Raw genomic sequence first — 115,343 nt, 5'->3', positions numbered from 1 at the left:
ACATGATAACCCTGTTACAAACGAGGTTGCGGGATATGTGCGTGGAAAATACAAAATCACTTCCAAACTGGAAGTAGAAGGGGGCTTTAGATACTCCTTTGTAAGTAAATCAGGCGGATATTCATCTCGCATTGTTAATTCTGCCATTCCGGCTATGGCGGCTGATGTGTTTGGTGCGCCTGTGTCTTATCATGCTACGCATCGTGAACATGAGCCGAGTGGGAGCTTGAGTGTCGTTTATCGTTTAAATGAAAACCACATGCTTTATGCCACGTATAGTCGTGGTGTACGTAATGGCGGCATTAATCTGGTAAACTTGGATATTACAGAAGGCGCAAACCCAGACGTTAAACCAGAAATAAATGATATGTTTGAGTTTGGGCTAAAAAACACATTTTTGCACAAGCGCCTTTTTGTAAATGCAACAGCATTTTGGAATAATGTGCATAATTATATTACAAGTGCATCTTACTATACATCTGGTGGCACAACTATTTCTTATCTAACAAATGCCAAGCACGTTATATCTCGTGGTTTTGAGTTGGATGCACGCGGTGTGATTATTCCTGGCTTGGAAGGAAGAATTTCAGCTTCCTATACAGATGCCTTCTATGCTTCTTTTAATAATGCAACACATCCCTTGGAATCATCCAACATTGGTGGATTGTACAGCCTGACAGGCAACCAAGTTCCGTTAAATTCCAAATGGAATCTGTCAACAGGTTTGGAATATACTGTACCAATCAAGAATATTGGTGGTACAAAGAACCCATTCTGGAGCAAGTTACTGTTTTATGTTGGGGCAGATTATAGATATCGGTCACAATATTATGCAGAACCTTCTGAATCTCGATACACACGTATCAAGCCATACGGCATATTGGATGCTCATGTTGGCATTCGTCCAGAATCCGGCAAATGGGATTTGAGTTTCTGGGGGCATAATATGCTGGATAAGCGGTATTTTGTAACCATGACCTCTCTATCCGCCGGAGCTGTTTTTTATGGTCAGCTCGGTGATCCAGCCATGTTTGGCGGGGAATTCACTTACAGGATGTAATATTTAAAGATACGGGTTTGCGGCATGTAAGCCCGTATTTTCCTTATGTTTTAGAACTGATGTGCCGATGCACGACCAAATATCACTAATTAAAATAGTTTAATATCATAAAAAGTGTAAAAAATAATCGTGATTCAACAATAATACAGTTTGACTAAGTTTATTATGACGCATAACCTCGAAAATAACAACGCGTGAAAATGGTGGAATTTACGTCATGCAGGAGGCTCCCGTGTCACTTTCTTCTCATCATCTGGATATCAGCCGTATTTCTTCTCCTATTCTTCATGGAACAAAGCCGGGTATCGACGTTGGGCAGATGAGCGTAACGCCGCTTTCGCCAGCCATTGGTGCCATTGTATCTGGTGTAAACCTTGCTCAGCCGCTTACGTCTGAAGTGGAAAACAGATTGCGGGAACTGCTGCTAAGGCATCAGGTTCTGTTCTTCAGAAACCAGAGCATAACACCGCGTGAGCAACGTGATTTTGCCCAACATTTTGGCCCGCTACATCTCCATCCTATTTATCCGACCGTTGCGGAAGCGCCTGAGATTATTGTTTTGGACACAGAGCAAAATGATCTTAAGGATAATGCGCTGTGGCATACGGATGTAACATTTAGCCAGACACCACCTCTGGGTGCTGTATTGGCAGCACGTCATCTTCCACCTTCTGGGGGAGACACATTGTGGGCGAGTGCAACTGCTGCGTATGATGCTCTTTCAGACGGAATGAAGCAGCGGCTGGAACATCTGACAGCCTTGCATGACTTTACACATTCCTTTCCACTTTCTCGTTTTGGACGGACAGAAGCGGAGAAAGAAAAATGGTTGCGCACGCGTGAGAAGCTGCCCCCGGTAGAACACCCTGTTATCCGTATTCATCCGGAAACCAATAAGCGGGCCATTTTTGTAAATGAAGGTTTCACTACGGAAGTGTGCGGTCTGGAAATAGAAGAAAGCGCCGCTTTACTGCGTTTTCTATTCCAGCACCTCAGTAAGCCGGAGTTTAGCGTGCGTTGGACATGGCAGGAAGGGGATGTTGCTTTTTGGGATAATCGCGCCACACAGCATTATGCTGTGGATGATTATCGTCCGCATCGCCGTATCATGCATCGCGCGACAATTTTGGGTGATCGTCCATTTGGCCCTGACATTACGCAACAGCAAAAACACTAATAAAAAAGGTTAGAGCGCTGTGGCTTGGTATATGAAGAAATCTACACACAAGCAGAAATATTTAGCACTGCATGTTGCGGGCATAATGGTGTTTTGCGCAAATGTTGTAACAGCACCATATGCACTTTCTGCAGAACCTTTGTTGCCACAGCGGGGTGTGAGTGTGGGTGATGGAGGTGTTTCCAGTTTTTATGTATGGCAAGGCCCACTAAATGCCGCGCCAGGTACCATCCTACGCACAGAGCCAATGGAAGAAGATAATCGTTTCCCTGATGCAAAAAACCACTACCGTATTCTGTATATTTCAACGGATAGCATAACGCATCATAAAGTTGCTGTTTCTGGCCAAGTTTGGCTGCCAAAAGGAAAACCACCCCAGCAGGGTTGGCCACTTTTGCTTTGGGCCCATGGTACTGTTGGTTTGGCGGACCACTGCGCAACATCATGGGGCACAACGGGCAAGAATTTTCCGGGTTATATTGCCACGTGGTTGCAGAATGGTTTTGCTGTGGCATCCAGTGATTATGCAGGTTTGGGCACTCCGGGGTTCCATTACTATCTTGTCCATACAACGGAAGCCTACAATACGTTAGATATAGCGCGTGCTGTTGTTGGAAAAAACTATCAGATCGACAACAAGATTATTATAGATGGTCAATCTCAAGGAGGAGGGGCTGCATTTTCTGCCGGGGCAGAAGCCGTAATATATGCGCCCGAGTTGCAAGTAAAAGGTACTATTGCAACAGGGCTTCCATATTTTTCGCCCCATGTGCCTTTGGGTAACTCCACGTCTCAGCCTAATACCGTAGATCCTAATATTGCATATATCTTCTATGTGGCGCGTACAGCGCAACAATTGGACCCTAGCCTGAAGGCGGAAAGTCTTTTTACGCCGCATGCACTCTCAATTTATGCACAAGCAACCAATAGTTGCGTGGATGACCTGATAGCCAAGGTTTCTGCGGCAAGCTTAACAGATGCCAATACTCTGCTTCCCGGTGCAACCCAGCGTGTTCTTGGGGTTATGATGCCGTATTATATTTACTCACATCTTAAATTATCAGCTCCACTATTTGTAGGCACTGGCTTGAAGGATCAAGATGTTAATCCGGTGGCACAGCAAGCTTTAGTACATGATAGCTGTGCGGCTGGTACTGTGGTGGAAAACCACATTTACCCAAATAAAGCACATATTGAAGCGTGGTTAGCCTCTAGCTCAGATGCCATGCACTTTGCCAATCACCTTCTGAAAGGTGAAAAAATTACATCCTCATGTTCCTCACATTCTACTCAAATAAAAATAAACCCTTCGTAAAAGACAAGAAATAAGATCAGGATACGTAAAATGCTACGCAAAGGTCTAGGGTATTTTTCACGCTACTTTTCTCTCATACTCTTGGTGGCCATATGGCAAGGTGTCTGTTCGGCAGGGCTTATTTCTTCTCATGTTCTGGCTTCGCCCCTTGCTGTCGTGCGTACAGCGGAAACGCTTGTAAGGGATGGAACTTTACCTAAAAACCTCGTGGTTTCTTTAGTGCGAGCAGCCAGTGGTCTTTCCTTGGCTGTTATCATAGGTGTTGTTCTTGCTCTGGTTTCTGGCCTGTCCCGTATGGGGGAAGAGGTTGTTGATGGGCCTATGCAGATTTTTCGCACTTTGCCAGCCCTAGCACTTGTACCTTTGTTTATCCTCTGGTTTGGTATTGGAGAAACTCCCAAGATTCTTCTCGTGGCGTTTGGGGCTGCTTTTCCAATTTATCTTAATTTGCATAAAGGCATTCGCGGTGTGGATGTACGCCTACTGGAAATGGGTAAAACGCTTGGTCTTTCCCATTCAAAAGTGGTGCGTGACATTATTCTGCCAAGTGCGCTGCCAGATTTTATAGTGGGATTGCGGTTTGCTGTTGGCATTTCATGGTTGATGTTGGTGGTGGCAGAGCAAGTCAATGCTGAAAGCGGGATTGGCCATATGATGATGGACGCAGAGGATTTTTTAAGAACAGACGTTATTCTTGTCGGGCTGGCAGTATATGGTTTTCTGGGGCTGATGTCTGATCAGATTGTTCGTTATATAGAAAGATTTTTTCTGATCTGGTCTCTAGATAAGAATAGAGAAGTATCATGAACATTATGGCACCGGCGCAAACGCTTTCTACAAAAAATATGGCACCTGTGGTGCAGGTACGTGGTTTAAGCCGAAGATACGGGAAAGGTCCGGTTATTCTAGATCATCTTGATTTGGAAATAAGGGCAGGAGAGTTTATCGCACTTCTTGGCCGCAGTGGATCGGGTAAATCTACTTTATTGCGCACATTGGCTGGGTTGGACGCGGTAACAGAAGGTACAGTCACGCGTCCAAAAGAAGTTGCTGTTGTTTTTCAGGAAAGTCGTTTGCTGCCCTGGAAACGTGTTTGGCAAAATGTTTTGTTGGGTGTGGGCAAAAATGCTGTTTGTGAGGAAGATGCCCATCAAGTGCTGCAAGAAGTAGGGCTTTCTCATCGTGCAGCGGCATGGCCACTTACTCTTTCCGGGGGCGAGGCGCAGCGAGCTGCTCTTGCGCGGGCATTGGTCCGTAATCCAAGTTTTCTTATGCTGGATGAGCCTTTTGCCGCATTGGATGCTTTAACGCGCATACGTATGCAGCAACTGGTGGCCCGCTTGTGGGCAAAGCATAAAAGTGCGGTGTTATTAGTAACGCATGATGTGGATGAAGCCTTAATGTTGGCAGATCGCGTTGTGGTGTTGGAATCTGGTCGTATCCACACGGAAATATCCGTTCCACTGGAACGCCCCAGGCGGCATGCAAACCCTGTATTTGAAGATCTTAGGCGCATTTTATTATCCGCTTTGGGCGTAACACCAGACTGATCAAGGTAAAACAAGTAGTCATTTACAAAAATATTACAAAAGGAACAAACAATGCTTTCACGACGTAAGTTTGGAAAAAACGCTTTATTTCAGTTGGCAGCAATATCGCTTGCTTCCACACTTGGCAGCAGAGCTTTTGCGCAGCAGCAAACTGTGCGTATTGGTTATCAGAAATACGGCACTCTTGCCTTACTCAAAGATCAAAAATTTTTAGAAAAAGCACTAGAACCAAAAGGTATTTCTGTGCAGTGGGCCTTATTTCCTGCCGGGCCTCCTCTTTTACAGGCTCTTATTGCAGGTGCCTTGGATTTTGGGAGCGCGGGCGATCTCCCACCTATTTTTGCTCAGGCCAGTTCTCCGGGGTCTATGGTATATGTCGGGCATGAAACACCCGCAGGAGCAAGTGAAGCAATTATTGTGCCTCAGGATAGCTCAATCACCACTATAAAGGATCTAAAAGGTAAAAGCATTGCGGTTACGCGTGGTTCAGATGCCCATTGGCTTTTATTGGCTGCACTTAAAAACAATGGTTTGAGCTTAAATGATGTGAAAGTTTCGTACTTATTGCCTGCTGCTGCACGCCCTGCGTTTGAAGGTGGTAAAGTGGATGCATGGGCAATATGGGATCCATATCTCTCTGGCATCAGCAGTCCGGTACGCGTGTTGGCGACAGGGGATGATGTTCAGGGCGGAACGGAATTCTATCTTGCAGGAAAGGAATTTTATCAAAAAAATCCAGAGCTTTTGCATACCATTACAGATGCCATAGCGCAATGTGACATATGGATGGAATCTCATAAAGCAGAAGTTGCCGCTATTCTGGCACGTAGCACGGGGCTGGAATTGGATGTGGTAACGCGTTCCATTTCCAAAATACATTATGGATATCACCCAATGACACGCCCAGTGATAGCAAGCCAGCAGCATATTGCTGATACCTTTGCAGCAGCAGGTCTGTTACCATCTGTTCCGAATGTGCAGGATGCTGCTCCTGAAATCTGATGGGCAAAATAAGAGCTACTTGCGTTTTCTGTTGTGTTTTTAACAGCGGGCCAGCGGTGAGCATTATAGGGAAGGGGGCACATATTGCCCCCCAAAACACTTTGCGCTATAGTTGAGAAATGTTCTTAACTCGTGATGGGCGAGGCAAGGTAGGACGAGCCGAAGGAAACGACGTTGGAGTCCGACCCTCTATCGCACAGGCTGTATGCGACACACAGAAATACGCTGGTATCATATGCGCGCCGCTTGTGTGGCGATAAAGGGATAGCCGAAGATCTGGTGCATGATGCATGGCTTCTGTTCCACCGGCAGAATAATGCAGAAATATTGGCGCCCCTAAGCTACCTTAAAACAATTATCCGTAATTTGCTGTTTGATCGGCGGAGGCGGAGCACGTTTGAAAGCACGACAGATGCGCCGTTTGAACAGGCGATAGGCAATGTCGAGGTCACTTCAGCGTCTCCCGAACGGGATGTTGCTGCGCGTCAGATCATGAGCCGCGTAATGGATGCCATTGACGCCATGCCGGAAAGGCAACGTAAAGCAATCAGGATGTATCATTTTGACGGCATGAAACTTAGGGAAATAGCCCAAGAACTCGATATTTCTGTTGCTCTTGTGCATAAACTCATTGCCGATGGCGTAAAAATCTGCATGCAAATACGTAAGGAAGAACTGTAGAGTTGTGTTCTTCATGTTTTTTATGAAAAAGCCCCGCTTTCACACATCTATTCAGTATAACGCATACGTCTCACAAATGTTTGACTGGTTGCTGTATGGATACCGCCTAAGTGTGAAAGGACGCCTGTTAAGTCATGGATGAAAATCAGGAGGCTGAGGCACAAGCTATCGACTGGTCTCTCCTTTTGAACGAGGAGCCAGACGATCAGGCATTGCGGCACGAATTTGAAAAGTGGCTGAGTGAGAAGCCTGCGCATGCAATGGCATGGAAGCAGGTATCTGCCATTTCGGATATTATCCGTTCCGCCCCGCCTGATCGGCAGATTGATCCGGTCAGGCCTATGGCGTTTCAGGCACGTATTCAGGCTTTAGTGTTTTTTCTGCAAAAACGGTGGAGGCTACTGTCTGGCGGTGGGGTGGCTGCGGCTGCATGCTGCACAGCCTTGTTGCTGATGGTTCCTGATTTGATAACACGGTTACTGGCAGATCAGTATGCGCCAACCGGCACAACCCGAACACTTCATCTTGCAGATGGAAGTGATGTTGTGCTTGCGCCGCGTTCGGCAATTTCGATCCGGATTTCTGCACAGGAACGTCATATAAACCTCATGCAAGGCGAGGCATTTTTTACTGTTCACCATGACAATAGCCGTCCTTTCGTCGTGCAAGCCGGAAAGGTGAGGGCGCAAGACATCGGCACCGCCTTTGATATCCAGATTGCGCATCACGAAACAACAGTGCAGGTGCGTGATGGTGTGGTGCATGTTTCAGCTCCCACCACACCACGGACATACGAGCACGATCTTCACGGTGGAGAATGGGTAAGGGTTTCAAACACCGGTATTGGAAGCGGAACACTCTCCCCTGAAGCTGTGGGAGCATGGCAAGAAGGAGTGCTGATCGCACGTAACGATAGAGTAGGTGATATGATCACAGCACTTCGGCCGTGGAGCGGGAAGCGGATTGTGGTTATGAACCATGCGTTGCTTAGTAAGCGGGTAACCGGAGTTTACGATCTGCACAAGCCGGATGCTGCCTTGCGCCTGCTTGTTAGCCCTATCCAAGGGAAAATTGTGCCTGTTACACCGTGGGCCAATCTTGTTGTTTCTCCATGAAAACCGTTTCAGGAAAATTTTCTGACATAAATTTTTGAAAAAACAACGCCGCCATTTCTCTCTCTTTACAGGATGATATGCGAATGATTTTCATTTGCTAGGTATGTAGGAGAGTGCTTTAACAATGGCACGGAATGGAAATCTGTGTGGGCGAGGCGTGGCGGCGCTCCTTTTAGTCGTCACAACCACGGCACTGACACCGTTGGCGTGCAAACCGGCAGAAGCTCAGGCTGAGCCGTCTCAACAAAAAATTCTGTTTCATATTTCTGCGGGTTCTCTGTCTGATGCACTTGTTACCTTCAGCAGGCAATCTCATGTTCAGGTCACATCTCAGGCGTCATCTCTGGCTGGCCATACAACGCGCGGTCTGTCTGGTTCGTTTACGCCATCCGAGGGGCTGGGGCAGCTTTTACAAGGGAGCGGCCTGTCATACATGCAGGCAGGAGAGCATGCGTATCAAATTGCTCCGGCTACAAAGGCTTCCAGCATTGTGCTGGGCCCGGTGCGTGTTGGCGGCACAGCATCTCAGGATACGCAATCCGCCTATGGGCCAGGCGTCGGATTTGTTGCCACACGTAGTGCATCCGCCACCCGTACTGATACGCCACTGATTCAGGTGCCAAAATCGGTGTATGTTGTAACCCGCAAACAGATGGACGATCTCCAACCCCTCACAATCGGTGCAGCTTTACGCTATACGCCCGGCGTTGTGAGCGCGAGCGCAAATGATAGCACACCTTCGGCAAGCTTATTTCAGCCCGTCCGGCAACGAGGTTTTGAGTCTTATACATTTGTTGATGGGTTGCTTAATGGTACCTCGGTAAGTGATCCTTTTTTTCTGGACCGTATTGAAGCACTGAGCGGACCATCTTCGGTTATGTATGGGCAATCCAACCCGGGCGGCCTGATTAACATGACACTGAAGCGGCCAACGGAAACGGCCCAGCGACAAGTTAATGTGGGCTTTGGCAATTACGGACGTTATGAAGGCCAGATTGATTTAAGCGGGCCTTTGAACAAAAGCCATACCTTGTTGTACCGGCTTATCGGGCTTGGCATTACGCAAGGTTCACAAACAGATTTCAATCACTATAAGCGTGTGGCTGCGCAAGGTGATATTGAATGGAAAATAGATGATCGCACCAATATCACCATTATCGGGCAATTTGCGTATGATCCAGAAACATGGGATCCTTGGATTGGGGTTCCGGCATATGGCAGTTTGATTAAAACAGGATCAGGGCGTATCCCGGTTTCCAGATATTATGGTGATCCAGCATTCAATAATAACTGGGACCGCCAATATATGGTGGAAGCCATTTTCCACCATGAATTCACAAAAGATTTTCAGTTTAACGCAACCGCGCGTTTTGATGAACAGAGCAACAGTAGTTGCAGCCTCTCACTGGATGGCGTGGATACCGTAAATAAAACAATCAGCAGGTCTGCATTTTGCAGTGGCCAATATAAAGGCCGTTCATCGCAAATGACCGCCAACTTCAGCTACAAACTGCGTACAGGCCCGATTTCGCATTCTTTCCTTGTGGGTGTTGATTATAGAGGGCAGTGGGCTGATGGATATTGGGGGTTTGATTTTGCCACTGTGCCAGATGCAAGTATGCTGCACCCCATGTATAATCAGTACACATCCACTGATTATGCACGTGCGACCAACGGCCAGTTAACATGGACGAAATATCCATATTGGCAGGATGGTATTTATTTTCAGGATCAAATCAACTGGCGCCGTGTGTATGTTACACTCGCCGGACGCCAAGACTGGAACGGATATGGAGGTAATGATCTTTTCAACCGTCCATTTACATGGAATGCGGGCATAAATTATGTTTCCAGTATCGGATTGGCGCCTTACTTTAGTTATGCAAAATCTTTCATGCCCCAGACTGGGCAGGTTTATAATGCAGGAACTCTCTCGCAGCCTGATCCCTTAAATGGTCATCAGTGGGAAGTAGGGGTGAAATACCAGATCCCGCATGTTCAGTCATTTTTCTCCGCTGCTTATTATGACCTCGCGGAAAATAATGTTCTTGTTAACAATCCTGAGCTTCCGCAATATCGTAGTGAAATCGGGCAGGTAAAATCCCGCGGTGTCGAGCTCTCGGCACACGCCAATCTGGCGCCGGGGCTTGATCTTATTCTGAACTATACCTGGAATAAGGTGTACAATTCACGCACAAACCTGACAGGCAAAACGCTTACTGGTGAAACGGTATCACTTGTTGGCAAGCAACTTACACAGCAGCCTGTTAACGCAGCATCTGGTTTTGTTGATTATCGTTTTCCTTCGGAAATTGCTCCCGGTTTGTCCATAAATTTTGGTGTGCGCTATCAGGGTAAAAGCTGGGCAGACCAAGCAAACTCCTTCCGCAATCCAGCTTATGTTCTTTTTGACAGCGGACTGAGTTGGGATGCAGGGCAAATGTTCCCTTCAGTTAAAGGTTTAAATATCCGGCTAAGCATGACCAATTCTGGCAACAAAACGTATGTTCAATGTGGTTCCGCTACTTTCTGCCATTACGGTGACCAGCGCATTACTTACGGAACAATTGGCTACCATTGGTAAAGAAACCCAAAGCAAGATACACAGGGCATAGCAAATATTTGTATGGCGTGAGGGCATTTGCGACATCTCTCCCTGATAACTAAGACGATGGCACATTCTAAATTTCTAATGGACTGACAGACTTGCCTGCAAGATTGCTTGCAGCTTGCCTCAAAATCAGCAATGAGAGATTAAGAATGAGTTGCATATAAGTGCGCCCTATCAAGTAAGGGCGGCTTATGCGTGCTGGGGCGTGGGAGGGGTATGGAAACTTGGAGCAGAAGGGCTCATTACTGGTTCTGTATTCAGCCCATCGACGTGATCTGCTGAAATACGCCAACGGGCTGGTAGCCGATCACTCGGTGGCCGAGGATATAGTGCAGGAGGCATGGCTCCGGTTGGACCGGGGGACTGAAGCAGCAACAGTCAGTGAGCCCTTGCGTTATCTTTATCGGATTGTCCGAAATTTGGCGCTAGATCTACGCCGCAAAGGCACGCGTGAACGGGCTGTTTTTACACTCTCTGGCGTTGATAGTGTGATAGAGCAGCAGGCAGACGCACAACCTGGGCCAGAGCAGATCGCGCAGGACAAGGCGCAACTAGAGGCTATTCAAGCTGTATTGGCGGCTTTGCCCGAACGGACGCGTATTGCTTTTGAAATGCACCGTTTTGGCGGATGCAAGTTGCGTGAAATTGCGGCACATCTGAATATTTCCACCCCTATGGCGCATGTGCTGGTTTCCGAAGCTGTGGACGCCTGCAAACAGCAGGTAGACTGGCCCTGATACACAGCAGATCAAAGAAAATTTAAAAAGGCGCGGCGTGTGGCGTCTGGTAATAGTAAGGGTGCCAAATGTCTCCCTCGCCAGACGCGGGGCCCAACAGCTTTGCGTCGGAAGGCTTTTATGACGGTAACAGACGATCTAGTTAGGCAACAGGCTTCCAAAAAGGCTACGCAGTGGTTGATTCTTCTGCAAGAAGAACCTGATGATCCTAAAGTGCGTGCTGAGTTTAATGCGTGGCTGGCCGCTACGCCTGCGAACCGTGAAGCTTGGGCCCATACAGAAACAACTATGGGTCTTGTTAGGCATCTATCTCCGAGCAATGCGGGAAACTGGCAGCACAAAAAGAGCAATGTAGTGCCGATGCGATTGCGCCAACGGCTTTCCTCGCGGGCGACATGGGCAGGATCTGCGCTGGCTTTGGTGGCATGTCTTGTGCTGTTTTTCGTGGGGCCTGATCTTATGCTGCATATGCGCGCGGATGCTATGACCGGAACAGCGGAAACGCGTGTTATATATCTTTCTGACGGCAGTTCGATGACACTTGCCCCCGGAAGCGCCATAAGCATGAATACTCAAGGTAAACACCGTAGCGTAACCCTTCTGGCAGGAGAGGCGCTATTTTCCATTGTTCATGATTCTGCACGTCCGTTCGTTGTGAAAGCGGGGGGCTTTACCACAACAGATATCGGCACTGTGTTTGATGTGCGTTGGGCACAAGGTAAGGTAGATGTGGGAGTGCGTGCAGGCCGGGTGCGGGTAAATGGTGGTGCTATTCCGGCACAGGGTAGGGAACTCGGAATAGGGCAGGCGCTGAGCGCATCCGCAACGGAGGTTTATAATGACAATCTGCCAGCCGAGCAGGTAGGCGCATGGGCCGATGGCTTGCTGGTTGCTAATGACGAACCACTTGGAAAGGTTGTTGCCAAGCTCAAGCCTTATCTTCATGGCGTGGTCATTGTGCCGCCTCGTCTGGCATCGCAACGTGTCTCGGGGGTTTATAGCTTGTCCAATCCTGCGCAAGCCTTGGAGGCAATAGCACAGGCACGGCAACGTACTGTACACCGCTATAGCCCGTGGGTAACAGTTTTGCGCTGAGGCAAAGCTAAACCACAACTTTTTCGGACACCTTCCACAAAAAAACGCTGAATTACGATTTTTATTAGAAAATGCATTCCTGTCATCGTTGTGTGATTAGAGGGATGGTAATGCAATTCATTCTCAACTTTAAGGGAGGATGAAGCGCATGCCCCGCAATAGACATGATGGAGCACAACAGGGTGACGTCAGGGACAGGCGCCCGGCCAATAATGGGCCGGAAAGACAATAACAAAATTACCACTCATACGTGCCTGCTTTTGGCAACAACGGCGGTTTCTTTTTTTATCTTCACCGGCTTGGCGCGGGCGCAATCCGATACAGCCAGGGTTGTAAGGAATGGAACTGCGCAGAGCATGCGGGGGTACAATATTCAAGCACAACCTTTGGCATCTGCATTGATAAGTTTTGGAAAGCAATCTGGTCTTCAGGTTACAACGGGGGGTGAGCTTCTTCGCGGTGTCAAAACAGCAGGGGTGCATGGGCAACTTACATCCCGGCAAGCTCTTGCCCAGCTTCTTGCTGGTACTGGCCTGAGTTATGTGCAGTCAGCAAACGGGACAGTGATTTTAACAAAATCTGCGGCTAATATTACCCTTGGGCCCGTACGCGTTGGGGGCTCTGTTGTGCATCAAAATCCAACAGGCCCAGGCGTGGGTTATGTGGCGATAAATACGATGGCTGGCACAAAAACAGATACCCCACTTACCGAAATTCCTAACTCGATTTATGTCATTACAAAACAGCAAATGGTTGATCTACAGCCGCAGAATGTTCAGGAGGCTTTGCGTTACACCGCAGGTATTTATACGGAACAGCGCGGTAACTACAGTAATGGGTGCGCCAGTAGCGGAAGTTGTGGTGGAATTGTACAACGAGGCTTCAGTACATCACAGTTTATCGATGGATTGATGTCGGAATCCTACAGCGCGGGTGAGACCGCGTTTTTGGAGCGAATTGAAGCTGTGAATGGTCCTGCTTCGGTAATGTACGGGCAAACTACACCGGGCGGTATGATCAACATGTCTTTAAAAAAACCAACGGATACACCCTTGCATCAGGTAAGTGTCGGCTTTGGGAACTGGAACCGTTATGAGGCGACATTTGATTATAGTGACAAAATTACAAAATCTGGAAACCTGCGTTATCGCGTTGCCGCTATGGGAACCACGCAGGGTACTCAGGTCAATAATATCGACTATAAAAGAATTGGCATTCTGCCTTCCATCACGTGGGATATAGATAAAAAAACCTCTCTTACACTGCTTGGAAGCTATCTTTACACGCCTGGCATGGGCACGAATTACATGCAGTTTCCGGTAGAAGGCACGCTGTATCGTAGCCCTTATGGGCAAATTCCAAGAAGTCGTTTTGTTGGAAACAAAAATTTCAATACACAGGAAACCCGTGATGAAATGTTTGAATACCAATTCCAGCATCGCTTTAACCGTTTTCTGAACTTCAGCCAGGTTTTCCGCTGGGAGCAATCTACCAGAGACAATCAGACGATGATTCTTGATGGTATGTACACAGATAGAATTGCAGCACTTGATCCATGGGAGATGCGCAATAAAAATACCGTGGCAGGGTTGGATTCACGTTTTTATGGAAAGTTCAATATAGGCAAGGTTGAAAACACATGGGTTGTTGGCTCTGATTTTAGGCAGTACGATTACAAATGGAACGTTATTGCAGACAAAACGCCCGGCTATAACGGATATCCGGGAGAAGATGGATATTATCTAGTAGATATTTTCAATCCTCATAATGATTATTCACGATGTGTCGATCTTCATTCATCAAAATGCGAAACGTGGAATGGCACCTATAATTACAGCTATTTTCAGGAAGGTGTTTATTTTCAAGACCAGCTCAAATGGAAAGGGCTATCTGTTCTACTTGGTGGACGGCAAGATTGGGTGAACACACATTACCATGGCACTGTTTACTCTAACCAAAATGACGACCACAGCATTACAGTAACAAGATTAAGCCAAGAACCACGCCCACAAACAGCGTTCACATGGCGCGCTGGGCTTATTTATAATTTCGCGTTCGGTTTATCTCCCTATTTCAGTTACTCCACCTCCTTTATCCCACAAGGTGGGAGTGACTGGCAGGGCCGGCCACAGCCACCACTCAAAGGGCAACAAAAAGAAGTGGGAATTAAATACAAGGTTCCGGGCCGAGATATACTGATTACAGGTGCGGCTTATGACATTGATGAAACCAATTATCTGGTGACAGACTATTTGCATCCTGGTTATTCAGCCAATGCGGGCCGGGTAAACGCCAAGGGGTTCGAGGTTTCGGCCAATGCCAATATTACGCATGATCTTCGGCTGATTGCGTCTTATTCCTATAATTCCATAACTTACGCCAGCACGAACCTTACAGCCGCAGCACAGCTTCCAGACGGAGGGTATGGTCCTGCAGCATCGGAAAAAGGAAAATACGTTCAGGGTGTGCCCCGTAACATGTTCTCATTTTTTCTAAATTACAGCCTGCCCCAAAATATTGCTCCGGGTTTGGCTGTAAATGGTGGCATGCGCTATGTGGGGTTCACTTATGATGATGCGGTAAATACCTTTAAGGTTCCTGCGTATTATTTGTTCGATATTGGCATGCATTACGATTTTGGACAAAAAATTCCGATGCTTAAGGGGTTACAGGCACAGCTTGCTGTTTCTAACCTGACAAACAAATATTATGTCACTTCCTGCGGTGGCAATTATGCCTGTTACATTGGCCAAGGCCGCCGAGTATATGGCAACCTGTCATATAGTTGGTGATTGTTGAACAAGCCCACTGACTGTATCTGTTTGGGGGCGTGATCTTGCTGAAGCGAACATATAACAAGGTGGTTGCGAGCATAAAAGCAGCCCTAACGGCAAAAATTTTAACGCCTGATATAAAAAATTTTCAGCAATGCCCGAAAAAAACGGGCTTCCGATCGTCTTTGTAGATGAGGGGATTGTTCTGTGCCGCTGATTATCAGGCAGCAAAAGGCAGTTTCCTCTTTTTTCCGACGCATCTGAGGGCGCGTAACACGATGGACACGGTAGAATTTTACGTAGAATGCAGTTGCGAATCACTCTTACACGCATTTGTGAGTGCACTGTTTTCATGACCAACCGTGCCCTTCGCCGCTGGTTTGTGGTCCATAAATGGACCAGTCTGGTCTGTACGCTGTTTCTGCTTATTATCTGCGTAACGGGCCTGCCGCTGCTGTTTTCCGAACAAATCTGGGATACGTTCGTAGGGGACGATGATCCACCTTACGAGGTGCTGCCGCCAAATACGCCAAACGCCAGTCTGGATGTTATTGTAGAAAAGGCGAGGGCGCTTTACCCAGAACAAATCATTACGAATGTTAATCCGGATGATGATGAGCCAGCCGTTCTGGTTTCCATGGCCCCAAGCTGGCAAGCGTTGGAAGAAGATAAAAACTACCCAGATCGGAATTCCAGCCACTGGATCAAGTTTGATGCGCGCACAGCAAAAGTGCTGAAGCAATCACGCCCTGCTGATGCGCCCCAAAAGCCACGCACCTGGACCGGCATTATTATGGGTATTTGCAACCAGCTCCATACCAGCCTGTTTGCCGGGTTGACTGGCCGCCTGTTTCTCGGGGCAATGGGGGGTATCTTTGTTGCCTCTTTAGTTTCCGGCACAGTGCTGTATGGGCGTTTTATGAAGCGCCTGCCATTCGGTTCTGTGCGGAAGGATCGTGCCGCGCGTCTAACATGGCTAGACCTGCATAACCTGTTGGGCGTGGCTACGCTGATGTGGGCAATGGTGGTTGGTTTTACAGGCTTGGTCAACGAGCTCCAAACCCCGTTATTTAGCCTATGGCGCGTAACAGATGTAAGGCAGACTCTCAAACCCTATGCCAATCTACCAGTGCCCTCGCAGGATCATCTATCCTCTGTGCAAGCTGCGTTTGATACGGCTGCCAAAGCGGCGCCCGGCAATGAGGTTACGGGCCTGTCCTATCCCGGATCTTCCTTCGGCAGCCCAGTGCATTACGTGCTGTGGACGCGCGGGAGCACACCACTACGTGCACGTTTGTTTACGCCGGTTTTGGTAGATGCGCGCACGGGTGCATTAACCGGGGCGTATCCAATGCCGTGGTATCTCCGCTTTCTGGAAATCTCTCGTCCTCTGCATTTTGGTGATTACGGTGGCATGCCGTTGCGTATCCTATGGGCGCTGCTGGATGTGGTGGTGATTGGCGTGTTGGTCAGCGGTCTGGTGCTGTGGGCCAATAAGCGGAAGATAGCTACCGATGCCCGCCTGCGTAAGCTTGGTTACGAACTGGACGAAACCGACGGAATGCCCGCCTTTGTGGGGGACGTGTGATGAACGTCTTTTCTCATCAGGCACCCATCATTTCTTCTCATGGCATTGCGCCACGCCCACCTGTGTTTGTTTGGCCGTGGCCCATCGCGCTGGGGCTGCTTACCACATTTGGGTTGCTGTCAGCGCTTTTGGGCCAGCACGGTATCTGGCTCGGCCTGTCTTGGGCAGCTCTTTCCATTCCCCTTATTGTTACGGTCGTTTGCCTTATCCGGGCGTGGAATAGACCGTCTTCCAAAGGAGGTCTTTCATGACCGATCTTGCACCAATTTCCTTCTCTCCGTGGGAGATGTTCCTTAATGCTGGCCCCGTAGTGCGCTGCGTGATGGTTTTGCTGGCTGTAGCAGCGCTGCTGACATGGACCATCTTTATTGCCAAGTCAGTTGAACTGCTGCGTGTGCGGGTCAAACTGGCCAAAGCCGAACGCACCTTGGAACAGGCAGGCACGCTGGATCTGGGCGAGGAAGGCACGCGCAAAAACGGTATTGCCCATACGCTTGTCATGGCAGCGGAGACGGAACGCACACGTTCGCAGGATATTCCCGATGATAGCGAGGGCCTGAAAGAACGAATTGTATTGCACCTTGAGCGGTTGGAAGCCGCCGAGGGGCGTAGGCTCATGCGCGGTACCGGCGTACTGGCCACCATTGGTGCAACATCTCCCTTTATTGGCCTGTTTGGTACGGTATGGGGGATCATGACCTCGTTCACCGGCATTGCCGCCAGCAAGGCTACCAGCCTCGCTGTTGTAGCTCCCGGCATTGCAGAGGCGCTACTGGCAACAGCCCTTGGTCTGGTAGCGGCTATTCCTGCAGTGGTGATTTACAACCACCTTGCCCGCCAGACAGCATCCTGCCGCGCACAGGTGGCTGACCTGACATCTCTTGTTATGCGTCTGGTCTCGCGTGATCTGGGGCGCAGCCAGATGCAGATGGAACGAGGCAATATCGTTCGTTTAGGGCAACAAAACCGCGATGCCCGCACGGTGGCCGGGGAGTAAGCGGCATGATCCGTATCCGCCACACCGATGAAAGCCCGCATGAGGCCAGCGAGATCAATGTTACACCCTTTATTGACGTGATGCTGGTACTGCTGGTGATTTTTATGGTTACAGCACCGCTTACCACAGTGAACGTGCCAGTAGATCTACCATCCTCAACAGAAAAACCAACGCCACGCCCAGATGATCCGGTGTTTCTAACCGTAAAGGCCGATCATGGTCTGGCATTGGGTGAAGATGACATTGCTGCCGATGCCTTGCCCGGAGCGCTGGAAACAGCAACCAAGGGGAATAAAGACCAGCGCATTTTTTTGCGTGCAGATAAAACTGTTGATTACGGTACGCTCATGGGCGTGATGGATAAGCTGCGTTCGGCTGGTTATCTTAAGGTGGCGCTCGTCAACCTTCAGGGGCAGGAAGAAGGGAGCGAAGCAGGAAGTGCGGCAGTTCCTGCTAGCAGTGTAAAAGCAGCGGGGGCCGCGCCATGAGTGGAGCTGCGGATATAACGCAGGCACCAGAAGAGGCCATTTCCTTTGCTGACTGGCAGCGCAGCCAGTTGCGCCGGACACAGCGAGATGATGCGCTGCGTTGGGGTTTTTCGTTGCTTGCCGTGCTTGCCGTAAGTGGCGGTGCTGTCTGGTGGATTATGCGCCTGCCACCACCGGCTGTAGCGGTGCCTGAGCCACCTCCTGCGGCCATTGCTATAGATATGGCGCCTGAACCGGTTTCAACACCCACACCGCCAACAGATGCCCCCATCGGCCCACAGCAGACCCAGTCCATTCCTGATCCGGCTCCGGTAGAGCCACCAAAGGTTACCGCTCCGCCATCGCCCGCGCCTAATCCGCCGGTGCCAGTGCCCAAACCGGAAAAGCCGCGTAAAATCGTTAAAAAACACAAGCCGGTGCCGCATCTCAAAAAGCCGATCCCGGATAAAACGCCACCAGCAGAGACAACAACGGCACCTCCATCATCAGAAGCGCCTCCAGCGCCGGCACAGGCAGCGCCAGCACCCGGTGCATCTTCTTCCAAGGCATCGCATGATCCGGTGACATGGCAGGGCGCATTATTGGCGCAATTGGAGAAGTTTAAGCGCTATCCGTCAGATGCCATGGCCGATCATCAGGAGGGCGTGCCTACCGTAACGTTCTCCATGGATCGTAAGGGGCATGTACTTTCAGTTACGCTGGCCAGTAGTTCTGGCCATGCGCTGCTTGATCAGGAGGCCGTGGCGTTGCCTAAGCGGGCTCAGCCATTGCCTATCCCACCAGATAGCGTGGCGGGAGACCCCATTACACTTACCGTACCCGTCGAATTTTATATCCATGGTGGCGAAAACTAAGGTTTTCCACCATTCCTTTTTCAGATCGTGACAGGATCAAAACCATGCTTGCATTTTCCGCATATCGCCGTTCTCCGCCCGCCTTGAAGCAGATCCGCCCCGGTATGGGGGCCAGCCGCAGCGCGGTGCGGCGTTTGGAAGAACGTTGCGAAGATGTTGGCATTAGGATGACTGATCTGCGCCGAGTGCTTCTACATGGTGTGCTAGAGGTGGAGCCACATGCTACGGTGGTGGAAATATGGAAAGCGCTTAGCGTAATGACAAATGGTCACGCGCCTTCTCAGGGTTCTATCCAGCGTAATCTGAATTTGTTGGTAGCGCGTGATATCCTGCGTCGGGATGTTACGCCCGATCGACTATGGCGCTACAGCGTGGCCCCGGAACCGAAGGTTCTACCATCTGTTCTTTTTATTGAAGTCGGAACAGGGCGGAAAATTCCGTGTAATGCGCCAGAAGTTGTTATTTTACTGCGTCGGGTAGCGGCTGAACACGGGTTGGCAGTGCAGGGGGCTTCTATTACCGTAACACCTTCTGTCGGGCATGATATGGAAGCCCGATAATAATTTATTTAAGAGATTTTATCATATCTACAATAGTAAATACTGGCCGCGCGAGGTGAAGGCGTTGGCCAGTTTTTTCATTGGCTGATTCCACTTGCAAGTGAACAGCAAAAATTTGCGGGCTATAGTATATCTTCAGCGTTTTCCTATTAAAGAATTGCTGATCGCACAGGCAGATTATATCGTTATTCTATGCAAATAATAAGCAAGATGATGGTGGCACCAATTATTCTTGTAAATTCATATGAAAAGATAAACCGATCATGGGAAAAACAGCTAACGACCAACCCATTGTAAAACAAGAAAAAACCGCTTCTGCTGGTGCAATCAGTTTTGGCATGATGCTTATCATGGCTGCAGCTTGTGGGATTGCTGTGGCAAACATCTACTACAATCAGCCGATGCTTGGAATTATGGAGGCATCCTTTCCGGGAAGAGCATCTGTTATAGGGTTGATCCCTACGGCAACTCAACTGGGGTATGCTGCGGGCCTTCTGTTTCTTGTGCCGCTGGGTGACCGCATTGAACGCCGACGCCTCATCCTGTTTCAGATATCAGCACTGGTACTATCCCTAGCTGGTACCGCAGTGGCTCCCGATCCCTGGTCTGTGGTGATTATGGCTGTTGCCGTAGGCGTGACATCAACTGTTGCACAGCAAATTGTGCCATTTGCGGCAGAACTGGCTTCACCAGACCGACGTGGCGCAACAATCGGAATAGTTATGAGCGGTTTACTCTGTGGCATTTTGTTTGGCCGTACGCTTGCCGGTAGTATTGGTGATCATTACGGATGGCGGATCATGTTCTGGCTTGGCCTGTTACTTGCCGTGGCGATTGGTATATTATTGGCCATCGTCTTGCCACGCAGCCACCCCAAGACAAAAAATAGCTACGGGTTTCTCCTGCGCTCGCTGGTTAGCCTGTGGCAGCAGGAGCCTCGTCTTAGACGAGCAACAATAACCCAAGCTTGTCTTTTCGGATCATTCAGCGCGCTTTGGACAATTTTGGCACTGCAACTCGATACACGGTATCATCTCAATGCCGAGATCGCTGGCATGTTCGGTATTATCGGTGCAGTTGGTATTCTGTTTGCTCCGATCGCAGGGAAGATTGCCGACCGGACAGGCCCGAAAGCCGTTATCGGGCTTGGAATTGCAATTATGCTGATTTCCTGGATGGTTTTTGGAATCTGGGACAGGGTTGCAGGCTTGATTGCGGGCGTCGTGTTACTGGATTTTGGGGAGCAGGGCGTACTTATATCTAATCAGTCCATCATCTACGCATTACGTCCGGAAGCACGTAACCGTCTTAACACAATATTCATGGGCGGAATGTTTCTTGGTGGAGCTGTCGGTTCGGCTGGTGCAAGCCTCGCTTGGGAGTTTTACGGCTGGAAGGCAGTTTGTGTGTTCGGTTTTATCTTGGTCGCTATTGGGTTAGGTCAACATATCTATAAAGGCATCGTGGGAAATTATTCCCGTTGAAACGCATCAAGTCTCTGAACAAGCATGCGGCATACTAAAATATTTTACAAATATTATAAGAAATACGGCCTTATGCTGAGTAATATTTAAAGTCTGTAGTGTTATTATAAAACAGTATCATACAAAAGTTTAAAGTTGAGAACCAGAATAATAGCAGCCACAACCCAAGCTAAGATGGTTGTTTTGCGAGAGATGACAAGCTCCCCCATTTTCTGGCGGTCAGATACGAATAGAATTAAAGGAATAACGGCAAAAGGAAGCTGCATGGACAGGATAACCTGGCTTAGCATCAGCAGTTCTCCCACACCCTTATTCCCGTAAAGGGCTGTCACTACTATGACAGGCATAATGGCAAGGCCGCGTGTCAGCAGCCGTTGCATCCAATGCGGTATTTTTAACCGTAAAAAGCCTTCCATAATAATTTGCCCAGCCAATGTGCCGGTTACAGTTGAATTGGTGCCGGCAGCTAGAAGGGCAACCGCAAACAGGGTTGATGCAATACCCAAGCCAAGAACGGGAGAAAGCAGGCGGTAGGCATCCTCTATTTCCGCAACATTCTGGTGCCCAGTTGTATGGAAGGCCGCTGCGGCAACAATTAGAATGGCAGCATTAATAAACAGGGCCAACACAAGGGCAATTGTGCTATCCCACGTGGCCCACCGAATGGCTTCCCTGCGGCCAGATAATGTGTGCTCGAATGCGCGTGTCTGCACGATAGATGAATGCAGATACAGGTTATGCGGCATAACCGTAGCGCCAATAATGCCAATTGCAATGTAAAGCATCTGGCTATTGGTTATGATTTGGGGAGAGGGAATAAAGCCTTTAAGCACTTCAGCAACAGGCGGAGCTGCGGCCACAATCTGCACACCAAAACAGATGGCAATAATGCTGAGCAATGCAATAACAAACGCTTCCAGATACCGGAAGCCTCGGTTCATTAAAAAAAGCACGAGAAAGGCATCAAGAACCGAAATAATAGCCCCGCCTAAAAGCGGAATACCAAATAAAAGCTGAAGTGCTACGGCTGTACCAATTACCTCAGCCAGATCACATGCAATAATGGCAAGTTCGCAAGCCAGCCAAAGAGCAATATTGATGGCAGGCGGAAAATGATCTCGACACGCCTGAGCCAGATCGCGGCCCGTTGCTATACCCAGTCTGGCAGACAGAGCTTGAAGCAGAATAGCCATCAGGTTTGAAAGCATGATGACGGCCAGCAGCCTATAACCAAACTGGGCGCCACCTTGTAAATCAGTCGCCCAGTTTCCGGGGTCCATATACCCTACGGAAACCATGTAACCCGGCCCCACAAAAGCCAGAAAGCGCTTGAACCACGATGTGCCAGCCGCAGGCAATTTAATGCTGGCAAAAGATTCCGGCAAACTTTGGCTGCCTGCATCTGTCGTTTTAGCAAAACGCCATGCAGATTTTTGGGCAGACAACGGCGGGGCAGGGGCTTGCGAGTCTTGGGACATAAATCAAGACTAAACTGTACCTGATTAAATATGCAATATGCTATATTACAAAGCACAAGGAAACTTTTGGTTGCTGTGCATTGGCATGATATCCAATGCAAGATATTCCTTTTGGAATACTTTATACTTAATGGAATAATCTTAGCGGTATGGAGCCAACACAGCCCTACGGATTGGTTGGAAAGCGGGAATGCAGCAAACTTTTGAGACAGCAGATACTCTACCCGATGCACAAACGCATTCAGAAGGCTTCCGTATCAGCCGTGTAGCGCGGCAGCATGCGCTTATTGAAGATTATGTAGAACTTATTGCAGATCTTCTGGATGAAGGGCAGGAAGCCCGGCAGGTTGATCTGGCAACTCGGCTGGGAGTTTCTCAGCCAACAGTAGCCAAAATGTTGATACGCCTTGGTGATGAAGGGCTGGTTGCTCGCAAACCTTATCGCGGTATTTTTCTAACCCCCGAGGGGCGCGAAATGGCAGAAAAAGTGCGCGCACGGCATCGTATTGTTGAAGCGTTTCTTCTGGCTCTTGGTGTAAGCCCGTGCAATGCGCGCATTGATGCAGAAGGGTTGGAACATTATGTGGGAGCTGAAACACTAAAAGCGTTTCAGCTCGCTATGGATGCTGGTTTGGGTGATTTTATGCAAAATGCCAGAAAAGAATAAGACAATAAAAATCAGGTGAAATGTTTTTCCTGTATAAGTTCCGAAAAGTAGATATCATACCGGAGCCCGATCAATTATTGCAGCACATGCCATCTAGGAGCACGTCGAGCGCAGCCTGAACGGGATCTGCCCCAACCTTTTCTTCAAGAAGTTGGCCACTCATCGCCAGCATGGCGAGACCATGCACCAGCGCCCAACTGGCGGCCGCCTGTGCACTCATGGCAATTGGGCGAAAACTGCCATTATGCTGCCCTTCTTTCAAAACACCTAAAAGTATCCCGAATGTGGCCATGGCCGCATCATGCAACTCCGGGTCTATTGTCTTATCCGCATCGGAACTGAACATCAGACGGTAAAGAGCGGGGTTGCAGAGCGCAAACTCTATACAAGCCTGCGCTCCGGCCACGAATTGCTTGCGTGAAGAAGATTGGTTTGAGGATATGGCCCCCACCATGGTTTCTCCCAGCCGGATGAAACCGATCCGGGCCAATTCCCGTAGGAGCATTTCCCTATCGCGAAAATGTTTGTAAGGCGCTGCATGGCTAACCCCAGTGCGGCGAGCGACTTCCCGCAAGGTAAAGGTCCAGTTCTGGTCTGCTGCCAGCATGGCAAGAGCCGTGTCGATAAGGGCACGGCGCAGATCACCATGATGATAAGGGCGGTCCTTTATTTCACTCATTCGTGATGCCTATGTTTACGCAAGAAACTTTGTTGACACCAATGCGTCATGCTCCATATCCTGCCTTCATAAGTTTCTCCTGTAAACATGGAGGACGCAATGTCCGATACTGTTTCTGCCTCTGCAACCGCAATTAATCTCGCACAGCTTCTAGACCGTCAGCGTGCTGCGTTCCTGCGCGATGGCCCCCCAAGCTTACAGCAGAGACGGACTGATCTGCGTTGTCTTAAAGCTGAAATTCTGAAGCGGCGAACCGATATTGTTCAGGCCCTGAAGGCAGATTTCGGGCAGCGGTCAGAGCGCGAAAGCGCCATTGTGGAACTGATCCCGCTGGTGCAATCCATTAATTACATGATCCGACACGTGGGACACTGGATGAGGCCGGAACGTCGCCACGTTTCTGCGTATTTCCAGTTTGGCCGGGCTTGGGTTGTCCGGCAGCCTGTGGGCGTGGTGGGGATTATTGCACCGTGGAATTATCCTGTTTCTCTTGCCCTCGTGCCATTGGCTACGGCCATTGCGGCAGGTAACCGTGCCATGCTCAAACCGTCAGAATTTACACCAGCCACCTCGGCCGTAATCGAGAAGATTGTTCAGGCTGTTTTTTCGCCGGAACAGGTTGCAGTTGTTACTGGAGATGCCGAACTGGGCGCAGCATTTTCGGCTTTGCCGTTCAATCATATTCTATTCACCGGCAGCACGGTAGTCGGAAAGAAAGTGGCTGCCGCCGCTGCGCGTAATCTCACCCCGGTCACGCTGGAACTGGGCGGCAAGTCTCCTGTGGTGATCGAACCTGAGTTTTCCATGGCGCGGGTTGTAAACCGGGTTGCCTACGGCAAACTGACCAACGCAGGACAAACCTGCATCGCCCCAGATTACCTGCTGCTTCACGAAGACGATCAGGATGCTTTCGCTACAGCCTATCAGGAGGTTGTAAAAAAGTTGTATCCTGAGGGCTATGCAGGATCACCAGATTATACGGCCATCCTTAACCAGCATCACTACAAACGGCTGACTGGCCTGATCAACAATGCCGAGGCAGAGGGCGCACGGGTTATCCGTATGGGAACCGATTCAAGCGAGAACCATGTTCTGGCCCCCGTAATGCTGCTGAATGTCACCCCCCAGATGGCGGTTATGCAGGAGGAAATCTTTGGGCCTATCCTGCCAGTGCTGACCTATCGAACACTCGATGAAGCGATTGCCTTTATCAACGCCCGGCCAAGACCACTCGCACTGTATTATTTTGGTGATAACTGTACCGCGCGCAACAAAGTGCTAAAACGCACTATTTCTGGCAACGTCACTATTAATGGCACCCTGTTGCATATTGCGCAGGACGATTTGCCTTTTGGCGGCGTAGGGGATAGCGGCATTGGAGCATATCACGGGAAGGAGGGCTTTATCACTCTTACCCATGCGCGTGGTGTGTACAAACAGGGCCGCTTTAATGCAGCAACACTGCTTCAGCCGCCCTTCGGAAAGCTTACCGATGCTATCACAAATCTGATTTTGCGATAACGCTATGCGTTCTGCTTTTTGATACTTCCAGCACGCTTTGTGGCAGGTGTGCATTGCCATGCTGCTGGAAAGATCAAACCTCCACAGAAACTTGGGGGTTATTACCTTTGTTGCGGGTAATAACCTGATTTTATTCAAACAAAGTTCCGAAGCTTGATACGCATTATGCAGCCTCATGGTTTTGTCTAGAAAATGATATTGATTCTCATTCTCTATTATGAAAGGGTGGGTACGATTTGATGCGCACGGCCGCGCTGCGTTTGTGAAAAATGTTGGATTTGAAAGCATTTTGTAGTGTGGAGGGGCAATGTTTATCACCATGAACCGTTTTAAAGCCCGCAGGCTTGGGCGGAAGGCTGTGTTGGGCGCCGTGCATCAAAATATGGAGCCGGCAACCTGATGAAAAACCAATGGATAACAAATAAGCATCGTAATCAGATTGTAGCCACATTCTTGCTGTCTCGCCGTTCTTTGGGCGCTATGCTGGGTTTTGGAATGGCCTCAGCCTGCATGTCGCGGGCTGGGTTGGCGCAAGATGTAACGCATGAGGTTACACCTCGTATTGTCACAGATTGCCGAGGCCGACGCATTACCCTCCACGGTGCAACAAGAATAGCCAGCATTGGCGGCACTATAACCGAAACACTGTACGCATTAGGGCGCTCAAGTGCGATTTTGGCGGTGGATCAAACTTCCACATGGCCAGAGGTGGCGCGAAAAGAGAAAAAAGATCTGGGTTACATGCGTGCCATTTCGTCTGAAGGGGTTTTGTCCCTGCGGCCGGACCTTGTGCTGACCATGAACGATGCAGGGCCGCCCGCAGCTATGGATCAGCTTGTGGCATCAGGTGTTCCTGTCGTGTTTGTGGATGCCACCCCATCTTCTGAAGCTATTGAACAGCGCACCCGTTTTTTAGCTGATATTGTTGGGGCTCAGCCAGCAGGTGAGCAGTTGTGCAGCGCCATTGCCGAGCAGTTCCGGCAGTTGAATGCATGGCGCACCGCGCATACAGAAAAGCCACGTGTATTATTTGTCATGCGCATGACAAATAACCGCCCTATGGCAGCAGGCAAAGGAACGGCAGCAGATGCCATGATCCGCCTTGCCGGGGGTGTTAACGCCGGTGCTGATATGCAGGGTTACAAGATTGTGGATCAGGAAAATCTGGTAGCTCTTCGGCCCGACATTATTCTGCTCATGGATCAAACAGCAGCCACTCTTCGTGCAGCTTTGCAGGCAGATCCCGGCTTCAAGCTTACTCCAGCGGGGCGTAGCAATGCTTTTGTGAGCATGGAAGGGGAGCGCCTGCTAGGCTTTGGCCCCCGTACGCCTCAGGCTGCTTTAGACCTTGCCAGAATGATGGCGGCGGTGAGTCACCCTGCATGATGATGCGGCGGCGGCATGTCTTTCTGTTACTGTGTGCCTTGTTGCCATTATTAATGCTGGTTATGGCAGTTTCCCTCAACGTTGGGGCAACAGGCGTGCACCTTACGGCTTTGTGGCAGGGCGGTACACAGGCAGATAGCTTTGCAGACCGGGTTGTTCTGACCCAGATCCGCGGTCCTCGTGTTGTTATGGCCGGGCTTACGGGGGCGGCTTTGGCCGTGGCCGGAGCTGTTATGCAAGGGCTTTTTCGAAATCCATTGGCGGACCCCGGGTTGATTGGCGTGTCCTCAGGGGCGGCTTTGGCTACGGCCTGCATGATTGTATTGGGCGGAGCATGGCTGGATTTAGGGGCTGGGGGCGTGCATGCGGTAATCATGAGCACGGCATGGGCTGTTCCCGCAGCAGGTATGCTGGGCAGTTTTGTTGCCGCATGTTTGCTTTATATGTTTGCAACACGTGGGGGCGCTACATCTGTGAGCATGATCCTGCTGGCAGGGGTGGCATTCAGCGCGTTTTCTGGCGCGTTAACAGGTATCCTTATCTTCCGCGCAAATGATACCGCATTACGTGATCTAACTTTTTGGACGATGGGCAGTTTTGCGGGGGCAACATGGCCACGCATAGGCTTGTTATGTCCTTTCCTGTTGGTGGCTGCGTGGGTAACAGCGCGTCTGGCTATGCCTCTGAACGCCCTGTTGCTGGGAGAAAGTGATGCAAGGCTGATGGGGTACCCCGTGGAGCGTATCAAGCGGTGCGCTATGTTCTCGGTTGCCTGCGCTGTTGGTCCTACGGTTTCTTTTGTTGGGGCCATTGGGTTTGTAGGCGTTGTGGTTCCCCATTTGGTGCGTTTGATGACAGGGCCAGATCATCGGCTGGTACTGCCGGGGAGTGCCTTGTTAGGGGCAATTCTGTTAATAGCGGCAGATACGTTGGCGCGCGTTATTGCCATGCCCGCAGATGTGCCTGTGGGGATTGTAACAGCGGTTTTAGGTACACCAGTTTTTGTCTGGCTGCTAACACGCACTCATGACAGGGAAAAACTGGCATGAAGCTTTCCTTGCGTAATGCGGGCTGGCGTGTTCGGGGCAAAGATATTGTGCATGGAGCCTCTCTGGACTTCGCGCCTGGTCAGCTAACGGCCATTATCGGGCCAAATGGCGCTGGTAAAAGCACATTGCTGCAGCTTGTTAGCGGTTTATTGCCCGCAACCAGTGGTGATGTGCAGCTTGATGATGTTCCTATAACCACATTTTCATCTGCTCGGCTGGCGGCCAGTCGGGCCATGTTAATGCAGGACTCTCCGTTGCGGGCTCAGTTCACGCTGCGTGAGTTGGTGGCAATGGGCGGGCAAATTTCTGCTCCATTCATGAGCGCTCCAGTCCGTTTTGAGCTTGCCGGAAAGTTGCTTGAACGGGTTGGATTGGCTGCTTTTGCTGAGCGCGATGTTATGGATCTGTCCGGAGGGGAGCGGCAGCGTGTTCATCTGGCGCGGGTTCTGATGCAACTGGAGGCTGCTGTGCATGGCACGGATCGCCCCCCAGGTTTTTTGCTGCTGGATGAGCCGATCTCGGCTCAGGATTTGTCCCGGCAGCATCTGGTTCTTAATCTTGCACGCGCCCATGCTACACGTGGCGGTGGTGTGGTGCTGGTTATTCATGATCTGAATTGGGCATCTGCCTGCGCAGACCGCATTGTGGTGATGCACGAGGGAAGCATTTATGCGCAGGGGGCACCGGAGCAGGTTTTAACCAATGCGTTGGCCAGCCATGTGTTTGGGTTGGAAGAAGGGCGGGTACGCATGCACGTAGGTAGCGGCAAGCCCTACGTTTTGCCACATGATATGATTTACCAATAATAGTTACAGGAAAGGATCAGGATATGTCTCAATATATCGCCATGAACCGTTTTTTGGTGACACCGGAAAATGAAGATGCCTTCCAGAAGCGTTGGCTGGAACGTGAGGTTTTATTAAAAACTGTTCCAGGGTTTGTTAGTTTCCAGTTTTTAAAAGGTCCAGAAAAGGATGGAGGTAGGCTTTACGCCTCTCACACAGTATGGGATTCATACGATGCATTTGTGGACTGGACGCAGTCTGAACAGTTTCGGCAGGCGCATGCAGGTGCGGGGCAGGGGCGTGCGCTAACTGCCGGACCTCCAGTGTTTGAAGGATTCACCGTATTGCAGGATGTGACAGTCTGATATCCTGTATCTGACATCCAATCGTAACTTTATGACCTGAAATTCCTTTGGATTTCAGGTCATTTTTATTTCTTCAGAAAATCAGTTTAGTGTGCCGATAAGCGCGTTAGACGTCATCATATAGTTTTTCACGCGCATAAAACCAGACTTAGCCCCGGCCGTAGCCAGAACTGGGTCAAACCCTGCAAGGTCAATAGCGCTTTTAAATGCATTCCAAGATGGGCCTCGGCCGCCAGGGTCTGCGGCAAGGTGGCGCCCACCAAAGTTTTCGGTAAAGCCCAGTTTTTCAACCAGCTTTGTTAAAAAATTTGCACCAAGTTTGGAACCTTCTGCCACGTATAGCCAGCCTATGGCGGTTGAAGCATCTTGGATACATATGGAAGAGCCTGCTTCAGGAAAAGGTAGGTTAAGATCCTGCATATCCTGACAGACTTGTGCAAAGCGGTTTCTGGTAGCCAGATCGGGAATGATCTCTAGCAGTTGATCATGGTTGTACAGGTCATTGATATCCCGATGGAATAGATACTGAAGTTGCACAAAACTTTTGTATTTGTCAGCGCTGGAGAACAGACCATGCGCCATGATGTTTTTGTCCAGATCTGCATGGAGTGTGTGGGTCGCGTCTTTAAGGCGGAGAGAAAGTGAAAGGGGATCGGACATTTTGGTCATGTTATTGGCCTTTACGACATAAACGCATGCAGAGAGATGCGCATGTGTGACTTATTTAACGCAAATGATAATCATGCGCAATAATGGCTTGCTGGGAGGGCGCTCCCTATGCATCATAAAATAATAATGATTCTCATTATTAACAATGTGGATGTACAATGATAACGCAGCCTTTTTTCTACCGGGTTATGCGTTACCGGATGCTGGCAACAACAGCTCTGGCATATGCTTGTGTAACACCGGTTTTTGCCGCCACAACAGAATCTGCTTCTCCCAAGGCAGAAACTGCCGCGCAGGCGCATGCTGGTAAAAATACCAATAAACCGGGCGCAGTTTCTCCCCAGACAGTTATTTTGGGTCCGGTAAAGGTAAGTGGAACAACAGACATTCTGGATTCCATGAAGTTTAATCCAGATAAGGATCACAGCGCGGTAGGTAAAGCCGGTGTGCTAACAACCACAACAACCCTCAAAACATTGCGTGACCGTCAGATAGATAGTTTGGAAGACTATGCACGCCGAATAGATGCCTCGGTTAACTATAGTAATGGTAATTCCAGTATCAACATACGTGGCCTGGACCAAAACCGAATTCTCACCACCATAGATGGCGTGCGTATGCCATGGGCAAACGATGGGGCCTATGCTGGTTCTTTCAATTCTGCGCAAGGGGGTGTTAACAATTTCGATTTCAATTCCCTTGGTGCAATAGACGTTGTTAAAAGCGCAGATTCCAGCTTTTTTGGCACGGGCGCGCTGGGTGGTGTTATTGCATTGCGCACGCTGGACCCGGAGGACTTGCTTAAACCCGGCAAAACCTTTGGGGGGCTCACCAAACTTACCTATAATGGGGCAAGTGAAGCCGCACTGCTTAATCAGGCGTTTGCCGCACGCTATAAAAACACAGTATTTTTGCTTCAGGGAGGCTATCAGGACGGAAGCGAAACTGGAAACCGAGGCGATACTTACGGATATGGGCGGACACGTACCGCAAAAGACCCAGCATCGTATGAGCAAGGTAGTTTTCTTGGTAAGGTCCGGCACTATTTTGCTGGTGGCCATAGAATAGGCCTAACGGGCGAATGGTTTGACAGAAATTACAATGAACGCACCAGAACATCAGAAACAACGGCAACAAATGTCTATCGCACACGGAGCGAGAACCAACGCTCGCGCGTATCTGCTAATTATGATTATCAGGCGAGCAGCCCAACAGACCTGTTTAGCGAAGCGCATTTTCTGGCGTATTGGCAAAGTATTCAGACTGATACGGATATTACAAACAATGATCCAACCCGACCGACAGCCTATGTGCACCAGCATCTCACATTGCCTGTGGAATCCTACGGTGTAACGGGTTCAGCCACAAACAACATCTTCACCGGTCCGTTGCATCATGCTCTCACTTACGGAGGAGAGGTCTTTCTAACAGATACCTACCAGACCCAAACTGGCCAGCGTGCTCTGTCAAATGCTTATACTCATGATAATTTTTCGGATATGCCTAAAGTGCATGGTACGGATATGGGGGCGATTGTACAAGACCGCATTGGCATTGGCCGGGGTGAGTGGCTGCATATTACGCCGGGTTTCCGGTTTGATTATTTCCAGAGAGACACACACAATACGGCTTCCTATATGGCCAATGCTGGTTATGCAGGGCTACCGCACGGCGCGCATGGGTCTCATTTTTCGCCAAAAATTCTAGTAGAAGCGCGCATTGCCAAAGATGTGATTCTATATGGGCAGTATGCCGAAGCATATCGCGCACCCTCTGCAACCGAGGAATATTTAAACTACAGCACTCCACCAGTGTATCAGGTTGTTGGCAACCCAGATCTTAAGCCTGAAAGTAGCCGAGGGTGGGAAGTTGGCATGAAATATGGAAATTCAGAACGAGGTGCCAAGCTTTCTTTCTACGATAACCACTACCATAACTTTATAGATATGATGGGTATAAGCGGCTGTACTGGCTATATGCTTTGCTATGGCTATACCAATTTGGCACATGTACGTATTTATGGGGTGGAAGCCAGCGGAAACTGGGCATTTGATGATCACTGGCACGTATGGGGGTCACTGGCTTATGCAGATGGCCGTGACCAGAATATGAACTTCCATCTAAGCTCGGTCTCACCTTTCCGTGGAATTATCGGGTTTGGATATAAAACACAACGCTGGGGCGCAGATCTGTCGGGTACGTTTGCTTCGGGGCGTGACAATGCCAAGTATCTGACGTCAACCGGCACATTAACCAACCAGTGGAAAACACCCGGATATGTTATTTTTGATCTGAATGGTTGGTATAGCCCATCATTTTACAAACCTTTGCGTATTCAGGCTGGAATGTACAATATTTTTGATAAAGCATATTATAATGCGGCGTCACTTCCTTATGGTCAGTCATCCAGCTCTCTTTCCGAGCGCTACTACACTCAGCCTGGGCGTTCTTTTAAGGTGACGGCGCGAATTGAATTCTAAAATTTTGTTATTATAAAAATAAAAACCATTCTGCTTATGAGGATGAAGTTAAAAATTGGCGGGCATGCTTCATCCATAACATGGAAGGTTCTTAAAACCTCTTGGTTTTTCTAACCTTCCAGCTCATGGCATTTACTCATCCATATTGGTTTCTTTTGCAGGGTTCCATCTTCCTTCAAAAGAAACCGTGCTGAGAGAATTCCGGCCAGAGGGAACCTCACGTTTTTGCAGATCTTGCGGTAGAGTTTCTACTTTCCCCTGTCGACCAAGAATAATGGCTGCATGCAGTTCGTATTCTTCTGGTAATTCCAAACCAGCGTGGGCCAAAGCATGATCAAAGCCACTTATGGGGTGCGTTGCCCAACCGTTATGTGCTGCTTGAATTTGTATCAAAACAGCTGCGGCACCAGTATCAAATGCATGGGTTGGCAGGGGAGAGGGCTCTCCTGTGCGGCTTGAGAGTGTTATGGTTTGAGATGCCACATAAATGATGGCCGATGCATTTTCTGCCCATGACTGATTAAATGGTATGAGCCATGATAAAAAGCGCTCCCATTCTGCCGTGCCGCGTCGTGCGTAAATAAAGCGCCAAGGCTGCATGTTATAGGCAGAAGGGGCCCATCGTCCGGCATCTATAAGCGAAAGCAACTCTTCTTGACTAATAGCTTCTGGCTGGAATGCTCGTGGAGACCAACGGTTAAGAATGTCGGGCAGCACAGAAGAATTAGGGGCACGGTCGGGCGCTGTTGTCATGGTTTTTCCAGTAGCAAGAAATGTTTCTGAATTTATGAAAGAGCCTTTTGGCCTGCAATTCGCCGGAGTAATTCTGCATGTGGTGCATGAATACGCCCACATAGCGCATCGCGATGAGCACGCTCTAATGGGTTATGGGCAGATAACCCGGCATTACCTGCCAAACCAAGTAAAGCGGATGTAAAATCAGCCGCGGCATCAACAACACGCGTCTTTATAACCGCTGCATGGGCCTTCAGTTCGTGAGGTGGGCGCACAGCTTCTACATCTGTAGCGTAAAGCCGTAACAGCATGGCATTCATGTGCAATGTAATGGTAAATCCACCTACTGCATCGCGCATTGAAGGTAATGTTGCCAGCGGCGCTCCTAGATTGGATGGAACACGGTTTTTCAGGAACTCACAAAACCATGCCAGAGCAGATGTTGCGATGCCATTATACAAAGCACCCAAGAGGCCAGTATTCCATATAACGAGGGTATTACGCCCTGTGGGGGGTGTATCTGGCGCATAAAGTTCCAGAGCGGCATCAGGGGGCAGGGTAACATCAGTAAACGTGACTTCATGGCTATTGCTGGCACGCATACCGATGTGATCCCAGTTTTCAAGAACATGGATACCGTCTGCCTTGGCAGGCACAATAAATGTGCCAACCTGCGCAGGATCATCACCCGTGCGGGCGCGTACCAAAAGCCAAGATAAACCGGGAATGCCTGTTACATATGCTTTGCGCCCGGTTAAAACCCATCCAGTTGCTGTACGGGTGGCAACTGTGCTGGGCAGTCCACCCTGAGATGTGGACCCAAGATCTGGTTCCGCTAACAGGATGTTCAGTAATTGATCGTGTTGTTCATTTTCTATCCAGCAGGCCGTGTTGCCAGATCCAAATTCATGATGAGCAATGGCGGCACGCACCATGTAATGATTGACCATAACCAGCGCTGTAGAGGCATCACCCTGAGCAATCTGCCCAACAATATCCTGCACAACGCCTAAAGTGAACGGGGTAGGGCGCTGTGGTGTAGATATACGTAAAGACAGCAGCCCTGCCTGACGTAGATCATCAATATTTTCCTGAGCAAAAACTCCAGTGCGATCATGATGAGCTGCCCGTGTGGCAAACTGCTGTTTGAGATGCGTGGCTGCATCAATGGCATCGTGCTCGGTCTGTAGATCAATCGGCATGGAATATATATTTCACCATTTTCATAAGGTGGTAATGAAATACAACATTTATGACGTGAATATATATGTCAATGAGAGAATTTTGTCTCGGAAACGCTATAAACTGATCAGATCAACTTCGATTCACTGCAAGAGGGCATTTTAAAACCTATATAGGCGCTTACTCGCGTATGTTACTAAAAAGATTTTCTTCCATAATATACTATAAAAATTTGTTGTTTACATGGGAATATATTTTTTAAAAACAGTATAATACCAAAAATTAGAAAGCAATTTCTGGCAGGAAATTCATTGTTTCAAGCCCAAAAACACACATAAACTATATATTATAGTGATAATTTTATTGACTCATTTTTTGTAGTTGTTAGCGTATTGATATGCGAAATACGCACTGAAAATAGTTTTTATATAAAAGCAACGAGGTCGTAATGACATATCAAGTACGTTCCTCTCAGGGTTTTTCTCCACGGATTGATGGCATCAACCTGCGCCGCTATCACACGTTTGGAACAGCGCGTGACTTTATTGGCCTGATAGCGATAACCGTGCAGCAGTGTGATTGTTATCGCGCACCTTACGCACTCAAGGCTCCGGCTGAACCGCTTTTCCTCCAAGACACATTTTTCAAGGCATCCTAATCATGTCCTACGCAATTCCTGATAAGATCAATGTGCTATGGTTCCTGCCTACGCATGGGGATAGCCGCTACCTGGGTACACAAAAAGGCGGCAGACCGGTTGATTTGCCCTACTTACAGCAAGTTGCAAAAGCGGCTGATACACTAGGGTATTATGGTGTTTTAATCCCAACCGGGCGGAGTTGCGAAGATAGTTGGGTTGTGGCCTCAGCTTTGGCCCCCATTACAGAACAACTGCGTTACCTAATAGCCGTAAGACCGGGCTTGTTATCTCCCACCTTGGCTGCACGCATGACTGCAACGCTGGACCGTTTTTCTAACGGGCGGTTGCTGATCAATATTGTAACAGGTGGTGACCCGGCTGAAAATGCGGGGGATGGGCTATTTGCCGATCATGCCACACGATATGAAATTACAGATGAATTTCTTGATATCTACCGTGCTCTGTTACGTGGTGAGAATGTTAATTTTGGAGGAAAACACTTTACAATAAAAGATGGTCGTCTGTTGTTTCCTGCTTATCAGCATAATGGTCCACCTTTGTATTTTGGAGGATCATCAGAAGCCGCCACGCATGTTGCCGCCAAATCAATCGACAAATATCTGACATGGGGTGAGCCTCCAGCACAGGTGGCCGAAAAAATCAGCCATGTGCGTAAATTAGCGCATGCGCAAGGGCGAGAGGTCTCCTTTGGTATTCGCTTGCATGTTATCGTGCGCGAAACGGCAGAAGAAGCATGGCACGAGGCTGACCGCCTGATCAGCCATTTGGATGATGCGACAATTGCAAAAGCTCAGAAAGTTTTTGCCCGGATGGATTCCGTAGGTCAGGCGCGTATGAGCGCACTGCACGGGGGCCGTCGCGACAAACTGGAAATTAGCCCCAACTTATGGGCGGGTGTGGGGCTGGTGCGTGGCGGGGCAGGAACTGCCCTAGTAGGAGACCCGGATACTGTAGCCGAGCGTATTGATGAATACCGTAGGCTCGGTATCGATACATTCATTTTCTCTGGCTACCCGCATCTGGAGGAAGTTTATCGGTTTGGTGAACTCGTGTTGCCCAATCTGCCAACTGCACACCCTGTGCATGGCAAGGCGAACCTGAACAACATGGGGCCTTTTGGTGAAACCGTTGCGGGTGATCACCGCCCAACCCGCGCAGCCTGATTGCCGGGCGGCTATCATGAGTAATTCCCCAAGCATCCCCCATATTGCCATGCGTAGCTATATATAGTGCTGCTGTTTCAGAATGATGGCTCGTCTTGATTGGTATTTATCAGGCGTGCTGCTTGCAAAGCTTCAGCAAAGCGTGTGCGTGTTGCTTGCCCCATTCGGCTCATGCCGCAGGCATCGCGCATACGCGTAATGGCTTCATCATCCGGGCAGTCAATCGCAATGGCGCGACAGGCAAGGTCCACAAGAGCGGGCAGGGGGACCTTGGCAGGGTCTACATTTTTTTCTGAAGCGCATGAAGCCAGAGGCAGGCGTGCAGAAACAGGAAGGCGCTCTGACCACAGGAATACGCCAACATTTTCTTCCGTGCGGCCAAGTGATGAGGGAACAGCGCGCTGAATACGCTCTCGGATGTCTCTGTTCACCCGTGTAAAGTCATGATCGCGCGAGAGTGTCTGGATCAGCACATCTTCACGTATCACGCCTGCTTCATCCACAATCTGATGAATCAGTTGTGTTAAAGTTGGAAGATAATCTTCCTGATTAAAGCGTGAGGGATCAATAACTGGTTTCTCAACCGTGGGTACAACACTCTCAGCGGGAGCCTTGGCGTAAAGGGGTTCCGCTGGTGGTGCAGGTATTGCCAACACTTCGGGGGCTGAGGTTTTTGGGGGTGGCTCTGCCTGTTGTGTAACCAAAGGAGGAGCTGAAGTTTCCTCTATTTCGGGGGCAATTTCATTCAGGCTTGCAGCAGCCATTGCAGCATCGTGTTCTGCCTGTTCAGCTCGTTTTTTGCGGGTTTCTTCCAAAAAGCCGTTCAAGGCACGGTCAATCCGTTCTACTTCACGCGGCGCATTGGTCCACCAGTCTGTAGACCAGATGCGCAGAATGTTCCAGCCAAGATTTTCCAGCACGACCTGCCGCAATCTATCCCGATCACGCGCAGTGGCGCTTCGGTGGTAAGTGGCTCCATCACATTCAATACCAGCCAGAAATGCGGTGGGAAGATCAGGATCAATCACGCCCAGATCAATACGGAAGCCGGATACACCCACTTGCGTTGTAACATTCCAGCCTTTGGTGCGCAGCATGGTTGCAACTTCAACTTCAAATACGCTGTCATAACCGCCTACGGAACCTTCATGTGCACCTGCCAGTGCTGCTGCACCGCGTTCAGCAAATAGCAGAAAACGGCGCAGATCACGCACACCTGCGGCACGTGTCCGCTCAATTGCAATCTGATCGCCACGGAGAGACCCGAACACAATCAACTGCTCTCTGGCGCGGGTGATGGCAACATTCAGGCGCCGTTCACCACCTTCTCGGTTGAGCGGCCCAAAATTCATGGAGATCTTGCCCGTAACATCCGGCCCATACGTCAGAGAGAACAGCATGACATCGCGCTCTTCACCCTGAATATTTTCCAGATTTTTTACAAGCAGAGGCTCTGGTGCCGCATCACCTGTAAATCTTTCAAGGCTGGGATCTTTGCGAACTTCTGCTTCCAGCAGATCCACAATAAGTTTTTGCTGTTCACCATTAAAGGTTACAATACCAACCGAACGTTCACGCCCATCACGCATGATCTTTACTGCTTCTGCAACGACCATACGTGCTTCTACGGGGTTGGTGTGGGACCCATTGCGCCCGGGTTCGTAAACACCTTTGGGCACAAAACGGAACGACACAGCCTGATCGGACGTAACAGGTGAGGGAAAGGTAACAAGGTTGCCGCTATAATATGTCTGGTTGGAAAAGGCGATCAGGCTTTCATGGCGGCTCCGATAATGCCATTCCAGACTAATGGCAGGAATACCTGCACCAAGACATTCGTCCAGAATGGAATCAAGGTCAGTCATTTCATCGGATGTTGCAACATCGTCAGCAGCTCTGCCTGCCACAAAAAAGTCTGTTGGCGGAAGCTGCTTGGGGTCTCCCACAACAATAACCTGTTTCCCCCGGCCAATAGCGCCAATGGCATCCCATGTTGCAATCTGGGAGGCTTCATCAAAAATCACCAGATCGAAAGGCTCTGCATCTGCTGGCAGATATTGGGCAACTGAAAGCGGGCTCATCATCAGGCATGGGGTTAATGTCCGCAGGGCGCTGGGCATTTTCTCTGCCAATTGGCGCACCGGAAGATGACGTGTCTTTTTTGCAATTTCGCGGGTTAATACTTTGTATTCGGGATCATGCTGCCGCGCAGCTTCCCCTGGAATTTTTCCTGCCAAGCGTGCGCGTATCAACCGTATGGCAAGGTTTTTGAGTTTTTCATCAAGTTCACGAAAACGCAGGATACGGCCTTCATGAGTTGCCGCCACAAAACCGCTTAACAATGCGGAATCACTTACGGCATGCATGGTCCACCAACGGGCGTAATTGGCTTCAAAAACAGAAAGAACATCTTCTGGCGTAACCAGACCGTGCTCAATTGCGGTCACCAGCGGTGTTAAGCCCAGTTGTGCCGCATGGTGGCAGGCACGTTGCCATGCACACCAGTCTCGCAATTCACGCGCAGAGTTTTTCCAGTTTTGTAGTTTTTCTTGGATTTCGCTGAGCCAGTCAGCAGCTTTAGGGCTTACCAAGGTGCTGATATCACTGGCACTGCACTCGGCAAGTGTTTTTAGAGTTGCTTCTAGTGATGAAAAGGCAGCCCGATACTGCGTTATTACAGTATGAACACTGCCGCCCGGTGCCAACAGATCTTGCCCTTCTGTCAGTAAGGTTTTGAGATGAGCACGAGCTGAGAGAAGGGCGGCAGTATCTGTCATACACCCGCCAAGCTGGCTTCTGGCGCGTTGGCCCCATTCAAAAACAAGATTTATCTGATCGAAATCTGTATCAAGCCCGCGCCATAGGGCACCAATATGTGCTTTGTGCGGTGCTTCCTCCAACTTGCTGGCTATAGTCTTGCGTTCCACCAGCTTTTCCAGATCGCTTTCGCAATCTTCTGGCATCGCTATGGCATGATCATTCAACCGCTTGCGGATGGCTTTTTGCCCCATGGAACGGGCTAATAGCCATTTATCTTTAGCTGTCTGCCATTCAGCAAGAATGTCAGACACAGGCAGTGTGCTAACGCTTTCTTTCCAACGTGTATTCAGGTCTTCAGTCAAGGCGCGGTGTTGGGCAACATGTTCTTTTTCAGCAAGCACCTGATTGCAAATGTCCTGGGCGGTATCTCCAAACGCCCAACCTGCTGCATGTGGCTGTAATAAATGTGCGCATAGCGCATCAATCTGGCCAAGGCGCACAAACGATAAATTATCTGCCCCCAACGCAAGCGCCTTGACCACATCATGTGCCGCGTTGCGGAGTTCTCCCAAGGCTGCCAGTGTTCCATTGACTGCATCCAGCAACCGAGCCTCCCATAGTGGAGACCATTCTGTTTGCTCAAGCCCGGCTAACTGGGGCGATACAACAATATCGCCAATACGGGCGTACAGTGTGGCTAGGTCTTCAGCGGCCTGCACGAGGTTGTCGTAATCTGTTTTTGAATGCGTATCAGCATTAAGCCACTCAAGAGGAACGCGTACGATCTTTTCTTCCTGCGCACGCAATGTCATGCCAATACCGCGGTAAGGCGTCCAGCCATTTCGGTATGGGGTGTGGAGCGCATGAACATAAGCATTCAGCTCAAGGCGCAATGCATCAAGTGCTTGTTTGGTGTGTGCGTATTCTTCTTGCTGAAAATCCTCCAACGCGGCTTGAGCAGATTGAAATTGCTGGAGCACACCCATTTTATTGGCTTTGGGCGAAAACAGATCCAGACAGAATTCAGCAATGCCCAGCTTTTCCAGCCGATTACGCACAACTTCCAGTGCAGTGCGTTTTTCGGCCACAAACAGCACGGTGCGGCCTTGCGCAAGGGTATTGGCAATAATGTTGCCAATGGTCTGGCTTTTACCTGTTCCGGGAGGGCCAATCAGCACAAAGTTTTCGCCCGCAGCCGCCCGCGCAACGGCTTTGAGTTGTGATGAATCCGCTTCCATCGGGCAAACCAGATCGGCTTCAGCCAATGCTGTATCAAGATCCTGAGAGGCATCAAACCCGACTGGGGGTGTTGCACCATCTTGTTCGGTTTCCTTGACACCATTTAACAGGCGGCTTGCAACATCATTGGTAGCGAGTTTGTCGCGCCGTTCAAGAAGGTCTTTCCACATTAAGAACTTTGAAAAACTTAATGTTGTCAGGCTAACGTGTTCACGAATTTCCCAGCCCGGAATATGGCGTAGATGAAGCCGGAACGCTTCGATAATTTTTGGCACATCCAGCCCCGAAGCATCTTCGGGAAGATTTTCATGCTCCAGTAGGGGGATGCGGATATCATAATCCGCTCGCAGCATTTCCAGCAGGGTTGTGTTTATGCGGGTTTCATCGCTATGCGCGCGCAGCGTAAAGGGAGATTTGATGCTGGCCCGTTCCAGAATAACCGGAACAAGAATGAGCGGCGCCAGATAAGGTTTGCTCTTGTCCTGCGGTGTCCAAGCCAAGGCTCCTATGGTCAGAAAGAGCACGTTTGTGCCACCTTCCTGTTCGGCGGCTCTGGCTTGACGATAAATCTCGATAAGGGCGTTCTGGAGGTTCTCTTTCTTGCACGGAACAACAATCTCACGCCGCGTAAGAGCCTCTATAGCATAGGCGCGTGCGGTATCCTCATGATGGCGTCCTTGATGCAGCGCCTTGTTGCGGGGGTCTGCTTCATCCATCAGGTCTGGTGCGGAAATAAAGCGCAAAGGTTTGGCGTTACCGCCAGCGCGCATGTCTGCCAGCATATCTTCCAGCGCTGCTGGCTCTGGGCAATCAATTTCAATCTGCTGACGGTCAGACTTTGGTAGATTAAGCAGGCGGTTGCGTGCCGACATATCAAGAAGGCGATTGCACCAGCGCTGAACACGATCGGCCGGGCGATCTGGTAGCTGTTCTTCCTCCCGTTCTTCCCGCAGGGTAGGAGCAGCTTCAAAAAGCGGCTGTTCGGAAGCATCTTCCGAGGTTTCATCAAGATTGGTATCTGTATGAGAACCCGGCGTGGAAAGTGGGCGAATGCGGCGAAGACGTGCGCGGTGCACATCAATAATTTCGCGGAATGCGTCCTCATCATCATCGCCGATATCACGCAGGTTGGCTTCTCCGCGCTCACAAGCCGTTGCAAAGCTGGGTTTGCGGGCAGCCGTTACCAGAGTTGTTTCGAAAACGCGCAGGTCATCAAGTTTCAGGCGGTTACGTATGCCCGGCAGGTCTTGAACAATAGATGCCCCCGCATCCTGCTGAGAAAGCCAGAACCCCGCAAAGGCATGCCCTTTGGTAAGCACAATCAAGGGGCGCAGGCCTATGGCCTCAAGACAGGCGGCAAATAAAACAGTGGTATCCAGACAGGTGGCAAGCCGTTCTTCATACACCTGAGAGGGGAGGCGAATGCGTTGCCCATGTTCCACAAACGATGCAGGAGGGTTGATATAGGTGATGTTTAACCCACAAATAGCACACCAAAGCGCCTGTGCCTGCGCCCATACTCTGGCTTTATCGCCCTGATACCCTTCCAGAGAAGGGGATTGCCCTGCCTGCCGTAAAATATCGGAAGCAGTGCGCAAAATACGGGCTATCGCAGGGTCATTCGGTAAAACAAATGCGGCAAGAATATCGGGAATACCACATAGGCCGCCCCACTCATTCCGTGCCAATACACGAACATCACGTGTGGTTCTGGTTAATTCCTGCTCTCCGGCACATGCGGTAACAGTTACTACGGCTTTGGATGCTTCAGTTTGGGCAGAGAGCAATGCCCCATCAAGCGTGATGTCACGGTCATTCAGCACACGCAGTTCTTGGGGCCGAACCTGCTGCAACATCCACGAACGCGGCGTAAGAAACGGGGGTTCGCTGCTGATGCTCACTTCAACAGTAGGATATTCGATATCGGTTTTGTTGTCGAAGGCAAGCTCTTCAAGAATGGGAACACTGTTTTCCCAAAGGCTTGCATTTACGGCTTCTTGCAGTGCGATTTGCAGTACAGGTGTTTCGGTAGGCTGGGGTTGATCGGTGTCTTCAGAAATCTGTTTATGCTCTGTATCCACCGAAAATTCCCCTTTATCTGCCATGTTCATGCGCTCAATAACACAACACTCTATCGTATTATGACAAAGTTATGCGTGTTTCATGAGAAAGAGGAGTGTCCGTAATTGGTAACAGATTTGCAAGTGATGGAAGAATGTTCCTTTACAAATTATCCCTAATCCTAAAACCAAAATAGCAGATATGTGCGTGTTAGAGCAGGCGACGCACAGCTTCTAACACATCATGACGCACACGTTCGCCAAGGGCAGAAGGCAGCAGATCAAAGGCATGCACTGCGTTTGCATAGACGATAAGTTCTGTTGGCACGGCCGCTTTCCATAGGCGATGCGCAAAAGTTATATCTTCATCACGAAACAGATCCAGTGCACCCGTAATAATGAATGTTGCTGGCAACCCAGAGAGATCGTGCATGAAGGCGGGTGATAAATAGCCAAACCGCGGATCATCAGCCGCCAAATTTCCACGCACGGCAGACCATGCGTGTTGGTTTTGGGCGCGTGTCCACACAAATTCTCCAGTTGTAGGATCATCAGAAGGTGCATCTGCGCCACCTGTGCGCAAATCAAGCATTGGGTAAATTAAAACTTGAGCATGTAATTTCACCTTGCCACGATCACGCGCCAGAAAGGCTGTGGCGGCAGCTAGGCAACCTCCACCACTATCGCCCATAACCATGATACGATCGGGATCAATCCCCATTTCTCCCGCACTGTTATGCAGCCATATAAGGGCAGCATAAACGTCTTCCAGGCCACCGGGGAAAGGCGCTTCCGGCGCAAGCCGATAATCAACCGAGACAATCATGGTGCCGGTTTCAGATGCCAGTCGGCCAAGCGTGCCGGCCTGCATGTCGGGCGTGCCCGCAATCATCCCGCCACCATGAACATAGAGAATAGCAGACGTTGTTCTTTTGGCTTTAGGTGGATGAAACAAGATGATACGAACATCAGGAGCGTCATCAGGGCCGGGAACCAACCGCTCCTCATATTGAACCGATCTGGAATTTAAAAGAGCTGTTGTTCCTTCCACCAGGTCGCGGCGGAATGCCATCAAATCATCCTGTTCAGGATCGAAGGCCGGAAATGAAGCCACCATGTTGCGCTGTTCGGCATCGACCAAACCGAGGGTAGTCATTGGGAGAACTCTCCATTTCTCTTAAGAACAACAGTCATCATAAAGGGCAGTTACTCAAGATCACAATGGCCCTACAATAATGTGAATTATCGAGATTTTTGGATAACGAAGGCCCCTCCAATAAAGCAGGCAGCACTCATGATGTGTTTGCCTTGAAGATGAGGCTTTAAGTGTCGTTTACCGCGTCTGCATGTAATACCGCCAGCCACCTGTTTCCGTAATATCGACACCACTACGGGCCACAGCTTCGCTACAGAGAAAGCCGCAAACCTCTTTCCCATTCTCTAACGTAATCCGACCGATGGACATGGGTTGTGGAACAGAAGCTACAAAGCGCCCAAAGCCTGCGGCATCAAGCTCGTAAACCTCCACTTCCAGTCCGTTACCCTTAAAGCCCCGTTCGCGCACAAGGCCCGGCTTGGGGGGCGTGGCATCGGGCAGGGCAAACAGGCGATAATCTGGGGCCGTGCGTGTGGTACTCCGTAAAACAGCATGTTCCTGCTCAAGCTGCCAGTGCAGGGGAAAGCCTTTGAGATGCGCTCCAACCACAGCCAGAAGCACACGATCATGGGCCGCAGTATCATCGGCTTTTTTTGATACGGGTTTATCCGTGCGTGTTGCTCCAATAGCTTCATTTAAAGCATCATGAAAACGCCCAGCCAATTTGGCCAAATCCTGATCGGTGAAGGCCGGGGCAATGAATGTTACCCCAAAAGGAAGGCCATCTGGCGCAAAACCGGCAGGCACAGCACAAGCTGCCATATCAAGCAGATTTACAAAATTGGTATAAGCTCCTAGCAAACTATTGGCTGCAATGGGTTGTTCAATAACCTCTTGCTTTGTGACAATACGTGGCGCCGTTGGCAGCAGCATGATGTCAAAGTCAGCCCACATGCGTTGTGCTATTTGCTGGAGGCTGTGTTGGCGATAAATGCCCTCAAACACATCTGTGGCTGTATATTTTTGGGCACCATAAATAATGGCGCCAACTGTTGAGTCCATATCCTGACGATGCGTGCTGTAAAAATCCTTTATCGCGGCTAATCTTTCCACCACAAAGGGGCCGTTATAGAGCAGGGCTGCGGTTTCCTTTAGGGGCGCAAAATCCAATTCAACGGGCGTACCGCCCATCTGTTCGAGCAGATGAATGGCATGGGCGTAGAGCGCAGCATTTGCAGCGTTACCATCAAAAAACCGATCTTCTTGTTTCAGCACCCCGAACCGAAAGGTAGTAAGGGGCAATGGCCGGGTATCTCGTGCACGCGAGTAGGGTGCGCGTGCATCTGGTGCAGCGGCAATCTGCTCAACATCCCACGCATCAGCCGTTGAACCTGCAAAAACTGAGATACAATCTAGAGATTCACAGGCATAAACAAGGCCATATGTGCTGAGCACACCTCGTGATGGTTTAAGCCCAACAATATTGTTAAATGCAGCCGGCACGCGGCCCGAACCCGCCGTATCTGTGCCAAGTGCGAACGATACCAACCCAGCGGAAACAGCAACAGCAGACCCAGAACTTGAACCGCCAGAAACATAGTCAGGGTTAAACACACAATGTGGTTGGCCATAAGGTGAGCGCATTCCAACAAGACCAGTTGCAAACTGGTCAAGGTTGGTTTTGCCAATAACAAGAGCGCCCGCAGCTTCCAAACGCTGTACAACCTCAGCGCTTTCTTGGGGCGTGTAGGCAAAGGCTGGGCATGCAGCGGTTGTAGGCAAACCTGCAACGTCAATATTATCTTTTACAGCAAACGGAATACCGTAAAGCGGAAGATCAGCGGCAGTTTGTTTTTCTAATTCAGCAGCGCGGGCCAAGAGCTTTTCTGTTGGAACCCGGCTGATCCATACAGCCGGATCTTGGGTGGTATAGGCATCAATACGTGCAATAACTTCATGCACCATGTTGGTAGGCGTAAGCGTTCCGGCGCGATAGGCGGAAAGCAGCGGGGTGATCTGCAACATATTGGGCAGGGTCATGTTTTTTTCCTGTTCTATCAGCGTTGGATGAGCATAAAAATCAGCTTGTGCGGATAACCATAATGCGTTCACCGCCCCGCACTTCACGCCCTTTGCGACAGAGAATTTCAGTCACAACACCGGTGGCTGGGGAGGAAATCTTCATTTCCGTTTTCATGGATTCAATAATGGCGACTGTATCGCCTACCTTAACGTGGTCTCCCACGTTTACAGGCAGTTGCCATACGTTGCCGGGTACGGGGCTATCCACCCCCATATGGCCTTCTGGTAGGATAGATTCATCCGCCTGATTATCATTCGTTTCTTCCTCGAATGTATCAAGGCCCTTCGCAATCCAGTCTTGCCGTTCAGCTTCAAAGGCGGCTTGTTGCCGGGCTTGGGCGGCGGCAATTTCTTCCTTATTGCTTTCAAGAAAAGCGCGATATTCCTTCAGGCTGAACTGTGTTTCCTCAATCTTGACGGAAAAACGGCCATACGGAAAAGCGGCACGAGCTTCCATCAGCTCATCATGTGAGACCGGATAGAAACGGATCTGGTCAAAAAATCTTAAAAGCCACGGCGTGCCTTCATGAAACACATCTGTTGTGCGCCATGTATTCCAAACCTGCGTGGTGCGGCCAAATAGCTGATAACCACCAGGGCCTTCCATGCCATAGATGCACATATAGCTTCCGCCAATGCCCACCACGTTATCTGGTGTCCATGTCCGGGCTGGGTTGTATTTGGTGGTCACAAGCCGATGGCGCGGATCAATAGGAGTGGCGACAGGAGCACCCAGATAAACATCGCCTAACCCCATAACAAGGTAAGAGGCGTTGAAGATGATGTTCTTTACAGACTCAATGGAAGGAAGGCCGTTAATACGCCGAATAAACTCAATGTTAGAAGGGCACCATGGCGCATTAGGCCGCACAAGCTCCTGATAACGCTGCATGGCCAAGCGTGCCTGCTCATCATCCCATGATACGGGCAGATGCACGATACGGCTTGGCACAACAATGTCATCATCGCCTGAAGGCAGAGCTTGCTCAATGCCATGCAGGGTTTCCAGCAAAGTGGAAAGAGAGATGACATCAGGGTTGTAATGCACCTGCAGGGAGCGAATACCGGGCGTAAGGTCTATAATACCTTTTATGGCTTCGGCTTTCAGACGTTCCAGCACGAGTTGCGCACGCAGCCGCAATGTAACGTCCAGTTCTGGCGGGCCGAATTCGAGCAGTAGATAGTTTTCACCCGCACGGCGGTACACAACTGGGATTTCGCCTTCCGAACGAAAGAGAATAGGGCTGTCACCCATAATGGGGGCTGGCAGAAAATCCACGTTCAACAGTTGGGGCTGCACGCGGCGGAAACGCACTTTGTCTCCGGGATGCAACTGCCCCATTTTCCACAATTCATCACGCACAAGCACGGCAGGGCACACAAAGCCGCCCAAACTAGGGCCGTCCGGCCCCAGCAGGATGGGCATATCCCCTGTAAAATCGATTGCGCCAATGGCATAGGCATTGTCATGAATGTTGGAAGGGTGCAGCCCAGCTTCACCGCCATCTGTGCGTGCCCAGCGTGGTTTAGGCCCAATTAGCCGAACACCAGTGCGTGCGCTATTGAAGTGCACCTCATATTCGCTGGAAAATAGCTCTGCAATATCTTCATCTCGGAAGAAATCTGGCGCGCCATGTGGGCCGTATAGCACGCCCAGTTCCCACGTGTGCGTTAGCTCGGGGCGATCTGCCTGTGCAATGGTGGTTGTGGGTTGCGCATCTGCCTGTGGGGCCGCAAGGCGTAAAACATCACCCGTACGCAATTGGCCTGTAGCATGGCCACCAAACTGCCCAAGCATGAATGTGGCGCAAGACCCCAGATAAAGCGGTGCATCAATACCACCCCGAATGGCAAGGTAAGTGCGATGGCCAGCCCCCTTAATTTGCCCCAAAGCTAAAACCTGACCGGCCTTGACTTCAACAGCTTCCCAGTAAGGGACCTCTTTGCCATCCAGTGTGGCAGGCATAAATGCCCCAGAAAGACCAATGGTGGCAGGAGCGTTAAAGCGAAGAACCGGGCCAGAAACGGTGAACTCCAAAGCCGCTACACCATCCGCATTGCCAACAATGCGATTAGCCAGCCGAAAGTTGCGATCATCCATAGGGCCGCTGGGGGGAACACCTACATCCCAGTATCCAATGCGTCCGGGCCAGTCCTGCACGGTAGATTGCAAACCCGGAGAGATGACTTCAATAGTCGTTGGCATATAGGCAAAGTTATTGAGAAGACCTGTAAATACACGCCCCTCAAGCACAGCAGGGGCAGATGTAATGGCACGTAGGTAATCCAGATTGCTTTCCAGCCCCCCTATGCGGGAGCGAGAAAGGGCCTCATGAAGTTTATGGAATGCATCCTCTCGCGTAGCCCCGTGCGCAATAACTTTTGCCAGCATTGGATCGTAGTAAGGGGTTACTTCGGTGCCGGTTTCTATCCATCCATCTACCCGCACGTTTGGTGCAAAACTTACCTCAGTAAGGCGGCCAGTTGAGGGACGGAAATTTTCGGCAGGATTTTCAGCATAAACACGCGCTTCCACTGCCACGCCTTGCGGAATAAGGCTGTCCTGCGGTGGTAAGATCAGACTGCCATCTGCTTGGCGTACCATCCATTCCACAAGGTCTATGCCAAATACCTCTTCGGTAACGCAGTGCTCAACCTGCAGCCGGGTATTTACTTCAAGAAAATAGAACTCGCCACTTTCGGTGTCGTAGATAAATTCCACCGTGCCAGCGGATTCATATGCAACGGCAGAACCTAATGCACGGGCTGCCTCACGCAGGCCTTGGCGGGTTGTATCTGACAGGCCGGGGGCCGGGGTTTCTTCAATAACCTTCTGGTTACGGCGCTGCAGGGAACAATCGCGCTCACCTAGCGTGAGAATATTGCCTTTTCCATCCCCAAAAATTTGCACTTCAACATGCCGGGCGCAGGCAATAAATTTTTCAAGAAAAACGCGTGCATCGCCAAAATTATTACCACCCATACGAGAGACCGCAGCAAAGCAATCTCGCAATTCTGTCTCGTTATGGCACACTTGCATGCCAATGCCGCCGCCACCGGCCGTACTTTTAAGCATGACGGGGTAACCAATACGCGCGGCTTCAATTGCGGCTTCATCGGCTGAGTTCAGGATATCAGAACCGGGCAGGAGGGGCACGTTGTTCTGTTTGGCCAGTTCACGCGCTGTGTGCTTAAGGCCGAACATACGCATATGTTCAGGGCGTGGCCCCATGAAGCGAATACCGCGTTCGGCCAGTTTTTCAGCAAATTCCGCACGTTCGCTAAGGAACCCATAGCCGGGATGAACAGCCTGTGCACCCGTGTTGGAACAGGCATCCAGAATAGCATCCATGTTCAGATAACTATCTGTTACTGCAGCCGGGCCAATCAGCACGGCTTCATCTGCTTCCAGAACAGGGGGCGTAAAGCGATCTGCTTCTGAGCACACCGCTACAGAAGCGATGTTCATGCGCTGGAGTGTGCGACTGACACGCCGGACAATTTCTCCACGATTGGCAATGAGAACCTTAGTGAACATAGCTAATCTTTCGGTGTGTCAAATAGAAGCGGGGTCACCAATAACCACGCGGATAGGCGTGGGTGTGAAACCGTTGCAGGGATTGTTGACCTGAGGGCAGTTTGACAGCACAACAAGCGTATCCATTTCGGCCCGCAAATCAACAAAACCACCGGGGACGGAAAGACCATCGTCAATAACCAGTTCACCATTTTGCATAATGGGAACATTCATGAAGAAATTGACATTGTTGACGATATCACGCTTGCCCATGCCGTATTTTTCTACTTCCAGAAGAAAGTTTTCACGGCATGCATGCATGTATTTTGTTTCGTGCCCAAAGCGTACAGTATTGGATTCACAGCTACAGGCACCGGCCAGCGTATCGTGGCGCCCGCAAGTATCTTCCACAACTGTCATGAGCACATTGCCTTCGTTAGAAAACAGGCGTCCACCTTTGCCAATATAGGCAGATCCCTGATTCAGAAGAGTGTCTTGCGCACTGTAACGTTCGTAATAAGCGTGTGCATTATAGAACAGGGCATCCACCGCCTGCTGGCTTTCAAGGTCAATAATGCGCAAAACCTGCCCCTTGCGCACAACGCCAGACCACGGCACGCGGGCGGGCACAACCTGATCTAGAGTGATGGCAGAGAAAACTTTGCTGATATCATATTCTGGCATGGATCTGGTTCCTGGATCAGGCAAAGAGGGGATCTGTGTTTTCGAAGCCACGGCGGGCTTCTTCGCAAAATGTCCGGCAAAGATCATCTGGCTTAAAAGCAGGGGCTTGCCAGCGCACGGCATCAATTGGGGCAGGGGCAAAGGTTTTATCCGGTGCCAACGGGTGCGGACAGTTGGAGACAGCAACAAGCAGATTCATTTCTGCACGCAGGTCTACATAGTCCCCCGGCTGCACATCGCCTTCAATCCAGCGGAAGCTGCCATCTGCTTGCGTGCTGATGTGAGAGAAAAAACTGATGCAGGATGTAACATCATGCTGGGCCATATCATGCTTGCCAGCAATCAGGCGCAGATTGTTGCGGGTATTACGCAGGCCCGCATTCCCAAAATTGCGCGCATTGCTTTGCGGCGTGCTGCCACCCATGAGGGTATCACTAAAGCCGCAGGAATCATTGATAATGGAAGCAAGTACACGCCCCATATCAGAGAACAGTACACGCCCTGTTGTCAGGCATGTGGTCCACTGCAGTTTGATGGTGTCACCCGCGTTGTAACGTTCACTATGATCATCTGCGTTCCAAATACCTACGGAAACACCATTATTGCCAGAGGTATTGATCAGCCGCAGAGCCTGCCCACGCGGTAAAAGTGTGCTCCAGTACCAACCTCCCGGTATGGTTTCACGGTGCAAAACGCTGCCTTCTGCCATTTCAATAGGCGCAGCAGCCGGGCGTGCACTGTTTTCCTTGAGCAATGCTTGATCGCGAAGCTGGTTGTAGCGGGCGCGATACCATTCGGGGGTCTGTTGATCGATCTGCATGGAACGCTCCTGTATTGTGGAGTGAATTGAAAAAATGGTGCTCAGCACGGCACAGTGTCGAGCTGTGGGGGACGGCCTTTTTCATGAACAGGCGGAATAAGAGACGCAATAAGATGGAGTTTTCCTGAAATAACCCCAGATTGCGTCATGAACTGATCTGCAATTTCCTGAAGCTTTTTGACCTGCCCCTGCACCAGAAGCACTTCAAGTGTCTGACGGCGCACGAGGTTGACATGCAGGGAGCTGATAACTTCAGCCAGATTTTCGTATTGCAGTTCAGCCAGTTTTTGGGAAAGGCCCGTTGCGGCATTGTTGTAAAAGAGAATGATGACACCAGCCATCAACTCCTCAGCGCAGTCTTTCCGTGATGCCATAAGTTCCTGATGCAGGATGTTCTGTATGGCTTGTGAACGGCTGGCATAGCCTTTTTCGGCCACCATGGCATCCAGTTCGTGCAAGATCCCCGGTGGCAGAGAAACGCTGATACGGCTGACCTGTTCTTTTGTTTCCCGGCTGCTCATGAGTGTTCTTCCTATTCCGCCTTGTCTGTTACGAGGGTAAGGAGGGGGATGTTGAAATCTTCCGCTCCTTCATCCGTTTCCTCGGTGTTATCACCAAAGGAGCGAATGAGTGCCTCCAGATGGGCTTTTGTCGCGAGGAATTCGTCTGAGGTCATCTGTGTAGCCCTGCGGGGGCGGGAAAGCGGTACTTCGATAACTTCCTCTACCCGGCCCGGACGTGGCTTAAGCACAAGTATCCGGTCTGCCAGATAAATGGCTTCATCCAGATCATGCGTGATAAAAACAATGGTAATGTCTATTTTGCGCCAGATCTCCATCAGGTAATTCTGCATTTTCAGGCGTGTCTGGGCATCCAGCGCACTAAAGGATTCATCCATCAGCAGCACGCGTGGGCGTGCAGCTAATGCGCGCACAATGGCAACACGTTGTTGCATGCCGCCTGAAAGCTGATGCGGGAAAGATGAGGCAAATTGTTCCAGCCCCACAATCTGGAGCCATTGCATGGCTTCTCGGCGCGCTTCCACCTTGGAAGTTCCGCCCATTTCAATGCCAAACATCACATTGCGGCACACATCCATCCATGGAAAGAGCGTGTATTTCTGAAACACCATGCCGCGATCAGGGCCGGGGCCATTCACTGGTTTTCCATCCACAAGAATACGCCCTGTGGTCGTGCCTTCCAGCCCGGCAAGAATGCGGATAAGTGTAGATTTACCGCAACCGGATGGGCCAACAACACAGACAAATTCACGCCGATGGATGTCGAAATTGATGTCTTCCAGCGCTATGGTCTGGTTACGCTTTTGGGCGAAGACTTTTCCAACATGGTCAATTTTCAATACACATTCACGCTGTTTGATGTGCGCCATGCGCTCGGCCACATCTGGCGGTAAGATGCGATAGTCAGGGAGAGAATTTTGGGTCATCAGGCGTTCTCCCTTTTCCATGTAAAGAACTTACGTGCCAGCAGGCCCAGAACCATATCCGTACCCAGCCCGACAATTCCGATAAGAGCCATAGCCGCGTACACATTATCAAAATGCTGGTAGCGGGCTTGTTGTGTAATAAACCACGTAATGCCAGATGATGTGCCAATCAGCTCCGCTACGATCAAATATGTCCAAGCCCAACCCAGCAGAATGCGCTGATCACGGTACAGATCAGGCAGAATCCCCGGTATCACCACACGAAAAAGCAGTCTTAATCCGCGTGCACCAAGTGTGCGTGCCGCCTCAATAAGGGCAAAATCCAGTTTGCGGGTTGTGTTGGCAATAACAAGTATTTGCTGGAACAGCGTGCCAATAACAATAATAGCAATCTTGGGCGCATCATAAATACCAAGAATAGCAACAGCGAGTGCGCCAAAGGCAGGGGCGGGCAGATAGCGAAAAAAATCTACCGATGGCTCAATAAGGCGCGCCATGGCTGGCAAAGCGCCACACAACACACCCAGCGGCACGCCGATGAGTGACGAGATAACAAAACCCCAGAAAATAATCCGAATACTGTGCCCGAAAGCCTGCGTGATGGAATGCTCTGCACCAGTTGGAGCCGCAGAGGTAAACGCATGCACGAAGGCTGACAGCACCTCTCCAGGGGATGGGAAATAAACAGGGTTTGTTGCAACTCCTTGTGGAGCAGGCAGTTGTTTTGCTCGCATCTCATCCACGGCGCGGTTGAAGTCTGCGCGCTTCATTCTCATGCCGGATTCAAGGTAATCTTCTCCACCGGGATCAGTAATGAGCACCTGCGGATGCCATACAAAAGGCAGGTAGCTTACAGCACTCCATGTTAGCAAAGGCAGGAGAACCGCCAGAATACCGAACACTCCACGTGCCGTTCGGTCTGTCCGGCCATACAATCTCCATGAGGCGGCAAGGCCTTGCATCGCGGTCTCCTACCTCAGTCTTATTTCACGGCGTTTACGAAGGATGGATCAATGTAGCTGTCTACATTTTGCGGCGTTTTATACACGCCGTAACGTACATTGAAGGCATCAGAGATGGCAGAAGAACCGTAGAGAGAGTCCAAACCATCCTTTTTTGTAAAGACAGTTTTATCATCTGAAAGTGTCAGAAGATGCGTGCCTTTTAGGAAGCGTTTGTAAGTGTCTGGAGAAACCCCAGTGCGGGTTGCCATAATGCGCAGGGCATCAGGCTGCGTTTTGGGATCCTGAATATAAGTCACAACACGATCCCACACACCAACCAACCGCTGCCATTGATCGCGGTTATCATGCAAGGACTGTGGATCAACAACGATAGTATCATAAATCAGTCCGGGCACTTCATGCGATGTAAATACCGGGCGCGCTCCGGGCACCATATGTAAGGCTTGCCCAGCATTAGGCTGCCAAGCAGCCACGGCTGCAACTTCGCCAGAAGCCAGAACCTGAGGGGTTTCATTGGTTTTGGTATTAACGAGCTTGATATCTTTCTCGCTCATACCGGCTTTTTCCAAACCTTTGAGCAAAAGGAGATGATCGACCAATCCTTCTTCAACCGCAACAGATTTGCCCTTAAGGCCCTGCATATCGGTAATTCCTGGCTGGGCCACCACCATATCATTGCCATCGGAATAGTCTGTCACAAGGATCATCTCGCCCTTGTGGCCATTTGCGCCTGTTACCAGTGCATCACCATTTGTTGCCATAACAGCATCAAGCTTGTGTGCAGAAAAGGCATCCAGAGAGGCACTGTAATCAAACCACTGGAAATCGGCATCCACGCCAGCTTCCTTCAGCCAGCCTTTATCAATGGCAACTTGCCATGCAACCCAACCGGGCCAGTCGCTATAACCAACTTTTAGTGTTGCAGCTGATGCGGAGGCCGAGACAAAAGTTGCCGCAGCACAAACACCAGCCAAGAGAACTTTCCGGAGAGGCGAGAGCAGACGCATGTGAGAACTCCAGTAATACGAATATGTAAAATCGTATTACTCATTCTCTAGCGGATCCGATTTGGTTGCAACATAAAAATGTTCCTAATCCGGAACTAATTTTTTATGCATTCTAACTTATTGATTTTATTTTATTTATTTTTTCCCAGCCACACGCTCAGAACTGGTGTCAGTATCAGCTCTAAAAAGAAGATTTTTAAATAAATCCTACATAATCAAATAGTTATCTAACGCTTCCTTCCTCTGCATGGTCTTTTGCCCTGATTACCCGTCCGTATGCAGTTTTCCCGAATTCTTCTGAATACGTGCCGTTATCCCATGCCATTTTCCCGCCGATAATAACGCTCCGTACAACGGCATCTGGACGATTAACAATCTGCCTGCATCCGAATTCAGGACGGTGCATAAAGTGGTAGGTTTTTTCCGGGTTCCATTGTGCAAGAGCGACAGGGTCAATAATACAGAGATCGGCTTGCGCACCGAGGTACACCAATCCTGCATTGATTCCGAAGAATTTTGCAGGAAGTTCTGTCAGACGATGAACCATGCGAGAAACCTGCTGTAATCCTTCTTGCTGTGCAATTTTTAATGCACGCAGGTTTCCATCATAAAAACCAATATTGGCAAGGTGTGCGCCACTATCATTAAAACCCGGCAGGGTTTGATTGTGGAACAGGAGCTTCCTGAGTGTTTTGGCATTACGGTTTGCAAAAGTTGTTTCCCAACGCAAATCTGTATCCCATGCCCGCAGCAAATGGAGGAAAAACGCTGCATCATCTTTGATAGGGTTTGGAAAGCTTGAGAAAAATTTCGTTTCTTCATCATGAAGAGAAACATTATGACCATTTGAAGCTTGATATTTGAGAAGCCTGCGGTAAGGAGCTTCCAGCGTTTCTCCAACCCAACCGGTCAGCGGGCATTCTGCTACAATCATGTCATTGAGTTGCCGGGTTAGCACAACATCCTCCAAACGGAGCCTCCGCAACATTCTGGCAAGAGACCAACCGTTTTTCCCCTTAAGCCACATTTTTCGGAATGCTTTGACCCATGCGGGGGTATTGAGAATGCGAGCACGACCCTGACGGTCATCAAGTTCCAGTTCGTTGAGAACCCGAAACTCCGGCACTTCATCCGCTATCGGATTGATGGCACCATCACTCCAGATACGAAATGATGATGATAAAGCCTGAAAACGTAAATTTCCTTTCAGCACTTGAGAATTCAGAATGGAAGATAGCAGCAGGCAAAGGTACATGGCGGAACGATTGGTTTGTAGGTCAATCGCTGCCAACACCGTTGTTTTAAGCGGCTGTTTGTAAAGGCGTCCGCTGGTCAGCATAAAACTGCGTACTGCGGCAAAAATATCGTCTTTGGGGGGAGTGGCCTGCCAAACGCGATTATAACGTCGTACAATATTTGTAAGCCGGGATAATTCTGGAAAGCGCGCATACTGGGTCGGGATTTTTTTCTTTTTGTTCGGTGTGTTGGCAAGAAAATGAAAAGGCAGCGCATCGGTTGAGAAACCAGCATAACCTTGAGACATACCGGCTTCCAGAAGTTGCGCCATTTGGGCAAGCTCCTGCTTTGTTGGCTCTCTGCTGATAGATGCGGTTAACCCCATAACTTCAATCCTGAGCATGGAATGAGGTATAAGCGGCACCACATTAGGCCCCAGTGGCAGGCTTTCCAGATGGTGAAGATAACCTTGTGAATCTGACCACGTGCAGGCATCCGCAACCCGGCTTAGAACAGACTTGGGCATGTTCTCAACCCTTGCGAAGCAATCCACAATAGGGTCTTCACCATTGCGGCGCTGATGACCATACGTCACGCCAATGGAGCAATTGCTTATCACAACAGTTGTGGTTCCGTGGCGTACCACTTCTGGCAATTCAGGGGCAAGTTCGATTTCCAGATCAAGATGTGTGTGAATATCCAGCAATCCTGGCATTAGCCACAACCCCTGACATTCTATCTCGAAAGCACCGTGTGTAGATTCAAGATGAGTGCCGATTGCAGTAATTTTGCCATCGGTCATGGCAACGTCTGCAATAACGGGGGACTTTCCACTGCCATCGAACAAAGTGCTGTTTCGGCAAATAATATCAACCATATATATCTCCGAAAGCGGCGCAGGGAGACATGAAGAACAGATCACTGCGTATAATGGTCGTTCTGCCAGCTGCCACTTATCCAATAACAACAGACTTGAAGAAAATTAGTTTCTGAATAAATAAATTTATATATGAGAAGCGATTATTTATAATATATATGAGTAAATAATCGTGAATTGTACATATTGATCAATTAACCATTTCTCGCCATGCTGCGCGTGCGAGTGCAGCACTGGCAAGGGCAACCATGCAAATAAGGGCTGCGCAACCAAGCCATCCATAACGCGCGTAAAAGGGGGCGGGAGCAACAGCCCCAATACTGCCGCCTAGATAATAGCAGGTAAGATAGAGGCCAGTTGCCGCAGACCGGCCCGTTTTGGCATGACGCGCCGTGTAGCCAGTAGCGCAGGATTGCCCGGCAAAAACGGCCATGCAGGAAAGAGCCAGCCCAACCACGATAGAAGGGAGATAGAGGGAAAGTGTGAGAACAATTCCTACAATTCCGGCTATTTGTGAGAGCAGAAAAGCCTGTGTGCGTCCAATCCTACCAATAAGACGCCCAAAGAAAGGCGTAACCAAGACTGGCAATAGAAAGACCACAAATAGGGTACCAACCTCTAGAGAGGTCAGGCGGAACGGTGGCGCCCCCAAACGTAGGCTCAGATAGGTGAAGGAGGTGACCTGCTGAAACAGCAAGCTGGCACCGATAAAACAGGTGGCTAGGAGCCGCCAGTCCTGCGCTCCTTTTAGGACACTTTTTAAACTTTCAGAAAGGGAAGGGCTGGGTTTGAAATGGCGCTCCGTAGGTAAACAAAACACAGCAAGAGCAAGCACGAAAGACAGCAAAACCGCAAAGACAAGAAATGTGGAGAGCCATCCCGTTAATGCAGCAGCTGCACCTGCAAGAAATCGGCCACAGAACCCACCGAATGCCGTACCCGCAACATACACACCGTTTATGGTAGTTGCGGCACGCCCCGACCATTCCTCGGCAATATAAGCAAGGGCGGCGGTAAAGATAAACGGAACCAGTAACCCTTGCGCAAACCGTAGGGAAAAAAGAGCTGCAAAATTCCATGCCAAAGCGCAGCTAGCGGTTGTGACAATCAGACCGATAAGCGCCATTACCATAATGCGTTTGCGCCCGAAGCGATCCGAGACCGCACCCGCCAGCGGGGCAGCAACTGCCACGCCTAGCGTGGAGGCACTGATTGTCCAGGTGCTGGCCCCCAGGCTAACGCCAAATTGCCGTGCAATATCGGGCAGAATAGGCTGAGTGGCATAAATATTCAGAAGCGCACAACCACCTAAGGCAAAAAGGGCTATTATTTTACGAAGAGGAATCTGTGTGGTTGCGCCTGTTTCATTCCTCATTGCACGACCCTGGAACAGTTCATGATCGACCTCGTAAAAATATCCATGCAAACAGGGCCTTGGGCGCAAGTTCTGAGACGTGTCATTGCTATTATTCAGTACAACAGATTTATGAATTAAAGAGTAAACGCAAGATCCGGTTTCCCTTACGCGATATTGTGATGAACGCGCGTGAACTGTTTTGTGAACATGATGATGGGGCTATATAATCAGACATGGACGCGCTTCATCTCATGCGGCTTCTGTTCACATTGGGGAAGTAGCTTTAGCACGGCAGCGTTGTGCATAGGCACTGGGGCTACATCCTGTGTTCTTTTTAAAAGCTGCGGCAAATGCCCCCAGGCTTTCGTAACCCACGGCAGCGGCAACATGAGTAACATGCTCGCCTCGTGCCAGTTTTTCCTGAGCATTGAGAATACGTAAGCGCTGGCGCCATGCTGAAAACTGCATTCCCGTATCGGCCGTGAAATGCCTTACGAATGACCGGAGAGACATTCCCGCCATATCAGCCCAATCCTGTTGCCTTCGTGAATCAGCAGGGTTGGTGCTTAAAATATCAGCCACCCGTTTCAGCCGCGTATCACCGGGGAAAGGCAATGAGACGGACTGATGAGGAATAGATAGAAATTCATCCCAGAAACTCTCGGCCAAGCGTATAACGCAATCATTCCATACTGCGCCTTGAGCATTTTGAGATAAACGCTCGGCCTGAGCGAGCAGCAATCGTGTGCTGTCTGCTACAAAAGATTTGTTGCTAAGAAAAGAGCATCTGCTGCCAGTAATATACAGGATACAGCCCGCAATAGCGCCGTGAGAGCGGGCCTCATGCACCAAGCCTGATGGCAACCAAAGAAGTTGCCCCGGCCCGATCAGCCAGTAAGCACCTTGCGTTATAACGGCCATAACACCGCTTTCCACCACAAATATTTGTCCATTTTCATGTACATGCTGCAAGGTGGTTCGACGCTCGCTCTGCTTTATCTGTCCACCAAAAAGCCAAGGTGAACGGGCCGGAGGGTAAGGGAGATTGGCGTGCATGAGTCGTATTATGGCTTATTCACGAGAGAACGCCAAAAATATCTCCTGTAAAGCTTTCTGATCTACTTTCTTAGAAGATCAAAGGGCTTTCCATGAAACATGAACAGATTATCCGAAATATGTTTGCTGTATTCACGAATTTTGATGCAGACCCCAACGCATTACTTGCTTTCATGACGCCTGATTATCGGCAATGTGTTGATGGACATGAAATGACATTAAGCGCGTTTCAAACTCACACACGCGCTTTGCGTGCCAACCTTAGTCGGCTGGAAATCGATATCCAGCATATAGTGTGTGAGGGTAATAAAGCAGCCACGGTGCATGTTGCGCGTATTACACGCCTCTCTGGTGAGGAAAGTCTGATCAAGGTTGTTGCCTTTTATCAGTTCAGAGAAGGCCGCATCTGTCTTGTTGATGAACTAACCCATCTTTTGAAAGGTAACGAGAAAGACCAAAACCTTGGAGCATTACAATGAAAAACAGGCTCTATTCGTGAAAATAGAACCTGTTTTCTAGTACGACGGTATCAGGCAATCAGGCTGAGCGTGCTTTTGCTTCTGCTGTTTTCTGATTTTCGATGAGATACGGACCAGTAGCACGAATGGTCATGGAAAGAATGCCCATTTTACCGTGGGTAAGATGGGTGCCCAATGGCAGTATGGCATTTCCATTGGTCCATGCGCAGTCTGCCCAACCCTCGTTATGCCAGCCTTCGGGTTTTTCAGCCTGAAGGTGAGGGGTAATGTCGTATGCTTGGTTGGCGCAGAGCAAACGCACTTCTGCCACGGCAACCCCCATAAAACGGCGGTCATCAACAAACGGTCCGATCACATCGGCCGGACGGCTGGCACGTGAGACAATACGCACACCAGCCGTATTGGCAGGCAACATAAAGCTGTAATGCTGCCCATCATGCCGGAAGGGACGGATAGGGGTATTATTTTCTGTAAGCAAATACAGATCTGGGTCCATCACCAGTTCTGCATGTTCAGCCCTAGCGCCACTGGTGTTCCGTGCTTTCAGCTTGCGGAACAGAGGCTCAACAAAAGCACGCTCCACACACAGAGGAGCAGCGGCATCGCTCTCCCAACTTTGGGTTGCATGACGCAGCGTTGCAATTTTGCCTTCCTGACGGAATGCCCGACGATTGCCTGTATCCAGATAGCTTTCTGTCAACATGCCATCGGCAGTAATAACAGAATGCTGCTCTGTTTCCACATGGTAGTAATCGTAAGAAGTAATGGATGTATCGTAGAAGATGGAAACACCATTAACCAGCATACGCACAGGCACAAACTTGCCATCAAAGAACAGGCTATGTTCTGCGGTAATCAGCATGTCCTTATAAGGCACACCATCTGCAATGGCATCCTTCAGAATGCGCACCGGGTATCCCGCCTCGTCATGCGGTAGGTCGGGGCGGATAGTTGCGTGCGTTTTGCCAACCCAGGTAACCGGGCGAGGGATGCTTTTGTTGCTTTCCCAATCAAACGTCACCACCTGATCGCCAATCTGAATGTCTTCAACCGCCACGTCACCATCAGGCGTACGGATCATGCTGCCAGACAGGAAGCACACTTCGTAAATAAGATCACCATTGGCATCGGGAACAAGTGTATAGCCTGCTTTTTCTGCGCCTGCGATGTTGAGGGTAACAGTTGCGCCGTTTGTAAGTGAAAGAGTAACCTGATCGGCAGTTGGGTAAGTAACACTTGTAATATCGGCAGCCTTCAGGCCGGCGAGTTCAATACCATCGGAATCTCCAGCAGACGTGCCGTTAAAACCGCTGATCATAGTTGTGACAATGCCGCCGGAAGTTAACCCGGAAATAACCACACCGGCATTGCGGCTTCCGACCATATCAATAGTGCCGCTTGTTCCAGACTGAATGGTGGCGCTACCGCCATTCTGCAAGGTAACCGTGCCAGATAGGGTGGCATTATCTCCAAAAGTTATGCTGCCACCACTGTTGACACTTGCAGACACGATGGTGGAACTATCCCCTGCGGAAACAAGAGAGCCACTCTCAACTATAATGGAATCAGCTATCGCATTATCGGAAAGGATGGCTTCACCACCACTTGTAATGCTTGTCGTTCCCGATGCCACACTCCCGCTATACATATAAACGGCGGCACCACTGCCCGTAATGGTGGTATCAACAGTTGTACCACCTGATACAAACAGATCACCATTGCCAGATACAATTGTACCCGTTGCTGAACCACCAGCAGAAACAGTTAAACCTGCTCCTGATGTTACATACGTTGCGCTTGCGGAGCCACCGTCTAGAACCGTTTCTGCTGTGCCTGTATCGCTTAGAACTGTACCAGTAGTAGAACCACCACTGGAAACATAAACCTGGCCTTGCGATGCGGCATGGATGCCAGAAATTGTAACGCCATTTTCAATCTGAAGAGTGCCATCATCTGTAACTGAGGCATTTGTAACCTGACCTCCAGAAATATCGCCGTATGTATTGGGGCCGGTTACTGTAAAACCATCCAATGCAGCGCCACTATATATACCTACCCAGCCACCATCTTCATTCGTCCAGTTTGAGCCTGTTCCGCCATCATGCAAATAAGCATGAGTATTGCTGCCAGAAATGCTCAGATTTGTGGCTTTTCCCCAAACAGCTTCCTGACCATTTTCTTCAACAGTGTCATTCTCACTCAAACCCCCGGCAGAAATTATAATATTTCCGCCATCAGTTACTGATGTAGCCGAAGTTGTACCACCACTTGAGACATTTAGAACGGCTCCGCTACCAGATACCAATGTGCTCGTAACAGTTCCGCTGCTATAAACATCTATATATCCGCCAGACCCCACAGTAACATTACTGGCAGTTCCTCCCGAACTTACAAAAAGCCCGATACCGCTAAGAACTGTGCCTCCATTCTGCTCTGTGGCGTTGCCACTGCCACCACCTATAGTGGTATCTTTAGAAATATCAGACATGATTATTTACCTTTTACGAGAAGTGGATGGTAATGTTTCAATGACTTGCTGGGCTGTAGTGAGGGCGAGTGTTCAAACTGATGCAGCGTATTTGCTTGCCGCAGACAGAACGAAAAACCGTGGTGATTGAAATCAGAGATTACAGAACGTGTCGTTTCAGCAAACCATGATGGATCTGGTCTAACCCTGATGAAAAACAAGACATGCTTTAACCATCGCGCGCGTTCCACCAGATGATGCGCCGTAATAAAGAAATATGGATAAGAGTACGCAGCCTTAAAATAACCAGCTTTACCGCGAGCTATGGCTGTTTTTGCAGTCATGATGGTTGAGACCGGCAAGGTATGTTTAAATAAGCCTGACATGTTTTTACTTTTCCGTATGAATTTTCTTAACTCTTAAATTTGTTAAAAACAAACATCACTTTATGGATTCAAAAATTACTAAACTTTACGGAATTGTTGACGCGTTTAAAACATATATTACTCAAAAATATTTTAAAGATAAAATATTTTTTAATATCAATTATGTTGTGATTTATATCGTAGATTTTGAATTTAACATACTGAATATAAAAGAATTTATATAATGAGAATACGTGGTATGCGTGTTTGTTCTGGAAATAAAATACGGTTCGATAGAGGATTATTACGGCATCATTTTATTTTAAAAATGCATAAATGTATCAAAATAAAACGAGGCATTTATATATTCTTGCTCTTTAATAATAATATGGAAAATAAAAATGCGGCATCAGGAACCGTTTGATACGTTGTTGTGTCATAATTCCCGAAAGCGGTTTAAAGCCGCCCCATTATTTTGAGTAAAGCGGTCCATGCCTATTTCAGCCTCACCCGCAGTAGCAACCTGTCCTGCACCATTCAGCACTTTACATCATCCAAATTTTGCAGTGCCGGATCTTGCGTGTGATACACACGCCCATGTTATTGCAGTAGATACAACGCGTTATCCATTTACATCAAACCGTAGCTATACGCCGCCACCTGCGCCGGAGAAAGCTTATCTGACTATGTTGGATGCGTTGGGCATACAGCGTGGCGTGCTCGTGCAGCCAAGTATTTACGGCACGGATAATAGGTATATGCGCCAAGTTCTGGCACGCCATACCGACCGCCTGCGAGGAGTGGCTGTTATTGATGCAACTGCCAGTAATACAGAGCTGGAGTTGATGCACGCAGAAGGCGTGCGCGGCGTGCGTATTAATGCCTTGTTTCGTGGGGGTGTCGCACTGGATAGTATGGAGCAGATTGCCGCGCGCATTGCACCTTTTGGTTGGCACATGCAGTTTCTTATTGATGTGGCCCACGGGCTGGATCTTCTACCGCGTATTGCACAGCTTGGGTGTGACGTCGTGATAGACCATATGGGTTACCTTACGCCCTCAGCATACGGCAATGAAGCGCTGAAAGCTTTGGAAAAATACGTGGCAGAGAAGGGATGGTGGGTAAAGCTCTCTGGGGCGTACCGTCTGGTAAAAAAACTTGAGGATATGCGGCAAGTTACCCCACTTGCGCAGGCACTTATCCAAGCAAATCCTCAGCGTATGTTGTGGGGGAGCGACTGGCCGCATGTTGCTGTGCGCGATATGCCAAACACGACAGACTTGCTTTCCATGCTGGCAGAATGGGCACCAGATGAAGCCATGCGCCAACGTATTCTGGTACAAAACCCAGCAACACTTTACGAGTTTGCATAAGAAGCACCAAAGCAAACGCAATAACAAACTTTTTGCAATACAGTCCGTTCCAATACTCTATTCCAAATAACAAGAAAAACTGGAAAATAGTATGGTGTGGGTGAACGGACTTTCTCGTGCGGAAAAAGCAACATGCCTTTCCGCCTTTGGTGGTTGGATGCTTGATGCATTTGACTATATGATTTTCACCTTTGTTATTACAACACTTATCGGGCTGTGGCATATCAGCGCGGCCTCTGCTGGGGCCTTGGTAACAGTTACGCTATTGTTTTCCTCACTTGGCGGGTGGGGAGCCGGTATTCTGGCAGACCGGTTTGGCCGTGTAAGGTTACTTCAAGCCAGTATCCTATGGTTTTCGATTTGCACTTGTCTCATCGGGTTTTGTCAGAATTTCACACAGCTTTTTATTATTCGCACTCTGCAAGGCATTGGCTTTGGTGGAGAATGGGCCGTCGGATCTGTTCTGGTAGGAGAAATTGTGCGCGCCGAGCATAGAGGAAAAGCTGTCGGCCTCATTCAAAGCGGATGGGCGGTAGGGTGGGGCGCTGCTGCGGCATTTTATGCTTTGGCTTTCAGTATGCTTCCTCCCAATCTGGCGTGGCGTGCTTTGTTCTGGATCGGTATTTTACCAGCCTTTTTGGTGCTGTACGTACGGCGCTACGTGCCTGAACCTGCCAGCTTTAAGATACAGCAAGCCGCTACAAAAAAAGCGCAATCTCAGCCGTTCTGGGCCATATTTGGCCCCAGCCTGTTCAAAACCACTATGCTTTCTGCGTTGCTGTGCCTGGGTATTCAAGGTGGATATTACGCCATTACAACATGGTTACCCACGTATCTGGAAAAAGAGCATGGGCTTTCAGTTATTCATACAGGTGAATATCTGATGGTTGTGATTATCGGCTCTTTTTTAGGATATGTGTGCGGGGCGTTTCTGGCAGATATATGGGGCAGAAAACCTACGTTTTCATTTTTTGCAGTGCTTTCTCTTTGCAGTGTCATTATCTATTTGCTGTTGCCATTAACCAGCACGGAAATGCTCATTGCAGGCTTTCCTCTTGGATTTTCCGCATCGGGTATTTACAGCGGATTGGGCGCGTATCTGTCAGAACTTTTTCCACAGGCATTACGGGCAAACGGGCAGGGGTTTGCCTATAACTTCGGGCGGGCCATGGGGGCACTTTTTCCGGGGATTATCGGTTTTCTAAGCGAGAGTATGGGGCTGGGTAAGGCTATCTGTTTGTTTGCAACATGCGCTTATAGTGCGGTGTTGCTGATTGTATTTTTCTTACCAGAAACAAAAGGTAAAATTTTGCAAAATTTTTGAGCGCAAGACAGATTGTGCCGCCGATGGCTACGGGCAAGCTGCTTGCTTGGGTCCGTAGCCAATAATAGAAATCAATAAGGCTTGCTCTTACAGGAAGAAGAGCCCTGCCTAAACAGCGGTTTCCTATTACTTGTTCTTAAGTTTTGCCTCCCATGCGGCCCGCACTTCGGCAGGTGTCATTTGCTTCTGTTGTCCCTTTTTTGGCTTTTCAGCAGGCACTGGTTTCTTGCCGTTTGTTATGCGGGCTTTCGTGGAGGAGGGCTTTTGTTTTCCTACTGAACCGCGTGCATGAGAGAGTGCTCCGGGTGCAATCCCGGCGGCAGGATTGCTGTTCACTTCCTGAACAGCGCGGCTGCATAGAGATTTGTCACCTACACCGAACTGAATGGTTGGAAGCAAGGCAAGCGGCGGAAAAACAAATCCCAGCCCGGTAGCTGCGGCTGCACGGCCAATAATTTCGGCACCGGGAAGAACCATGGGGGACTTAATGGGGCCGGTAATATGGAATGCACCCGGTAGCGAAGCAATTGTGGGGTGTTGTGAGCGCGTGGTGAGTTCATAATCCAGCTTGTTTGTGCGGAAATTGATAGTGCCTTTACCCAATGTGCGGGCTTCGCCCGTTTCAAGCAGCAAGGTATTGGTTGAGACAATACCATTCTTGAGCGGCATATCCGCAATAAAGCAGCGAATATCTGTATGGGATGGAAGACCAATCGCACTGAGAACAGCATTAGCCAGTTGCAGACCCAATACGCTCGGCAAGATGGCTGTAATATCCCCCCCTTGATCCAGAACCAGCGTAAGGCCCCCATTACCAGCAGCCATCAGAGAGGCGATGGAATTACCTTTCGCCTTGAGGGTCATATGCCCGCCAATAATACCTTGGGCTTTTGAATCTGCTGTGGCCTGCATAATGCGTGAAAGGTCAATGCGGGCAAAATCGATACGCGCGGTCGTATCAAACAACTTGCCGTCTGGCTTGAGGGTAGCAGAGCTGGCCAGAGTGCCATTTCCCACTGCAAAATTCAGGCGTTTCAGATCAATGGCGCCATCGGTCACAAAAAATTCGGCGTCAATATTATCAAGCGGCACTTTCTGATTTTCGATGTGCGCACCATGATACGTAACATGTGCGTTTACAGCATTCAGTTTGGGAATGTTGATAGGGGTATCTGGCAGCACCGTGTTGCTTTTGGCTTCCGCTTTTTCTTCTGCCTTTGTCTTGTCAGGTTTTGCGCCAATAAAACCGCCTAGATCAACAAGGTTTACTTGTTTGGAATGGAGGTCTGCCTGTACGAATATGGGCTTTTCATGTGGGTTGATTTCAATGGTGCCGCCAATATCACTGGTGCCCATCTTGCCTTCAAAATCTTTAAAAACAACATGTTCGCGCGTATAGTTTAGGGCACCCGTAATGCTGTACGCAGGTGTGCGCGGAATGGGTACACCGGTAAGCGGATACAGCAAAGACATATCAGGCCCGGCAAAGTGCAGTTTGAGATGCGCCCCACTGAGTGTGAGCGGATGCACAACATCCCCTTTCAGCGTGGCTGTTGTAGGGCCATTTTGCACGAACAAATCAACCGGATAAGGCTCCTTATCAGCAACAAAGGAGAGAACAGTGCCCCCTACAAAGCGGGCCGTAATAGGTTGCTGCGCATAACGTCCTTTAGCTGTAAGACGCAAAGATCCGCGGTTGTTGCCTTGCGGTGGCGTGGTTTCCACTCCCATCTGCATATCAGCCTGTAGCGGATCATGCCGGACATGCAGCGCACCATTGGTAATACGCAGTTCTCCAATATCAGGAAGGCTGCTGGCCTGCTCCGCCTTATTCTTATCTGCTGGGGCAGGTTTTCCGTCTTCAGTAAAGGTGTAATTGTTTTCACCATTCTTGCGGGCAAGAATGTCTGCTTTAGGCTCAGTAAGCGCTATAAGCGGGATATGAAGCGCGCGGTGCCATAGGTAGGACCAGACATCAACTGAAACGGTTAGCTCCTTGGATTGAGCAAACAGATTTTTTTCCTGATCAAAGGTCTTGGGCTGTTCTATCTTAAGGTTTTCCACCCGAATGGTTGTCACACGCCCAAGCGCAACGTGCAGATGCTCAATAGTGGTCTTGCGGTGGAGTATTGTCGTGGCACGGGAATTGACCAAAGGTACAAACCAATCCCATGACCAGAATACAATCAGCAGGATAATGGCCAGCAGAAAGCAACCTAACCCTATCAGCACCGGGTGCGATTTTGCGGGTGTCTGAGGGGGTGTTTCAGTCATAAGGCGGGCTCCTTGAAGGCATAAGGCCACAAACAGATAAAAACTTAAAATATATCAGGGATAGAAAGGGTTATCCCGGTATTGCATTTATATAACAAGGCAAACGTTATGTTTGGTTGCGAAGTTCCTGCCCGTTACCAGTCTGGCACGATGCACCTGTCAGAGAACGGCAGAAAGGGGAGGTATGTTCCTAAAAAAGACACTGGCTCTAAATATGGCCAGAGACACGAGAATACTGCATACCTGCAACGCTTTTCGTTTGAGTTGTTGGCTCAATCTGAGAGCTATGCCTAAAAATGTTCTATGACATCAGCTCTTCCGGCACAGACCGCCAGCCTTATTCCTCGCGCCCTTCGCCATGCCAATGGCATAAAACTGCGCAAGGTTGCGCCACGTACCCAACAGGCAGAATGGCATCCCCCCAAAAAAAGGATAGATCCGGTGTCTATCCTTGTTACGCAAGGGGAGCATCGGATCAGCGCATTATTACCAGTGCGTTATGCACGCATGGCCGTTTCTCCCTTTGCCTTTTTACGCGGCGCGGCGGCTGTTATGGCAGCAGATTTGGCCGGAACACTTTCCGCGGGCCCAAGAGTGCAAAGCTGTGGAGATTGCCACCTGGCCAACTTTGGCAGCTATGCCTCTGCGGAAGGGACCGCAGTTTTTGATATCAATGATTTTGATGAAACGCTTTCCGCTCCATTTGAATGGGACATCAAACGTTTAGGCACCTCTTTGGTACTGGCGGGGCGAGAATCTGGGCTTTCCGAGGCATCTGCACGTAATCTGGCACGTAGCATGGCGCAATCCTATGCGCAGGAAATGGTGCGCCTGGCCCCTATGAGCCCTTTGGAAATCTGGGCAGAACGCATTGACCTTTCGGCCGCCATTGCGGGTTTTCAGGACAAACAAGCCCGCAAAAAAGTCCAGAGCTTGCTAGATGCACGTCTGGAAAGTGCGCGTACACATTTTGGCCTTGTGGCAGAAGATTGCGGTACACCACGCCTAACAGAACAACCACCCTTGGTGGTGCGTCTGCCAGAACAGGATGAGGCAATACGCGCAGCCTTTGCCCGATATATTGCAACACAACCGCCCGAGCGTGCCATTCTGCTTTCTCGCTACACGTTGCAGGATGTTATTTTCAAGGTTGTAGGCGTAGGCAGTGTGGGCACGTTTTGCGCCATAGGCCTATTTTCGACACCAGATAATGAAGTTTTACTGCTTCAAATCAAGGAAGCTCAGGTTTCTGTTCTGGCTCCATATCTTCAACCCTCGCCATTCCGCAATCAGGGTGAACGCGTTGTGGTAGGGCAGCGTATTATGCAAACAGCATCTGACGCGTTTTTAGGCTGGACGCATAGTAGCGGCACAGATGAAGTAGATGGCGAAACGGGAAGCCTTCCTATTGGGCAGCGCCAGTTTTATGTGCGCCGGCTGAAAGATCAGCGTTTGGCTGCAATTGGCGCAGAATTTGCGCAGATTGGTCTGCCAGATTATGCGCTTTTATGTGGTCGCACGCTTGCACGCGCTCATGCGCGCTCTGGTGATGTTGCCACTTTGGCGGGCTATCTGGGCGGAGGGCGTGCTTTTGCAGATGCCATTGCGGGTTTTTCTGTTGCTTATGCAGATCAGACAAAAGCCGATTGGAAAACCTTCTGTGCAGCCATTAAAGCAGGGCGAATTTCCACTCAATCTTCTGCCTCATCATCCAAAGAAAACGTATCCCCAAAGAAGAAATCTTAATTTCACAATCTTTTCTGGTGAGGCGTGCAGGGCTTACGTGCGTCTCTCACCAGAAGAGCACATTAAATAGGAGCGCCTGTTACCTAAAACATCATAAGGCCGGCTTTTTAGCCATTTTTTAGGGTTACAGGTTTGGGCTTTACAAAAAACCGTCCGGACGGTATGTTTTTCTCATGACGAGCCATAAGACACGCACAAACAATCCGGAATCTGTAAAAAGCAATCTTTTGGATGCTGCTGCTGAAATACTGATTCATGAAAGCGCGCAAAAACTGACACTAAATTTGGTTGCGCAAAAGGCGGGTGTTAGCAAAGGCGGCTTGCTCCATCATTTTCCCTCTAAGGAGAAACTTCTTGATGGGTTGTTCCATCGAGAACTCAATCTTTTTCGAGATGAAATACTGGCTGCTATGGAAAAAGATCCTGTTGAAACAGGGCGGGCAGCGCGTGCCTATATTGGCTTGGGCAATGCATCTAACCCGCAGGATAAAAGCTATATTATTCTTCGCCAGTTGCTATCTGTCATGCTGTCAGACAGTACACTGTCTCAAGAATGGACGCGTATTTATTGGCAAACAATAAAATCTACCGGGCTTTTTGAAGAAAGTTCGCCGTTAATGATTTTATGCTGCTTAGCAGCAGATGGGTTGTCATTATGGGAAATATTAGGTGCTGACAAACTGAATGGCATTGATTACGAAGATATTCAGAGCATTATTGAAAAAATTACATATTCTAAACGGATAGACCAATGAAGGGGTTTTTGTACATCTTCTTTACGGTGGTTTCCGAAGTAATCGGCACGGCCGCACTTAAAGAAGCACAGAACTTTACAAAGCCTCTCCCAATTTGCGTCATGAGTGTTGGGTATGTGCTATCGTTTCTCTTTCTATCCCTTGCCTTAAAAGTTACTCCTATGAGTGTCGTTTATAGTGTATCTTCTGGGTTAGGTATTATTTTTTCGTGCCTTATTAGCCGTTTTTATTTTAACCAAAGTTTAGATTACTCCCAAATACTTGGTATTGTTCTCATATTTTTTGGTGTCCTGTTGTCAAACGGCACCAATGTTCACAATACGTAAAATCTCTAAAACTCTCAAAATAGAGCAAGTGCATAGTTGTAAGTATTATGTGGTATCATATCAAAAAAACAAAAGTGCTCTATAAGGCTTTCTTAATTACCACTCTTATATCTATGAGTGCTTGTAAAGAAAAATACAGTAAACCTGTGGCACCACAACCAAAACCTGTTGAGGTCGTTCAGGTTGTCCGTGCTGATAATAATTTATCACAATATGTGGGTTTTTATACTGCTCAGCATATAATATCTGTCTCTACGCTACGAGAAGGAAAAATTAAAAGTATTCCTGTCAGCGAAGGAGAATTTATACATAAAAATGATATTTTAGCTATTATGCACAATACAGATTCAAAACTTCTTCTGGCACAAGCGCAGAATGAGTTTGAAGCAGCGCATGCCAATACGCTTCAGCTTTCTGATCTTGTAAAACGTAGTAACGGTTTGGATGCTATAGGCGCTTTATCTACAAGCACAATAAAAGACCGACAATCAGCCCTTTCTATGGCCCGTGCAAAAGAAAAAATTGCAAAAGAAGCCGAAAAACTAGCTGAAAGCCAAGAACAACAAAGTATGGTGCGGGCCCCAGAGGATGGAATTATCATAAAAATTTCTGCCCAGCCCGGTGCATTAGCCGGGGTTGGGAATGAGATTGTTGTAATGGCAGCAGGCAACCCCGAAATTGATGTAGAATTATATGATTCAAAGTCCGTAAACATTGGTGAGCAAGCCGAAATTACGATTATAGGAGATACACACCCCATTGGTGTGAAAGGGGAGGTTGTGCGTATCAGCCCATATTTTGATCCTGATACAAAAGTAAGACATGCACGGCTGGCACTAAAAAACCCGTTGCCATTACCATTGAATACTTCTGTTTTTGTTACACTCTTACCAGAGCAAGTAAAAAATTTTGTTCGCGTGCCTCTTACTGCAATTTTTTACAAAAAAAATACGCCTCTTGTTTGGGTGGTGAGTAAAAATAAACAGCATATTGAGGAACAAAACATCACAATTGTAAGCTTGAATGGGCAAGATGCCATTGTAACAGGCCTTTTACCCGAACAACTTGTGGTTTCAAGTGGCCCAGACCTACTTCAGCATGAAGACCTCGTAAAAATTGTGCAGATGGATGAGCATTCATGATGTCTCAAAAATTCAATCCATCTCGTTGGGCTGTGGAACATCCTCAGCTCATTGGCTTTCTAATGATTATCTCTGTCATTGCCGGGGGATGGCAGTTTATCAATCTGGGGCGTGCTGAAGATCCTAATTTTACATTAAAAAGTATGACAATTTCGGCCCAATGGGCTGGAGCAAGCCCGGATGCATTGCAGGCGCAAATAATAAATCCATTGGAACAAGAATTACGTGGTATAGATTTTTTAGATACTCTTTCCACATACTGTAATCAGTCTTTTTGTGTTACGCAGGTTTCTTTAAATGATAATGCCCCCAAAGAGCAGGTTCCACAAATCTGGCAAAAAGTTCGTAACAAAGTAGCTGATGTTTCTCCTACTTTACCAGAAGGAGGAACATTATCTGTAAATGATGATTTTGCAGATGTTTATGGTTATACCTTTGCGCTAACAGGGCCAGAAGTCTCCAGCCTTTCTCCGATCGCCAAAAAAATAAAAACTGGTTTTCAGAGAATTCCTGATGTTGCAAAGGTACAAATTATTGGGGAAATTCCAGCAACCTTTAATATAGATATAGATCCTGTTCGGCTAAAAAATGTAGGTATGGGCCTGGCGCAGTTTTCTGAGACCATACAGCAACATAGCCTTATTGCATCAGGCGGCATGCTGGATTTTGGCATTGACATGCCTATTGATGTTTCTGGTGCCGTTTATAATCAGGAATCCATAGAACAGATCACATTACCTTCAAAATCTGGCAACTTGCATGTCAAAGACATTGCAACTGTTAGCCGGGGTTATATTGATCAGCCATCCAGTATTGTGCGGTATCATGGCACACCAGCACTTATTATAGCCGTGGCAATGGCAAAAGATGGTGATGGCCTTACCTTGGGTAAAAAACTAAATACCGAGCTAGATAAAATAAATAGTGAACTGCCAACAGGTTTAAAATTTGTTCAAGTTGAAGATCAAAGTAAGGTTATTAAGGAAGCCGTAAATACATTCCTGTTAAAGTTCTTTTTTGCGCTTCTGGTTGTACTGGTTGTAGCATTTGGAACACTCGGATTTCGAAGCGGAATGGTTGTGGCATTTTCAGTGCCGCTTACCCTATCTTTTGTTGCACTATACATGAAAATATCTGGAATTGGTTTAGAGCGCATTTCTCTGGGTGCTTTAATACTGTCCCTCGGTCTATTGGTTGATGATGCTATTATTAGTATAGAAGCCATGATTGTGCAGTTATCCAACGGTGCCAGCAGAGAGGATGCGGCATCCTACGCGTGGGAACACACGGCTTTTCCTATGCTTACGGGCACTTTAATAACCATTATAAGCTTTTTACCTGTTGGAATAGCTAAATCTACAACAGGTGAATATGCTGGTGAGATTTTCTGGGTAAGTGCTGCCGCATTGCTTTGTAGCTGGGTGGTAGCCGTAATTTTCATACCTTTGCTTGGGGTATGGTTTTTACCACAACCCCAAAATACATTAGAAAATACACCGTCTTTAGAAACAAAAAGTATTCTTGTTTTACGTAAAACCCTTGAATGGGTTGTTGTTAAAAGAAAAACCGTTTGCGCCGTAACGCTTACTCTTCTTGTTATGGCAATATTTGGCACATCGTTGGTTAATCAGCAGTTTTTCCCTCTATCTGATCGCCCAGAACTGATTGTTGATGTTGCATTACCACCCGGAAGTTCACTTAGTAAAACCAATAAAATTGTAAGCGATATTGAAAGCAAGATATTATACTTGCCTTCTCTGGCTCATATTGAAACACACATCGGAGATGGCGCGCCCAGATTTTATCTGCCTTATATACCAGCCAGTCCAAGTGCTTCACACGCAACCTTGCTTTTAGTTGCTAAGGATTTGAATGCGAGGGAAGAGCTCTTCCAAAGTATTAAAGCTTTCGCGAATGATATTCCCGCAAGCCTTCATGTACAAAGGCTCTCTTTGGGGCCAACGGCTGATTTTCCCGTGCAATATCGCATTATTGGTCCAAACATAGATAAAATTATAAATATATCTCATGAAATAAGAGATATTCTTAAAAATACATCTGGCACATCTGATGTACAGATTGATTGGGGCAATCGTACACTCTCTGAATCATTTCAACTGGATTCAGAAAAAGTTGCTCATTTTGGAAGTAACCGTATTGCCATTGCACAACAAATGCAGGCTTTTCTTTCTGGAGAAGAGGTAGGTAAAATTTTTAATGCGGATAATCATCGTAGCCTAGTTATTCGTGCAGAAGAAAAATTCCGTCATAATCCACAATTATGGGGGCTGCTTCCAATACAAACGCAAATGGGTAATGTATTTCTAGGCCAATTAGGGTCTTTGGAAATTAAACAGGTTTTTCCTGTGATATGGAGAAGAAATGGAGAACCATGCATAACAGTTCAGTCTGATGTTATGCCGGGTGTTGAGCCCCTGGAAATTGTAGAGCAGATAAAACAGAAAATAGATAACATAAAAAAGCATCTTCCATATGGTTATAGAGTAGAAGTAGGGGGAGACGCCGAACTTTCTGAAACAGCAAATGATGCCATATTTGCTTTATTGCCCCCAACCATAGGTATTATGCTGCTTATTTTAATGCTGCAACTGCAAAAATTCAGCCGTGTTGTGCTGGTTTTATGCTCCAGCTTTTTGGGGCTGATAGGTGCAGTATTGGCTTTACTTATCTTTAAAGCACCATTTGGTTTTGTTGCCTTGTTAGGCTTAATTGCTTTGGCCGGAATGATTATGCGCAATACCATATTACTGGTAGATCAAATAGAATATAACAAACATAATGGTTTAACGCTAAATGCATCTGTTATTGATGCAACAATATTGCGTGCACGCCCTGTTATACTTACAGCTTTAGCCTCTGTTTTTGCCTTCATTCCGTTAGCATTTAATATTTTTTGGGGGCCTATGGCCATTGTCATGATTGGGGGATTGAGTGTTGCTACATTTCTTACCCTTCTTTCCTTGCCAGCTTTTTACTTGGTTATATTTGGTGAGAAACAAAAAGATAAGGCTGTACAATGATTTTTATGTTTCCCAAATTCCAGAAAAATAGAATTGCATTGTTATTGCCAGTCGTATTTCTGGAGGCATGCTCCTTACAGCCCAAAACATCACTCCCAAAAGTAACATTACCACAAGCATGGGAGAATACACCGGCCCAACAGTTTGATGGCAAAACACAAAAAGACTGGTGGCAGAACTTTCATCAGCCAAAATTGAATAATCTCGTAAGTATTGGGTTGCAGGAAAATATTGATATCAATATTGCGTATGAAAAACTGCAAGCATCTCGTATTGAAACAAAAATAGCCTACGCAGCAAATATGCCCGAAATTAACGGCACAGCAGGGTATAGCAGAAATTATACATCTACAGCAGGCATAGGAGATGTATTGCGGCCTTTATTAGGGTTAGATCAAGGAGGTTCTTACCTAGAACCTAAAGGCGTTTCTTATAGTAATTTTAATACGGGTATGTTTGCATCATGGGAGCTAGACCTATGGGGCCGCTATAAATTGATGCGAAAGGTGGCTGATGCCAATCGTCAGGCCTTTCAAGATGATATTGAGGCTGTATCTCTTTCATTTGAGGCAGAAATCTGCCGTCTTTATTTTCTTTGGGTCAACCTTACCCAAATGGTAGAGGTTGAAAAAAAAGCATCGAATATTTTAAAAGAAATAGAGACTATAAATAACGCCTCGTACCAACGGGGCTTGATATCCCAAACAGTTCTTCTTGAACAAAGCAATCAATTTCATAAGGTTTTTATGAAGTATCAGGAACTGGATAATGCGCAACAGGCTGTACGTCGGGCGCTTTCCACGCTGGTATACAACCGTCCTGATGCTTTATCTGTGAATGATCAGAGTTTTTTACCTATTGATTATACTCAGATTACACCAGCACCTTTAAAAATTCCGTCCGTATTGGTGCAAAGTCGGCCAGATATTCGTGCGGCTGAACAAAGATTACACGCGGCTTCGGCTATGGTTGGTATTGCTAGGGCAGACTTTTACCCTCGCATTACATTTTCTGGCGAATTGTCGATAGATGCGTTAACATTAACCGAGTTCGGGTGGGGGGCACGAAATACCCAATTTGGCCCAACGCTGACTCTACCTATTTTTGAAGGTGGCAAAATTGCGCGGCAAGTGGAATTGCGCCAAACCGAACTCAAAAACGCTGGGCTGGAATATAAGCGAACAGTGCTGAACGCATGGAAAGAAACAGAAGATGCGCTCGCCAATTACAATATGACACGCGCACAGTACGGCGATGCTGCGCAGATGGCTGAAAATGCAAAAATAAGTGAAAAAAGGGTAGGGGCTTCTTACCGTCGAGGAGATGAATCCAAAGTAGAATTTCTTGTCAGCCAGCTTGCAAGCCTAGATTGTGAGATCGAGCTTTTGAACATGCAGCAACGTTTGATGGAAAATTACATCCGCCTATATGTCGTTTCAGGCGGGTAACGTGTAGCTCTATCAAGAGCTACACAGAAGCCAACGCCAACCCTTCAGCAACAGAAACAAATTCCCCACCCAATTCAACCCGATCTTCTCCAAAGCGAGAGGTAAAGAGTTGCCTTACTGCTGGCACAAAAGATGTGCCCCCAGTTAGAAACACCCGGTCAATCTGCTCTGGGGCCAGAGAGGCTTGATGAAGCGCTTGGTCAATGCCTTCACCCAGTTTGGCAATATCTGGGGCAATCCAGCGGTCAAAATCTGCACGAGAAACGGTTGTTTTAATCTCCAGACCGGGTTGCGAGAAAGAAAGCTCAGCACTTTCAGCAGAGGACAAAGCGCGTTTGGTAGCAGAAACTGCATTGTAAAGTTCCTGCCCATGCTGCTCACGAATAAGCTCAATCAGGCTTTTTAACTTTTCCGGTTCAGAAGCTGTTCGGGCAACGTCTGCAATCTCGTTAAGAATGCGCGGTGTGCGCATAAGAGAGAGACGGTGCCAGCGTGCTAGAGAATGATACCACTCAATAGGCACAGGAAGAGGCTCGCCTCCCATAATGCGGAACGTGCAGTCGCGCCCAAGGTAAGGGGCCACAACATTATCAATAATACGGAAATCAAACTGATCTCCAGCCAATCCCACACCTGTATGGCCAAGCGGTTGCGCCCGTTGGTTGCTGGCGGGGTCAAAACGCATGATCGAAAAGTCACTCGTGCCGCCGCCAAAGTCTCCCACAAGCACTGTTGCGGGCCGATCCAACCGCTGCATAAAGCGCCAGCCAGCCGCTTCTGGCTCCATCATAACGCTAACATCGGCAAAGCCTGCTTGCGCAAATGCCGCCCGCAACCGAGCTTCACCCAAAGCATTATCTGCATTTTCGCCCACAAAATGAACCGGCCGCCCAACCGTAACATGGCATTCTGTCGGGGTAATATCTGTAAGCGCCATCAATTCCCGCAGGAAAGTGGCAATCAGATTTTCCAACGAAAGACGCTGGCTAAATACCTGTGTCTCACGGAAGCTGGATTGAGCCAGGTAGGACTTCATGGACATGATAAGGCGCGTTTCGGACGGATCATCAAGATGCGCCTCAACAGCATAAGCGCCCACGGCACGCTGAAGCAGCCGCCTGCCACCTTCCATTTCTTGCCACAAGGCAAGAAGTGTAGGGCAGGTTTCAGAGGAACCACCATCCGGTGTAGGGAATGAAATGGTCTGGATGGTACGATCAGGACGCGCGATAACGATGACGCTATTGGTCGTACCGAAATCAATACCGATCTGGATGGGGCGGGCTGAAATAGTCATGGCTGGCGGAAAATAGTGCCCACTTGCCATGCTGTCCATGCCTCTGATGCGCTACCGCGCCAGATATCTGCGTTTTCTCGATAGAGAACGGGGTATTAGTTCAGGGCATGAGTTGGAGCAATCACCTTCAACGCACCATCCGGCAGGGGCCGTTGCAGTTGAAGGGCTTCTTCTGCTGGCGCATTCATCCATATATCCAGTTCTTCCGGCTGTGTGAGAATAACCGGCATAGCCTTGGGATGGATTGCTCCAACTTCTCGGTTGGCTTCTGTGGTCAAAAACCCAAAGAGGTCATCCGTTGTTTCTCCGTCTGCCAATTTGCGCACGGATGTCCACTGGCACCAGATACCCGCAAAAAATGCCAAGGGCTCATCATTATTACGAGCAAACCATATGGGTTGTGATTTGCCATCTGGCAGGCGCGTGGGTTCAGAAAAAGCTGTAAGTGGCACAAGACAGCGATACGCTACATGCTCCCAACGCTTCCACCACAGAGAGGCTGGGTGACGAATATTGGTCACGCCCCGGTCTACCTTATGCCCCTTAAGATAATTTGGGGGCGTGGGCATACCCCAACGTGCCATCATCAATTCCCGCCCTTGCGCAGTATTGCGCACAATTGGCGCCATTGTGTTGGGGTAAATATCTGGCAACGGCTGAAGATTGCCCGTGTGATCTACCGCCACCTTTGCAACCTTGCGAATAGCCTGTGGGTTGGATGTCATGGAATAGAGATTACACATCTACGTGCTCCAAAGGCGCATTAATCCATGAGATTACCATGCGGCTGCCTTAACGCTTCTATCAGTTCAAGTGCATTCTGTGTGGCTGCACCAAAGGTGGTATTATCATAAATTGTCCACACATCTGCGCCACATGCGCTCAACGCAGCAACGCTGTTTGCGTGAGCCTGCACAGTTTCTACACTATACAGTGATTCATAAATGCGCGGAGAACCGTGTAGCCGAAAATAGGCAAGCCCATTCCAGCCTCCGGGCTGCGCGGCAGAAATAAATCTGGCCGGATCTGCCGCAACCCGTGAGACATGCTGCCTTTTCAGCATCTTATCAACTTCTGGCTGAAACCAGCTCTCATGCCTTGGTTCCAACACAACAGGGCCGTTGATTATGGCTTTCAAATCATGAAGAAACTGTTCTGCAATCTCTCCAGGATAAGCAAAACTTGGAGGTAGTTGAACCAGAATGGGGCCGCGCTTATCGCCTAAACCACTGGTTTCCTCAGCAAAACGTGCAACAAGATCCTGACATCCCACAAAACGCTGCTCATGCGTAATTGCCTTGGGAAGTTTGATGGAAAAGCGGAAATCTGGCGGTACGCTTGCTGCCCAGCGCACGTAAGTTTTTTGCTGATGAGGACGATAGAAACTGCTGTTAATTTCCACAGCAGAAAAACGCGTACCGTAGCGTTCAAGATGCGTGTCGGTTGAAGGAAATTCTGCGGCAAGTTTGGTTGGAACCGACCAGCCCGCAACGCCGATGCGAATAGGCATAATAATCTGCCTTAATGTCCGAGGGTTAAAAGAAGGCCCTGCCATTTTGCAAAATAATTTGTTTCTGGTGATAATCTTGCAGAGCTTTGTGATGCGTCACGCTGATAATTGTACACTGCGGCAAGAGAGTTAGCAGCGCATCGTAAAGGCAGCGCTCATTGGCAGTATCCATAGCAGACGTGGCTTCATCCAGAAACAGAATGGAAGGGCGAAATAGAAAGGCCCGTGCCAAGGCCAAACGTTGCTGTTCGCCACCAGACAAAATATTCTCCCATACTTGCTCTTCATCCAGACGAGGCACGTATCCCCCCAGATTAACCGCATGAAGGGCGGCTTCATAGGCGTGCAGGTTATGCTGCTCTGGGGGTAAGGGGTAGGAAAGGGCTTGCCTTAAAGAACCCGCTGGTACGTAGCTTTGCTGCGGAACAAACATAGCTTTTGCGCTGTTAAGGCACACATCTCCACTGCCATAAGGCCATAATCCGGCTAAGCTGCGTAAAAACGTGCTTTTTCCGCTGCCTGATGCACCATAAATAGCCCATCGCTCACCCGCTTGAAATGTTAGGCTGCCAAAATCCAGCAATGTCTGCCCGGAAGGCAGGTTAAGAACCAGATTGTGGGTTGAAACTGTATTTTCGTTTGTGGGCTTGCACATAATGCCTTGGGTAGGCTTCCGCTGTATTATGCGTTCAAATTCAGCAAGACGTTGCAATGTAGAACGTAAACCGGCCAGATCCGTGTAATTATCAATAAACCATTGCAAGCTGCTCCGAACCTGCATGAATGCGGCATTAATACGCGCATATGTGCCAAACGTAAGCGCATGGGCCATAATTTTGGGCACAAGCAATACCCATAAAATAATGGAAGCTGTTTGATTATAAAACGTTCCCACAAAATTAGCGCGCCACGTGTAATGCACAACCTTGCGCCAATTTTTAGCGATGTGTGCAAGATGGGTAGAAAAGCGCAGATGTTCAGCGTCTTCCCCTTTATAAAAAGCAACCTGTTCAGAATTGCGCCGCAAATCAAGCAGGCTTGCACGCAAATCAGCATCATAATGTTGTTGCTGATAATCGGCATGAACTAAGGGGCCACCTACCTTTTCTATAAGCAAAGAAACCAATACGGAAACAATAACTGTTCCAAAAAACAGATAACCGGGAATATGATAGACACGCCCCCAAAGCGGCACAGATAACGCGCCGCCGATTTCCCATAAAACAATAGAGAATGACAGCAGCGTCATAACAGCCTGAATAGCATCCAACCCCAGTTTGAGGACAAGGGTTGTCATTTGCGCAAGGTCATCTGCAATACGCTGGTCTGGGTTATCTGCCTGTGTGGCATCATGCTCCAAACGGTAATAGGTCGCATTTTTTAGGTAGCGTTGAAGATAGACCTTTGTGTTCCACAAGCGCCAACGCATGGAAAGGATCTGTGTCAGGTAAGTTTGCAGCACGTAAATGCCAGCCGAAAGGGCGCAAGCCGCAATATAAATCGGTAACATGCCCAAGGCTTTGCGCACATGGAACGCAAAAAAGGCATCAAAAAATTTCTGGTCCCAAATACCAAACCATACGGCCGTACGCACATAAAGCAGAGAAAGCCCAATAATCAGGCCCAGCAGGCCCCATGCTTTCCACTTTTCTGCGGACACCCAAAAAGGAAACAGGATTTTCCAGTCTGAAAGAGAGTGGGAAGAAGAAGGTTTATCAGTACGTAGCACGAAGCGTTGCCATAAAATTACGAGGGGCTGCGGGAAAGTTGAACTGCCATATACCACTGGCGCGTTCGTAATAATGGCGGTTTGTCAGGTTATACGCATTTAGTTGCAGGCGCAGGTTACGGTTGATTTTGTAACCAATCATGCCGTCCATTGTCATGTATCCGCCCTGTACGGTTGTAGCGTAACTCCCGCGTAGATTGCTGTTGGCATCTATGCCAACCCCTATGTTCAGGTCTTTCAGCCGTCCATCTGGCACAGTGTAATGCACCCAAGATTTGAACATGTGATGTGGGGAGTAAACACCGCCAAAATCGCTTACGCGGGAATTGGAAACTTTGGTGTCCAGGTACGTATAACCAATAGACACATCCAGATTAGGCAGGATTTGCCCATCAATCTGCATTTCCCACCCTTGGCGGCGAATAGGCCCGGTAGTGACGTAAAATTGCGAATGCAGCGGATCTTGCACCGGCTGGTTTACGCTTTCCATCCGGAACAGCGCAGAAGAAACATTCAACCGGCCATGAAAATATTCTGCCTTAAAGCCCGTTTCAATCTGGTTGCCACGCTGGGGCGTGAGCCCGCCACCGCGATAGGTTTCCTTCCCCACAGAAGGGGTAAAAATACTGGAGTAACTGGCATACCAAGAAATATGGGGCGTAATTTGGTAAACAGATCCTAAGTAAGGCGTCAGCTCTCCGTGTATATTGGATGTTGTCTGCCATTGTGTTGCTGGTGCGGGGGCAATATCGCGGAGTTTCTCGTAATAGCGTGAGGCACGCCCGCCCAGAATAAGGGAGAGCTTTTTAGTCAGCTCAAACCGCAGTTGGCCATAAAATCCCCATTGATAGGCGTAGTCATCTGTCCCCCAGCCATTGGCGTTTGTGGCATAGTTAAAGCAGCTTGCCGCAGGTTTTTTAACAACATCCGTGTTGTTTATGCTCACATCGTTATAGATGGCGTTACAGTTGTTGTTGGCATACTGCGTAACCTGTTCGTACGAATTATAATTGAAGCCAAAAAGCGCATGATGCGTGCGGTTTAGAAAATGGAAACTGCCCTGGGCATAAATATCCGCAGAGCGTGATGCGTTCGTACCCTTAAAAGCGGCAATACCTTGATCCTGATACTGTAGGGTTCCTGTGGTGGGGTCTATCTGGTTCCATGGTTCATTATAGAGCGTATTATAGCTTTGATCATAAAACGTGCCGCGCGCGGTTGCAGACCAATCCCCCCAGAGTTTCTGGTTGAGCGAGGCAATGGTCTGCTGTGTCATGTAATTGGAATATCCCCAGCTCTGGCTGGGGTTTGCAGAGCGGCTGCCAGACCATAACGTATTGGCCGTTGTAAGCGGCAAACCGTAATAAGGGGCCTGATTATCCTGCTGTTGCGCGGCGTGAGAAACCATAAAGGTGGTGCGCGGGGTTATATCCCACTCCAACACCCCATAGGTTTGCCATTTGCGGGTATGGGCGTATTTGTAAAAGTAATTATTATCTTCAAACAGATCCGCCGTGCGGAAACGAAGGGTTTTGGATTTGTTGAGCGCTACCGTCATATCCACATCTGCACGGTAGTTATTAAAACTTCCAACACTGGCTGCGCCGGTTAGCGCAAAATCTTGCCCCGGTTTTTTGGTAACTTCATTTACAACGCCACCCGCGCCACCAGCCCCCTGCAAAAGGCCCGAAGACCCACGCAACACCTCGATACGATCATACATGGAAAGATCAAAACTGGCGTTATTCAGCGTTCCAGAAGCATTTGGCGTGCCGTCCACAGAAGTTGTAAGCTGGTACCCGCGTGAGTAGAAATTTGAATTGGCCGTAGAAGCCGGCATAACGCGAATACCGTTAATCTGGCGCATGGCGTCTGTCATTGTCAGCATGTTGGAATCTTCCATACGCTGCTGTGTAATAACAGATACAGACTGCGGAATATCCTTCAGCGCAACCGGCGTTTTCCCCCATGCTTCTATTGTTGGCACGGTGTAGGAATGCCGGGTGCCAGATCCATATACGGTAATATTCTGACGGGTTGTTTCAGCAGACGCATGATTTGCCGAAGATGAACACGCGCATGAAGGCCCAGAAGCGCTGCATTTTTTAGGCGCACTGGCTGAGGTTGGCTTGCAAGAGGTGGGCAGGGCAGCAGCCGAGGCGGGCGCGCAGATAAGCGAAAGACCGCCTACCATAACCCCAAAACATGGGAGTGTTCGAAAAATACGAGACATACCTATCTGTCCTGACAGCGTCATACATAAAGGCTGACAGGGCAGGTTGATGTATCCAGCACATAAGGCTGGTTCCCGCATTAAGGCGGGAATAACAGTTGCTATATTACAAATAGCAGCCGCAAAAACGTGTTCCTGTCAGTAAAGACATGACAGGAGCAGAGGCGGCCCACGTGTATGGGGAAGACCCGTAAAAACACCGGCAGGCGGGGCCCGTGGCGCACGATCATGATAAATCTGCCGCTTTGCCAACAGCATAATGCTTAAAGCAACAAAAACGCCAATAAAGGCAATATCGGGCAGTTGCAGTAAGGGGCAAAGAGGGCAGAACCCGTTATCATCATGCGAATGGTGTGCGGGATCGTGCTCCCCATCATCCGCAGGCATTACCATGGCATCATCCATATCAGGACATGCCGGGCTTTTGAGTGCAGGGCCAATATGAAGGCCGGTAAGGCGTTCAAGCGTAACACGGGGCATTTCCCCAAGCTGCGCATGGCTTTGAAGAAAAAGCTGTCCGACAAGCCCCACCATTACACAAATGGCCACCAGCCATCGGCTGGCAAACAGGCGCATTTTTGCGTGCATGGTGGCTGATCTAGACAAAAATCCTCTCCAAATTGTGCACTTGTTAAAGGAAGATAATTTGCCTTTTGTCAAGGAAGAGTGGTTGGCGTGATCATGCTACGCGTAAAAAGCACGGTATAATCTGGCACAAGCCAGAGATCAGCAGGGCTGTTCTGTTGTGTGGGCAGGTATAGCTGCTCCTATATCAACTCTATCGCTTTTGTGAATGAAGGGGCGTAACCCAATAAAAGGCCTGCATGAAGCTTTTATCGGCTTCCTGTATTTCGAAACCGAATTCAGGTCAGATTGTTATTCCTACAAAGAGGAAACAAACCATGTCAGCTTACAGCATTTTACGGACTGCCATTGAACAGAAAAAAGCCGTGGCTTTTACGCTTCATGACAAGCCGCAGGTAGGCTCACCTCACGCTCTGGGCAAAGGGGATGGCGTAGAAAAGGTGCTGATGTATCGCGGTGTAGATGCACACGAAAAGCGTGTACCTGCCCAAGGCCAGTGGGATTGCCTTGCCGTATCTGACCTGAACGATGTGAAGCTACTTGCTGACGAGCCGTTCCACCAAGGCCACCCGGATGCCACACAGCGCGCTGGTATTCGTGAAGTGGATATCGAGCTTTAAAATAGCCCTGTTTATCGGCATCACTTAATGTGATGCCGATAAAACCCTTATTACAGCCGTTGGGTGACTGAACATTATTTCCACACATGATAGAAATGGTGCAGGGGGCCGTGCCCATGCCCGACATCAAGCGTATCACTCGCTGCAAGCGCACCATGCAGATATGCTTTTGCCCCGCGCACGCTCTCTTCAACCGATTTGGAAGGGAGGAGAGCTGCTATGGCAGCAGAAAGTGTGCAGCCGGTGCCGTGGTCATTACGTGTGCAGATGCGTGGTGCTGCAAACTCCATAATTTTTCCAGCGGAACCATAAAGCAGATCAACACTCTGCGTTGATCCTTCAAGATGGCCACCCTTTAACAAAACCCATTCCGAACCCAGCTTGGCCAAGTCTTTTACCCGTAAGCGCATTTCATCCAGCGTCCATACGGGGTGGGCATTCAGCAAAACGCCTGCTTCTGGCAGGTTGGGGGTAATAAGCGTTGCAAGCGGCACCAAAAGGTCTCTGATAGCACTTACCGCATTGCCTTCCAGAAGGTGATCTCCACTTTTGGCCACCATAACAGGATCAAGCACAATATTTTTTGCACCATGATAATGCAGGCGGTCTGCAATAACCTCAGCAATGCCGCTGTTGGGGACCATCCCAATCTTAACCGCATCCACCCGTACATCATCAAACACGCTATCAATCTGTTCGCCCACAAATTGCGGGTCTAGCGCCACAAAAGAACGCACGCCTTGAGTGTTCTGGGCAACCACAGCCGTAATGGCCGCCATGCCATACGCCCCCATAGCCGAAAATGCTTTAATATCTGCATGAATTCCAGCGCCACCTGTGGGGTCGGTGCCGGCAATACTCAAAACATTGGCGATCATGGTCAGGCAATTCCCTTTTCGCAAGAACGTGGCTTCCTGCCGCGAAATTCCAGCAAAAAAGGATAGGGTGGCCAAACCTGTCCCTTCGCCGGCATAACCCGGATCAGGTTCAAAGGGTCATTGCGCTGCCTTTTGGCCCTGCAATATCTCAGCCCCATGTCGGAGCCCCCCTCGGTAACACGCAACGTATCAGGGCAAGGGGCTTTATGCACGTAATATTAACGGTAGGTTTGGGGGGCTTCTTCAGTTTTACAGCGGCCTGCGTGATATCCATATCTTTGACACCATGAGAGGCAGGCTGTTCTTAGAACTACGGCATAAAAGAAGTTAGAACAGGCTTTTTACGGGATAATGAATACCCATGACTTTTAGCATACGTATGGCGTGTATTAAGGATGCGCCTGTTCTTCCGCCCATTGAAAAATCCGCCGCGCAGATTTTTCAGCAAATTCCTTCATTAAGTTGGATAGCCGATCACGCCGTTTTGCCGGTGGATACGCATCTTGCTGCCATAAACGCAGGCACAAGCTGGGTTGCTATTGATAAGCAGAGCCACCCAATTGCTTTTCTTTGTGCACAAATATACGCGCAGGAATTGCATATTCTTGAAATATCCGTTTGCAAAAAAGAGCAGGGGCGGGGCATAGGCACAGCGCTGCTTGACACGGCATGTAGTTGGGCAAAAGCATATGGCCTTAGAGCCGTCACTCTGACGACTTTTCGTGATCTGCCGTGGAATGCGCCTTTTTATGCGCGTCTCGGTTTCACGATACTCCCTGAAAGCTTAATAAACCCAAGATTAGCGGCCATATTACAGGATGAGATAGAGAGTGGTTTTTCCAAACAAACCCGCTGCGCTATGCAATTGGACCTGAGCCACTTTAAGCCTGCATAATCTGCTACAAACCTATTATAGCACAAATGGCAATCAAACAGCCGCAAGACGTAGTATCCCAGCCTTATGCATTGAAAAGGCTGGAATATTCACGCGGGTTTTTATTTTTGCAGCACAGGCGCAGAAATGGCGACGCCGTTTTCCCATGTTTCAATAATTTTGTCAGCATTTGCAATGTTGGTTGCGGGGTTACCGGTAACAACTAACACATCAGCCCGTTTGCCTGGCGCCAATACGCCCCGGTCAGAAAGATCCAGCAGATCTGCTGCGTTCTGTGTGGCGATATGAATGGTCTCTAAAGGTGTCAGGCCGGCCTGCACTGTAAGGGCCAGCTCCCGATGTTCTGCCACGCCGGGCACTCGTAAAGGGGTAGCGCCGCTATCTGTGCCAAAGCCTATTTTTACGCCCGCATCATGCAATGTTTTCAGGTTTTGCAGGTTCATTGCCAAAGATGTGCGGGCAAAATCGGCCTGTTTGCCCGTTTTGTGCTGCGCCTGCCATGCTGGATCGTTAATCTGTTTTTGTAGAGGGCCAGAAAGACCGGCTGTTGCAAAGGGTGTTTGCGTCCACGGCGCGCGATCAGCCCATGCTGTGGTGGCTTCATCAAGCTGAAGGGTGGCAATATACCAGATCCCGCGGGCTTTAAGCGTTGCAATCAAATCCGGTGTAACGGGTTTGTCTCGTATGCCGTGGGCCAGAATATCCACTCCGGCGGCCACAACATGCTGGGCATCTTCCAGATCATGAATATGCGCCGCCACACGTAGCTTGCGTTTATGGGATTCCTCTACAACGGCGGCAATAATATCTGGGCTCATTTTAACAGGCAGTGTGCCATCAAAATCATCAACCCAGATTTTAACCAGATCCGTGCCTTCATCTGCCATTGTGTCCACGGCTTCTCGGGCTTCATTGGCGGTTTTCGGGCGGAAAAGCTGGTTGGGTGCCACATTCACAGGCGGCGCACCATTGGGAACACCAATACCTTGATCAACACCGAACAGATCAGCCGGGGTTTTACCTGCATGTGCTTCCTTACGGAGCGGATCAAACACATCTGGCACGTTATTACCCAGCGCCGTAACCGTGGTAACACCATAACGACGATACTGACCAAGCGCCGCCATAATATTGGCGCGTGTATAAAACTGAGAACCCGTGGTAACGCCCTCATACTGCCCAACGTGGCTGTGATCGGAAATAATGCCGGGCAGAACGGTATCTCCTGCACGATCCAGCACTTTGGCATCTTTGGGAATATCCACATCCTTGCCCACCGCAAGAATATGCTCCCCCTGCATCACAAGCGTTCCATCTTCTATGGGGGCTGCTCCGGTGCCATCCACAATACGCACATGCGTAAGCGCAACAGGGGGAGATGAGGCAGCAAGCGCCGATGTTGTTATAAAAAGAGCAGTTGTGATGAAAAGCATACGGCGCATCTTGATCTCCCTAATAGCGGCATAAACGGCAAGAAAGTGATATTCGTTCCATGTTTATCAGATATTCATGAGCCAAGGATCACTTCTACTTTATGTAAAAGCCCATCATCTTTCATATTCACTTCATGCGTCATGTAGCTTTGCACGCCATCTATGGTGATCTTTCTTACACCACGGCAAACATGATCCGGGTTTTTTACCAGAATACTGTAGCGCGCTGTTTTCCACTGCAATGTTACTTCAAACTCCGGCCAATGCTGCGGAATGCAGGGGTCTATCAAAAACTTGTCCCCCTGGATGCGCACACCAAGAATGGTTTCGGTTCCTACCCGTTGCATCCAACCGGCAGAGCCTGTGTACCAAGACCACCCACCACGCCCAACATGCGGGGCTTCGGAATATACATCAGCCGCAATAACGTAGGGTTCCAGCCTGTAACGCGCGGCTTGTTCCGGTGTCTGGCTATGGGTGATGGGGTTAAGCATATGGAATAATGTTTGGGCCAGATTACCATCGCCTAAAGCTGCAATGGCCATAACTGTCCATAACGCTGCATGGGTGTACTGGCCGCCGTTTTCACGTATGCCGGGTGGGTATCCTCGAATATAACCGGGGTCTGGCATGGCTTTATCAAACGGTGGCGTAAGCACAAGAATAAGCCCGTCCTGCTGCCTTACCAACCGATGAACGGCAGAGCGCATGGCATGGTTGGCCCGTTCTGGCATGGCCGCACCAGAAAGCACAGACCAAGATTGAGAAATGGCATCTATCTGACATTCCGGCATGGTGTGAGAGCCCAGCGGCGTGCCATCATCAAAATAGGCCCGCAGGTACCAATCTCCATCCCATGTGTGTTCCAGCGCCTTGGCCAGTTTGCGGGTATGCTGCTGCCATTTATCAGCCCGCATATCTTCATTCCGGGCGCGGGCAATGGGGATAAATATCTCAAGTGTGGTGTAGAGGAACCAGCCAAGCCACACACTTTCCCCTCGGCCCTGTTCTCCCACACGGTTCATGCCATCGTTCCAGTCTCCCGTGCCCATGAGGGGAAGGCCATGAACGCCTACAGCAAGGCTCCGATCAAGCGCGCGGGCACAATGCTCAAACAGCGTAGCACTTTCTGCCGAGTGCGCTGGCACCATAAAGTTATCGTGCTCGGTTATGGGCAGCGGAGGGGCTTCCAGAAAACCAATAGTTTCATCCAGAACAGCAAGATCCCCCGTTGTGCTAACGTAATGCGCAACCGTGTAACCAAGCCATGTGCAATCATCCGAAATATGGGTGCGCACGCCTGCGCCTGTCTGCGGGAGCCACCAATGCTGTACATCACCTTCTACAAACTGGCGGGAAGCGGCCCGTATAAGATGCTCTCGCACCAGAGCTGGGCACGAAACCGCAAGGGCCATGCCATCCTGTAACTGGTCTCTGAAACCATAAGCGCCACTGGCCTGATAAAAGCCTGCACGTGCGCGCACGCGGCTGGAAAGTGTTTGGTACAGCAGCCAGCCATTCAGCATGATATCCATACTGCGATCTGGGGTTTTAACCTGAACAGAACCACAAATGCTGCGCCACTGCTGTTTGACATCATCCAGAACGGTATCCAGATCAACCGTCCGATAACGGGCAATCATCTGCCTGGCTTCAGCCTCGTTTTCCGCTTCTCCTAACAGGAAAACAATTTCTACGCGGCCATCTGCGGGCAGGGTGACTATGGTTTGCAAAACACCACATGGATCAAGCCCAGCACCGGTGCTTCCCTGCACGGTATCGGCCAGTGTTAAGGCATACGGGCTATCAAGCGTGCCATTTCTGCCAACAAAGGTTGTGCGGTCTCCCGAAATGGCTGTGACATAGCCACCAATATCAGCAAAGGCAACGCGGCCCCCGTAAACGGCACTCCAGCGATTGTAAGCAAATAGCGCCCCCGTAGCGTCATCTATTTGCGTTGTAATAAAAGATGCTGTTTTGGCGCGTGCCGTCCCAAGCACCCACTCAACATATCCGGTAAGAGAAAGCGTGCGAGCATGGCCTGATAGGTTGTGCAGTTGAATGCGCGAAATCTTTATAGGGTCTTTTACCGGTGTATATTGCAAAAGTGTGCTGGCTATGCCGTGTGCAATACGATCATACTGCGTATAGCCATGCCCATGCCTGCTGACATAAGTGGCATCTATATCTCGGCGGATAGCAGCCGTTGGGCTCCATAATACTTTGGTATCTTCATCCCGCAGGTAAAAAACTTCGCCCGGTTGATTGCTGACAGGATCATTAGACCACGGGGTAATCTGGTGCTCACGGCTGTTTAGCGCCCATGTATAGCCACTTCCTTCGGCAGAGGCCTGAAAGCCCGCAGTATCATTGGCAATAACATTAATCCATGGGGCAGGCGTTGTGCGGCCAGAAGCCAGCACAACCACATATTCCTGGCCGTTCTGGGCAAACCCACCGTGACCATTGAAAAATTCAAGCTCAGGAATATCGGGCACCTTGAACGCACTGGGCGTAAACACATGCGGTGTTTGAAACAGAACAGATTTAGGAGCCTCGGCCACATTGGCCTGATCAAGCTGTTCTGCCAGCCCTTTATCTGCCGAAAGAACAACGCGGGCAGCCGCCAATAAAAGATTCTTTACCGGTGCGGAAATCAGATCTGCCCGCAAAATGCAGATAGAGCCCGCTACGGTTGCCCTTTTGGGCATAGAGCGCACAAGGTTTTCAAGCGTGTTCTGTAGATCTTGTAAGTAGGACGATGGGTGCTCATTCATTAGCACAAGATCAACAGCAACCTGTTTCAGCCGCAAGTATTCATGCGCCAGCAAAACCTGCCGGATAATATCTGTATCTGGCGTATCCTTTACGCGCAAAACCACTAAAGGCAGATCACCAGAAATACCTTGTTCCCATAGTGTTGGCTGGGCAGCCATACCTTGCATGATAACTGCGGATGATGCGCGCAAAGCAGCATTTGCAAACAGAATATGGCCCGCCAAACGCTGGAACAGATCTGCTTCTGCTGGGGTAATATCAAAATGCCGGAACTGAATTTGCGCTTGTGTCCAGGCAAGTGTGCGTGCGCGATCAAGCGCGGTATCATCCTGATGCACCTCAATCAGGCGCTCCAGTTCCTGACGGGATGAGGCAACCATTGTCCAAAACGTTATCCGCGCTGTAGCACCGGGCTTGATGCTTACGCGGCTACGAATAGCAAAGCAGGGGTCCAGCACCGTGCCGGTTTGCCCAGATAGTTGTGTTTTACCCGTTAAAGCCGCAGGAGATCGCGCTGTGCGGCCGCGCCCAATAAACTGCGCACGGTTTGTTTCCACCGTGATGGGGGTAGAGCACACGGCCACATGCGCAGCCCAGATTTCAGGCTCATCGGGGGTACGCCGCCTACGGGTTGCTATAAGGGCTTTGGCTTCCGGCAGGTAATCTGTTTCTACAAATAGTTTGGTAAAGGCCGGATGCGCGAGATCTGAATCTGGGGCAAGCAAAGCCAGTTCTGCATAGGATGTAATATCTATTTCAACACTATCATAGCCAGCATTAAAAACGCTCAGATAGCGTACATCAGCATCATCTTCAGCAGAAACCATAACCTCCACAGTTGTTGTCAGGGAGCCATCACGCCGGGTGAATTCGGCGCGATCTTCATGGAAAACGCTTACGTAATCATCCGGCTCCTCCCCACAGGGCTGAATGCCAGCAGACCATACTTTCCCGGTCTTTACGTTTTTCAGGTAAAGGTAAGACCCAAAGTTATCCAGCGTTGGATCTTCCCGCCACCGTGTAACGGCCTGCCCCTGCCACATTGTGTAGCCAGACCCCGCTGCTGTGAGCATGACGGTATAACGACCATTGGAAAGAAGGTGCGTAATGGGTGCGGGCGTATAATCCGTGCCGTAGTACCTACCAGATGCCGCTTGTGGCAATTCCGAGCGCGGCAGAGGATATTCTTCTATTGGCAGAGGATGAGCCACAGCGCCTGTGCGTGGCGCGCGTTCTTGCAACAACAATTCGGCCGAGGCAATCACGGGGTCATCATGGAAGCGCTTTCTCATGATACCATCCAGAACTGCATCTGCTACGGCAAGAATGGACATGCCCTGATGGTGCGCCATGTAAGCCTGCACAATGGCCATTTCCTGCCCATCCGGCACACGCTCCGGGGTATAATCCAGCGCTTCGTAAAAACCGTAACGACCGTGTGCCCCTGTTTTTTCCAGAACAAAAAGATTGGCAACGGCTTTTTGCGGATCAACCATAGAGGCCAGCAAGGTGGCATAGGGGGCCACAACTCTATCCTGCCCAAGACCACGTTTTAGCCCCAGCCCCGGAACGCCAAAGTTTGAGTATTGATAGGTGTAATCAACATCCCGCACGTTATAGGCTGATTCTGAAATCCCCCATGGAATATCGTGCGATTGCCCGTAAGCAATCTGCCGCAGCACAATAAGCGCGTTGGTTTGCTGGAGCAGGCTACCTATAGGCGCACGCATAACCAGAGAGGGCATAAGATATTCGAACATGGAACCCGACCACGAGACCAGTGCCGCTCCGCTGCCAGCAGAGGTTAGGGCACGGCCCAGACGGAACCAGTCCCGCGCAGGAATGTCTCCTTTTGCAATGGCAAAAAAGACCGCGAGCCGAGATTCAGAGGCCAACAGATCATAACAGTTACTATCGGAGATATCTTCAGTAACAACAAACCCGATAGACAAAAGTTTGCGTGCAGGATCACGCAAAAAGGCAAAGTCCATGCCGTACGCCAGCATGCTTGCTTTGCTCTGCAATGCTTTCAGCCGGGTTCCAAAGGTTGTGTTATGCGTATGGTCCAAATCACGCAAATGGCTTTCAAGCGCTTTTAATGGCGCCACACACCAGAAACGTGGGTCTGACGTTGTTTGTTCTTCGGCTGCGTTGGTTTCTGCATAAAGATGGGCTGCGTGTTCTGCTATAGTTTGCGCCTGTTTCAATAACGCTTGCAAACTCTCCTCTGTTTTGACTTCAGGGGCCGCCAGAACAGATGTTTTTAACCGCGCGAGGGCTCGGATAAGAACTTTTTGCTGTTTTGTATTCTGCAGCCGTTCGCCATTGCGGAAGGTAAGATCTGTAATGGCAAGGGTAATGGCATCTGCTATACCCTCGCGCCACATGGAGGGTTGGACTGTATTTGCAGTCCATTCACGGCAAGCGCGTGCCAGCGCAACAAGGTGGCCGGCAAAATTACCGCTATCTACAGTAGAAACATATAAAGGCGCCAACGGCTCCAGATCAGCCGTGCTGTACCAGTTATACAAATGCCCTTTATATTTTTCTAATTCATCTAGTGTTTTAAAGGTGTTTTCAAGCCGATCTATTGTATCAGCCAAGCCGTTCCAGCCAAAATCATAGGCGCTTACCGTGCATAAAAGATAAAGCCCTATATTGGTGGGCGATGTACGTCTGGCGATAACGGGAGAAGGAACTTCCTGAAAATTGTCTGGCGGAAGCATGTGGTCATCTGCCGTTACAAATTCTTCAAAAAAGCGCCATGTATTGCGGGCTGTAAGACGCAAAGTGCGAATATCTGTGCGGGAAGGGCGCGATTGGGCCGTTAAAACGGCTGCCCGACTTGTCCATAACCCAATAGCAGGAGAAAACGCCCACAGAATGGCCAGAGGACCAATAAAAATCAGGTTTCCCACATCCTGCATGGTAACTTGTAGAACAAGAATAACCGCAATAAGTGGGCCAGAGAGCATTTTCAGGTAATATTGTTGCAAGCCGGACTGTAGAAGATCCGCCGTTTGCGCTGCGGGCACCCATTGCAGCAAATAGCGCCGTGTTACAAAAACACGCCCAAGGGTACGGATAATGGCATCACCTAACAAACAAGCCTGATGCACCAGAAACGTGATGTTAAGTGCCGTCATGACAACGGCATTGGAAATGGATGCCCCCAAAACATTAAAATAGCTACGAAAACTGATCCATTCCCGGCGTGGCGCAATATCGGGAATAACTGGCAAAAAAGCAGGTACCGCCATAATCAGAAGGATAAACAGTGTCCAGATACCAGCGTTTTCTGGCAACAAAACCCAGCAGATAATCAAAGCCAAAAGCGTAAAGGGCGCGCATAAGGTGCGGCGCAGATTGTCCACCATTTTCCAACGCGCAATTCCAGATAAACTGTTGCGTGGGGAAGGGGTGCGAAATATGCCTGAAACAATCCAGGGGAGCAGTTGCCAGTCTCCTCGTGTCCAACGATGGAGCCTTTGGGCTGCAACCAAATAGTCTGTTGGAAATTCCTCTATCACCTCAATGTCAGAAGCCAATCCGGCACGCGCAAAAATACCTTCAAACAAATCATGGCTTAAAAGGGTTGCTTCAGGCACACGCCCAGCCAAAGCGGCTTCAAACGCATCAATTTCGTAAATACCTTTGCCTGCGTAAGACCCTTCTCCAAACATATCTTGATACAGGTCTGATATTGCAGATGAATAGGCATCTATACCGCTAGACGCGGAGAAAATACGCTGGAACAAAGTGCTTTGATGCCCGATAGGCAAAGATGGCGTAACACGAGGCTGCAAAACGGCATAACCTTGCTGCACACGCCCGGTTGTTGCATTAAATTGCGGCGCATTAAGGGGATGTGCCAGTTTACCCACCAGTTTTTTTACTGTTTCAAGGGGCAGGCGTGTATCGGCATCCAGCGTGACGATATATTTTACAGCTTGTGGAATATTCTGGCAGTATTCTGCCAAAAAAGTGGTGTCAGACGCACCGCGCAACAGGCGGTTCAGTTCATGCAATTTTCCGCGCTTACGTTCCCACCCCATCCATACACCTTCACTCTCACTCCAAACCCTGTGGCGATGTAGAAGGAGGAACCTGTTACCATCCGGCACAGATCCGTATTTTTCGTTAAGATGGTGAATACCGGCAGAAGCTAACTGAAAAAGTGCATCATCTTCTGGTGCAGATGCCTCTGAATGATCAGACCAATCTGTTAAAAGCGCAAAGTAAACACCGCTATCATGAGTAGCCAGATAGTGGACTTCCAAGCGGGATAAAAGTTCATCCACCGTTTTTACGTTGGTAAGAAGGGCAGGAATAACCACCATTGTACGCAATTTTACGGGGATACCATCTAAAAGCTCCAACCCCGGCAATGCCGTTACCTTGGTAACACGCAAAGCCAGCCAGTTGATGCATGCAACGGCTGCTTCCAATGCGGGTGAAAAGGCCAGAACAGCCACCAACAAAACCCACGGAAACCAAGCATTTTCCTGAAAAGAAAGCCACACGGGCCCAGCCAGAAAAATGAGCGCCAGCATAAACACAACCACGGCATAACCTGTAATGCCGCTTTGGCAGAATGTTTGGGCCAGTTTTCTGGAAAGATTGGGGCGAAAGCCTATAGAGGCTTCCAGAATGGAACGTCCTTCCATCACAAGATAATAACCGGGATCATTCTTGCGTTGATCAAACGCATTGGAAGAAGCAGCTTCTTGCGCTAAAAAAACAGCCTTTTTGGCAATATCAATTTCATCAACAGTGCTGCCATAGGCCAAATCCTCAATAGCTTTGCGGTAAAGGTCTCGGCTGGCAAAATCTGCACATGTAAAACTTGCATATTCTGCAAATACTGTATCAACCAAGCAGACTTGTTCAAAAATCTCTGTCCAATCAGATTCTGCAATATGCCGCAGACTTGTAATAATATTTCGAATAGTGGCGTTAAAAGCGCCCTGTGTTTGTAAATACTCTTGAATTCCTTGCTCAATATCTGTTTTTTTATCTGCCAGACGCTGCTCTAGCCACACCAGCACGGGATCTTTTTCTGGATCTATACCTCTTGAACGATGCGCAAGCTGCGCCGTAAATGCTGGCGTAATAATGCGTGGGTCTATTTGAGATAATATGGCAGACAATGCAGCGGCATCGTTCTTTCGGGCGGATGCAAGCTGATCAGCCAAAAGATCAGCCGCTTGCTGGCTTGCGTGGCTATCTATAATGGCACTTACAATGCGGCGCAGGTTTTCTATTAAAACAATGCGCAAGGTAATGGGAACAGCCCAAAGCTCACCTATCGTAAGTGGAGCAACTGTTTGATAGGCAAGCAGAAACTTACGCAGAAAATCTGGCTGTAAGTAACTATCTGTATGCGCAACAAAAGCCCATGTAATGCCAAAAACGCGCGGCAAACCAACAAAAGGGCCATTCGCAAGCTTGGGAAGGCGCGTATAATACCCACTCGGCAGATCCAGACTGGTCTCTCTAATCTGCATATCAATAAGGGCATAGTTATCTGCCAACCACTGGGCTGCTGGCGGTAGCAGCCGGCCCCTTTGGCTGGCCTTGGTAACAGTTTCATTGGCCGCTGCCAGCAGGGCGGCATTTTCAGCCAACCGGCGTTTAAGGGGTTGTCCGCGCCGGTTATGCTTGGCGGGTACAATAGCCTGTGCAGCCGCCAGGCTTCTGGCATGAGCCTCCAAGCGTTCAATACCAAAAATTTCGCTTTTTATCGGGAAGAGGTCACCCTGTATGTGAACGTGAATATGCCCCCCAAACAAACGGCGCAAAAATGAACGACGGGCATTTTTGGGGCCGGTATCTGATAGTTGTTCTGTATGCATGTACCAACTCCCTGATAAGGGCCGTACAAAGCTGTAATGCGGCCTTTATTTGTTATTTACGGAACAGGCTTTTTCTTGTTTTTACGCTGGCAGAAGGCACTTTTTCTTCTAACAAAGTATGGTTTTTCACCATTTTGTTTTCTGTTTTAGTGGGATTTGGCAAAACATTTTTACTGGCTGCGTTGCCACCATCAGCTACATTCTGCTCCACCTTCTTTTTTGTTTTTGAAGGAGCAGCAGGAGCCTGATTGTTTACAAAGGGAGTGCGCATATTCGTTCTCCATCCAAGAGAAGCCAGCCGCAGACGTTTCGATTGTACTTTAGGTAGATTTCGAGAAAGAAAATCATGTAACCATGACAGATAGAATATAATTCTAACCGCCAAGTATTGAGCCGTTATTCAACGCAGGAACAGATGAAACGTTCCAGAACGGGTTGGACCTTATATAAGGTAGAACTAAAAATAATTTTTAAAGGAAATGCCAGCCTATCCACATTGGCTTATTTTACAATATCAATCATCAAACCGCACTGTGCGCCCTTGTTTAATACGTGCGCGATGCGCTTTTCCCTGCAACCGCCGTTGGCGCGCTGCGCGGCTAGGGCGGGTGGCAACACGAAAAGCCGGACGATGTGCAGCCTCACGTATTAAAGCGGCCAAACGCTCTACTGCGTCCTCACGGTTGCGCTGCTGTGTGCGAAACCGCCGTGCTGTAATAACAATAACCCCATCACGCGTAGCCCGACTTCCCGCCAGTTCCAGCAAGCGCGTACGCACGCGATCAGGCAAAGAAGCAGAATGTGCCGCATCGAACCGTAATTGGGCAGCCGTGGCAACCTTGTTTACATTTTGCCCGCCAGGGCCAGACGCCAAAATATAAGTGACCTCCAATTCGGAATCGGCCAGAGAAATGTTGGGAAGGATAGAGATTGCCATAAGTTCAGCATAACACGTTTTGTGTTGTTATGCTTGTGCGCCCAAAATCTGCCGTTGGAACCATTTTGCAGCTCATGCGTAAAAATAAGAATACGGGGAGCGACGAAACCTTAGAAACGCACGATTTAAGATTATGTAAAGGGACGACGCTCCCGCCGAAACACTGGCGAGGAGAAGATCATGGTTGTCAAAAAAAATACGCCAAGCAAGGCTGCTAAAAACGGTTTAAAAGCAGATAAAGATAAAATTGAACCAAGCTATACCGAGCAACAAGGGAATGGGGGAGAAACACACCAGCAAGCTGGTGGTGATGTGGCAACGCTTACCTCTGCTCAGGGTATTCCCGTAGCGGATGATCAGAACACTCTGCGTTACGGTGCACGTGGCCCGGCGTTGATGGAGGATTTCCATTTCCGGGAAAAGATTTTTCATTTTGACCACGAACGTATTCCCGAACGCGTTGTGCATGCTCGTGGCTATGGTGCACATGGGTATTTTGAACTGACAGACAGCCTTGCAGACGTTACGCGAGCCGCCATTTTTCAGAATGTGGGGGAACGTACGCCTGCCTTTGTTCGGTTTTCTACGGTTGCAGGCTCCAAAGGTTCATTTGATGTCGCACGAGATGTCCGTGGGTTTGCCGTCAAGCTTTATACCAAGGAAGGCAACTGGGATCTGGTTGGCAATAATATTCCGGTATTTTTCATTCAGGATGCCATCAAGTTTCCTGATATGGTGCATTCTGTAAAACCCGCGCCAGACCGTGATTTTCCGCAGGCACAATCTGCCCATGACAACTTCTGGGATTTTATTTCGCTAAGCCCAGAAAGCTTTCATATGATCATGTGGGTGATGTCGGATCGGGGTATCCCGCGTTCCTTCCGTTTTATGGAAGGATTTGGGGTGCATACATTCCGCTTTTTAGACAGCAATGACCGCTCAACCTTTGTGAAGTTTCATTGGAAGCCAAAGCAGGGCTTGCAGTCTGTTGTGTGGAACGAAGCCGTCAAGATCAACGGGGCGGACCCTGATTTCCACCGACGAGACCTCTGGAGTGCAATTTCCAGCGGAGACTTTCCCGAATGGGAACTTGGCGTACAGCTCTTTGATGAAGAATTTGCCGAAAAGTTTGATTTCGATGTGCTGGACCCCACCAAACTTATTCCAGAGGAACTGGTACCTGTCAGAATAGTGGGCCGCCTGGTACTGGACCGCGTTGTTGATAACTTTTTTGCCGAAACAGAGCAGGTGGCCTTCTGCACACAGAATGTGCCACCCGGCATTGATTTCTCAAACGATCCTCTGCTTCAGGGCCGAAATTTCTCGTATCTGGATACACAGGTCAAACGGCTTGGTAGCCCCAATTTTACGCATATCCCCATTAATGCTCCTAAATGCCCCATGGCGCATTTTCAGCAAGATGGGCATATGGCCATGCACAATCCTGTAGGCCGCGCCAATTATGAGCCAAATAGCTGGGGGGCCGCCGGTGGCCCGCGTGAAAACCCCAAACAGGGCTTTCGCAGTTTTGCGAGCGAGGAAACAGGCCCCAAACGGCGCCTGCGGCCTGAAAGTTTTTCAGACCATTACAGTCAGTCCCGGCAGTTTTACATCAGCCAGACGCCCATTGAGCAAAAGCATATAGCAGATGCCATTACGTTTGAGCTGAGCAAGGTGGAACGGCCCGATATCCGCTCCCGCGTTGTATCTCATCTGCTGCATATTGATGAGGAACTGGCAACAACAGTAGCAGACGGGCTGGGCTTACCACTGCCAGAACCCGCACAAGGAACACAGCCTACACGCACAGATCTTCCGCCATCTGATGCGCTCAGTATCCTTAAGAATGGGCCAAAAACATTTGCTGGCCGAAAAATGGGTATTTTGGCGACAGATGGTATAGATGCAGACCTTTTTGCTGCGCTTATTGCCGCTCTTCAGGCAGAAAAAGCCGATTATGAAGTTGTTGCCTCCAAAATTGGCGGCATTACATTATCGGATGGCACCAAGGTAGCGGCGCAACAGAAAATAGATGGCGGCCCATCTGTACTCTACGATGCCGTCGCTATTCTTGCTTCCAAGGAAGGCACAAAAGTGCTGGCCAGTAATCCAGCAGCCAAAGATTTCCTGACCGATGCTTTCACGCATAACAAATTTATTGGCTATTCTGCAGAAGCTTGCACGTTGTTTAAAAAGGCAGGTCTGGCAGAAGATGTTGATAAAGGCTGCATCAAACTTGGTGGCAAAAACGATGCCAATGCGTTTGTAAAAACCTGCGGCGCACTCCGCTTCTGGCAACGTGAAAAGCTGGATTAAGGATACACATCAGCCCTCACGCGCGTTTATGAACATGGGTGAGGGCTGCCTATTTTGCCAAAAGCTATTTGTTACTCATAGCCTCATAATTTGCAGGATACTGGCTGCGCTGTGTAACGGGCGAACAGCGCAGCCAGCACCAACCCGCCAAGGCCGCAATAACAGACCCGGCAAAAATCCCCAGTTTTGCTGATACGACCGTATCCGTATCCTGGAATGCCAGACCGGCAATAAACAAGCTGATGGTAAAACCAATGCCACACAGCAAGGAAAGCCCAAAAAGCATTTTCACCGATGTTGCCGCTGGGGCAGGGGCTATGTGCAACTGGAATGACAATATGGTTGCCCCAAACACACCAACGGGCTTTCCCACCACCAACCCCAGTATGATGCCAAGGGGAACAGGAGCAAGAAGCGTGCCCAGATGCACGCCAGCAAGAGAAACCCCAACATTCATAAAGCCAAATAGGGGAAGCACCAGCCACGTAACAAAAGGTGTTAGTGCGGAGGATACTTTTTCAAGCGGTGTTATTTGTTCTGTATTTTTTGCACATGGCTGGGCTGGCAGGCAAAGACCAGTAATAACCCCAGCAAGCGTTGGGTGCAGGCCGGAAGATAAAAGCATGCCCCAAAGCAGCAAGCACCCAAGAGCGTAAACCCACACAGATCTGCAATCCAACAACCGATTTGCAGCAATCATGGCCATGGTAACAAAAAACACACCTGCCAGCGCGGGCCAATAAAGGGCAGAACCATAAAACAGGGCAATAACAACAATGCCCAACACATCATCAAAAATGGCAAGCGCCATAAGCCATGCACGCGCCCCGGCAGAAACACGCGCACCCAGCGCCATAATAACGGGCAGTGTAAATGCAGCATCTGTGGCTACAGGAATGGCCCATCCATGAAATGCTTCTGTATGCCCATGCGTTACCAAAAGGTAGGTAAGCGCTGGCACAACCATTCCCCCCAATGCGCCAATCAATGGCAAGGCAATCTGGCGCATGGATGAAAGATGGCCCGAAACCATCTCTTTCTTGATTTCCAGAATAATCAGCAGAAAAAACAGCGTCATCAACCCATCAGATACCCATGCCGCAAGTGTATCTGGCATATGCCGCTCTAAAAAAGGCAGCCGCATAGGCATTGTAATCAGGGTTTCATAACCATCAGACCAAGCCGAATTTGCTAGGGCAAACCCTGCAAGCGAGGCTAGGAGCAGGGCTGTTGCACCTCCTGCGGGAGATTGCAAAAAACGTTGGATACGATGAACGCACGCAGCAGAAGTATCTGTCATGCGTGAATATTGAAGGCGTTACATGCCCCGCACAAGGGAAGAAAAGCGTAAAACCGCCGCTTCTCTTCCTATCAGCAAACCTCAATATGTCTGGGTAATTTTATTCCGGCGTTGGGGTGCATTGCGGCGTAACGGCTTGCCCGTTCATAACATCCTGCGTGAAAGAAGCTGAATCTGGCAACGAGGCATTTACCGTCTGATCATGGTTCAGGCTTTTGTAAACATGTGCCTGCACCACTGTGCCAGCAGCACAGGCAGCTTTTACCAGCCCGAGCTGAAGCGGTGGAGGCACATCCTTATCCAGCTCTCCCGTGCCCATAAACAGTGGTTGAGCCAGATGCATGGTAGGATATTGCATGGCCTTTAAAGCCGGAGCGAGATTTTTTGCAAAGTCAGGCTGAAGTGAATTGCTAAAATTCAACCCATCTGCCTTCACCTTATCTGTCAGCTCATGCACACATAAATTGGCTGCGGCACGATAGGCTGGCATGGCTTTAGCTGTAAAAACGCTTTCTGGCTTAAAGGCTGTATCATACCCAGAAAGCCCCTGTGCCAGATAAAGCGCATAAACGATAACCGGATTATACGGCGCATTATCCGGCGCGGTGGCTATTTGCTTAAGTAGTTCTGGCGTAACATACGGTGCACCCGTGGCCACAGTGCCTCGGATATTCAAATCTGGCGCATATGTTGGTGCAAACGCTGCGGAGGCAAACGCCGCGCCACCACCCTGAGATTGCCCAACAATCATGATTTTGTTCTGCAAATCTGGCACCGAGGCCAAGGCGGCCTTCACGCTATCCAGCAGGTTATAGGCTTCCACGCGTGCGTTCAGATACGGATGAATACCCGAGGTTCCCAAACCCTGATAATCCGTACCTACTACAGCAAAGCCACGTTTCATCCATTCAGAGAGATAACGCTTGTTACGTGCGCTCCACGCATTGTTAGAGGGTGCGCAGTGGCCTGCAACACCTACCGTGCCATGCGCCCAGGCAACAATGGGCCATCCACCAGCAGGTGGCTTGCCTGCGGGCAGAATAACTTCTGCCGTAACCGGCACCAGCCCTTTGCCCGTAATGCCATTGGTGGAAAGGTAGGTTATACGCAAGGATCGCCCAGCATCAGGCAATGTAAAAGCCACTGGCAAAGATTGAGACGATGTGAGCGTACCAGCCGCACCAGATGGGGCTGCCGATGCAGCAATGGCGCTGGAGCTTGCACCCATAAGGCAAAGACCAGCAACCAAACGAGAAACATGATAAACAGAGGGAAGAAAACGCAAGAGATATCCTTCTTCAGGCTATTGGTCTTGTGTTTGACCGCCCGATACGCTGAAACTTAACAACGTTAAGAATGGAGCATGAGAAAAGAATGTCAAGTGTTCTGATGGCTATCGCGAATATTCTGGAAAATACATAATGGCCCAGCCTGTTCAGCCTAAAAAAGCTTACCATCATGGAGATCTCCCAACCGCTCTTTTGCGTTCTGCGCGCGCCATTCTAGAGGAACAAGGCATTGCAGCCCTAGGGTTGCGGGCCATTACACGCCATACGGGTGTCTCACAAACAGCTGCAATTCCGCATTTTGGAAATTTAACAGGCTTGCTCAGTGCGCTGGCAACAATAGGATATGAAGAACTGGCGGCAACGCTTACACCGCTGCTTGATAAAGGGCCACACGCTGTTGGCGTGGCCTATGTACAATTCGCCATGCAACACCCGGGCCTGTTTACCCTTATGTTCCGTAGCGATGTAATTGATAGAAAAGACCCGCATCTGGCTGCGGCTGCGGGCAAAACATCCGCCATGCTCACTCAATTTGTAGGAGACCTAAAAGGCAAGCATTCCGCCCATACACGTGCTGGCGCACGCGCAGCCTTGTGGGCCAAAGTGCATGGCTTAGCTGTATTGGCGATAGACGGCCTTTTGGAAGCCTTGCTGACGCGAGAAGGCGAGGGCATGACTTTGGATGCGCTTATTGAAGATGCCCTTAGGTTGTGAATTTAGTTTTTATATTTACTATCATATAGTTATGGATGATTCTTCATTTAGAATGAATGGCTTTCTGCCATTCTAAAAATGCATTCGTGCATTCCAATAATGCGGTTGCACAATCATCGCTCCCATTTTAATTCCATCCGGACGGATTGAAATAATAAAGGACGGTGCATGGGCCGCCGCAGAACCATTGATCGGGAGAGCGTTCTGGACAGCGCGGAACAGCTTGTTCAGAAGGGCGGAGCAACTGCTTTAACGCTTGATGCCGTAGCCAAGGCCGCGGGAATTACCAAAGGCGGCCTGCAATATTGCTTTGGCAATAAGGATGATCTGATTACCGCCATGATTGATCGCTGGATAGCAGCGTTTGATCTGGAAATAGCAAAATATGTGGGGCCCAAGGCTTCTCTGGCAGAGCGGGCACGCGCCTATGTTATGGCCTGCCGCCAGATAGATGCCGCCACGCAAGCCAGAATGGTGGGAATGCTTATTACCTTGCTGCAATCTCCCAAATACCTCAACCGGATACGGGAATGGTACGCCGGATGGTTTGGGGATTGTAACGCCACCTCGGAAGATGCGCATCAGGCGCGTACGGCAATTTTTGCCGCGGAAGGGGCTTTTCTTCTCAGAAGCTTCGGCTTTATCGCTATGGATCAGTCTGGATGGGATACAGTGTTTACAGATTGCCTGCGGCTTATTACGCCCCAAGTAGAAACACCGTGATCTTTAAAACAGGAACCAATGAGTCTTTCATGATATTTCGCGCAGGTATGACACAATGAATATGGCAAGCCGTTTTTCATTAAAGAAGATTTTGCGTTCTGGTTCAGACACTCAGGGAACAAACGTTAACACCCTTATTAAGTCTGGAAGCTCGGATATTGTGCGTCAAAAACCCACCCCACAGGTTCCGGCAAATATGTCCGCCCTTAAGGCAATGGGAAACAGCCTGACACATACGCTCTCTTCTGCCTGTGAATGGTTGATGAAGCAGCAAAAGCCCGACGGACATTGGGTTGGATCTGTTGGTTCCAATGCCTCCATGGAAGCTGAATGGTGTTTGGCCCTGTGGTTTTTGGGGCTGGAAGACCACCCTTTGCGGCCACGTCTGGGCAAGGCTCTGCTTGAAATGCAGCGCCCGGATGGATCTTGGGGCACATATTATGGCGCTGGTAGTGGTGATATCAACGCAACGGTGGAAGCCTATGCAGCACTCAGATCTTTGGGTTACGCAGAAGATGACCCAACAGTTAGCAAAGCCGCAGCGTGGATTATCAGCAAAGGCGGCCTGAAGAATGTGCGTGTGTTCACCCGTTACTGGCTGGCCCTGATTGGGGAATGGCCGTGGGAGAAAACACCTAATCTTCCGCCAGAAATTATCTGGTTCCCCAATAATTTTGTGTTTTCCATTTACAACTTTGCGCAGTGGGCCCGCGCTACCATGATGCCGCTGGCTATTTTGTCTGCGCGCCGTCCATCTCGTCCATTGCGTCCGCAGGATCGGCTGAATGCCCTTTTCCCTGGTGGTCGGGAAAACTTTGATTACGAACTGCCCACCAAAGAGGGCAGAGATGTTATTGCCGATTTCTTCCGCATGGCTGACAAGGGGCTGCATTGGCTCCAAACCTCTTTCCTCAAGCGCGCCCCTTCGCGGGAAGCCGCCATTAAAGACGTGCTGGAATGGATTATCTGGCATCAGGATGCAGATGGCGGATGGGGGGGCATTCAGCCGCCATGGGTGTATGGTCTGATGGCCCTGCATGGTGAGGGCTACCAATTCCATCATCCTGTTATGGCCAAGGCCCTTGATGCGCTGAATGATCCCGGTTGGCGGCATGATAAAGGAGATGCCAGCTGGATTCAGGCCACAAACAGCCCGGTGTGGGATACTATGCTCTCCCTTATGGCGCTGCATGATGCCAATGCCGAAGAACGCTTTACCCCAGAAATGGATAAAGCACTGGATTGGCTGCTATCCCGCCAAGTGCGCGTAAAAGGGGATTGGTCTGTTAAGCTCCCCAACACAGAACCCGGCGGCTGGGCGTTTGAATACGCCAATGACAGATACCCCGATACAGATGATACCGCCGTTGCACTAATTGCCCTTGCATCTTGCCGTAACAGGCCAGAATGGAAAGCCAAAGGCGTAGAAGAAGCCATTGGCCGTGGTGTTCGATGGCTGGTAGCTATGCAGAGTTCTTGCGGTGGTTGGGGCGCTTTTGACAAGGACAACAATAAGAGCATTCTTGCCAAAATTCCGTTCTGCGATTTTGGGGAAGCCCTAGACCCGCCATCGGTAGACGTAACAGCGCACGTTCTGGAAGCGTTTGGCTTGTTGGGCCTCCCGCGTGATCTGCCATGTATTCAGCGTGGGCTTGCGTATATCCGCAAGGAGCAAGACCCCACAGGGCCGTGGTTTGGCCGTTGGGGCGTGAATTACCTGTATGGCACAGGGGCCGTTCTGCCCGCTCTGGCTGCCTTGGGTGAGGACATGACACAGCCCTACATTTCCAAGGCGTGCGATTGGCTGATTAACTCCCAGCAAGAAAACGGTGGCTGGGGCGAAAGCTGCGCTTCCTATATGGAAGTGGAATCCATTGGCCGCGGCACCACAACGCCATCTCAAACGGCATGGGCGCTTATGGGGCTGATAGCCGCCAACCGGCCGCAGGATTATGATGCCATCGCCAAAGGCTGCCGCTACTTGATTGATTTGCAAGAAGAAGACGGAAGCTGGAATGAAAAGGAATTCACTGGCACGGGCTTTCCCGGCTACGGCGTGGGCCAAACCATCAAACTGGATGATCCGGCCATTTCAAAGCGCCTGATGCAGGGGGCCGAACTCTCACGCGCCTTTATGCTGCGTTATGATCTTTACCGGCAGCTTTTCCCGATTATTGCACTTAGCCGTGCTTCCCGTTTAATCAAAATCGGGAACTAATGCCGCAATGGTGGCCCATAAGGATACAGGATTACTCTCCTGTATCCTTATGGCACGAGGTACGGCACACATAACACCCCGCAATGCGGGTGAGGTGTTGAAGCTGCAAATCTTGGCCTTAATGGCCAGAGGGCGTTATCTGGTCCTGATGCTCCGCAGCTTGGCTACTTGTCATAGCCATATCACCGCCGCCTTGCATGCCGCCTCCACCTCCTCCATTACCACCACCGCCACCGGATTTTTCTGATCCGCCATCTTTCCCTTTACCGCCAGAAGCCTGCACGCGGGTTGGCCCTTGTGTGGGAATACTCAGATCTGATGGAATGGGGGCAAGATCCAGCGCCTGCCTTACAAAATTGCGCAAGGATACAACCAGATCATGCGTATGCACCCGCTGGCCCGCCACCAGTTCTCGGGCAGCGTGTTCCGCTAAACGCACATGCTCTTCCGTGCCTAGAAGAATGATATCGGATAAAGCTGCCTCTACAGCATCACGAATACGCCTCGTACGGTCCGATGCGTTGGCATCTTCCAATACAGAAGTGGTTGTCATGGCTTCTGTATCTGCCGCAACGCGGAAATCTCGCTTATGTCTGGGGTCTACGGCCAGATCTCCGGTAAAAGAACCACCCAAGGTGCGGTAAGCAGCAATCAATGTGCGCAAACGCTCATTGATCTGGCGGTTCATACGCTCCCGCCGTTGCTGAATCAGCACCATCATCAAAAGCCGGATGCCAACACCAATTAAAGTAATAAGCGAAAGCCCGATCATGGTGAACAGGAAGCTGTGCCATGAACTAAAGTCTAGATTATGCAATATGGGCTCCCGATACAGATAGCTTTTTAGAACATGACTCTCAGCAGTAGCATACTTGCACAAATCAGCCCGAGCAGAGAAAACCCTTCAGTCAGAAGCAAAGGGAGACCCGCCCGAAAAACAGAACGTATATCTATGCACAGGCCCAACGCAGCCATAGCCAGAATGGTTAAAAAATTGGCTGCAAGGCTTAAAGGTTCAATGATGTCATGCGGGATAACGTTTATGGAGCGTGCAATCATCATGATGATAAAACCAACGATATACCAAGGCACCATCTGAGGCGCACGATGCGTGTGCTGGATCTTTCCCCGGTTTAACCGTGCATGGATTACGGAAAGAGCAATGCACACTGGCCCCAACATCAACACGCGCATGAGTTTAATCAGCATACCAATGTGGCCAGCATTTCCGCCAAAAGCGGAGGCCGCAGCCGTAACCTGTGGCACAGCATAAACTGTTAGGCCAGCAAGAGCACCACCGGTTCGGCTATCCAGAGGAAGAAAGGGGGCCACAAGTGGCAACCCCACAACTAGTATCAAACCACCGGCCGCCGTAAAGGCAATTGTTGCGCCAATATCTTCATCTTTGGCATGAATGGTGGGGGCCGCTGCCATAATGGCAGAATTACCGCAAATGGAATTACCACATGCCACCAAAAGGGTTTGTGGCATAGGCAGCCCCACCAAGCGGCCACAGCAAGTGGTAAATATCACACTGAACGCAACCAGCCCCATAACGCCCACCAAAAGCCAAGGCCCGGCAGAAAAAGCTGCATCAATGCTAAAAGAGGCCCCCAGAAGTACAATCCCAATATTCAAAAGCGTTTTGGAGCATGTTCTGATACCCGGCTGCCATAACAGATCTGGCTTATGCACAGCGCGCACAGCCACACCAACAATAAGCGCCAGATTGAGCATTTCCAGCCAGATTTTCCCGCATAAAAATTCTTCAACCTGCTGGCAGCAATAGGCAACGCCCGTAATCGCTAAACACAGCAAAACACCGGGGAGATTATGGCTGATAACGTCCAATATGCGTTGCTTGAATAATGGTTGCGCCTGAGATGTTGTGAGCATGGCAATGTCCCTTTCTTTGCGAAAGATAAGGGAGACCCATTCCATCACTCCAACTCATTATTCTGGTTATTCCAATCGAAAATTATGATTGATTGTGGTATAAAATCAGGCATGACATTGGAACAGCTTCGTATCTTTATTGCCGTTGCCGAGCGCGAACACGTTACAGCAGCCAGCAAGGCCCTGCATGTTACGCAATCTGCCGTATCGGCCGCCATTGCTACGCTGGAAGAACAGCACGGGGTAAAATTGTTTCATCGTGTTGGGCGCGGCATCTGCCTAACGGAGGCGGGTCGCCTGTTTTTACCCGAAGCCCGCGCTGTTCTGGCGCAGGCAGAAGCCGCCGAAAACATGCTGGAAGCCTTTGGCGGGCTTAAGCAAGGTACACTGCGCGTTGTTGCCAGCCAAACCATTGCCGCCTATTGGCTGCCAGCACTTTTGGTGCAATTCCGACAGAAGTATCCTCAAATTGTCATGGATATTGCCATCAGCAATACAGAAGAAGCTGCAACCCGTGTTAAGAATGGTGAAGTTGATTTAGGTATTGTGGAAGGGCTGGTGGATGACGCTGCCTTGGCGCAGTGGCCCGTTGCAACAGATAGCCTGAGCATTGTGCAAGCCGATGCCTGTGTGCCTAACACCATAGATGCTGCATGGTTACGCTCTGCCAAATGGGTCATGCGCGAACCGGGCTCTGGCACCCGCACCACATTGGAGCACGCCTTACGCCAGCACGGCATAGACCCAGCAGAGTTAGACGTAACACTCGTGCTCCCCTCTAATGAGAGCGTACGCACAGCCATTGAGGCAGGGGCAGGTATTGGCGCTCTTTCCGCATTGGTCGTATCTCCAGCCGTGCTGGCGGGCACGTTACATGCCGTACCCCAGGCTTTAAGCACACGCTTCTTTTACGGTTTGCGGCATAAGGAGCGTTACCGTAGCCCTGCAGCAGAAGCATTGTTGGAATTGATTGCCCAATCCGGCAAACAGCATACCTAAAAATACAACAATCAGGTGCTGGCCTTACCGTTTGGTTGTTTGCGTATCCCAACCGCCACCAAGAGCACGGGCAAGACGCACTGTTGAGAGGGCCTGCCGAGTTTGCGCACTTACCAGTTCATCTTGTGCAGAAATCTTTTTTATCCGGGTTGTCAGAATATCCTGCATGGTAAACTGCCCGCCCTCATAAAGCCCCTGCGCCTGAGTTGTGGCGAGGGTAAGGGATGAAACTTCTTCGCTCAGGCTGGCAATATTCTGGTCTGCGCTGGAACGGCTTTCATAAGCATCTTCTACTTCTGCCAAAGCTGTCAGCACAGTTTGATCATACGATGCCACAGCCTGTTTAAGCTGAGAGTCCGCCGCGCGTATCTTGGCCTGTATGCGCCCAGCCGTAAAAAGAGGCAGATAGGCATTCACAGCCATAAGTCCACCAGAACCGGATACACCCGGAATACCATCAAACCGCAAACGCCCATCACCACCAAAAAACTCTAACCCAAACCGCGGCAAAAGGTCTGTTTTAGTGCTAATCAACCGTTCCAGATTGGCCTGCACAATGTTTTTTTGCAGCAGCACATCGGGCCTGCGGTCTAACACTGTAGAAGGCAGTTCCGTAGCAGGCGGCGCGGGCACCCGATATTGAGCCGGTGCGGTGAGATCAGGCGCTTGTTCAGGGGGTAAGCCGGATAGAATAGCCAGCCGATGGCGGCACGCATCCAACGCGGCAACCAATAATGGCCTTTGCGCCTGCACTTGCTGAACCTGCGCCGTTATGGTTTCCAGATCAGCCCGTGTGGTCTGGCCTGCATCAAACCGGGCCGTGGCATACCGCCCAAGCTCCTGCAACGTGCGGGCAGATTGATCCAGCAGCACAATGCGTTGTTGCAGCCCGCGGGCAGTCAGATAGTTGGCGGCCACATCTGCTGCAATGGCCATATGCGTGCCATGTAGCACGTCTGCCGCCGCCAGAGCCATATGTTGCGCAGCCCGTTTACGCGCACGGTTGCGGCCCCAGATATCTGGCTCCCACGCCATGGTTATGCCAGCCAAATGCCCATCTGTTGCTGGGTCCTGAATATCCGGATCTGCCATCTTCATGAGCGGAGGCACCGGATGCCGCCAATCCACACCACCGCCCATCATGCCGCCTGTGGCCCCAATGGTAGGATACAAGGCAGATTTGGCCATTTGTGTATAGGCGCGAGATTCCTGCACACGCTCCTGCGCCATCCGTATTTCGGGGTTAGCAGCCAGCGCATTGTGCACAAGTTGATCAAGTAATGGATCCTGCCACGCTGTCCACCAGTTTGTTAAGTCCGTAGGCTGTGCATCCTGTGGCGCGGCATTGAACTGAGCCGGAATAGCCACATGCGAAGGCGGTAGCGTGGTATGGAAAGGAGAGCACGCAACCAAACCAGCGCAGAAAAAAGTGCTGAGCAATAGGCGCGCAGAAGATGAGGAAAGAGACATCAGCATTCAATCCTGACGGGCAAGCATGGAGCGGAAGCGAAGCAGCGCCATGGCAAGAAAAAGAGTAGAAGAGAACACAATAGCCAGCAGCGAAGGCCAGATACTTTCCAGCCCGGCACCGCGATATAAAATGGATTGTGAAATTTTGACGAATTGCGTGGTCGGAAAAAACCGCACCAAAGATTGCACAGCCTCTGGCATGCTTTCTACCGGCGTAGCTGCGCCAGAAAGCAGATAGGCCACAGCATAAACAGGTACCACCAAAAGCCCAAATTGCGGCATGGTGGGCGCAATGGTGGCCAGCATCATCCCCAGCGAAGTTACAGAAAATAGGTATAGAATAAGGCAGGCAGCAAACAATAACGGCGAGCCAGAAATAGGCACGGCCAACCCAATATGCACGATAATCCAAAGGGAAAGCATGCTGGCTACAAAGATAACAGCGCCATTTGCCAGAATTTTCCCAATAGCAATCTGGCTGGCCGAAACAGGCAAAACAAGCAGATGCTCAATGGTGCCGTGCTCGCGCTCACGAATAACAGCCGCCCCAACCAGCACAATGGAAAGAATTGTTGCATTGGTGACAACCTGCATAACAGATGTAAACCATGCAGATTCACTATTCGGGTTAAAACGGATACGGCTTTCAGGGTGAAACGGCATCAGCTTATTGATATCGGGGGAATGAAGTTGTGCCTGCACTTCACCCAGAAAGATCTGTTGCAGATAAACACTACCAAGCCCAGCCTGTGTCATGGCTGTGGCATCAATCAGTTCCTGTATCTGCGGCGTGCGGCCTGCCAGAACATCGGCCTCAAAACGGGGCGGAATATCAATAACAAAATTGTACGTGCCGTTATCCATGCCCGTTTTGCCGTCAATACGGTTGGTTAGGGTAGGGGGTTTGAAGTAAGGCGGCAGCACAACAGACCGCAATTGGCGGGAAAGGGCTGAGTGATCTTCATCAATAAACGCAACTGTTGCGTTTGCAACATCTACGCGCACCCCATGCGCTACAAGAACAATGGCCGCAGAAAATGCAAAAACAATCAGGCCCATCAGCACAAAATCGCGCATCAGGCTATGAAATTCCTTGCGGCACAGAAGGCCGACATTCATGAGCCAGCGCAGCATCACGTATCCTGCTTTTTCAAGAAAAGGCGAGCCCCCACCATGTAAAGAGCCGCAAAACCACCCAACGCCAGATACATGCCAAGAAAGGACTGAACGCCCAGCCCCTTTGTAAAACTGCCAAGGCTGATAAGCTGAAACCACGAAGCCGGAAAGGCTTTACCAAGATAGTAGGTAAAGCCCGTAAGTGTTGAAACCGGATAAAGTAAACCCGAAAAATTGGCAGACATAATCAAGCAGATAATGGCCGTACCAAAAATGGCCGCCACCTGAGAACTTACAAAAGTAGAAATCAGCAGCCCCAACCCGGTGCTGGCCAAAATATACAGCGTGGCCCCAATGCTCAGCCCGATAAAGGAGCCCTTAAGAGGCACACCCAGAACGGTAACAGAAAGTGCCACCAGCACCAGATAAGCCATAACAGCCAGGGCCACATAGGGCAGTTGTTTGCCCACCAGATACTGCCCGGAACTGGCAGGGGAGGCATACAGGTTCATAATGGAACCAATCTCCTTTTCCCGCACAACACCAAGGGCTGTAAGCATGGTGGGAACAAGAATAAGCGCCAGCATGATGGTGCCGGGGGTCATGGCGTAAATACTGCGAAATTCCTGATTGTACACAAAGCGCGGCACAATGCTTACGGGTATCAACCCAGATGTTACCGATGCTGGCAGGGTTTTCTGCATATTGGCCATATAGGTTAACAGCACGGCATCTGTATAAGAACGCACATTGGCGCTTAAAAAGGGCATGGAGCCATCAATCACCACACCAATGGCAGGGTTACGGCGTGCAGCAACATCGCGCCCAAAACCGGGGGGAATATCCAGCCCCATTGCAACCTGTCCATGCTGTATGCGCGTTTCCAGTGTTTCGCGATCTGGCGAGAACGCGGTTTCCTGAAAATAGCGGGAACCCCGAAACTGCTCCACAAGTTCACGGCTGGCGTGGGTGTGATCGTAATCTACCACGGTGTAGCGAATGGTATTGATGTCGAACGAAATACTGTAAGCTGAAATCAATAACAGAATAGTCGGGCCAAGAATGGCAAACATCAGCCGCAGGCGGTCACGCATCAGTTCCACAGCCTCACGCCGCGCAAAAGCCCAGCAGCGTGAAAACCAGCGTATATAGGGCGGTATTGTCCGCATTGCAGCAGTTAATTCTGAAGCGGCCTGTTGAGGCTTGGCAACAGCTATGGAATTGCCCGCTTTTTCTAGGCAAGCAATAAAAGCATCTTCCAGAGTGGAAGCACCTTCCTCCTTCGTAATCTCTGCCGGGGTGCCCATGGCCAGCACTTTACCCTTATCCATAAGGGAAATGCGGTCACACCGGGCGGCTTCATTCATGAAGTGCGTAGAAACAAAAATGGTCACATGTTTCTGGCGTGAAAGCGCTACAAGATGCTTCCAGAACATATCCCGCGCAGCCGGGTCCACGCCAGACGTTGGCTCATCCAAAATAAGGATATCGGGGTTGTTAATGCAGGCGGCCGCAAGTTGCAGCCGTTGCCGAAACCCCAAAGGCAGGCCCGTTGGGCGGCTATCGGCCTCTGCCCCCAACTGAAAGCTCTGGAGCATGTTTTCAACACGCTGTTTGGCCTCGGCTGACGGAAGCTGAAAAAGCTCTGCCTGCAACATAAGGTTCTGGCGCACCGTCAGTTCTTCATACAAAGAAAAACCTTGAGACATGTAGCCAATACGCATGCGCGTTTTCATGTCTCCCGGTGTTATCGGGCGGCCAAACAGGGTTGCCGTGCCGCTGGTAATATCCAGCAGCCCTGTCAGCATTTTCATGGTGGTGGATTTACCGCACCCGTTAGAGCCCAGAAAGCCAAAAATCTCACCCCGACGGATACGGAAACTAACGTGATCAACCGCTGTGAAAGAACCAAATTTGCGTGTCAGGTTTTCAGCATCAATAACGGGTGGGCTGCCATCATCCTGATAAGGCGGAATTGTAAAATCCGAAATTTCCTTCTGATCCGCCGCAGGTAAGAGAGAGATGTAAGCTGCTTCCACCGTTGTGGTGTGGGTCTGCTTTTTAACGTCCTCTGTAGGGCCAGAAGCCAGAATACGCCCATCATTCATGGCCACCAGCCATGAAAAGCGCTCGGCTTCATCCATATACGCGGTGGAAACAATAACCGTCATGGAGGGGCGTTCAGCCCGCATTTGCTCCACCAACGCCCAGAACTGACGCCGGGAAAGTGGGTCCACTCCAGTTGTGGGTTCATCCAGAATAAGCAGATCTGGCTCATGCACCAAAGAGCAACACAGGCTGACCTTTTGCTTCATACCGCCAGAAAGATGGCCTGCAGGCCTATCGGGAAAAGGGGCAAGGCCCGTGGCATCCAACAGATGCGTAATACGGTTGGCGCGGGTTGTGGCATCCAACGCAAATAGCCGACCAAAAAAATCGATATTCTCGCGCACGGAAAGGGTAGGGTAGAGGTTCTTGCCCAACCCTTGCGGCATAAAGGCAAGGCGAGAAAGAAAAGCCTCTCGCTCGGCTCTATTGCTGATATCCACCCCAAGCGTGTGAATAGACCCGCGCTGAAGATGCCGAACACCTGCAATTAACCCCAGAAGTGTTGATTTACCAACACCATCCGGCCCAATAAACGCAATGGTTTGCCCTGCGGGAAGGGTGAGAGAAATATCGTGCAGAACATCTCGCCCGTTATAGGCATGGCTTACGCCTTCAACACGAATTTCAGCAGCAGATGCCTCCATTATCTGGCATCGCCAGACAGTGCTGCTTTAGGCCATGCTGCATCTGGCCGTTGCTTGATATAGCCTTCACCCGTCATTCCCGCTTTTAACAATGCGCCAAGACGTTTCTGTTCATCTGCGGTTACGCGCAGTTTTACACGGTACACAAGCTGTTCACGCTCGGTGGCTGTTTCCACATATTTTGGCGTAAACTGAGCCTGACTATCAATAAAGGAAACAGTTGCAGAAACAGGCGTATCCATCCCATCAAACCGGATGCGCGCTTCATCACCTACTTTAAGGTTATTGATGGATGCGGTGGGGAAAAACAACGTCATGTAAGGGTCAACCGGATCCAGCATGGAATACACGCGCCCACCTGGCGGCAAAACACTGCCTGTTTCAATAACGCGGTATTCAATACGGCCAGAAACAGGGGCACGGATAGTCATATCATCCAGCACAGTCTGAACCTGATTAACCTGCGCTGCGGCTCCCTCCTTGGCATGCAAAGCTTCCTGCACAGCCTGAGAGGCTGCATTTACCGCTGCCTGTGCTGTTTCAACCTGTGTGCGTCTTTGTGTCACTTCCATATCGGAAATCAGGTTCTGTTGCCGCATCTTTTGGGCATGGCGCAGTTCATCATGGGCAAGTTGCAATGCGGCCTGCCGTGCCACAAGTTCAGCCGAGGCCCGACCAGCCGCACTTGTGGCGCGGTTTTCCTGCGCTCTTGTCTGGTCGTATTGTGCCTGAATGGTGGCTTTATCTTCCTGCGCAAGAATTTGGCCAGAAGTTACATTATCACCTTCCTGCACCAGCAATTGCGTAATGCGTCCGGGGTATTTTACGGCCACATCCACACGGGTAAATTCCAGCCGCCCATTGCCGTAAATAATGCCATCAGGAACACTTTGAGCCACTTGATGCTCATGCCACGCGAAGGCTCCACCCGCGACCGCAAAGAGAGAAATGGCGATAATTGCAATTTTGGCAGGAGCTTTCACAATAAACCTTGCTGAAAAAAAGCGGATCACAATGCGTTAAAGCGCAGCATGCAGACAGAGCAATATGGTTAAATAATGACACGTCAGTCAAGTTATTATTTAATACACATAAACTCTTGCCGCAAAATCTACAGGCCCATAATATTTTGGGGCATACAGGGTAAAATATGCGTAAAAATACCTCAATGATCTTGATCAAGAAGGCGGGAAAAATAAATGAAATCGCGCAAAGTATAATTTGACACTACGTTCATTTTTGGAAAATCTAATTCCCCGGCACGTAATTCTTATAAACTATAACAAAGTTATTACATCAAAGCGTCTATATCGATTTAAAAATAGATCCTACTGTAGCAATCCCATAATGCGTTCATGCGCTTTGTGATATTGTTCACTCAAAAACTGGAAGTCACACTTATGCCTTTGCCCCGCGTTTCTATTCACTACTGCACGCAGTGTAATTGGCTTTTGCGTGCCGCATGGATGGCGCAAGAGCTTCTTTCCACTTTTGGAAATCAGCTTGGCGAGGTTGCTCTTTGCCCTGATACAGGCGGAAAGTTTGAAATCCGTGTAGATCACGAAGTGATATGGGAGCGTAAGCGGGACGGAGGCTTCCCCAATCCTAAAGAACTCAAGCAAAGGGTAAGAAACATCATCGATCCAGAAAAAGACCTCGGTCACATAGATCGATAAAATAGGTGCATCACAAGCAAGGGTGGAGAGAGATTTTTATCTCTCCAGCCCATATTGAAGGCATCGTTAAGCTTTTAAATTTCAATTGTATAAAACAATTTAAAAAACCTCACTTTAACTAACGCAAGCAAACAAACTTTCATTCTCAAGGTTTTTTTCAAAGCGCGTTTGCCGAACGCGTATCTAGCCATGCGTCTTGGCGCTCTTTTTTACAAAACTGCGCCATACGGGAAGGCTCGTGCTTTACCAGAATATTGCGAGACATTGCAAAATAACTATAAAAAATAGTCTTTTTGCAATTGACTCATTTTAAATGTCATATCTACATAAAAACCGTATGGTTTCGTTATTTTGAGTGGAAACAGACATGCGCTGCTATGATTCTGACAGGCACAGCCTTCCCGATCACTATTTGGCAACGAGGAAGTGCATTTTTTGTTTTTGGTAAGAAACGAAAATTTATCTTACCTTCGAAAAGTAACAATTTATCAGGAATAATATTTTTCTAGAGTTGCTTTTTCAAAAGTTTCTCAAAAAAGCAACGGAGGGAAACTGGCGTAATGCAGGATAACTCTCAACAACTGGAGGGGAAGGAGCGTTATGTTCTACGCGCTGGTGGTGCGGTTGGAGCTGGTGCGCTTATAGCGGTTCTTCTTTTGCATGGAGCTGGTGTGTGGGGTCTGATGTATGGGATGGGCACGAAGGCAAGCGTGCCTGTTGAGCATCCGCCGATCAAGGCTGAGATGCTGCCGCCCCCTCAGCCGCCACCGCCGCCACCTCCACCGCCGCCACCGCCGCCGGTAATGGCCGAGCCACCACCACCGTTCATTCCGCCGCCCAAGATCAAGGTGCCGCCACCGCCCAAGCCGCCCATCAAGCATGTGGCCAAGGCGCCACCCAAACACCCGGCGCCACCACAGACCAAAACGGCCAAGGCCCCGCCAGCCACCACCGAGCCCGCAACCAGCGCACCGCCATCCGATGCGCCGGACACCACGGCTGGCACGGCGCCGCTGAACCATGTGCAGCCGGTCTATCCGCCAGAAATGGAGGAAGACAATATTGAAGGCCGTGTGACAGTGGCATGTGATGTGGAACCTACGGGCATGACCAGCAACTGCCAGGTGCAGTCGGTTTCCGGAGGGCAGGCCTTTGCCCAGGCGGCGTTGGATTACGTGCACAAGGCCCGGTATCGCCCGGCCACGCGTAATGGCGCTCCGGTAAAGGAACTGCACAAGGTCTACGTCATCCGCTTTAGGCTGGATGACTAAA

Annotated in this window: 86 protein-coding genes and 1 riboswitch (1 of these 87 running past the window's edge); of the genes, 46 read left to right on the top strand and 40 right to left on the bottom strand. The window is 49.5% G+C overall.

Annotation, left to right across the window (positions count from 1 at the left end):
• The 19 genes from ACP7IZ_RS07185 to ACP7IZ_RS07095 all read left to right on the top strand — a co-directional run.
• On the top strand, positions 1 to 1,060 hold the final stretch of the coding sequence (locus tag ACP7IZ_RS07185) for a TonB-dependent receptor (protein WP_426848485.1). It extends 1,487 nt beyond the left edge of the window; the window shows 1,060 of its 2,547 coding nt (coding positions 1,488-2,547); the start codon falls outside the window, past its left edge; the stop codon is at positions 1,058 to 1,060.
• A 232-nt stretch (positions 1,061 to 1,292) separates the two neighbouring features.
• A complete protein-coding gene (tauD, locus tag ACP7IZ_RS07180) occupies positions 1,293 to 2,237 on the top strand; it encodes a taurine dioxygenase (RefSeq protein WP_426848484.1) in 945 nt (314 codons plus the stop codon).
• Between the two features lie 19 nt (positions 2,238 to 2,256).
• Entirely contained in the window at positions 2,257 to 3,552 is a 1,296-nt protein-coding gene (locus tag ACP7IZ_RS07175; RefSeq protein ID WP_426848483.1) for a lipase family protein, read from the top strand.
• A gap of 30 nt (positions 3,553 to 3,582) precedes the next feature.
• Positions 3,583 to 4,359 (top strand): ABC transporter permease, encoded by a 777-nt coding sequence (locus ACP7IZ_RS07170; protein ID WP_426848482.1) that lies wholly within the window; start codon positions 3,583 to 3,585, stop codon positions 4,357 to 4,359.
• On the top strand, positions 4,356 to 5,102 hold the full coding sequence (locus ACP7IZ_RS07165) for an ABC transporter ATP-binding protein (RefSeq protein WP_426848481.1): 747 nt from the start codon (positions 4,356 to 4,358) through the stop codon (positions 5,100 to 5,102). The genes ACP7IZ_RS07170 and ACP7IZ_RS07165 overlap by 4 nt, the downstream gene beginning before the upstream one ends.
• A 51-nt stretch (positions 5,103 to 5,153) precedes the next feature.
• Positions 5,154 to 6,104: an aliphatic sulfonate ABC transporter substrate-binding protein gene (locus tag ACP7IZ_RS07160; protein WP_426848480.1), complete on the top strand. Its 951-nt coding sequence runs from the start codon at positions 5,154 to 5,156 to the stop codon at positions 6,102 to 6,104.
• A 174-nt stretch (positions 6,105 to 6,278) separates the two neighbouring features.
• Complete coding sequence (locus ACP7IZ_RS07155; protein WP_426848479.1) at positions 6,279 to 6,785, top strand: RNA polymerase sigma factor; 507 nt, start codon at positions 6,279 to 6,281, stop codon at positions 6,783 to 6,785.
• A gap of 134 nt (positions 6,786 to 6,919) precedes the next feature.
• Complete coding sequence (locus tag ACP7IZ_RS07150) at positions 6,920 to 7,900, top strand: FecR family protein (protein ID WP_426848478.1); 981 nt, start codon at positions 6,920 to 6,922, stop codon at positions 7,898 to 7,900.
• Positions 7,901 to 8,024: 124 nt separating this feature from the next.
• Positions 8,025 to 10,484: a TonB-dependent siderophore receptor gene (locus ACP7IZ_RS07145; protein ID WP_426848477.1), complete on the top strand. Its 2,460-nt coding sequence runs from the start codon at positions 8,025 to 8,027 to the stop codon at positions 10,482 to 10,484.
• 218 nt (positions 10,485 to 10,702) lie between these two features.
• Positions 10,703 to 11,248 carry an RNA polymerase sigma factor gene (locus ACP7IZ_RS07140; protein ID WP_426848476.1) on the top strand — a complete coding sequence of 182 codons (546 nt, stop codon included), beginning with the start codon at positions 10,703 to 10,705 and terminating at the stop codon, positions 11,246 to 11,248.
• A 120-nt stretch (positions 11,249 to 11,368) separates the two neighbouring features.
• Positions 11,369 to 12,343: a FecR family protein gene (locus tag ACP7IZ_RS07135; protein WP_426848475.1), complete on the top strand. Its 975-nt coding sequence runs from the start codon at positions 11,369 to 11,371 to the stop codon at positions 12,341 to 12,343.
• A 356-nt stretch (positions 12,344 to 12,699) separates the two neighbouring features.
• Positions 12,700 to 15,135: a TonB-dependent siderophore receptor gene (locus ACP7IZ_RS07130; protein WP_426848474.1), complete on the top strand. Its 2,436-nt coding sequence runs from the start codon at positions 12,700 to 12,702 to the stop codon at positions 15,133 to 15,135.
• 334 nt (positions 15,136 to 15,469) lie between these two features.
• Entirely contained in the window at positions 15,470 to 16,705 is a 1,236-nt protein-coding gene (locus ACP7IZ_RS07125) for a PepSY-associated TM helix domain-containing protein (protein ID WP_426848473.1), read from the top strand.
• Positions 16,705 to 16,956, top strand: coding sequence for a hypothetical protein (locus tag ACP7IZ_RS07120; RefSeq protein WP_426848472.1), 252 nt, complete (start codon positions 16,705 to 16,707; stop codon positions 16,954 to 16,956). The genes ACP7IZ_RS07125 and ACP7IZ_RS07120 overlap by 1 nt, the downstream gene beginning before the upstream one ends.
• On the top strand, positions 16,953 to 17,702 hold the full coding sequence (gene exbB / locus ACP7IZ_RS07115) for a tonB-system energizer ExbB (protein WP_426848470.1): 750 nt from the start codon (positions 16,953 to 16,955) through the stop codon (positions 17,700 to 17,702). The genes ACP7IZ_RS07120 and exbB overlap by 4 nt, the downstream gene beginning before the upstream one ends.
• Before the next feature lie 5 nt (positions 17,703 to 17,707).
• Positions 17,708 to 18,190, top strand: a complete 483-nt coding sequence (gene exbD / locus ACP7IZ_RS07110; protein ID WP_426848469.1) for a TonB system transport protein ExbD — start codon at positions 17,708 to 17,710, stop codon at positions 18,188 to 18,190.
• On the top strand, positions 18,187 to 19,044 hold the full coding sequence (locus ACP7IZ_RS07105; RefSeq protein ID WP_426848467.1) for an energy transducer TonB family protein: 858 nt from the start codon (positions 18,187 to 18,189) through the stop codon (positions 19,042 to 19,044). The genes exbD and ACP7IZ_RS07105 overlap by 4 nt, the downstream gene beginning before the upstream one ends.
• A 44-nt stretch (positions 19,045 to 19,088) precedes the next feature.
• Positions 19,089 to 19,604 carry a Fur family transcriptional regulator gene (locus tag ACP7IZ_RS07100; RefSeq protein ID WP_426848466.1) on the top strand — a complete coding sequence of 172 codons (516 nt, stop codon included), beginning with the start codon at positions 19,089 to 19,091 and terminating at the stop codon, positions 19,602 to 19,604.
• A 263-nt stretch (positions 19,605 to 19,867) separates the two neighbouring features.
• Positions 19,868 to 21,088 carry an MFS transporter gene (locus ACP7IZ_RS07095; RefSeq protein ID WP_426848465.1) on the top strand — a complete coding sequence of 407 codons (1,221 nt, stop codon included), beginning with the start codon at positions 19,868 to 19,870 and terminating at the stop codon, positions 21,086 to 21,088.
• A gap of 104 nt (positions 21,089 to 21,192) precedes the next feature.
• Here the strand turns inward: ACP7IZ_RS07095 and ACP7IZ_RS07090 are convergent, their stop codons facing one another.
• Positions 21,193 to 22,566 (bottom strand): Nramp family divalent metal transporter, encoded by a 1,374-nt coding sequence (locus tag ACP7IZ_RS07090; RefSeq protein WP_426848464.1) that lies wholly within the window; start codon positions 22,564 to 22,566, stop codon positions 21,193 to 21,195.
• A 190-nt stretch (positions 22,567 to 22,756) separates the two neighbouring features.
• Between ACP7IZ_RS07090 and mntR the strand changes: the two genes are divergently transcribed.
• A complete protein-coding gene (gene mntR / locus ACP7IZ_RS07085) occupies positions 22,757 to 23,233 on the top strand; it encodes a manganese-binding transcriptional regulator MntR (protein ID WP_426848463.1) in 477 nt (158 codons plus the stop codon).
• Between the two features lie 70 nt (positions 23,234 to 23,303).
• Here mntR and ACP7IZ_RS07080 read toward each other — a convergent pair whose 3' ends face one another.
• A complete protein-coding gene (locus tag ACP7IZ_RS07080; RefSeq protein WP_426848462.1) occupies positions 23,304 to 23,912 on the bottom strand; it encodes a TetR/AcrR family transcriptional regulator in 609 nt (202 codons plus the stop codon).
• Positions 23,913 to 24,011: 99 nt separating this feature from the next.
• On the opposite strand from ACP7IZ_RS07080, the gene ACP7IZ_RS07075 reads away from it, so the two are divergent.
• The 5 genes from ACP7IZ_RS07075 to ACP7IZ_RS07055 all read left to right on the top strand — a co-directional run bounded on the left by ACP7IZ_RS07075 (position 24,012) and on the right by ACP7IZ_RS07055 (position 29,018).
• Positions 24,012 to 25,433, top strand: coding sequence for a coniferyl aldehyde dehydrogenase (locus ACP7IZ_RS07075; protein WP_426848460.1), 1,422 nt, complete (start codon positions 24,012 to 24,014; stop codon positions 25,431 to 25,433).
• Between the two features lie 480 nt (positions 25,434 to 25,913).
• The gene (locus ACP7IZ_RS07070; RefSeq protein ID WP_426848533.1) at positions 25,914 to 26,819 is read left to right on the top strand and encodes a heme/hemin ABC transporter substrate-binding protein; all 906 of its coding nucleotides are present in this window, start codon (positions 25,914 to 25,916) and stop codon (positions 26,817 to 26,819) included.
• A complete protein-coding gene (locus tag ACP7IZ_RS07065; protein ID WP_426848458.1) occupies positions 26,816 to 27,868 on the top strand; it encodes a FecCD family ABC transporter permease in 1,053 nt (350 codons plus the stop codon). The genes ACP7IZ_RS07070 and ACP7IZ_RS07065 overlap by 4 nt, the downstream gene beginning before the upstream one ends.
• Positions 27,865 to 28,674, top strand: coding sequence for an ATP-binding cassette domain-containing protein (locus tag ACP7IZ_RS07060; protein WP_426848457.1), 810 nt, complete (start codon positions 27,865 to 27,867; stop codon positions 28,672 to 28,674). The genes ACP7IZ_RS07065 and ACP7IZ_RS07060 overlap by 4 nt, the downstream gene beginning before the upstream one ends.
• A 23-nt stretch (positions 28,675 to 28,697) precedes the next feature.
• Positions 28,698 to 29,018, top strand: coding sequence for an antibiotic biosynthesis monooxygenase family protein (locus ACP7IZ_RS07055; RefSeq protein ID WP_426848456.1), 321 nt, complete (start codon positions 28,698 to 28,700; stop codon positions 29,016 to 29,018).
• Positions 29,019 to 29,099: 81 nt separating this feature from the next.
• Here the strand turns inward: ACP7IZ_RS07055 and ACP7IZ_RS07050 are convergent, their stop codons facing one another.
• Positions 29,100 to 29,687 (bottom strand): biliverdin-producing heme oxygenase, encoded by a 588-nt coding sequence (locus tag ACP7IZ_RS07050; RefSeq protein WP_426848455.1) that lies wholly within the window; start codon positions 29,685 to 29,687, stop codon positions 29,100 to 29,102.
• 158 nt (positions 29,688 to 29,845) lie between these two features.
• On the opposite strand from ACP7IZ_RS07050, the gene ACP7IZ_RS07045 reads away from it, so the two are divergent.
• Positions 29,846 to 32,167: a TonB-dependent hemoglobin/transferrin/lactoferrin family receptor gene (locus ACP7IZ_RS07045; RefSeq protein ID WP_426848454.1), complete on the top strand. Its 2,322-nt coding sequence runs from the start codon at positions 29,846 to 29,848 to the stop codon at positions 32,165 to 32,167.
• 132 nt (positions 32,168 to 32,299) lie between these two features.
• On the opposite strand, the gene ACP7IZ_RS07040 is transcribed toward ACP7IZ_RS07045, so the two are convergent.
• Both ACP7IZ_RS07040 and ACP7IZ_RS07035 read right to left on the bottom strand, forming a co-directional pair.
• Positions 32,300 to 32,920, bottom strand: a complete 621-nt coding sequence (locus ACP7IZ_RS07040) for a nitroreductase family protein (protein WP_426848453.1) — start codon at positions 32,918 to 32,920, stop codon at positions 32,300 to 32,302.
• A 32-nt stretch (positions 32,921 to 32,952) separates the two neighbouring features.
• Positions 32,953 to 34,104 carry an acyl-CoA dehydrogenase family protein gene (locus ACP7IZ_RS07035; RefSeq protein WP_426848452.1) on the bottom strand — a complete coding sequence of 384 codons (1,152 nt, stop codon included), beginning with the start codon at positions 34,102 to 34,104 and terminating at the stop codon, positions 32,953 to 32,955.
• Between the two features lie 428 nt (positions 34,105 to 34,532).
• Here ACP7IZ_RS07035 and ACP7IZ_RS07030 point away from each other — a divergent pair, with 428 nt between their 5' ends.
• Both ACP7IZ_RS07030 and ssuD read left to right on the top strand, forming a co-directional pair.
• Entirely contained in the window at positions 34,533 to 34,742 is a 210-nt protein-coding gene (locus ACP7IZ_RS07030; RefSeq protein WP_426848451.1) for a hypothetical protein, read from the top strand.
• Positions 34,743 to 34,744: 2 nt separating this feature from the next.
• The gene (ssuD, locus tag ACP7IZ_RS07025) at positions 34,745 to 35,908 is read left to right on the top strand and encodes an FMNH2-dependent alkanesulfonate monooxygenase (RefSeq protein WP_426848450.1); all 1,164 of its coding nucleotides are present in this window, start codon (positions 34,745 to 34,747) and stop codon (positions 35,906 to 35,908) included.
• A 77-nt stretch (positions 35,909 to 35,985) separates the two neighbouring features.
• Here the strand turns inward: ssuD and ACP7IZ_RS07020 are convergent, their stop codons facing one another.
• The 13 genes from ACP7IZ_RS07020 to ACP7IZ_RS06960 all read right to left on the bottom strand — a co-directional run bounded on the left by ACP7IZ_RS07020 (position 35,986) and on the right by ACP7IZ_RS06960 (position 58,111).
• Positions 35,986 to 42,012 carry a DUF4011 domain-containing protein gene (locus ACP7IZ_RS07020; protein WP_426848449.1) on the bottom strand — a complete coding sequence of 2,009 codons (6,027 nt, stop codon included), beginning with the start codon at positions 42,010 to 42,012 and terminating at the stop codon, positions 35,986 to 35,988.
• 166 nt (positions 42,013 to 42,178) lie between these two features.
• On the bottom strand, positions 42,179 to 43,123 hold the full coding sequence (locus ACP7IZ_RS07015; protein WP_426848448.1) for an alpha/beta hydrolase: 945 nt from the start codon (positions 43,121 to 43,123) through the stop codon (positions 42,179 to 42,181).
• Between the two features lie 177 nt (positions 43,124 to 43,300).
• Positions 43,301 to 45,103 carry an allophanate hydrolase gene (gene atzF, locus ACP7IZ_RS07010; RefSeq protein ID WP_426848447.1) on the bottom strand — a complete coding sequence of 601 codons (1,803 nt, stop codon included), beginning with the start codon at positions 45,101 to 45,103 and terminating at the stop codon, positions 43,301 to 43,303.
• A gap of 40 nt (positions 45,104 to 45,143) precedes the next feature.
• On the bottom strand, positions 45,144 to 48,683 hold the full coding sequence (locus tag ACP7IZ_RS07005) for a 5-oxoprolinase/urea amidolyase family protein (RefSeq protein WP_426848446.1): 3,540 nt from the start codon (positions 48,681 to 48,683) through the stop codon (positions 45,144 to 45,146).
• Between the two features lie 18 nt (positions 48,684 to 48,701).
• Positions 48,702 to 49,346 (bottom strand): urea amidolyase associated protein UAAP2, encoded by a 645-nt coding sequence (locus tag ACP7IZ_RS07000; RefSeq protein WP_003624240.1) that lies wholly within the window; start codon positions 49,344 to 49,346, stop codon positions 48,702 to 48,704.
• A 16-nt stretch (positions 49,347 to 49,362) separates the two neighbouring features.
• Positions 49,363 to 50,166, bottom strand: coding sequence for an urea amidolyase associated protein UAAP1 (locus tag ACP7IZ_RS06995; protein ID WP_426848445.1), 804 nt, complete (start codon positions 50,164 to 50,166; stop codon positions 49,363 to 49,365).
• Between the two features lie 41 nt (positions 50,167 to 50,207).
• The gene (locus tag ACP7IZ_RS06990; RefSeq protein ID WP_006115504.1) at positions 50,208 to 50,687 is read right to left on the bottom strand and encodes a CopG family ribbon-helix-helix protein; all 480 of its coding nucleotides are present in this window, start codon (positions 50,685 to 50,687) and stop codon (positions 50,208 to 50,210) included.
• An 11-nt stretch (positions 50,688 to 50,698) separates the two neighbouring features.
• Positions 50,699 to 51,613 (bottom strand): ABC transporter ATP-binding protein, encoded by a 915-nt coding sequence (locus ACP7IZ_RS06985; RefSeq protein ID WP_426848444.1) that lies wholly within the window; start codon positions 51,611 to 51,613, stop codon positions 50,699 to 50,701.
• Positions 51,613 to 52,575, bottom strand: a complete 963-nt coding sequence (locus ACP7IZ_RS06980; protein ID WP_426848443.1) for an ABC transporter permease — start codon at positions 52,573 to 52,575, stop codon at positions 51,613 to 51,615. The genes ACP7IZ_RS06985 and ACP7IZ_RS06980 overlap by 1 nt, the downstream gene beginning before the upstream one ends.
• A gap of 20 nt (positions 52,576 to 52,595) precedes the next feature.
• Positions 52,596 to 53,585 (bottom strand): ABC transporter substrate-binding protein, encoded by a 990-nt coding sequence (locus tag ACP7IZ_RS06975; RefSeq protein ID WP_426848442.1) that lies wholly within the window; start codon positions 53,583 to 53,585, stop codon positions 52,596 to 52,598.
• 223 nt (positions 53,586 to 53,808) lie between these two features.
• A complete protein-coding gene (locus ACP7IZ_RS06970; RefSeq protein WP_426848441.1) occupies positions 53,809 to 55,698 on the bottom strand; it encodes an N-acyl-D-amino-acid deacylase family protein in 1,890 nt (629 codons plus the stop codon).
• Positions 55,699 to 55,888: 190 nt separating this feature from the next.
• Positions 55,889 to 57,073 carry an MFS transporter gene (locus ACP7IZ_RS06965; RefSeq protein ID WP_426848440.1) on the bottom strand — a complete coding sequence of 395 codons (1,185 nt, stop codon included), beginning with the start codon at positions 57,071 to 57,073 and terminating at the stop codon, positions 55,889 to 55,891.
• A gap of 246 nt (positions 57,074 to 57,319) precedes the next feature.
• Entirely contained in the window at positions 57,320 to 58,111 is a 792-nt protein-coding gene (locus ACP7IZ_RS06960) for an AraC family transcriptional regulator (protein WP_426848439.1), read from the bottom strand.
• A 92-nt stretch (positions 58,112 to 58,203) separates the two neighbouring features.
• Here ACP7IZ_RS06960 and ACP7IZ_RS06955 point away from each other — a divergent pair, with 92 nt between their 5' ends.
• Positions 58,204 to 58,590 carry a nuclear transport factor 2 family protein gene (locus ACP7IZ_RS06955; RefSeq protein WP_426848438.1) on the top strand — a complete coding sequence of 129 codons (387 nt, stop codon included), beginning with the start codon at positions 58,204 to 58,206 and terminating at the stop codon, positions 58,588 to 58,590.
• A 58-nt stretch (positions 58,591 to 58,648) separates the two neighbouring features.
• Here the strand turns inward: ACP7IZ_RS06955 and ACP7IZ_RS06950 are convergent, their stop codons facing one another.
• Together ACP7IZ_RS06950 and ACP7IZ_RS06945 are read right to left on the bottom strand one after the other, a co-directional pair.
• Positions 58,649 to 61,078 (bottom strand): Hint domain-containing protein, encoded by a 2,430-nt coding sequence (locus ACP7IZ_RS06950; protein ID WP_426848437.1) that lies wholly within the window; start codon positions 61,076 to 61,078, stop codon positions 58,649 to 58,651.
• Between the two features lie 2 nt (positions 61,079 to 61,080).
• A complete protein-coding gene (locus ACP7IZ_RS06945; protein WP_426848436.1) occupies positions 61,081 to 61,443 on the bottom strand; it encodes a hypothetical protein in 363 nt (120 codons plus the stop codon).
• A 470-nt stretch (positions 61,444 to 61,913) separates the two neighbouring features.
• On the opposite strand from ACP7IZ_RS06945, the gene ACP7IZ_RS06940 reads away from it, so the two are divergent.
• Together ACP7IZ_RS06940 and ACP7IZ_RS06935 are read left to right on the top strand one after the other, a co-directional pair.
• The gene (locus tag ACP7IZ_RS06940; RefSeq protein ID WP_426848435.1) at positions 61,914 to 62,795 is read left to right on the top strand and encodes an amidohydrolase family protein; all 882 of its coding nucleotides are present in this window, start codon (positions 61,914 to 61,916) and stop codon (positions 62,793 to 62,795) included.
• 91 nt (positions 62,796 to 62,886) lie between these two features.
• Positions 62,887 to 64,119 (top strand): MFS transporter, encoded by a 1,233-nt coding sequence (locus ACP7IZ_RS06935; RefSeq protein ID WP_426848434.1) that lies wholly within the window; start codon positions 62,887 to 62,889, stop codon positions 64,117 to 64,119.
• Positions 64,120 to 64,245: 126 nt separating this feature from the next.
• On the opposite strand, the gene ACP7IZ_RS06930 is transcribed toward ACP7IZ_RS06935, so the two are convergent.
• Positions 64,246 to 66,393, bottom strand: a complete 2,148-nt coding sequence (locus tag ACP7IZ_RS06930; RefSeq protein ID WP_426848433.1) for an AsmA family protein — start codon at positions 66,391 to 66,393, stop codon at positions 64,246 to 64,248.
• Positions 66,394 to 66,696: 303 nt separating this feature from the next.
• Here ACP7IZ_RS06930 and ACP7IZ_RS06925 point away from each other — a divergent pair, with 303 nt between their 5' ends.
• The 6 genes from ACP7IZ_RS06925 (at position 66,697) to ACP7IZ_RS06900 (ending at position 74,851) form a co-directional block, all read left to right on the top strand.
• Positions 66,697 to 68,139 carry a DUF2252 domain-containing protein gene (locus tag ACP7IZ_RS06925; protein ID WP_426848432.1) on the top strand — a complete coding sequence of 481 codons (1,443 nt, stop codon included), beginning with the start codon at positions 66,697 to 66,699 and terminating at the stop codon, positions 68,137 to 68,139.
• A gap of 173 nt (positions 68,140 to 68,312) precedes the next feature.
• Complete coding sequence (locus ACP7IZ_RS06920) at positions 68,313 to 68,894, top strand: TetR/AcrR family transcriptional regulator (protein WP_426848431.1); 582 nt, start codon at positions 68,313 to 68,315, stop codon at positions 68,892 to 68,894.
• On the top strand, positions 68,891 to 69,220 hold the full coding sequence (locus tag ACP7IZ_RS06915; protein ID WP_426848430.1) for a DMT family transporter: 330 nt from the start codon (positions 68,891 to 68,893) through the stop codon (positions 69,218 to 69,220). Before ACP7IZ_RS06920 ends, ACP7IZ_RS06915 begins: the two co-directional genes overlap by 4 nt.
• Positions 69,221 to 69,267: 47 nt before the next feature.
• Positions 69,268 to 70,362, top strand: a complete 1,095-nt coding sequence (locus ACP7IZ_RS06910; protein WP_426848429.1) for an efflux RND transporter periplasmic adaptor subunit — start codon at positions 69,268 to 69,270, stop codon at positions 70,360 to 70,362.
• Positions 70,359 to 73,403 (top strand): efflux RND transporter permease subunit, encoded by a 3,045-nt coding sequence (locus ACP7IZ_RS06905; RefSeq protein ID WP_426848428.1) that lies wholly within the window; start codon positions 70,359 to 70,361, stop codon positions 73,401 to 73,403. The genes ACP7IZ_RS06910 and ACP7IZ_RS06905 overlap by 4 nt, the downstream gene beginning before the upstream one ends.
• Positions 73,400 to 74,851, top strand: coding sequence for an efflux transporter outer membrane subunit (locus ACP7IZ_RS06900; protein ID WP_426848427.1), 1,452 nt, complete (start codon positions 73,400 to 73,402; stop codon positions 74,849 to 74,851). The genes ACP7IZ_RS06905 and ACP7IZ_RS06900 overlap by 4 nt, the downstream gene beginning before the upstream one ends.
• A 19-nt stretch (positions 74,852 to 74,870) precedes the next feature.
• Here ACP7IZ_RS06900 and ACP7IZ_RS06895 read toward each other — a convergent pair whose 3' ends face one another.
• Genes ACP7IZ_RS06895 through ACP7IZ_RS06870 form a run of 6 tightly spaced genes read right to left on the bottom strand, consistent with a single transcriptional unit; the run spans position 74,871 to position 82,196 of the window.
• The gene (locus ACP7IZ_RS06895) at positions 74,871 to 76,187 is read right to left on the bottom strand and encodes an Hsp70 family protein (protein WP_426848426.1); all 1,317 of its coding nucleotides are present in this window, start codon (positions 76,185 to 76,187) and stop codon (positions 74,871 to 74,873) included.
• A gap of 56 nt (positions 76,188 to 76,243) precedes the next feature.
• Positions 76,244 to 76,891, bottom strand: a complete 648-nt coding sequence (locus ACP7IZ_RS06890; protein WP_426848425.1) for an SOS response-associated peptidase — start codon at positions 76,889 to 76,891, stop codon at positions 76,244 to 76,246.
• A 20-nt stretch (positions 76,892 to 76,911) separates the two neighbouring features.
• The gene (locus ACP7IZ_RS06885; protein ID WP_426848424.1) at positions 76,912 to 77,658 is read right to left on the bottom strand and encodes a DUF72 domain-containing protein; all 747 of its coding nucleotides are present in this window, start codon (positions 77,656 to 77,658) and stop codon (positions 76,912 to 76,914) included.
• Positions 77,659 to 77,683: 25 nt separating this feature from the next.
• A complete protein-coding gene (locus tag ACP7IZ_RS06880) occupies positions 77,684 to 79,444 on the bottom strand; it encodes an ABC transporter ATP-binding protein/permease (protein WP_426848423.1) in 1,761 nt (586 codons plus the stop codon).
• The gene (locus ACP7IZ_RS06875; protein ID WP_426848422.1) at positions 79,374 to 81,701 is read right to left on the bottom strand and encodes a TonB-dependent siderophore receptor; all 2,328 of its coding nucleotides are present in this window, start codon (positions 81,699 to 81,701) and stop codon (positions 79,374 to 79,376) included. Before ACP7IZ_RS06875 ends, ACP7IZ_RS06880 begins: the two co-directional genes overlap by 71 nt.
• A gap of 57 nt (positions 81,702 to 81,758) precedes the next feature.
• Positions 81,759 to 82,196 (bottom strand): DUF2946 domain-containing protein, encoded by a 438-nt coding sequence (locus tag ACP7IZ_RS06870; protein WP_426848531.1) that lies wholly within the window; start codon positions 82,194 to 82,196, stop codon positions 81,759 to 81,761.
• A gap of 326 nt (positions 82,197 to 82,522) precedes the next feature.
• Between ACP7IZ_RS06870 and ACP7IZ_RS06865 the strand changes: the two genes are divergently transcribed.
• Complete coding sequence (locus ACP7IZ_RS06865) at positions 82,523 to 82,825, top strand: hypothetical protein (protein WP_426848420.1); 303 nt, start codon at positions 82,523 to 82,525, stop codon at positions 82,823 to 82,825.
• A gap of 74 nt (positions 82,826 to 82,899) precedes the next feature.
• Here the strand turns inward: ACP7IZ_RS06865 and thiD are convergent, their stop codons facing one another.
• Positions 82,900 to 83,703 carry a bifunctional hydroxymethylpyrimidine kinase/phosphomethylpyrimidine kinase gene (gene thiD / locus ACP7IZ_RS06860; protein ID WP_426848418.1) on the bottom strand — a complete coding sequence of 268 codons (804 nt, stop codon included), beginning with the start codon at positions 83,701 to 83,703 and terminating at the stop codon, positions 82,900 to 82,902.
• A 62-nt stretch (positions 83,704 to 83,765) separates the two neighbouring features.
• Positions 83,766 to 83,885: riboswitch (TPP riboswitch) on the bottom strand.
• Between the two features lie 179 nt (positions 83,886 to 84,064).
• Here thiD and ACP7IZ_RS06855 point away from each other — a divergent pair.
• Positions 84,065 to 84,598: a GNAT family N-acetyltransferase gene (locus tag ACP7IZ_RS06855; RefSeq protein WP_426848417.1), complete on the top strand. Its 534-nt coding sequence runs from the start codon at positions 84,065 to 84,067 to the stop codon at positions 84,596 to 84,598.
• Positions 84,599 to 84,699: 101 nt separating this feature from the next.
• Here the strand turns inward: ACP7IZ_RS06855 and ACP7IZ_RS06850 are convergent, their stop codons facing one another.
• The 4 genes from ACP7IZ_RS06850 to arfB form a co-directional block, all read right to left on the bottom strand.
• Complete coding sequence (locus ACP7IZ_RS06850; protein ID WP_426848416.1) at positions 84,700 to 86,040, bottom strand: amidohydrolase family protein; 1,341 nt, start codon at positions 86,038 to 86,040, stop codon at positions 84,700 to 84,702.
• Positions 86,041 to 86,105: 65 nt separating this feature from the next.
• Positions 86,106 to 94,664 (bottom strand): GH36-type glycosyl hydrolase domain-containing protein, encoded by an 8,559-nt coding sequence (locus ACP7IZ_RS06845; protein WP_426848415.1) that lies wholly within the window; start codon positions 94,662 to 94,664, stop codon positions 86,106 to 86,108.
• A 52-nt stretch (positions 94,665 to 94,716) separates the two neighbouring features.
• A complete protein-coding gene (locus ACP7IZ_RS06840) occupies positions 94,717 to 95,049 on the bottom strand; it encodes a hypothetical protein (RefSeq protein ID WP_426848414.1) in 333 nt (110 codons plus the stop codon).
• Positions 95,050 to 95,178: 129 nt separating this feature from the next.
• Complete coding sequence (arfB, locus tag ACP7IZ_RS06835; RefSeq protein WP_006115479.1) at positions 95,179 to 95,601, bottom strand: alternative ribosome rescue aminoacyl-tRNA hydrolase ArfB; 423 nt, start codon at positions 95,599 to 95,601, stop codon at positions 95,179 to 95,181.
• A 180-nt stretch (positions 95,602 to 95,781) separates the two neighbouring features.
• On the opposite strand from arfB, the gene ACP7IZ_RS06830 reads away from it, so the two are divergent.
• Positions 95,782 to 97,917, top strand: a complete 2,136-nt coding sequence (locus ACP7IZ_RS06830) for a catalase (RefSeq protein WP_426848412.1) — start codon at positions 95,782 to 95,784, stop codon at positions 97,915 to 97,917.
• Between the two features lie 64 nt (positions 97,918 to 97,981).
• Here the strand turns inward: ACP7IZ_RS06830 and nhaA are convergent, their stop codons facing one another.
• Entirely contained in the window at positions 97,982 to 99,217 is a 1,236-nt protein-coding gene (nhaA, locus tag ACP7IZ_RS06825; RefSeq protein WP_426848410.1) for a Na+/H+ antiporter NhaA, read from the bottom strand.
• 100 nt (positions 99,218 to 99,317) lie between these two features.
• Positions 99,318 to 100,502 (bottom strand): lipase family protein, encoded by a 1,185-nt coding sequence (locus ACP7IZ_RS06820; RefSeq protein WP_426848409.1) that lies wholly within the window; start codon positions 100,500 to 100,502, stop codon positions 99,318 to 99,320.
• Positions 100,503 to 100,638: 136 nt separating this feature from the next.
• Between ACP7IZ_RS06820 and ACP7IZ_RS06815 the strand changes: the two genes are divergently transcribed.
• The 3 genes from ACP7IZ_RS06815 to shc all read left to right on the top strand — a co-directional run bounded on the left by ACP7IZ_RS06815 (position 100,639) and on the right by shc (position 104,161).
• Positions 100,639 to 101,220 (top strand): TetR/AcrR family transcriptional regulator, encoded by a 582-nt coding sequence (locus ACP7IZ_RS06815; protein WP_426848408.1) that lies wholly within the window; start codon positions 100,639 to 100,641, stop codon positions 101,218 to 101,220.
• Positions 101,221 to 101,388: 168 nt separating this feature from the next.
• Positions 101,389 to 101,943, top strand: coding sequence for a TetR/AcrR family transcriptional regulator (locus ACP7IZ_RS06810; protein WP_426848407.1), 555 nt, complete (start codon positions 101,389 to 101,391; stop codon positions 101,941 to 101,943).
• A gap of 55 nt (positions 101,944 to 101,998) precedes the next feature.
• Positions 101,999 to 104,161, top strand: a complete 2,163-nt coding sequence (gene shc / locus ACP7IZ_RS06805; RefSeq protein WP_426848406.1) for a squalene--hopene cyclase — start codon at positions 101,999 to 102,001, stop codon at positions 104,159 to 104,161.
• Positions 104,162 to 104,279: 118 nt separating this feature from the next.
• Here the strand turns inward: shc and ACP7IZ_RS06800 are convergent, their stop codons facing one another.
• Together ACP7IZ_RS06800 and ACP7IZ_RS06795 are read right to left on the bottom strand one after the other, a co-directional pair.
• A complete protein-coding gene (locus ACP7IZ_RS06800) occupies positions 104,280 to 104,978 on the bottom strand; it encodes a hypothetical protein (protein ID WP_426848405.1) in 699 nt (232 codons plus the stop codon).
• Positions 104,979 to 105,004: 26 nt separating this feature from the next.
• Positions 105,005 to 106,102 carry a YeiH family protein gene (locus ACP7IZ_RS06795; RefSeq protein ID WP_426848404.1) on the bottom strand — a complete coding sequence of 366 codons (1,098 nt, stop codon included), beginning with the start codon at positions 106,100 to 106,102 and terminating at the stop codon, positions 105,005 to 105,007.
• 54 nt (positions 106,103 to 106,156) lie between these two features.
• Between ACP7IZ_RS06795 and ACP7IZ_RS06790 the strand changes: the two genes are divergently transcribed.
• A complete protein-coding gene (locus tag ACP7IZ_RS06790; protein WP_426848530.1) occupies positions 106,157 to 107,056 on the top strand; it encodes a LysR substrate-binding domain-containing protein in 900 nt (299 codons plus the stop codon).
• Positions 107,057 to 107,080: 24 nt separating this feature from the next.
• Here ACP7IZ_RS06790 and ACP7IZ_RS06785 read toward each other — a convergent pair whose 3' ends face one another.
• Genes ACP7IZ_RS06785 through ACP7IZ_RS06770 form a run of 4 tightly spaced genes read right to left on the bottom strand, consistent with a single transcriptional unit; the run spans position 107,081 to position 113,378 of the window.
• On the bottom strand, positions 107,081 to 108,532 hold the full coding sequence (locus tag ACP7IZ_RS06785; protein ID WP_426848403.1) for a TolC family protein: 1,452 nt from the start codon (positions 108,530 to 108,532) through the stop codon (positions 107,081 to 107,083).
• Positions 108,533 to 109,660 (bottom strand): ABC transporter permease, encoded by a 1,128-nt coding sequence (locus tag ACP7IZ_RS06780; protein WP_089178997.1) that lies wholly within the window; start codon positions 109,658 to 109,660, stop codon positions 108,533 to 108,535.
• The gene (gene rbbA / locus ACP7IZ_RS06775) at positions 109,660 to 112,395 is read right to left on the bottom strand and encodes a ribosome-associated ATPase/putative transporter RbbA (protein WP_426848402.1); all 2,736 of its coding nucleotides are present in this window, start codon (positions 112,393 to 112,395) and stop codon (positions 109,660 to 109,662) included. The genes ACP7IZ_RS06780 and rbbA overlap by 1 nt, the downstream gene beginning before the upstream one ends.
• On the bottom strand, positions 112,395 to 113,378 hold the full coding sequence (locus tag ACP7IZ_RS06770) for an HlyD family secretion protein (protein WP_426848401.1): 984 nt from the start codon (positions 113,376 to 113,378) through the stop codon (positions 112,395 to 112,397). The genes rbbA and ACP7IZ_RS06770 overlap by 1 nt, the downstream gene beginning before the upstream one ends.
• 417 nt (positions 113,379 to 113,795) lie before the next feature.
• On the opposite strand from ACP7IZ_RS06770, the gene ACP7IZ_RS06765 reads away from it, so the two are divergent.
• Positions 113,796 to 114,071: a SelT/SelW/SelH family protein gene (locus ACP7IZ_RS06765; RefSeq protein ID WP_426848400.1), complete on the top strand. Its 276-nt coding sequence runs from the start codon at positions 113,796 to 113,798 to the stop codon at positions 114,069 to 114,071.
• Between the two features lie 560 nt (positions 114,072 to 114,631).
• The gene (locus ACP7IZ_RS06760; protein WP_426848398.1) at positions 114,632 to 115,342 is read left to right on the top strand and encodes an energy transducer TonB; all 711 of its coding nucleotides are present in this window, start codon (positions 114,632 to 114,634) and stop codon (positions 115,340 to 115,342) included.
• Position 115,343 lies beyond the last annotated feature (1 nt).

Origin of the sequence: Acetobacter sp. AAB5 (assembly GCF_050106715.1) — a bacterium.
Taxonomy (GTDB): domain Bacteria; phylum Pseudomonadota; class Alphaproteobacteria; order Acetobacterales; family Acetobacteraceae; genus Acetobacter; species Acetobacter oryzifermentans.
This window is presented reverse-complemented; position numbering and strand designations above follow the sequence as displayed.

What these genes read in the sequence shown, in the direction of transcription:
- ACP7IZ_RS06945 (WP_426848436.1), bottom strand. Translation starts at nt 61,443, where the DNA reads ATGTCAGGCTTATTTAAACATACCTTGCCGGTCTCAACCATCATGACT.
- ACP7IZ_RS07030 (WP_426848451.1), top strand. Translation starts at nt 34,533, where the DNA reads ATGACATATCAAGTACGTTCCTCTCAGGGTTTTTCTCCACGGATTGAT.
- ACP7IZ_RS06980 (WP_426848443.1), bottom strand. Translation starts at nt 52,575, where the DNA reads ATGCAAGGCCTTGCCGCCTCATGGAGATTGTATGGCCGGACAGACCGA.
- ACP7IZ_RS06910 (WP_426848429.1), top strand. Translation starts at nt 69,268, where the DNA reads ATGTGGTATCATATCAAAAAAACAAAAGTGCTCTATAAGGCTTTCTTA.
- ACP7IZ_RS06950 (WP_426848437.1), bottom strand. Translation starts at nt 61,078, where the DNA reads ATGTCTGATATTTCTAAAGATACCACTATAGGTGGTGGCAGTGGCAAC.
- thiD (WP_426848418.1), bottom strand. Translation starts at nt 83,703, where the DNA reads ATGATCGCCAATGTTTTGAGTATTGCCGGCACCGACCCCACAGGTGGC.
- ACP7IZ_RS06845 (WP_426848415.1), bottom strand. Translation starts at nt 94,664, where the DNA reads ATGCATACAGAACAACTATCAGATACCGGCCCCAAAAATGCCCGTCGT.
- ACP7IZ_RS06850 (WP_426848416.1), bottom strand. Translation starts at nt 86,040, where the DNA reads ATGCGCCGTATGCTTTTCATCACAACTGCTCTTTTTATAACAACATCG.
- shc (WP_426848406.1), top strand. Translation starts at nt 101,999, where the DNA reads ATGAATATGGCAAGCCGTTTTTCATTAAAGAAGATTTTGCGTTCTGGT.
- ACP7IZ_RS07005 (WP_426848446.1), bottom strand. Translation starts at nt 48,683, where the DNA reads ATGTTCACTAAGGTTCTCATTGCCAATCGTGGAGAAATTGTCCGGCGT.
- ACP7IZ_RS07080 (WP_426848462.1), bottom strand. Translation starts at nt 23,912, where the DNA reads ATGAGTGAAATAAAGGACCGCCCTTATCATCATGGTGATCTGCGCCGT.
- ACP7IZ_RS06865 (WP_426848420.1), top strand. Translation starts at nt 82,523, where the DNA reads ATGTCAGCTTACAGCATTTTACGGACTGCCATTGAACAGAAAAAAGCC.
- ACP7IZ_RS07105 (WP_426848467.1), top strand. Translation starts at nt 18,187, where the DNA reads ATGAGTGGAGCTGCGGATATAACGCAGGCACCAGAAGAGGCCATTTCC.
- ACP7IZ_RS06875 (WP_426848422.1), bottom strand. Translation starts at nt 81,701, where the DNA reads ATGCGGGAACCAGCCTTATGTGCTGGATACATCAACCTGCCCTGTCAG.
- exbB (WP_426848470.1), top strand. Translation starts at nt 16,953, where the DNA reads ATGACCGATCTTGCACCAATTTCCTTCTCTCCGTGGGAGATGTTCCTT.
- ACP7IZ_RS06765 (WP_426848400.1), top strand. Translation starts at nt 113,796, where the DNA reads ATGCCTTTGCCCCGCGTTTCTATTCACTACTGCACGCAGTGTAATTGG.
- ACP7IZ_RS07075 (WP_426848460.1), top strand. Translation starts at nt 24,012, where the DNA reads ATGTCCGATACTGTTTCTGCCTCTGCAACCGCAATTAATCTCGCACAG.
- ACP7IZ_RS07050 (WP_426848455.1), bottom strand. Translation starts at nt 29,687, where the DNA reads ATGACCAAAATGTCCGATCCCCTTTCACTTTCTCTCCGCCTTAAAGAC.
- exbD (WP_426848469.1), top strand. Translation starts at nt 17,708, where the DNA reads ATGATCCGTATCCGCCACACCGATGAAAGCCCGCATGAGGCCAGCGAG.
- ACP7IZ_RS07165 (WP_426848481.1), top strand. Translation starts at nt 4,356, where the DNA reads ATGAACATTATGGCACCGGCGCAAACGCTTTCTACAAAAAATATGGCA.
- ACP7IZ_RS07095 (WP_426848465.1), top strand. Translation starts at nt 19,868, where the DNA reads ATGGGAAAAACAGCTAACGACCAACCCATTGTAAAACAAGAAAAAACC.
- ACP7IZ_RS07100 (WP_426848466.1), top strand. Translation starts at nt 19,089, where the DNA reads ATGCTTGCATTTTCCGCATATCGCCGTTCTCCGCCCGCCTTGAAGCAG.
- ACP7IZ_RS06760 (WP_426848398.1), top strand. Translation starts at nt 114,632, where the DNA reads ATGCAGGATAACTCTCAACAACTGGAGGGGAAGGAGCGTTATGTTCTA.
- ACP7IZ_RS07120 (WP_426848472.1), top strand. Translation starts at nt 16,705, where the DNA reads ATGAACGTCTTTTCTCATCAGGCACCCATCATTTCTTCTCATGGCATT.
- ACP7IZ_RS07160 (WP_426848480.1), top strand. Translation starts at nt 5,154, where the DNA reads ATGCTTTCACGACGTAAGTTTGGAAAAAACGCTTTATTTCAGTTGGCA.
- ACP7IZ_RS07090 (WP_426848464.1), bottom strand. Translation starts at nt 22,566, where the DNA reads ATGTCCCAAGACTCGCAAGCCCCTGCCCCGCCGTTGTCTGCCCAAAAA.
- ACP7IZ_RS06810 (WP_426848407.1), top strand. Translation starts at nt 101,389, where the DNA reads ATGGGCCGCCGCAGAACCATTGATCGGGAGAGCGTTCTGGACAGCGCG.
- ACP7IZ_RS07130 (WP_426848474.1), top strand. Translation starts at nt 12,700, where the DNA reads ATGCGGGGGTACAATATTCAAGCACAACCTTTGGCATCTGCATTGATA.
- ACP7IZ_RS07015 (WP_426848448.1), bottom strand. Translation starts at nt 43,123, where the DNA reads ATGACTACCCTCGGTTTGGTCGATGCCGAACAGCGCAACATGGTGGCT.
- ACP7IZ_RS07055 (WP_426848456.1), top strand. Translation starts at nt 28,698, where the DNA reads ATGTCTCAATATATCGCCATGAACCGTTTTTTGGTGACACCGGAAAAT.
- atzF (WP_426848447.1), bottom strand. Translation starts at nt 45,103, where the DNA reads ATGACCCTGCCCAATATGTTGCAGATCACCCCGCTGCTTTCCGCCTAT.
- ACP7IZ_RS06995 (WP_426848445.1), bottom strand. Translation starts at nt 50,166, where the DNA reads ATGCAGATCGATCAACAGACCCCCGAATGGTATCGCGCCCGCTACAAC.
- ACP7IZ_RS06870 (WP_426848531.1), bottom strand. Translation starts at nt 82,196, where the DNA reads ATGCGCCTGTTTGCCAGCCGATGGCTGGTGGCCATTTGTGTAATGGTG.
- ACP7IZ_RS06985 (WP_426848444.1), bottom strand. Translation starts at nt 51,613, where the DNA reads ATGACCCAAAATTCTCTCCCTGACTATCGCATCTTACCGCCAGATGTG.
- ACP7IZ_RS06975 (WP_426848442.1), bottom strand. Translation starts at nt 53,585, where the DNA reads ATGCGTCTGCTCTCGCCTCTCCGGAAAGTTCTCTTGGCTGGTGTTTGT.
- ACP7IZ_RS07140 (WP_426848476.1), top strand. Translation starts at nt 10,703, where the DNA reads ATGCGTGCTGGGGCGTGGGAGGGGTATGGAAACTTGGAGCAGAAGGGC.
- ACP7IZ_RS07000 (WP_003624240.1), bottom strand. Translation starts at nt 49,346, where the DNA reads ATGCCAGAATATGATATCAGCAAAGTTTTCTCTGCCATCACTCTAGAT.
- ACP7IZ_RS07145 (WP_426848477.1), top strand. Translation starts at nt 8,025, where the DNA reads ATGGCACGGAATGGAAATCTGTGTGGGCGAGGCGTGGCGGCGCTCCTT.
- ACP7IZ_RS06780 (WP_089178997.1), bottom strand. Translation starts at nt 109,660, where the DNA reads ATGCTGCGCTGGCTCATGAATGTCGGCCTTCTGTGCCGCAAGGAATTT.
- ACP7IZ_RS06855 (WP_426848417.1), top strand. Translation starts at nt 84,065, where the DNA reads ATGACTTTTAGCATACGTATGGCGTGTATTAAGGATGCGCCTGTTCTT.
- ACP7IZ_RS06885 (WP_426848424.1), bottom strand. Translation starts at nt 77,658, where the DNA reads ATGCCTATTCGCATCGGCGTTGCGGGCTGGTCGGTTCCAACCAAACTT.
- ACP7IZ_RS06795 (WP_426848404.1), bottom strand. Translation starts at nt 106,102, where the DNA reads ATGGAATGGGTCTCCCTTATCTTTCGCAAAGAAAGGGACATTGCCATG.
- ACP7IZ_RS06890 (WP_426848425.1), bottom strand. Translation starts at nt 76,891, where the DNA reads ATGTGTAATCTCTATTCCATGACATCCAACCCACAGGCTATTCGCAAG.
- ACP7IZ_RS07170 (WP_426848482.1), top strand. Translation starts at nt 3,583, where the DNA reads ATGCTACGCAAAGGTCTAGGGTATTTTTCACGCTACTTTTCTCTCATA.
- ACP7IZ_RS06895 (WP_426848426.1), bottom strand. Translation starts at nt 76,187, where the DNA reads ATGGACAGCATGGCAAGTGGGCACTATTTTCCGCCAGCCATGACTATT.
- ACP7IZ_RS06925 (WP_426848432.1), top strand. Translation starts at nt 66,697, where the DNA reads ATGACATCAGCTCTTCCGGCACAGACCGCCAGCCTTATTCCTCGCGCC.
- ACP7IZ_RS06955 (WP_426848438.1), top strand. Translation starts at nt 58,204, where the DNA reads ATGAAACATGAACAGATTATCCGAAATATGTTTGCTGTATTCACGAAT.
- ssuD (WP_426848450.1), top strand. Translation starts at nt 34,745, where the DNA reads ATGTCCTACGCAATTCCTGATAAGATCAATGTGCTATGGTTCCTGCCT.
- ACP7IZ_RS06905 (WP_426848428.1), top strand. Translation starts at nt 70,359, where the DNA reads ATGATGTCTCAAAAATTCAATCCATCTCGTTGGGCTGTGGAACATCCT.
- ACP7IZ_RS07060 (WP_426848457.1), top strand. Translation starts at nt 27,865, where the DNA reads ATGAAGCTTTCCTTGCGTAATGCGGGCTGGCGTGTTCGGGGCAAAGAT.
- ACP7IZ_RS06970 (WP_426848441.1), bottom strand. Translation starts at nt 55,698, where the DNA reads ATGGTTGATATTATTTGCCGAAACAGCACTTTGTTCGATGGCAGTGGA.
- ACP7IZ_RS07125 (WP_426848473.1), top strand. Translation starts at nt 15,470, where the DNA reads ATGACCAACCGTGCCCTTCGCCGCTGGTTTGTGGTCCATAAATGGACC.
- ACP7IZ_RS06815 (WP_426848408.1), top strand. Translation starts at nt 100,639, where the DNA reads ATGGCCCAGCCTGTTCAGCCTAAAAAAGCTTACCATCATGGAGATCTC.
- ACP7IZ_RS06990 (WP_006115504.1), bottom strand. Translation starts at nt 50,687, where the DNA reads ATGAGCAGCCGGGAAACAAAAGAACAGGTCAGCCGTATCAGCGTTTCT.
- ACP7IZ_RS07045 (WP_426848454.1), top strand. Translation starts at nt 29,846, where the DNA reads ATGATAACGCAGCCTTTTTTCTACCGGGTTATGCGTTACCGGATGCTG.
- ACP7IZ_RS07035 (WP_426848452.1), bottom strand. Translation starts at nt 34,104, where the DNA reads ATGCCGATTGATCTACAGACCGAGCACGATGCCATTGATGCAGCCACG.
- ACP7IZ_RS06900 (WP_426848427.1), top strand. Translation starts at nt 73,400, where the DNA reads ATGATTTTTATGTTTCCCAAATTCCAGAAAAATAGAATTGCATTGTTA.
- ACP7IZ_RS06830 (WP_426848412.1), top strand. Translation starts at nt 95,782, where the DNA reads ATGGTTGTCAAAAAAAATACGCCAAGCAAGGCTGCTAAAAACGGTTTA.
- ACP7IZ_RS06915 (WP_426848430.1), top strand. Translation starts at nt 68,891, where the DNA reads ATGAAGGGGTTTTTGTACATCTTCTTTACGGTGGTTTCCGAAGTAATC.
- ACP7IZ_RS06930 (WP_426848433.1), bottom strand. Translation starts at nt 66,393, where the DNA reads ATGACTGAAACACCCCCTCAGACACCCGCAAAATCGCACCCGGTGCTG.
- ACP7IZ_RS06920 (WP_426848431.1), top strand. Translation starts at nt 68,313, where the DNA reads ATGACGAGCCATAAGACACGCACAAACAATCCGGAATCTGTAAAAAGC.
- ACP7IZ_RS06960 (WP_426848439.1), bottom strand. Translation starts at nt 58,111, where the DNA reads ATGCACGCCAATCTCCCTTACCCTCCGGCCCGTTCACCTTGGCTTTTT.
- ACP7IZ_RS07020 (WP_426848449.1), bottom strand. Translation starts at nt 42,012, where the DNA reads ATGGCAGATAAAGGGGAATTTTCGGTGGATACAGAGCATAAACAGATT.
- ACP7IZ_RS07065 (WP_426848458.1), top strand. Translation starts at nt 26,816, where the DNA reads ATGATGATGCGGCGGCGGCATGTCTTTCTGTTACTGTGTGCCTTGTTG.
- ACP7IZ_RS06785 (WP_426848403.1), bottom strand. Translation starts at nt 108,532, where the DNA reads ATGCTGATGTCTCTTTCCTCATCTTCTGCGCGCCTATTGCTCAGCACT.
- ACP7IZ_RS06965 (WP_426848440.1), bottom strand. Translation starts at nt 57,073, where the DNA reads ATGAGGAATGAAACAGGCGCAACCACACAGATTCCTCTTCGTAAAATA.
- ACP7IZ_RS07135 (WP_426848475.1), top strand. Translation starts at nt 11,369, where the DNA reads ATGACGGTAACAGACGATCTAGTTAGGCAACAGGCTTCCAAAAAGGCT.
- mntR (WP_426848463.1), top strand. Translation starts at nt 22,757, where the DNA reads ATGCAGCAAACTTTTGAGACAGCAGATACTCTACCCGATGCACAAACG.
- ACP7IZ_RS07040 (WP_426848453.1), bottom strand. Translation starts at nt 32,920, where the DNA reads ATGACAACAGCGCCCGACCGTGCCCCTAATTCTTCTGTGCTGCCCGAC.
- ACP7IZ_RS06940 (WP_426848435.1), top strand. Translation starts at nt 61,914, where the DNA reads ATGCCTATTTCAGCCTCACCCGCAGTAGCAACCTGTCCTGCACCATTC.
- ACP7IZ_RS07070 (WP_426848533.1), top strand. Translation starts at nt 25,914, where the DNA reads ATGCTGGGTTTTGGAATGGCCTCAGCCTGCATGTCGCGGGCTGGGTTG.
- ACP7IZ_RS06935 (WP_426848434.1), top strand. Translation starts at nt 62,887, where the DNA reads ATGGTGTGGGTGAACGGACTTTCTCGTGCGGAAAAAGCAACATGCCTT.
- arfB (WP_006115479.1), bottom strand. Translation starts at nt 95,601, where the DNA reads ATGGCAATCTCTATCCTTCCCAACATTTCTCTGGCCGATTCCGAATTG.
- ACP7IZ_RS07150 (WP_426848478.1), top strand. Translation starts at nt 6,920, where the DNA reads ATGGATGAAAATCAGGAGGCTGAGGCACAAGCTATCGACTGGTCTCTC.
- rbbA (WP_426848402.1), bottom strand. Translation starts at nt 112,395, where the DNA reads ATGGAGGCATCTGCTGCTGAAATTCGTGTTGAAGGCGTAAGCCATGCC.
- nhaA (WP_426848410.1), bottom strand. Translation starts at nt 99,217, where the DNA reads ATGACAGATACTTCTGCTGCGTGCGTTCATCGTATCCAACGTTTTTTG.